The 113,097-nt window shown below is 52.3% G+C and carries 108 protein-coding genes and 2 riboswitches (2 of these 110 running past the window's edge); of the genes, 62 read left to right on the top strand and 46 right to left on the bottom strand.

The genetic code is table 11. The features are described from left to right. A protein-coding gene (locus VV869_RS13655; RefSeq protein ID WP_337735459.1) for a phosphotransferase crosses the window boundary here: on the top strand, window positions 1-347 show its 3' portion. It extends 547 nt beyond the left edge of the window; 347 of the gene's 894 nt are visible here — the last part of the coding sequence; the start codon falls outside the window, past its left edge; its stop codon occupies window positions 345-347. A 63-nt stretch (window positions 348-410) separates the two neighbouring features. Further along, entirely contained in the window at window positions 411-1,073 is a 663-nt protein-coding gene (locus VV869_RS13650) for a putative ATP-dependent zinc protease (RefSeq protein ID WP_337735458.1), read from the top strand. A 96-nt stretch (window positions 1,074-1,169) separates the two neighbouring features. Here VV869_RS13650 and VV869_RS13645 read toward each other — a convergent pair whose 3' ends face one another. Beyond that, window positions 1,170-1,985, bottom strand: coding sequence for a DUF2797 domain-containing protein (locus VV869_RS13645; protein WP_337735457.1), 816 nt, complete (start codon window positions 1,983-1,985; stop codon window positions 1,170-1,172). A gap of 314 nt (window positions 1,986-2,299) precedes the next feature. Between VV869_RS13645 and VV869_RS13640 the strand changes: the two genes are divergently transcribed. Continuing rightward, window positions 2,300-2,749 (top strand): c-type cytochrome, encoded by a 450-nt coding sequence (locus tag VV869_RS13640; protein WP_337735456.1) that lies wholly within the window; start codon window positions 2,300-2,302, stop codon window positions 2,747-2,749. A 154-nt stretch (window positions 2,750-2,903) separates the two neighbouring features. Here the strand turns inward: VV869_RS13640 and VV869_RS13635 are convergent, their stop codons facing one another. From VV869_RS13635 to VV869_RS13625, 3 genes are all read right to left on the bottom strand, one after another. Then, window positions 2,904-3,575, bottom strand: coding sequence for a cytochrome b/b6 domain-containing protein (locus VV869_RS13635; protein WP_337735455.1), 672 nt, complete (start codon window positions 3,573-3,575; stop codon window positions 2,904-2,906). Between the two features lie 277 nt (window positions 3,576-3,852). Continuing rightward, complete coding sequence (locus VV869_RS13630) at window positions 3,853-6,237, bottom strand: fatty acid cis/trans isomerase (protein ID WP_337735454.1); 2,385 nt, start codon at window positions 6,235-6,237, stop codon at window positions 3,853-3,855. A gap of 233 nt (window positions 6,238-6,470) precedes the next feature. Further along, a complete protein-coding gene (locus VV869_RS13625) occupies window positions 6,471-6,923 on the bottom strand; it encodes a DUF3069 domain-containing protein (RefSeq protein WP_337735453.1) in 453 nt (150 codons plus the stop codon). A 303-nt stretch (window positions 6,924-7,226) separates the two neighbouring features. Here VV869_RS13625 and VV869_RS13620 point away from each other — a divergent pair, with 303 nt between their 5' ends. From VV869_RS13620 to VV869_RS13600, 5 genes are all read left to right on the top strand, one after another. Then, window positions 7,227-8,174, top strand: a complete 948-nt coding sequence (locus VV869_RS13620) for a diguanylate cyclase domain-containing protein (RefSeq protein WP_337735452.1) — start codon at window positions 7,227-7,229, stop codon at window positions 8,172-8,174. A gap of 175 nt (window positions 8,175-8,349) precedes the next feature. Further along, the gene (locus VV869_RS13615) at window positions 8,350-9,015 is read left to right on the top strand and encodes a YceH family protein (protein WP_337735451.1); all 666 of its coding nucleotides are present in this window, start codon (window positions 8,350-8,352) and stop codon (window positions 9,013-9,015) included. A gap of 152 nt (window positions 9,016-9,167) precedes the next feature. Continuing rightward, a complete protein-coding gene (locus VV869_RS13610; protein ID WP_337735450.1) occupies window positions 9,168-9,440 on the top strand; it encodes a GIY-YIG nuclease family protein in 273 nt (90 codons plus the stop codon). Between the two features lie 163 nt (window positions 9,441-9,603). Continuing rightward, window positions 9,604-10,149, top strand: a complete 546-nt coding sequence (locus VV869_RS13605) for a YaeQ family protein (RefSeq protein ID WP_337735449.1) — start codon at window positions 9,604-9,606, stop codon at window positions 10,147-10,149. Window positions 10,150-10,281: 132 nt separating this feature from the next. Next, entirely contained in the window at window positions 10,282-10,935 is a 654-nt protein-coding gene (locus VV869_RS13600) for a YdcF family protein (protein ID WP_337735505.1), read from the top strand. 48 nt (window positions 10,936-10,983) lie between these two features. Here VV869_RS13600 and VV869_RS13595 read toward each other — a convergent pair whose 3' ends face one another. Together VV869_RS13595 and VV869_RS13590 are read right to left on the bottom strand one after the other, a co-directional pair. Then, a complete protein-coding gene (locus VV869_RS13595; RefSeq protein ID WP_337735448.1) occupies window positions 10,984-11,652 on the bottom strand; it encodes a glutathione S-transferase family protein in 669 nt (222 codons plus the stop codon). 9 nt (window positions 11,653-11,661) lie between these two features. Beyond that, window positions 11,662-12,273, bottom strand: a complete 612-nt coding sequence (locus VV869_RS13590) for a glutathione S-transferase family protein (RefSeq protein WP_337735447.1) — start codon at window positions 12,271-12,273, stop codon at window positions 11,662-11,664. Between the two features lie 103 nt (window positions 12,274-12,376). Between VV869_RS13590 and VV869_RS13585 the strand changes: the two genes are divergently transcribed. Continuing rightward, on the top strand, window positions 12,377-12,970 hold the full coding sequence (locus VV869_RS13585; RefSeq protein ID WP_337735446.1) for a TetR/AcrR family transcriptional regulator: 594 nt from the start codon (window positions 12,377-12,379) through the stop codon (window positions 12,968-12,970). A gap of 32 nt (window positions 12,971-13,002) precedes the next feature. Here VV869_RS13585 and tenA read toward each other — a convergent pair whose 3' ends face one another. The 5 genes from tenA to thiD are packed head-to-tail and all read right to left on the bottom strand — an operon-like array spanning window position 13,003 to window position 17,131. Next, window positions 13,003-13,668: a thiaminase II gene (gene tenA / locus VV869_RS13580; protein ID WP_337735445.1), complete on the bottom strand. Its 666-nt coding sequence runs from the start codon at window positions 13,666-13,668 to the stop codon at window positions 13,003-13,005. 25 nt (window positions 13,669-13,693) lie between these two features. Then, window positions 13,694-14,635, bottom strand: coding sequence for an ABC transporter substrate-binding protein (locus VV869_RS13575; protein ID WP_337735444.1), 942 nt, complete (start codon window positions 14,633-14,635; stop codon window positions 13,694-13,696). 36 nt (window positions 14,636-14,671) lie between these two features. After that, window positions 14,672-15,520 carry an ABC transporter permease gene (locus VV869_RS13570; RefSeq protein ID WP_337735443.1) on the bottom strand — a complete coding sequence of 283 codons (849 nt, stop codon included), beginning with the start codon at window positions 15,518-15,520 and terminating at the stop codon, window positions 14,672-14,674. Continuing rightward, window positions 15,513-16,286, bottom strand: coding sequence for an ABC transporter ATP-binding protein (locus tag VV869_RS13565; protein ID WP_337735504.1), 774 nt, complete (start codon window positions 16,284-16,286; stop codon window positions 15,513-15,515). Before VV869_RS13565 ends, VV869_RS13570 begins: the two co-directional genes overlap by 8 nt. Further along, the gene (gene thiD / locus VV869_RS13560; RefSeq protein WP_337735442.1) at window positions 16,286-17,131 is read right to left on the bottom strand and encodes a bifunctional hydroxymethylpyrimidine kinase/phosphomethylpyrimidine kinase; all 846 of its coding nucleotides are present in this window, start codon (window positions 17,129-17,131) and stop codon (window positions 16,286-16,288) included. The genes VV869_RS13565 and thiD overlap by 1 nt, the downstream gene beginning before the upstream one ends. A 69-nt stretch (window positions 17,132-17,200) precedes the next feature. Beyond that, a riboswitch (TPP riboswitch) is annotated at window positions 17,201-17,298 on the bottom strand. 239 nt (window positions 17,299-17,537) lie between these two features. Between thiD and VV869_RS13555 the strand changes: the two genes are divergently transcribed. After that, the gene (locus VV869_RS13555) at window positions 17,538-17,897 is read left to right on the top strand and encodes a VOC family protein (protein WP_337735441.1); all 360 of its coding nucleotides are present in this window, start codon (window positions 17,538-17,540) and stop codon (window positions 17,895-17,897) included. 52 nt (window positions 17,898-17,949) lie between these two features. Here the strand turns inward: VV869_RS13555 and VV869_RS13550 are convergent, their stop codons facing one another. Further along, complete coding sequence (locus tag VV869_RS13550; protein ID WP_337735440.1) at window positions 17,950-19,578, bottom strand: FAD-binding oxidoreductase; 1,629 nt, start codon at window positions 19,576-19,578, stop codon at window positions 17,950-17,952. Between the two features lie 209 nt (window positions 19,579-19,787). Between VV869_RS13550 and VV869_RS13545 the strand changes: the two genes are divergently transcribed. After that, a complete protein-coding gene (locus tag VV869_RS13545; protein WP_337735439.1) occupies window positions 19,788-20,495 on the top strand; it encodes an N-acyl amino acid synthase FeeM domain-containing protein in 708 nt (235 codons plus the stop codon). Window positions 20,496-20,657: 162 nt separating this feature from the next. Here VV869_RS13545 and VV869_RS13540 read toward each other — a convergent pair whose 3' ends face one another. Then, complete coding sequence (locus VV869_RS13540) at window positions 20,658-21,230, bottom strand: PhnA domain-containing protein (protein ID WP_337735438.1); 573 nt, start codon at window positions 21,228-21,230, stop codon at window positions 20,658-20,660. Between the two features lie 236 nt (window positions 21,231-21,466). Here VV869_RS13540 and VV869_RS13535 point away from each other — a divergent pair, with 236 nt between their 5' ends. Together VV869_RS13535 and VV869_RS13530 are read left to right on the top strand one after the other, a co-directional pair. Beyond that, a complete protein-coding gene (locus VV869_RS13535) occupies window positions 21,467-21,985 on the top strand; it encodes a hypothetical protein (RefSeq protein WP_337735437.1) in 519 nt (172 codons plus the stop codon). A 335-nt stretch (window positions 21,986-22,320) separates the two neighbouring features. Then, the gene (locus VV869_RS13530; RefSeq protein WP_337735503.1) at window positions 22,321-23,586 is read left to right on the top strand and encodes a S1 family peptidase; all 1,266 of its coding nucleotides are present in this window, start codon (window positions 22,321-22,323) and stop codon (window positions 23,584-23,586) included. Between the two features lie 281 nt (window positions 23,587-23,867). On the opposite strand, the gene VV869_RS13525 is transcribed toward VV869_RS13530, so the two are convergent. The 4 genes from VV869_RS13525 to VV869_RS13510 form a co-directional block, all read right to left on the bottom strand. After that, window positions 23,868-24,131, bottom strand: coding sequence for an Lpp/OprI family alanine-zipper lipoprotein (locus tag VV869_RS13525; RefSeq protein WP_036821101.1), 264 nt, complete (start codon window positions 24,129-24,131; stop codon window positions 23,868-23,870). 226 nt (window positions 24,132-24,357) lie between these two features. Continuing rightward, window positions 24,358-24,954, bottom strand: a complete 597-nt coding sequence (locus tag VV869_RS13520) for an SCO family protein (protein ID WP_337735436.1) — start codon at window positions 24,952-24,954, stop codon at window positions 24,358-24,360. Next, a complete protein-coding gene (locus VV869_RS13515) occupies window positions 24,951-25,463 on the bottom strand; it encodes a hypothetical protein (RefSeq protein WP_337735435.1) in 513 nt (170 codons plus the stop codon). The genes VV869_RS13520 and VV869_RS13515 overlap by 4 nt, the downstream gene beginning before the upstream one ends. A 114-nt stretch (window positions 25,464-25,577) precedes the next feature. Continuing rightward, window positions 25,578-26,489 (bottom strand): DUF368 domain-containing protein, encoded by a 912-nt coding sequence (locus VV869_RS13510; RefSeq protein ID WP_337735434.1) that lies wholly within the window; start codon window positions 26,487-26,489, stop codon window positions 25,578-25,580. 435 nt (window positions 26,490-26,924) lie between these two features. Here VV869_RS13510 and VV869_RS13505 point away from each other — a divergent pair, with 435 nt between their 5' ends. Further along, window positions 26,925-27,323: a VOC family protein gene (locus VV869_RS13505; protein WP_337735433.1), complete on the top strand. Its 399-nt coding sequence runs from the start codon at window positions 26,925-26,927 to the stop codon at window positions 27,321-27,323. A gap of 49 nt (window positions 27,324-27,372) precedes the next feature. Here the strand turns inward: VV869_RS13505 and VV869_RS13500 are convergent, their stop codons facing one another. Together VV869_RS13500 and VV869_RS13495 are read right to left on the bottom strand one after the other, a co-directional pair. Continuing rightward, window positions 27,373-27,540, bottom strand: a complete 168-nt coding sequence (locus VV869_RS13500) for a hypothetical protein (RefSeq protein WP_337735432.1) — start codon at window positions 27,538-27,540, stop codon at window positions 27,373-27,375. A 344-nt stretch (window positions 27,541-27,884) separates the two neighbouring features. Beyond that, window positions 27,885-28,196: a DUF3081 family protein gene (locus tag VV869_RS13495; RefSeq protein WP_337735431.1), complete on the bottom strand. Its 312-nt coding sequence runs from the start codon at window positions 28,194-28,196 to the stop codon at window positions 27,885-27,887. Between the two features lie 250 nt (window positions 28,197-28,446). Between VV869_RS13495 and VV869_RS13490 the strand changes: the two genes are divergently transcribed. Then, on the top strand, window positions 28,447-29,628 hold the full coding sequence (locus VV869_RS13490) for an amino acid aminotransferase (protein ID WP_337735430.1): 1,182 nt from the start codon (window positions 28,447-28,449) through the stop codon (window positions 29,626-29,628). A 146-nt stretch (window positions 29,629-29,774) separates the two neighbouring features. On the opposite strand, the gene VV869_RS13485 is transcribed toward VV869_RS13490, so the two are convergent. Next, entirely contained in the window at window positions 29,775-30,311 is a 537-nt protein-coding gene (locus tag VV869_RS13485; protein ID WP_337735429.1) for a hypothetical protein, read from the bottom strand. A 277-nt stretch (window positions 30,312-30,588) separates the two neighbouring features. Between VV869_RS13485 and VV869_RS13480 the strand changes: the two genes are divergently transcribed. Together VV869_RS13480 and VV869_RS13475 are read left to right on the top strand one after the other, a co-directional pair. Next, window positions 30,589-31,623, top strand: coding sequence for a sensor histidine kinase (locus VV869_RS13480; RefSeq protein ID WP_337735502.1), 1,035 nt, complete (start codon window positions 30,589-30,591; stop codon window positions 31,621-31,623). Next, window positions 31,620-32,408, top strand: coding sequence for a LytR/AlgR family response regulator transcription factor (locus VV869_RS13475; RefSeq protein ID WP_337735428.1), 789 nt, complete (start codon window positions 31,620-31,622; stop codon window positions 32,406-32,408). Before VV869_RS13480 ends, VV869_RS13475 begins: the two co-directional genes overlap by 4 nt. Before the next feature lie 17 nt (window positions 32,409-32,425). On the opposite strand, the gene VV869_RS13470 is transcribed toward VV869_RS13475, so the two are convergent. Next, window positions 32,426-33,274, bottom strand: coding sequence for a lipase family protein (locus VV869_RS13470; RefSeq protein WP_337735427.1), 849 nt, complete (start codon window positions 33,272-33,274; stop codon window positions 32,426-32,428). A 659-nt stretch (window positions 33,275-33,933) separates the two neighbouring features. On the opposite strand from VV869_RS13470, the gene VV869_RS13465 reads away from it, so the two are divergent. The 3 genes from VV869_RS13465 to VV869_RS13455 all read left to right on the top strand — a co-directional run bounded on the left by VV869_RS13465 (window position 33,934) and on the right by VV869_RS13455 (window position 36,213). Beyond that, the gene (locus VV869_RS13465) at window positions 33,934-34,542 is read left to right on the top strand and encodes a hypothetical protein (protein WP_337735426.1); all 609 of its coding nucleotides are present in this window, start codon (window positions 33,934-33,936) and stop codon (window positions 34,540-34,542) included. A 176-nt stretch (window positions 34,543-34,718) separates the two neighbouring features. Then, the gene (locus VV869_RS13460; protein WP_337735425.1) at window positions 34,719-35,213 is read left to right on the top strand and encodes an acyl-CoA thioesterase; all 495 of its coding nucleotides are present in this window, start codon (window positions 34,719-34,721) and stop codon (window positions 35,211-35,213) included. 133 nt (window positions 35,214-35,346) lie between these two features. After that, a complete protein-coding gene (locus VV869_RS13455) occupies window positions 35,347-36,213 on the top strand; it encodes a patatin-like phospholipase family protein (protein WP_337735424.1) in 867 nt (288 codons plus the stop codon). 90 nt (window positions 36,214-36,303) lie between these two features. On the opposite strand, the gene VV869_RS13450 is transcribed toward VV869_RS13455, so the two are convergent. Next, window positions 36,304-37,779 carry a Na+/H+ antiporter NhaC family protein gene (locus VV869_RS13450; RefSeq protein ID WP_337735423.1) on the bottom strand — a complete coding sequence of 492 codons (1,476 nt, stop codon included), beginning with the start codon at window positions 37,777-37,779 and terminating at the stop codon, window positions 36,304-36,306. A 21-nt stretch (window positions 37,780-37,800) separates the two neighbouring features. Beyond that, on the bottom strand, window positions 37,801-39,147 hold the full coding sequence (locus VV869_RS13445; protein ID WP_337735422.1) for a glutamine synthetase family protein: 1,347 nt from the start codon (window positions 39,145-39,147) through the stop codon (window positions 37,801-37,803). A gap of 208 nt (window positions 39,148-39,355) precedes the next feature. On the opposite strand from VV869_RS13445, the gene VV869_RS13440 reads away from it, so the two are divergent. The 9 genes from VV869_RS13440 to VV869_RS13400 all read left to right on the top strand — a co-directional run bounded on the left by VV869_RS13440 (window position 39,356) and on the right by VV869_RS13400 (window position 49,290). Then, a complete protein-coding gene (locus VV869_RS13440) occupies window positions 39,356-40,150 on the top strand; it encodes a gamma-glutamyl-gamma-aminobutyrate hydrolase family protein (protein ID WP_337735421.1) in 795 nt (264 codons plus the stop codon). After that, complete coding sequence (gene puuR, locus VV869_RS13435; protein ID WP_337735420.1) at window positions 40,098-40,652, top strand: HTH-type transcriptional regulator PuuR; 555 nt, start codon at window positions 40,098-40,100, stop codon at window positions 40,650-40,652. Before VV869_RS13440 ends, puuR begins: the two co-directional genes overlap by 53 nt. 25 nt (window positions 40,653-40,677) lie before the next feature. Beyond that, window positions 40,678-42,174 (top strand): aldehyde dehydrogenase, encoded by a 1,497-nt coding sequence (locus tag VV869_RS13430; protein WP_337735419.1) that lies wholly within the window; start codon window positions 40,678-40,680, stop codon window positions 42,172-42,174. A gap of 4 nt (window positions 42,175-42,178) precedes the next feature. Then, window positions 42,179-43,456, top strand: coding sequence for an NAD(P)/FAD-dependent oxidoreductase (locus VV869_RS13425; RefSeq protein WP_337735418.1), 1,278 nt, complete (start codon window positions 42,179-42,181; stop codon window positions 43,454-43,456). Between the two features lie 22 nt (window positions 43,457-43,478). Beyond that, window positions 43,479-44,348: an N-carbamoylputrescine amidase gene (gene aguB / locus VV869_RS13420; protein ID WP_337735417.1), complete on the top strand. Its 870-nt coding sequence runs from the start codon at window positions 43,479-43,481 to the stop codon at window positions 44,346-44,348. Window positions 44,349-44,374: 26 nt separating this feature from the next. Further along, complete coding sequence (gene aguA, locus VV869_RS13415) at window positions 44,375-45,466, top strand: agmatine deiminase (protein ID WP_337735416.1); 1,092 nt, start codon at window positions 44,375-44,377, stop codon at window positions 45,464-45,466. A 32-nt stretch (window positions 45,467-45,498) separates the two neighbouring features. Continuing rightward, a complete protein-coding gene (locus tag VV869_RS13410; protein WP_337735415.1) occupies window positions 45,499-46,929 on the top strand; it encodes an NAD-dependent succinate-semialdehyde dehydrogenase in 1,431 nt (476 codons plus the stop codon). 38 nt (window positions 46,930-46,967) lie between these two features. Next, the gene (gene gabT / locus VV869_RS13405) at window positions 46,968-48,254 is read left to right on the top strand and encodes a 4-aminobutyrate--2-oxoglutarate transaminase (protein ID WP_337735414.1); all 1,287 of its coding nucleotides are present in this window, start codon (window positions 46,968-46,970) and stop codon (window positions 48,252-48,254) included. A 145-nt stretch (window positions 48,255-48,399) separates the two neighbouring features. Then, on the top strand, window positions 48,400-49,290 hold the full coding sequence (locus tag VV869_RS13400) for a peptide-methionine (S)-S-oxide reductase (protein ID WP_337735413.1): 891 nt from the start codon (window positions 48,400-48,402) through the stop codon (window positions 49,288-49,290). Here the strand turns inward: VV869_RS13400 and VV869_RS13395 are convergent. Next, window positions 49,277-51,178: a PhoX family protein gene (locus VV869_RS13395; RefSeq protein WP_337735412.1), complete on the bottom strand. Its 1,902-nt coding sequence runs from the start codon at window positions 51,176-51,178 to the stop codon at window positions 49,277-49,279. The genes VV869_RS13400 and VV869_RS13395 overlap by 14 nt on opposite strands. 288 nt (window positions 51,179-51,466) lie before the next feature. On the opposite strand from VV869_RS13395, the gene VV869_RS13390 reads away from it, so the two are divergent. Together VV869_RS13390 and VV869_RS13385 are read left to right on the top strand one after the other, a co-directional pair. Continuing rightward, the gene (locus VV869_RS13390; protein WP_337735411.1) at window positions 51,467-51,829 is read left to right on the top strand and encodes a cupin domain-containing protein; all 363 of its coding nucleotides are present in this window, start codon (window positions 51,467-51,469) and stop codon (window positions 51,827-51,829) included. A 365-nt stretch (window positions 51,830-52,194) separates the two neighbouring features. After that, window positions 52,195-53,769, top strand: coding sequence for a BCCT family transporter (locus VV869_RS13385; RefSeq protein ID WP_337735410.1), 1,575 nt, complete (start codon window positions 52,195-52,197; stop codon window positions 53,767-53,769). A 107-nt stretch (window positions 53,770-53,876) separates the two neighbouring features. Here VV869_RS13385 and VV869_RS13380 read toward each other — a convergent pair whose 3' ends face one another. Both VV869_RS13380 and VV869_RS13375 read right to left on the bottom strand, forming a co-directional pair. Continuing rightward, window positions 53,877-54,614, bottom strand: a complete 738-nt coding sequence (locus tag VV869_RS13380; RefSeq protein WP_337735409.1) for a 3'-5' exonuclease — start codon at window positions 54,612-54,614, stop codon at window positions 53,877-53,879. Continuing rightward, window positions 54,614-56,494 carry a DUF294 nucleotidyltransferase-like domain-containing protein gene (locus tag VV869_RS13375; RefSeq protein WP_337735408.1) on the bottom strand — a complete coding sequence of 627 codons (1,881 nt, stop codon included), beginning with the start codon at window positions 56,492-56,494 and terminating at the stop codon, window positions 54,614-54,616. Before VV869_RS13375 ends, VV869_RS13380 begins: the two co-directional genes overlap by 1 nt. Window positions 56,495-56,711: 217 nt before the next feature. Between VV869_RS13375 and VV869_RS13370 the strand changes: the two genes are divergently transcribed. From VV869_RS13370 to VV869_RS13325, 10 genes are all read left to right on the top strand, one after another. Continuing rightward, entirely contained in the window at window positions 56,712-56,948 is a 237-nt protein-coding gene (locus VV869_RS13370) for a hypothetical protein (protein ID WP_337735407.1), read from the top strand. 36 nt (window positions 56,949-56,984) lie between these two features. Continuing rightward, window positions 56,985-57,506, top strand: a complete 522-nt coding sequence (locus tag VV869_RS13365) for a GNAT family N-acetyltransferase (protein ID WP_337735406.1) — start codon at window positions 56,985-56,987, stop codon at window positions 57,504-57,506. Window positions 57,507-57,749: 243 nt separating this feature from the next. Then, window positions 57,750-58,802 carry a hypothetical protein gene (locus tag VV869_RS13360; protein WP_337735405.1) on the top strand — a complete coding sequence of 351 codons (1,053 nt, stop codon included), beginning with the start codon at window positions 57,750-57,752 and terminating at the stop codon, window positions 58,800-58,802. Window positions 58,803-59,053: 251 nt separating this feature from the next. Next, window positions 59,054-60,157 carry a hypothetical protein gene (locus tag VV869_RS13355; RefSeq protein WP_337735404.1) on the top strand — a complete coding sequence of 368 codons (1,104 nt, stop codon included), beginning with the start codon at window positions 59,054-59,056 and terminating at the stop codon, window positions 60,155-60,157. A 249-nt stretch (window positions 60,158-60,406) separates the two neighbouring features. Further along, window positions 60,407-60,811 (top strand): hypothetical protein, encoded by a 405-nt coding sequence (locus VV869_RS13350; RefSeq protein ID WP_337735403.1) that lies wholly within the window; start codon window positions 60,407-60,409, stop codon window positions 60,809-60,811. Window positions 60,812-60,837: 26 nt separating this feature from the next. Beyond that, window positions 60,838-61,299 (top strand): methyltransferase family protein, encoded by a 462-nt coding sequence (locus tag VV869_RS13345; RefSeq protein WP_337735402.1) that lies wholly within the window; start codon window positions 60,838-60,840, stop codon window positions 61,297-61,299. A gap of 228 nt (window positions 61,300-61,527) precedes the next feature. Next, on the top strand, window positions 61,528-62,265 hold the full coding sequence (locus VV869_RS13340) for a metal-dependent hydrolase (RefSeq protein ID WP_337735401.1): 738 nt from the start codon (window positions 61,528-61,530) through the stop codon (window positions 62,263-62,265). 220 nt (window positions 62,266-62,485) lie between these two features. Continuing rightward, the gene (locus VV869_RS13335) at window positions 62,486-62,998 is read left to right on the top strand and encodes a hypothetical protein (protein WP_337735400.1); all 513 of its coding nucleotides are present in this window, start codon (window positions 62,486-62,488) and stop codon (window positions 62,996-62,998) included. Then, a complete protein-coding gene (locus VV869_RS13330; RefSeq protein ID WP_337735399.1) occupies window positions 62,931-64,133 on the top strand; it encodes a methyl-accepting chemotaxis protein in 1,203 nt (400 codons plus the stop codon). The genes VV869_RS13335 and VV869_RS13330 overlap by 68 nt, the downstream gene beginning before the upstream one ends. A 173-nt stretch (window positions 64,134-64,306) precedes the next feature. Further along, window positions 64,307-64,406, top strand: a riboswitch (purine riboswitch). Between the two features lie 75 nt (window positions 64,407-64,481). Further along, on the top strand, window positions 64,482-65,483 hold the full coding sequence (locus VV869_RS13325; protein WP_337735398.1) for an adenosine deaminase: 1,002 nt from the start codon (window positions 64,482-64,484) through the stop codon (window positions 65,481-65,483). Window positions 65,484-65,585: 102 nt separating this feature from the next. Here VV869_RS13325 and VV869_RS13320 read toward each other — a convergent pair whose 3' ends face one another. Further along, on the bottom strand, window positions 65,586-65,948 hold the full coding sequence (locus tag VV869_RS13320; RefSeq protein WP_337735397.1) for a hypothetical protein: 363 nt from the start codon (window positions 65,946-65,948) through the stop codon (window positions 65,586-65,588). Window positions 65,949-66,304: 356 nt separating this feature from the next. Between VV869_RS13320 and VV869_RS13315 the strand changes: the two genes are divergently transcribed. Next, the gene (locus tag VV869_RS13315) at window positions 66,305-67,513 is read left to right on the top strand and encodes an autotransporter outer membrane beta-barrel domain-containing protein (RefSeq protein WP_337735396.1); all 1,209 of its coding nucleotides are present in this window, start codon (window positions 66,305-66,307) and stop codon (window positions 67,511-67,513) included. A 35-nt stretch (window positions 67,514-67,548) separates the two neighbouring features. Here VV869_RS13315 and VV869_RS13310 read toward each other — a convergent pair whose 3' ends face one another. Next, window positions 67,549-68,598 carry a hypothetical protein gene (locus VV869_RS13310; RefSeq protein WP_337735395.1) on the bottom strand — a complete coding sequence of 350 codons (1,050 nt, stop codon included), beginning with the start codon at window positions 68,596-68,598 and terminating at the stop codon, window positions 67,549-67,551. A gap of 448 nt (window positions 68,599-69,046) precedes the next feature. Here VV869_RS13310 and VV869_RS13305 point away from each other — a divergent pair, with 448 nt between their 5' ends. Next, window positions 69,047-69,322, top strand: a complete 276-nt coding sequence (locus tag VV869_RS13305) for a hypothetical protein (RefSeq protein WP_337735394.1) — start codon at window positions 69,047-69,049, stop codon at window positions 69,320-69,322. Between the two features lie 87 nt (window positions 69,323-69,409). On the opposite strand, the gene VV869_RS13300 is transcribed toward VV869_RS13305, so the two are convergent. Genes VV869_RS13300 through VV869_RS13275 form a run of 6 tightly spaced genes read right to left on the bottom strand, consistent with a single transcriptional unit; the run spans window position 69,410 to window position 76,709 of the window. Beyond that, on the bottom strand, window positions 69,410-70,330 hold the full coding sequence (locus tag VV869_RS13300) for a hydroxymethylglutaryl-CoA lyase (protein WP_337735393.1): 921 nt from the start codon (window positions 70,328-70,330) through the stop codon (window positions 69,410-69,412). A gap of 12 nt (window positions 70,331-70,342) precedes the next feature. Next, complete coding sequence (locus VV869_RS13295) at window positions 70,343-72,592, bottom strand: acetyl/propionyl/methylcrotonyl-CoA carboxylase subunit alpha (protein WP_337735392.1); 2,250 nt, start codon at window positions 72,590-72,592, stop codon at window positions 70,343-70,345. Next, window positions 72,585-73,436 (bottom strand): enoyl-CoA hydratase-related protein, encoded by an 852-nt coding sequence (locus VV869_RS13290; RefSeq protein WP_337735391.1) that lies wholly within the window; start codon window positions 73,434-73,436, stop codon window positions 72,585-72,587. Before VV869_RS13290 ends, VV869_RS13295 begins: the two co-directional genes overlap by 8 nt. Window positions 73,437-73,464: 28 nt before the next feature. Then, window positions 73,465-75,069, bottom strand: coding sequence for a carboxyl transferase domain-containing protein (locus tag VV869_RS13285; RefSeq protein ID WP_337735390.1), 1,605 nt, complete (start codon window positions 75,067-75,069; stop codon window positions 73,465-73,467). A 35-nt stretch (window positions 75,070-75,104) separates the two neighbouring features. After that, on the bottom strand, window positions 75,105-76,274 hold the full coding sequence (locus VV869_RS13280) for an isovaleryl-CoA dehydrogenase (RefSeq protein ID WP_337735389.1): 1,170 nt from the start codon (window positions 76,272-76,274) through the stop codon (window positions 75,105-75,107). 57 nt (window positions 76,275-76,331) lie between these two features. Continuing rightward, window positions 76,332-76,709 (bottom strand): MerR family transcriptional regulator, encoded by a 378-nt coding sequence (locus VV869_RS13275; RefSeq protein WP_337735388.1) that lies wholly within the window; start codon window positions 76,707-76,709, stop codon window positions 76,332-76,334. A 275-nt stretch (window positions 76,710-76,984) separates the two neighbouring features. Here VV869_RS13275 and VV869_RS13270 point away from each other — a divergent pair, with 275 nt between their 5' ends. The 7 genes from VV869_RS13270 to VV869_RS13240 all read left to right on the top strand — a co-directional run bounded on the left by VV869_RS13270 (window position 76,985) and on the right by VV869_RS13240 (window position 84,913). Continuing rightward, window positions 76,985-78,211 carry a thiolase family protein gene (locus VV869_RS13270; RefSeq protein ID WP_337735387.1) on the top strand — a complete coding sequence of 409 codons (1,227 nt, stop codon included), beginning with the start codon at window positions 76,985-76,987 and terminating at the stop codon, window positions 78,209-78,211. Between the two features lie 77 nt (window positions 78,212-78,288). Then, window positions 78,289-79,782, top strand: coding sequence for a CoA-acylating methylmalonate-semialdehyde dehydrogenase (locus tag VV869_RS13265; protein ID WP_337735386.1), 1,494 nt, complete (start codon window positions 78,289-78,291; stop codon window positions 79,780-79,782). A gap of 22 nt (window positions 79,783-79,804) precedes the next feature. Continuing rightward, entirely contained in the window at window positions 79,805-80,962 is a 1,158-nt protein-coding gene (locus VV869_RS13260; protein ID WP_337735385.1) for an acyl-CoA dehydrogenase family protein, read from the top strand. 104 nt (window positions 80,963-81,066) lie between these two features. Further along, window positions 81,067-81,864: an enoyl-CoA hydratase gene (locus tag VV869_RS13255; RefSeq protein ID WP_337735384.1), complete on the top strand. Its 798-nt coding sequence runs from the start codon at window positions 81,067-81,069 to the stop codon at window positions 81,862-81,864. A gap of 164 nt (window positions 81,865-82,028) precedes the next feature. Next, window positions 82,029-83,183, top strand: a complete 1,155-nt coding sequence (locus tag VV869_RS13250) for an enoyl-CoA hydratase/isomerase family protein (RefSeq protein WP_337735383.1) — start codon at window positions 82,029-82,031, stop codon at window positions 83,181-83,183. A gap of 39 nt (window positions 83,184-83,222) precedes the next feature. Further along, window positions 83,223-84,131, top strand: a complete 909-nt coding sequence (gene mmsB, locus VV869_RS13245) for a 3-hydroxyisobutyrate dehydrogenase (RefSeq protein WP_337735382.1) — start codon at window positions 83,223-83,225, stop codon at window positions 84,129-84,131. A 23-nt stretch (window positions 84,132-84,154) separates the two neighbouring features. Beyond that, window positions 84,155-84,913 (top strand): SDR family oxidoreductase, encoded by a 759-nt coding sequence (locus VV869_RS13240; protein ID WP_337735381.1) that lies wholly within the window; start codon window positions 84,155-84,157, stop codon window positions 84,911-84,913. A 155-nt stretch (window positions 84,914-85,068) separates the two neighbouring features. Here VV869_RS13240 and VV869_RS13235 read toward each other — a convergent pair whose 3' ends face one another. Then, window positions 85,069-85,176 carry a 3-ketoacyl-ACP reductase gene (locus VV869_RS13235; RefSeq protein WP_337735380.1) on the bottom strand — a complete coding sequence of 36 codons (108 nt, stop codon included), beginning with the start codon at window positions 85,174-85,176 and terminating at the stop codon, window positions 85,069-85,071. 19 nt (window positions 85,177-85,195) lie between these two features. Then, entirely contained in the window at window positions 85,196-85,711 is a 516-nt protein-coding gene (locus tag VV869_RS13230) for an NUDIX hydrolase (RefSeq protein WP_337735379.1), read from the bottom strand. 301 nt (window positions 85,712-86,012) lie between these two features. Between VV869_RS13230 and galE the strand changes: the two genes are divergently transcribed. Beyond that, on the top strand, window positions 86,013-87,029 hold the full coding sequence (gene galE / locus VV869_RS13225) for a UDP-glucose 4-epimerase GalE (protein ID WP_337735378.1): 1,017 nt from the start codon (window positions 86,013-86,015) through the stop codon (window positions 87,027-87,029). Between the two features lie 74 nt (window positions 87,030-87,103). Here the strand turns inward: galE and VV869_RS13220 are convergent, their stop codons facing one another. Then, entirely contained in the window at window positions 87,104-87,733 is a 630-nt protein-coding gene (locus tag VV869_RS13220; protein WP_443147316.1) for a DUF2238 domain-containing protein, read from the bottom strand. Window positions 87,734-88,045: 312 nt separating this feature from the next. Here VV869_RS13220 and VV869_RS13215 point away from each other — a divergent pair, with 312 nt between their 5' ends. Further along, window positions 88,046-89,386, top strand: coding sequence for a DEAD/DEAH box helicase (locus VV869_RS13215; RefSeq protein WP_337735377.1), 1,341 nt, complete (start codon window positions 88,046-88,048; stop codon window positions 89,384-89,386). Window positions 89,387-89,465: 79 nt separating this feature from the next. Here VV869_RS13215 and VV869_RS13210 read toward each other — a convergent pair whose 3' ends face one another. The 3 genes from VV869_RS13210 to pdhA are packed head-to-tail and all read right to left on the bottom strand — an operon-like array spanning window position 89,466 to window position 92,678. Beyond that, window positions 89,466-90,614, bottom strand: coding sequence for a dihydrolipoamide acetyltransferase family protein (locus tag VV869_RS13210; protein ID WP_337735376.1), 1,149 nt, complete (start codon window positions 90,612-90,614; stop codon window positions 89,466-89,468). After that, window positions 90,611-91,594 carry an alpha-ketoacid dehydrogenase subunit beta gene (locus VV869_RS13205; protein ID WP_337735375.1) on the bottom strand — a complete coding sequence of 328 codons (984 nt, stop codon included), beginning with the start codon at window positions 91,592-91,594 and terminating at the stop codon, window positions 90,611-90,613. Before VV869_RS13205 ends, VV869_RS13210 begins: the two co-directional genes overlap by 4 nt. Next, window positions 91,587-92,678: a pyruvate dehydrogenase (acetyl-transferring) E1 component subunit alpha gene (gene pdhA, locus VV869_RS13200; protein ID WP_337735374.1), complete on the bottom strand. Its 1,092-nt coding sequence runs from the start codon at window positions 92,676-92,678 to the stop codon at window positions 91,587-91,589. The genes VV869_RS13205 and pdhA overlap by 8 nt, the downstream gene beginning before the upstream one ends. A 484-nt stretch (window positions 92,679-93,162) precedes the next feature. Here pdhA and VV869_RS13195 point away from each other — a divergent pair, with 484 nt between their 5' ends. From VV869_RS13195 to VV869_RS13180, 4 genes are all read left to right on the top strand, one after another. Continuing rightward, window positions 93,163-93,558, top strand: coding sequence for a hypothetical protein (locus VV869_RS13195; RefSeq protein ID WP_337735373.1), 396 nt, complete (start codon window positions 93,163-93,165; stop codon window positions 93,556-93,558). Window positions 93,559-93,689: 131 nt separating this feature from the next. After that, entirely contained in the window at window positions 93,690-94,124 is a 435-nt protein-coding gene (trxC, locus tag VV869_RS13190; protein ID WP_337735372.1) for a thioredoxin TrxC, read from the top strand. 226 nt (window positions 94,125-94,350) lie between these two features. Next, complete coding sequence (locus tag VV869_RS13185) at window positions 94,351-95,265, top strand: cation diffusion facilitator family transporter (RefSeq protein WP_337735371.1); 915 nt, start codon at window positions 94,351-94,353, stop codon at window positions 95,263-95,265. A 948-nt stretch (window positions 95,266-96,213) separates the two neighbouring features. Continuing rightward, window positions 96,214-97,815 carry an EAL domain-containing protein gene (locus VV869_RS13180; RefSeq protein ID WP_337735370.1) on the top strand — a complete coding sequence of 534 codons (1,602 nt, stop codon included), beginning with the start codon at window positions 96,214-96,216 and terminating at the stop codon, window positions 97,813-97,815. A 210-nt stretch (window positions 97,816-98,025) separates the two neighbouring features. Here VV869_RS13180 and nagZ read toward each other — a convergent pair whose 3' ends face one another. Beyond that, window positions 98,026-99,030, bottom strand: a complete 1,005-nt coding sequence (nagZ, locus tag VV869_RS13175) for a beta-N-acetylhexosaminidase (RefSeq protein WP_337735369.1) — start codon at window positions 99,028-99,030, stop codon at window positions 98,026-98,028. A gap of 360 nt (window positions 99,031-99,390) precedes the next feature. Between nagZ and VV869_RS13170 the strand changes: the two genes are divergently transcribed. After that, on the top strand, window positions 99,391-99,873 hold the full coding sequence (locus VV869_RS13170; protein ID WP_337735368.1) for a DUF1097 domain-containing protein: 483 nt from the start codon (window positions 99,391-99,393) through the stop codon (window positions 99,871-99,873). A 146-nt stretch (window positions 99,874-100,019) separates the two neighbouring features. Here the strand turns inward: VV869_RS13170 and VV869_RS13165 are convergent, their stop codons facing one another. Further along, the gene (locus VV869_RS13165) at window positions 100,020-100,958 is read right to left on the bottom strand and encodes a precorrin-2 dehydrogenase/sirohydrochlorin ferrochelatase family protein (RefSeq protein ID WP_337735367.1); all 939 of its coding nucleotides are present in this window, start codon (window positions 100,956-100,958) and stop codon (window positions 100,020-100,022) included. Between the two features lie 263 nt (window positions 100,959-101,221). Here VV869_RS13165 and VV869_RS13160 point away from each other — a divergent pair, with 263 nt between their 5' ends. Further along, window positions 101,222-102,337 (top strand): efflux RND transporter periplasmic adaptor subunit, encoded by a 1,116-nt coding sequence (locus tag VV869_RS13160; RefSeq protein ID WP_337735366.1) that lies wholly within the window; start codon window positions 101,222-101,224, stop codon window positions 102,335-102,337. 9 nt (window positions 102,338-102,346) lie between these two features. After that, window positions 102,347-105,499, top strand: a complete 3,153-nt coding sequence (locus VV869_RS13155; protein WP_337735365.1) for an efflux RND transporter permease subunit — start codon at window positions 102,347-102,349, stop codon at window positions 105,497-105,499. 102 nt (window positions 105,500-105,601) lie between these two features. Here the strand turns inward: VV869_RS13155 and VV869_RS13150 are convergent, their stop codons facing one another. Together VV869_RS13150 and VV869_RS13145 are read right to left on the bottom strand one after the other, a co-directional pair. Beyond that, window positions 105,602-106,726 carry a S1 family peptidase gene (locus VV869_RS13150; RefSeq protein WP_337735364.1) on the bottom strand — a complete coding sequence of 375 codons (1,125 nt, stop codon included), beginning with the start codon at window positions 106,724-106,726 and terminating at the stop codon, window positions 105,602-105,604. A gap of 96 nt (window positions 106,727-106,822) precedes the next feature. Continuing rightward, window positions 106,823-107,872, bottom strand: a complete 1,050-nt coding sequence (locus tag VV869_RS13145) for a lipid A deacylase LpxR family protein (RefSeq protein WP_337735363.1) — start codon at window positions 107,870-107,872, stop codon at window positions 106,823-106,825. Window positions 107,873-107,984: 112 nt separating this feature from the next. Here VV869_RS13145 and VV869_RS13140 point away from each other — a divergent pair, with 112 nt between their 5' ends. Further along, window positions 107,985-108,836 (top strand): sulfurtransferase, encoded by an 852-nt coding sequence (locus VV869_RS13140; protein ID WP_337735362.1) that lies wholly within the window; start codon window positions 107,985-107,987, stop codon window positions 108,834-108,836. 58 nt (window positions 108,837-108,894) lie between these two features. Here the strand turns inward: VV869_RS13140 and VV869_RS13135 are convergent, their stop codons facing one another. Both VV869_RS13135 and VV869_RS13130 read right to left on the bottom strand, forming a co-directional pair. Then, a complete protein-coding gene (locus VV869_RS13135) occupies window positions 108,895-109,719 on the bottom strand; it encodes a phosphate ABC transporter substrate-binding protein (protein ID WP_337735361.1) in 825 nt (274 codons plus the stop codon). Window positions 109,720-109,824: 105 nt separating this feature from the next. Further along, on the bottom strand, window positions 109,825-110,700 hold the full coding sequence (locus tag VV869_RS13130) for a GGDEF domain-containing protein (protein ID WP_337735360.1): 876 nt from the start codon (window positions 110,698-110,700) through the stop codon (window positions 109,825-109,827). A 553-nt stretch (window positions 110,701-111,253) separates the two neighbouring features. On the opposite strand from VV869_RS13130, the gene VV869_RS13125 reads away from it, so the two are divergent. Together VV869_RS13125 and viaA are read left to right on the top strand one after the other, a co-directional pair. Next, a complete protein-coding gene (locus VV869_RS13125; RefSeq protein WP_337735359.1) occupies window positions 111,254-112,909 on the top strand; it encodes an ATPase RavA domain-containing protein in 1,656 nt (551 codons plus the stop codon). 16 nt (window positions 112,910-112,925) lie between these two features. After that, window positions 112,926-113,097 carry the start of an ATPase RavA stimulator ViaA gene (gene viaA / locus VV869_RS13120; RefSeq protein ID WP_337735358.1) on the top strand. It continues 1,277 nt past the right edge of the window, so only the first 172 of its 1,449 coding nucleotides appear in the window; it begins with the start codon at window positions 112,926-112,928; the stop codon falls past the right edge of the window.

Raw genomic sequence — 113,097 nt, 5'->3', positions numbered from 1 at the left:
TCCTGGATCCCATCAATACGCATTCTTCGCTCACGCATAATGATTGCCATGTCGGAAATGTGTTATTTCAACCCCAGACCGGCCGTGTGGCTGTCCTGCTCGATCCGTTGGATACCGGCTTTAAACACCGTGAGTTTGATGTGTTCCAGCTCGATGATGTCCGCCCGGATCTCAAGCTGATTGAACGGTATCATCAGAAGATGCCGCCAGCAGAGGGCTTCACATGCCGACGTTGGTTTCTCAGTTTATGGCAAGATGCCAAGCATAGTCGGAATATCGGTTGGTATGACGAGCGCTGGTTGCTGACCAAAGTGGCGCAGTTCGAGCGCGCTTACGCCGGCGCTTAAACTTGCGAGTCAAGGATCTCTCTGCATATTATTGTGTTAAGAGGATGCTTTGGGGTGGCGAATATGAGGATATTAACGGCCTGTGTTTTGACCGTGATGATAGTTGGCTGTGCCCGGCAGGCTGCTGAAAAACCGGTTTCTGTGCCTGAAGTGGCGAAACAGCCGCCATCAGAAACGGTGCCAGTGGCACCGGTTGTGATCCCGCCCACGCAACCGACGTCTGTGCCCCCGACAACACCGGCGATGAAACCTGCCCCTGAGCCTGTGACTCCGACACCGAAACCTGCGGCGAAGCCGGCCCCCAAACCAGCTGCTGTACCGGTTGTGACCAAAACACCGGACGGTAAATTGATTTTAGGAGCGGAAGAGTGGCTCTGGCTCGATTCCAGCGAGCAATATGAGCGTGTGAAAGTGGACTCCGGTGTGAAATTATCCACACTGGGAGTTGCCGATCTACAATCCTTTGAACGGGATGGGAACGATTGGGTCAAGTTTAATCACGGCGGCAAATCGGTTGAGCTTCCGGTTGAGCGCTGGATCAAGCGAAAAAACGGAGAGCAAAAACGGCAGGCGGTGGTGAAAGTTCGGGCGCGGTTGGGGGAGTTGAACGAATTGACTGAATTTGGCCTGACCGCAGGCCAGGGCATTGTGCTTGGAGTGAATTTTATTCGGGATGTCGCGACGGTGGATGCCTCGAGAAAGTATGTGCAACCGAAATCCAAGTGATAAGTCGTATCATGAAAATGGTCATGATATAGGCAGTGTGAGCAACTAGATCAAATGGCCGGGAACGCCACCCGGCCACATCAATGTACGGGGTCGTTAAGGCGTTTCGACCTCTACCTCATAGCTGGTGAACTTACGGATATTAATCACGCCGGTATCAAAAATCAGGTACTGGCCCTTGATCCCCAGCAGTTTGCCTCCAACGACCGGGTTCTTGTCAAAGTTATGCGAGCTGATTTTGGTCGGATATGCTAAAACCGGGTAGCGAATATCAACCAGGGATTCATCGAGCCGTTCAACAGCATCTTCACCATACAGAGCCAGCAGTTCATTGATCCGCGCTTCGATATGCGGCATCAGGCGAGTCGCTTCAGCCTGCAAATCGATATCGCTGTTGTCGCCTTTGAGCATGGCGCGCCAGTTGGTTTTATCGGCCACCAGTTCGGCCAGCGCAACTTCGATAAGTCCGGATAAGTGACGGGTTTTGACTTTCAGGATCGGCAGCGCCTGGGTCGCCCCTTGATCAATCCAGCGGGTTGGGAGTTGGGTATGGCGGGTGATCCCGACTTTCAGTCCCGAGGTGTTCGACAGGTAGACATAGTGCGGAACCATACAATGGGTGTCGCCCCACTCTGGCTCACGGCAGGTGCCCTGGGCATAGTGGCAGGTTTCCGGTTTCATGATACACATATCGCAACGTGCCAGCTTCTTCATGCACGGGAAACAGTGGCCCTGGGAATAACTTTTTTTGGTTTTCCGTCCACAGGCATCACAGTAGATATTCCCGGTGTAGCTTAACTTGAGCACCTTCCCGATCAGAGGGTTCAGTGGTAGTCGCTCGTCGCCGACGGGAAGGGTGTATGTCACCTCATCGTCCAGCGTGGATTGCATTTTGCTCAACGTACCTAACATTGCATCCTCTTGAAATGATTTTAATCTGGGACCTGTTGTACAGTCCTCATTGTTACCGGTCTTTATGGAATGCCATTTCAGTATTTGGTAGGGAAATAGCATGCCTTTTTAGGGTAACCAATATTTGCCGACCTGGATACCGGCAGCCTGTTTGATTGCTCAATAAGAGTCACATCCGGCTTGAAAACAGCGGATCTGATATGCACTCGAGTGAATTATTGTAAATGTTTGTAAGTTTAGAGACGTGAATGTTTACTGAAGGTTACGGCTTGGTATGATTCTCTTGTCCATAAAAACAAAGAGATGGAAGAATAATGATGAAGAAAGTAATACTAGGTGGTGTGTTACTCGCAGCAACCAGTGCTTCAGCTATGCCGTTTGAGAAGCCGGAAGATGCCATTCACTACCGTCAATCGGCCTTCAGCATGATTGCAACGAATTTCGGTGATATGGCTGACATGGTCAAAGGTCGTAAAGACTGGGACCAGGCAAAGTTCAGCCAGCGTGCGCTGTTTGTGTCGCAGCTGACGATGATGCCGGGCGAAGCCTTTGAAATGAAAGGATCAGATAAAGGCGAAACCAAAGCACGTCCGGAAATCTGGTCGGATTGGGACGGGTTCTCTGCCAAGCTGAACCAGTTCCAGACGGATATGGCAAATCTGGCGAAAGTCTCTGCCGAAGGCGACCAGCGCGCGACCATGAAAGCGTTTGGTGTTGCTGCGAAAAACTGCAAGTCTTGCCACAGCGACTATAAACACCGTTAAGCTGGCCATGCCGGTCATTGCTGAGAACAGGCCGTTTGTTGATAACAGGTACTTTTTGATAACAGATCGCTGTTGATACAGATAGCTTGTTGATAAAAGCTCGATGATGGAACAGGGTAAAGCCCAAGGCTTTACCCTTTTTTATGCGTGTCGATCAGAACAGGTAAGGCACGATATCCTGCGCAAAGTTGACATAGAGCACGGCACCAATTCCGGCGAAAATCGCCCAACCCAGCAGGCCGTTTCGGAGTTTGGGCGCGGATGCTGCCGGCAGCGGTTTGGTTCCGACAATCATCGGCTTGATCAGGTTTTCCTTTCTGAGTAAATACAGCGCGATTGCCCCCAGATGTAATCCGATGGCAGCCAGAATCAGATTGAAGTTCAGGGCATGGAGCAGGGTGAATAAACTGCTGGTATCGGCCGATACATATCGGGCCAGCGGTCCTTCAGAGACAATATCGTCATTGGCGAACAATCCGCTGGTGAGCTGGAATCCCAACAACAGGAAGAATGTGAGCACCATGTAGCCGCCGGCGGGATTGTGGCCGACAACGGTTTTTGCCTCGCCGGTGTTGCGGCGGATGGACCGTAAATAATCAATCACTTTACCAGGTGAATGGACAAAATGGTGAAAGCGTGCGGTGTCGCTGCCAATCAGCCCCCACAGTAACCGGGTCAGCAGGAGGGCCAGAAGCAGGTAGGCAATGGCAAAATGCCAGTCCATCAAACCCTCGGTACCGGTATACCATAAGCCAATCACAGATAGTGCCTGTAGCCAATGGTAACCGCGAACAAAACCGTCCCAAATCGGCGTTGGTGTTTTCATGGTTTGTATCTCTCAGGTTAGAGTATCGAATGTCGGTATTTTTACAAAAATCATACTTTTACACCATGATATTAAGCGCATGTTTTCATATCTTTACAATTTGTTATCCCTATCGGACGGCCTGACCCTTCCTCACTGAGCCCGTGAGGGAAGCGGATTGAAGACAACCGTACGTGTCGGGTAGGGGCGGCGGCATAGCGATAAATAAAGAGAGCGCCGATAAAAAGCCTGCGGGCAGCAGGCTTTGGGTATTGCTATGGCCGAGCGGATGCATCTGTCAGCGGTTTTGAATCCGGTTGTAATCCAGCAGGCCGGAATCAATGGGCTGGCTTTTGCGATACAAGGTGTTCAGGGTATCACTGAATGTCCAGAAGTTCGGATCGGTTCGACGTACGGCAAAGCGATCGAGCAACGCCCGGTATTCCTGCTCGGTTTGAACTGCATTAGCCAGAGCCGCCAGGGCCGGCAATTCAGCTTCCGTTACATGCCAGAAGGCACCCGGATAGCTGCCCAGCAAGCCGGAGACCAGCGTCACATCGTCTTGTTCAAACAGGCGGTTGGCTTCCTCATCGAACAAGCTGGAAATGTTCTTGTGAGCGCTGTTGCGCACCAGCGTAAACAGCTGAGGATCGGCGTCCGGAGACGACGGTTCAACCATGATAAATGTCAGTTCCGGGAACAGGGTTGCCTGAGGCCCCTGAAGTTGATTCAGCAGGTTAAGGGCACGCATCGCCTCCGGGCTGAGTGTCGCATTGTTGAGGGCATAACGCTGACTGTTCACCAACTGCACCCGTGCCTGAAGGCGCTGGTAAAGCTCGGACTTCGGATCATCGGTGGTAAATTTGATCCCCGATGGCTGGCTGAATTCATTGATATCACCTTGCAGGAACTCCTCCAGCGGCCGACTGGCATTCTGGTACCAGTTTGCCAGCTCTTGATGGCGAACTGGCGCTGGCAGGAGTGACAGGAAGTTCGATTCGCCTTCCATGCGCAGGAAATCCATATACATCCGGGTGATCAGCTGGTGGCCGAAATTCCCGTAGACGTCAAAGCCTGCCACCAACAGATAATGGATCCGTTCCAGCAGTGAATAATCCATGACCCAGGCTGTTTTCGGCGGTGTACCGACTAGGCCTTTGGTGACCGTGGCACTGTCAAAGTGACGGAATACCGTCAGCACCGCGTGATCGTTATGGCCATCGCCATCCCAGATCAGCTCGGTGGTTAAGTGTTCGCCATGTTGAAACGCTTTATTGAGCAGCGCATTTTTGGCCCGCAAGAAGCGACCCTGCTGCTTGGAATAGGCGATCCAGTCTGCCAGAGGTAAGGTATTACTTTCATTTTCGGCCGGCATACTGAGGTTCTTGGCCTGAGCGTCATAAAACTGGTTGACGCTCGGAACATCTGCCATGTCCGGATCCACAAAGAAGACCCAGAACCGATCATTGATCACATTCAGCGCCAATTGACCCCGGCAGACTGGGCCTTTGATAAAGCCGCGGATGGTGTTCTGGGCGTTATCAAGCATAAAGCGATACCGGGCATTGGCCGGTAGTTGGCTGAACGAGCGCATTGGATTGGCGGCTACTTCAGGCTGGTAGCCCGGCAATGCGCTGACGGTGTATTCGGGCTCGAAGAACAACTGCTCAAAGCGTGCCATCTTGGCAGCGCTCAGGGCATACGGCATATGGGTCTTATCAACAATGGTTTCGCGAACCTGGACAAAACGGTAGTAGACGCGATCCGTTTGCGGATCATCAAAAGGCCTGCGGGTTGCAATTACGTCGACAGGTTGTCCCGGCGCCGTTCGGGAGCGGACCAGTTTGAAGAAGACCGGCTGACCTGGGTGAGCCTCGAAGTAAAGATGAGAGACAAACAGGTGCTCATAGATATAACGGCTGACCAGTTGTTCTTTGAGCGAGTTGCCGTTCAGGAAGCGTTCCCATTGGTGAATGTCAGCTTGGATCTCCGCCGACGGCGGTTCGACACCGGCCATCGGTGCACCGGCAGCCAGCCAATCCATCAAAAGCTGATGCTCTTGCGGCGCGATGTGCGGCAGGCCGTAGGGCATGCCCCATTGCGGGTAATTCTGTTCATACTGGACCATTTCCTCAATGGTCGGGCATTGCTGATCCCGATCCAGGGAAAAATCCCACTGGGTGCTATCGAGCACGGCTTCACCCGGTAAAGGGTGGGCTTGCTTCAACTGGAGCATACGGGCCATGACCCCGGCTTGGGTGTTGGCCTCCGGGGACTGGTCTCGCTCATTGAGGACCGGCGTAAATCCTTTGTTGCGCCATTGCGCGGTAGTTTGCGCATCAATGAACATGCGGGTGGTATTGGCTGCCAGCAGGCGGGTGCCTTCGTAAACTTTCTCTTTGTTGGCGCCGCGATCAATGCCTTCCGCTGAAGACATCTTCAGCTGGCAGGGCGCATCGTAGCAGGCATGGCAGACCACACAGCGGTTCTCAAGCACCGGTTTGACTTCGTTGAGATAGCGCTGCGCCATCGGGGTCGCGGGCGGGACAAAACGCTGCTGCGGCGCTGGCGTGCCATACAACTGGTCATAGTTGAAACCGGCATAGACGGCACAGCCGGAAAATACCAAGGTGCCGCAGGCAAGGGCAAAGCGTTTACTGTTTTTGAGAAAAGATAAAGACATGAAAATGCGCTGGCAAATGGACATCAGGCGATTGTAAAGCTTGTCAACTCAGCAGCTCAAGAATTTATTTTAACATTGTTCAATTAGACGCAGTTCCTTGCTGTGGCGGTGGTTACGGGGATTTCTTGCGCCGGAGCGAGTGATGCGACGGGGAATGTGCCGGCCGGGCAATCGGGGTTGGGGAGGGGCTCAAAAGAAAAAAGGGAAGCCAAGCTTCCCTTTCTCGGTGGCTATTATTTTTCGAAAATAGCCAGGAACTCGCGCTTCATCGGCGGGTGACGACGTGCTTTTTTCAGCTGCTTGCACATGTCTTTCACACAGTTGTGCAGCACTTTATCCAGCATCACAGCTTTGTAGTCTGTGAATTCTTCGTCAGTCATATCGTCTGGTTTGCCGGTTTCTTCCATTTCACCCAGGAAATCAATGCCGGAGTAGCTCTGGCTCAGGGCGATCAGGGCGTGGAATTGCTCGAAGTTGTCCAGAACGTTTTGGGCGCTGGCCGGCATTTGGTCCCAGGCTTCGCGTGAAATCGACTCAGAAGCTTTGTACACGTTTACTAGCATGTCCAGTAGCTCTTCAGGCACTTTCTCAAACGCAACAACCTGGCTTAGCTCCGGCGAGCAATCGTCCAGGGTCAGTTTGGTTTCTTCAATGTTCAGTTCTTCTTTGTTTTCAATGTCAGACATAGCTATTTCCTGCATTGTGAATCGATTTTTAGAGGGGGCATCCTATAGACCTGTTTTTAAAAGTCAACACTCCACACGTCGAAACGCGGGCTCGGGCGATCTCCGTACAAAGCGGATAACAATGGCCTCAGGCAAAATATAGCAATGGCTTGTCCATAACGTGTCCACTCAGGCGTGAAAGTTGCAATCTGTGTCACGTTCAATTAAGCGCACTACCGGAAGGTGGTAGATCCGCTGGGTAATTTTCCGGTCTGTGCTATAAATATAAGCAGTATAATCTTTCTATATCAATGGGATGCTTACATGGATGCAATGCGTATTTTGCTCGTCGAAGATGTGCACCTGGAAAGAATGCAGTTGGCTATGCGGTTGCAACGTCTAGGTCATGTTGTCGAAGCCACGGGCTCTGGTCTGGAAGCGATTGAGAAGTACGCCCAGTTTGATCCGGATTTGGTTCTGCTGGATGTCAGTATGCCGGATATGTCCGGCACGGAAGTCGCTCAAAAAATTCGAGAGCTGTATCCAGACTGGGTGCCGATTATTTTTCTGAGCGGGCATGATGAACCGGAAATGATCGCGACGGCCATCGATATGGGCGGTGATGATTATCTGGTCAAGCCCGTCAATAAAATTGTTCTGGTTGCAAAGCTGAAGGCGATGCAGCGCATCGTCCAAATGCGGCGGGAACTGAAAACAACGCATGAACAGTTGGCTTCGGCGAATGATCGCTTGTCCCAATTGGTCAATGAAGATGGCCTGACAGAGGTTGCAAACCGCCGGTTTTTGGATCAGAAATTATCAGAGATGATTTCCTGGCATGGTCGGAATAATTTGCCGATGGCGATGGTCATGATCGATGTGGATCATTTTAAAGCGTTCAATGATTACTACGGGCACCTGGAAGGGGATCGCTGCCTGCAAAGTATTGCGATGGAGCTGAAAACAACGTTTAGCCGTGCCGGAGAGCTGGTGGCACGGTATGGCGGAGAAGAGTTTGTCGTTTTGATCAGCCACTGCGACAAAACGCGGGCGGTGAAAGAGTGCGAACGTTTGAAGCAAAGTATTCAGATGCTGGACATTCCGCATTCCCGTTCAACGACCGCCGAGCTGGTGACGGTCAGCCAGGGAATGGTGTCCTGGGTGCCGACCGGACTGGAAACACCGGAAAACATGTATGAAATCGTCGATAAGGTGCTCTATAAAGCGAAAGAGCAGGGACGAAACCGTTTTGTCGCGGCGGAATTTACCTGAGAAAGATACAGGGATAACCGCGCTCGGGTGGATTGTTTGTTTTGTAATCGGTTGATTCATGAAGTGCTTGTCGTTCACGGGAGGCATGTTACTCTGCTTTCTATCAGTGCTGATCCCACTCTGGGTTGTCAAGCCGAGAGCGGAATCAGTATTGGTATAAGAAGGAAGAAGAATCATGGATATTTGCTTTTCACCTACTGAAGCCCGTGTGATTGGCTGTTTGCTGGAAAAGGAAGTCACAACACCGGACCAATATCCGCTGACCCTCAATGGACTGACGACGGCGTGTAACCAGAAGAGCAACCGGGAGCCGGTGATGTCGCTGGGTGAAGCGACCGTGATGGATACGCTTGAAAGTTTAAAGGCCAAGCGTTTCATTCAGGAAGTGACCGGATTCGGCAGCCGCGTCGCGAAGTATCAGCACAGATTTTGCAACACCGAATTCAGCACCCTGCAGTTTAAGCCGCAGGAAAAAGCGGTGATTTGCGTGCTGTTGCTACGAGGGCCGCAGACGGCAGGGGAATTACGAACCCGAACCAATCGCTTGTGCGAATTCACCGATGTCAAAGAAGTCGAAACTGTGCTGGCCAAGTTGGCTGATCCGGAGCGTGGCGGGTATCTCGTGAAGCTACCGCGTGAAGCCGGAAAGCGGGATTCACGCTATATGCACCTGTTTAGTGGCGAGGTTGATCTTGAGGCGTTGCCACAGGGCGCCCAGGGCAACGCGGTGAGCCCTTCGGCATCGGATGAACGTGTTGCACAGCTGGAAGAAGACGTCGCGGCGTTGAAACAGGAGCTTGCTGAGCTGAAAGCACAGATGGCGCTCCTGATAGGCGATTAATCTATTGAACCTGACCCGTTCTGTGACTGGAATGGGTTGACTCAGGCCCGGCTTCGTCCGGGCTTTCGTGCGATCAACTTTAATTGTTACCGAATCCTGTGACTGAAGACCGACAATCTCAAGAAAACATAAAAGCTGAACGAAATGATGCAGTGCGCTGGTCTGTCTACTTGATTCGAACGGCAACCAATCAACTCTATTGCGGTGTGACGACGGATGTGGCACGGCGGTTCAGTGAGCATCAGGGCAGCCCGAAAGGGGCCAAGTTTCTGCGGGGGAAAGGCCCGCTCCACCTTGCCTGGGCGGCGCCGGTTGGCGAAAAGCGAACGGCGATGCAACTGGAATATAGGATTAAGCGACTCACCAAAGCCCAAAAAGAGTCCATTGTGAACCACACCCTGACTTGGCAGACACTGATGGAATAGTGTGTTTGCCGAGCATGTGTTTGAAGCGTAACGCGCCGGAGTGAGGGATACGACAACGCTTTCCGGCGTTTCTGCATCTATTGCGGGATCGATGATGCGGGGTCATTTGCTGTAAGTGTCGCAAATGTTTTCGCATCTTTACTTAATTTTCAGGTACTTAGTTATGGCACTGAAAGCCACCATTTATAAAGCACAGCTCAATGTTGCGGATCTGGACCGTCATGTTTATCTCGACCAGTCCCACACGCTGGCTTGTCACCCATCAGAAACCATCCAGCGGCTGATGCTGCGTTTGCTGGCCTGGGGACTGAACGCCGATGAATCGTTGCAGTTTACCAAAGGGCTGTCCGATACCGATGAGCCGGATCTCTGGCGCCGTAATTTGATGGATGAAGTCGAGTTATGGATTGAACTCGGGCTGCCGGATGAAAAGCGGATCCGTCGTGCATCACACAAGTCGCAGCAAGTGATCATTTATGCCTATGGTGATCAGGCGGCTTCTGTGTGGTGGCAGCAAATCAAAAATAAGGTTGCGCAGTTTGACAATGTTTCGGTGGTGTATATCGCAGATGCTGCCCTGGCGGAACTCGAAGCGATGGCGGAGCGGACCATGCAACTTCAATTGACGATTGAAGGTGAGCAGGCTTGGCTGAATGCCGCTGCCGGGAGTGCGCACATTATCCCTGAGTGGTGGCGTCGCAGCGAGTAACTGCATCGGTGAATGGCACATGGATCAGGGCCCGAATGGTGCGTAGTTGGAGTGTGTAGAGGCTGTCATGCTTGTTTCATCGAAGTGGGGCATGGTGGAGAAAGGATATCGAGATCTAAGTAAGGATGGATGATGACAGCGCAAGTGCATACCCAAGCCCAGATTGTATGGGATTACCATTTACTCAACCACCCACTGGAAAAAGGCGACTGCCTGCTGGTGCTGTGCAGTAATGATATTCGCGTGGCCGAGCATGCCGCCCAGCTGTTTCTGGAGGGGCTCGCACCCTACATCGTGTTCTCTGGCGGTGTCGGCCGATTAACTGCAGGCTTGTTCGAACGCTCGGAAGCCGAAGCGTTTGCTCAGATTGCGGTAGATATGGGCGTGCCTGAACAGTGTATTTTGATTGAGCCACAATCAACCAATACCGGCGAAAACATTCAGTTTTCCCGAGCATTGCTGGAAGCGAAAGGGCTGGATCCGCAGCGGATTATTGTGGTCCAGAAGCCATTCATGGAGCGACGCAGCTATGCCACCTTCGTGCACCAGTGGCCGGATAAATCGGTGGCGGTGACTTCGCCGCCGCTTAGTTTTGATGATTATCCGAATGAGCAGCTGTCTTATTGTGATGTAATCAACGTCATGGTCGGGGATTTGCAGCGCCTGCAGCGATATCCGGCGCTAGGGTTCGTGGTCGCTCAAGAAATCCCAGCACATGTTTGGCACGCGTTTCAGTCGCTGGTTGCGTTGGGCTTTGATGAGCACCTCCTGGACGCAGACATTTAATCTCGCCTGCCTGTACCCGCTCCGGTGCAGGCAGACGAGTCTCAAGGTCTAGCGCGTCACCATCTTCTGGATTTCTTTGGCGCGCGCTTCGTCGCTTTGCTCTTTTCGCGGCGGTATTGTTATCCCCTTTTGGCATGCCGGACGTGTCGCCAGCTCACTGAGCCAGCGTTGCAGGTGTGCCAGTCCTTCAATGCTGATCCCGCTCCATTCATGAATGCGGACCCATGGCCAGGTGGCAATATCGGCAATGGTATATTCCTCACCGGCAAGGTAGCAATGCTGCGCTAACTGACGATCCATCACTTCAAACAAGCGCCGGCCTTCGTGCTGGTAACGCTCGATCGCTGCGGGGATTTTTTCCGGAAAATAACGATAAAAGACATTGGCCTGTCCCATCATGGGGCCGACACCACCCATCTGAAACATCAGCCACTGGATGACCTGAGAACGCTGCTTGGGATCAACCGGAAGAAACTTTCCCGTTTTTTCCGCCAGGTAGAGCAAGATGGCGCCAGACTCAAACACGGCAAAATTGTCATTCTCGGTATCGATGATAGCCGGGATCCGTCCGTTGGGGTTGATGGCCGTAAATGCGGGAGATTTCTGCTCCGCTGCCATTAAATCCAGCGGATGAACCCGGTAATCTAAGCCCATTTCTTCCAGCGCGATAGATATTTTGTGGCCGTTCGGCGTCGCTGCCGTATAGAATTCAATCATGACTCAGCCTTAGCTGTTAAAGGTCGGACGGCTGCTGACGCGCTGGTACCAGGCAAGCAGATGCGGCTGGCTGTCATCGAGTTCGATGTTCAGGTTTTTCATGAAGTTGCACAGAATCACGGCGGTAATATCGACGATCGTGAATTTGTCTCCGGCCAGATATGGACTTTGACTCAGGCGATGCTCCAGCGTCGGCAGGAAGTCAATCAAGCGTTGGCGCGACTCTTCTCCCCAGGCTGCGACGCAGTTTTCACGATCCTGGTAAATTCCGGTGATGTTGCGAAACGCCTGCATCGCGACCAACAAACCTTTCAACTCGACCACACGATGCCACATTTCAACCTGAGCTTTTTCCAGTGGCGTATCACCAAACAGGGAGGTCTCTGCCGGGAAGGTTTCATCGAAATAGCGGCAAATAGCGACGGACTCGCAGATGGTGGTGCCGTCATCCAGTTCCAGAACAGGGATCAGGCCGTTGAGGCTCTTTTCCCGGAATGAATCGCTCAGGTTCTCCCCTCCGCGAATATCGACATGTTGCCGTTCGACCTCAATTCCTTTTTCAGCCAGAAACACGCTGACCCGACGTGCGCTTGGAGACGGTGCAAGTTCGTAGATTTTCATTATTCTTCCTTTATCAGAACGATCGTTTAGATTAAAATCTAATCTATATCAGAATGATCGGTCAAGAAAAAGATCGCTTGTTTAGCCGTCAAGAGAGGACAACATGGCCCGTACCAAGAATTTTGACCGCGAGGAAAAACTCCTCGAGGCAATGGCGCTGTTCTGGCAGCAGGGCTACGCCGATACATCGGTCGCTGATTTGGTGAACCATTTGGGGATCAACCGCTTCAGCTTGTATAACACCTATACCGACAAAGAAACGCTTTACCGGGAAGCACTGGATTACTACCTGTACAAAATCTCATTTCCCAGAATCTCGCGGGCATTTCCAGAATCGGCCGGATTGGCTCAGTTGATTGATTACTTGAAAGATTTTGCCCAACTACAGCAGGAACAACCCTACGGCTGTTTTGTACAGAATGCCATTTTGGAGCGGGCGTTCCGGGATGATGACGTGCTGAAAACTGGCGGGTTGCTTTATCAGACCTTGTCGGATCGATTTCGCCAGGCTCTGGAAACCGCGCAGCAGCACCAGGAAATCAGTCCGGCTCTGGATCCATTAGTATTCAGCCACTTTCTGGTGTTGCAGATGCAGGGGATCCGTGTTCTGGGCAAGGCGAGGCAGTACGAGATGATTGAACATGCGATGCAGGTGCTGATGCAGGTGATTCAGGCGCAGCGGGTTCAGGCTCCCTGAGACAAGGAGCCTGACAAGTGGTGCTGGTGTTGCTAGCGGGCGGCATTCATGCCTTGCTGCCAGAACGCAACTTCCATCCGGGTGGCGGTGCGAAAAATGTCACACAGTCGCTGTCCGCGCGTACTGCTTAGTGGGATCTCTGCCAGCATGCGGTCCAGCCGTGCGATGGTTTCCTGGGTTCCTGCCTGGAAATCGTCGCCACTGTAGAGCTCAATCCAACTGCGATACGGGTTCCCCTCCAGACGTGTGGTTTCACGGTGGATGAGCTGATGTCCGATCACGGCGTAACCAATGGCGCAAGGGGCTAGGGCGGCGAACAAATCGACCCGATCGCCGGCCATCCCGGTATCCAAGACATAACGGGTATAACTCACGGTGCCGAAATCTTCCGGTTCCGCTTCCATATCAGACTCGGTCAGGCCCCATTGGCCGCAGTATTCCACATGGTGGTTCATTTCCGTATCCAGCAAGGCGGTCAGGCTTGGCAGCGGCTCCCGCATTTCTTCCAGCGTCCGGGATTTGAAAATGGCCAGGGCAAACGCTCGCGCGTAGTGTTTGAGAAACAGGAAATCTTGTTTCAGGTAGTGTAGGTAGGCGTGTTTATTCAGCTCGCCAGTGGCCAGCTGCTGAACAAACGGGTGCTCGATATAATCTTGCCAGTCGTCCCGGCAGGCGTTGATCAGGTCTTTGTGATTCATCGGTGTGTTCCTTAATGCAATGTCGTTAGTAGGTCAGGACGTAATCTTTGGCTTGCGGGAGCGTGTGAATGATCTTGTGCTGCATCATGAAGGCGGCATAGTCGTCATAACGCTTGAGCTCAACAGCACCCGGACGCAGGGCAAAACGGGTCAGCGTATCTTCCCAAGCCCGACGGTTCAGATCGTTATTGAGGGTATCTGGTGCGTAGGCGACAAATTCCTGCCAGGCTTTCTCTGGGTGATTGATCAAGTACACGGTTGCTTTTTCAATCGCTTTGTTGAACTTGTTGATGGTTTCCGGATTGTATTTGTGTTTATTGGCGACAAAGATCAGCTCATCATATGGCGGGACGCCATGTTCTTCCGGATAAAAGGCGGTGGCTTCATAGCCTTCCAGCTCAAGCTGGTTCAGCTCGAAGTTGCGCAGGCCGCCCCAAATCGCATCCACTTTGCCGGATGCCAGCGAGGAGGAGAGTGCCCAGCCGACGTTGATGATTTTGACGGAATCCATCGACACCTGATCTGAAGCAAGCATGGTGCCGATGGTGGCGTCTTCACTGCCGCCGATTGCGACGCCGATCTTTTTACCTTTCAAATCCGCGAGGCTGCGAATGCCTGATTTATTCAGCACAATCAGTGAGTTCAGCGGGCCGGAAATGAGGGTGGCTGAACGGACCAATGGCAGTTCAGCCGCGGTGCTGGAGATCAGCGTGCTTTGATAGGACACGGCCAAATCAATTTTCCCGGCAGCGACCAGTTTATCCGGAATGCTGGGATCAGCCGGCTCCTGAATCGCCACTTCCAGTCCTTGCTCGGCAAACCAGCCTTTTTCCTGGGCCAGAATAATCGGGCCGTGGTTTGGATTGACGAACCAGTCGAGCATTAAGGTGACCTTTTCAGCGGCCGCCTGGAACGATGCCAGCGATAAGGAGATCGCGGCAACGCTTTGAAGTAACTGCTTTTTCATATGAATTTCCTGTTGATGTTATCTATGTAACGGATGTTATTGGTTTTGCCACGGAATTGCTTTTTTCAGCAGGCCATCGGCAATGAAGTAAAAACTGATGGAGAAAAATGCCAGGATGAACAGGGCGGCAAACATCTCATCGACAAACATGCGGGCGTTGGCTTGCAGCATCAGATAGCCCAGCCCTTCGCTCGAACCCACCCATTCGCCAATGACTGCGCCGATTGGGGCCACCACCACAGCAACCCGAATACCCGAAGCCAGTGCCGGCAGGGCAGCAGGCAGGCGGATCTGCCACAGCAACTGCCAGCGCGTGGCACCCATGGTGCGGGCCAGATCCAGATAACCGGTCGGCGTTTGTCGTAACCCGTCGTAACAGCAAGTGGTGACGGGGAAAAAGATGATCAGGGCGGCCATAACGACTTTCGAGGCAATGCCGTAACCGAGCCATAGCATCAGGATCGGCGCAATCGCAAAGACCGGAATGGCTTGGCTGGTGATCAGGATCGGCAGCAGCCAGCGGCGCAACGGGGCAAACAGCAACATTTGCAGGGCGAAAAACAGCCCCATCGCCAACCCCAGTAACAGGCCGAATAATACCTCGGTGCTGGTGACCAGGGTGTGGTGCCAGAGCACATCAAACCGGGCGACTAGTTTGTTCAGCACTGCAACCGGTCCCGGCAGGATAAAAGGTGGCAGTGAAAACAACACCACGGCGGCCTGCCACAGACCGAGAATCACCCCGAAGCTGATGAGTACCCGCGCCACTTTTCGGGAAAATCCGCCCCGGTTGATGGCTGGGGCCGACTTCGGGCTCTGTTGAAGCGGTTGTAATGGCCGTTCGGACACGGAGTCGATGGTTTCCTGAGGGAGGCTGTCAGCCATAGTCACGCTCCAGTTGGTCAATAATCATCTGCTGGTGGGCAGCCATTTGCGCGTCAAATGATCGCGGCGGCATGGATTGCGGGACATCCAATCGGGCCAGCTGTGCCGGGCTGCCGAACATCAGGTAGATGTGATGTGCCAGACGCAGAGCTTCCTGTGGGTCATGGGTGATTAACAGCACGGTACGATCCTGCAATAACTCGGCGGCCAGGCTCTGTAGCTTGTGGCGGGTGACAGCATCGAGTGCGGAAAAGGGCTCGTCCATCAGGACCAGCGGCTTGTCCTGCATCAGGGTCCTAGCCAGGGCGACCCGCTGCCGCATCCCCCCGGAAAGTTGATCTGGTCTGGCGGCATGGAAATCTGCCAGACCGACCGCCTCCAGTAATGACATCGCCCGGGCTACATCCGGTGTTGCGGCGTCTGAACCCAGACGCTGACTGAGACACACGTTGTCCAGCACAGACAGCCAGGGTAGTAACAAATCTTGCTGCGCCATATAGGCCACGCGGTCTTGCAATGGTTGCGCATCAGATGTGAGCAACTGTCCCTGCCAGATCACCGCATCACCACTCAGCCCGGCCAGGTGACGCAGCAGCGTGGTTTTACCGCAGCCGCTTTTACCCAGAAGACAAGTCCATTGTCCGGCCGGTAAGGTCAGGTTGAGATCATCGAAAACGGCGGTCGCCGTATCCCGGTAACGAAGCGAGGCATGATTCAGGCTGACGCAAACCGGGGACGGATGCTCCCCGACAGCTGGCGATAACATCATGCTCGCTCCGGCTGGTAGTGCCCGTGAAAGAAGTGGTTGACTGGGCCGTGTCCGGTGCCGATTTGCAGTTCATCGGCATGGCGGATGGCTTCGGTGAGATAGGTTTTGGCATGTTGAACGGCGTCGTTCAGCGCAAAGCCTTGCGCCAGGAAAGAGGCGATGGCAGCGGACAAGGTGCAGCCGGTTCCGTGAGTGTTGTGGGTGTCAATCCGTGGATGGCTGAAACGGATGACCTGATCGGTGCTGATCAGTAAATCGGTGCTCTCTTGTGTTTGGGACAGGTGACCTCCTTTGAGCAGTACGGCACCAGCGCCCAATTCACGCAGTGCCTCGACCAACTCTGCCATATCGGCTTCGGTCTGTGGAATCTCCGTATTCAGCAGCGCGGCGGCTTCCGGCAGATTCGGGGTGATCACATCTGCCAGCGGCAACAGGGCTGATTTCAGGGTTTCAATCGCATCTCGTTGGAGCAGCAGATCGCCGCTGGTTGCGACCATCACCGGGTCAACGACCAGAAATTGAGGCTGATACTGGCGTAGTTTATCCGCCACGGTTTGGATGATAACGGCATCACTGAGCATGCCGATCTTCACCGCCTTGACATCCAGATCACTGAATACCGCATCCAACTGCTCGGCAACAAATTCCGGAGAGATGTTGAAGATACCGGTCACGCCTTGGGTATTTTGTGCGGTCAGGGCGGCAATGACAGAGCAAGCATAACCGCCGGTGGCCGAGATAGCTTTGATGTCGGCTTGAATACCGGCGCCACCGCCACTGTCAGAACCGGCAATGGTTAACGTGATTGGTGTTTTTGATTGAGCTGCTGATTGAACGGCCATATCTACCCCTGGCGATATCGCGCAGGGTAGCAGGTGTCCGGGATTGCCCGATAGAGAGCGGGCAGGGGCGAGACACGGTTGCTAGTTCCCTACGCCATTATTAAATGGATCAGGTTCAACGGGTCCCACCGAAGTGGTCTCAGCCTATGGCTCCCCGACTAACTTACCTAAATTGTTGATTATTTGTGCTGAACACACTTTTGCGTGCCAGAAACGGATGTATTCTACCTTTGTTTTTCACAGCGGAGCAAACCGAAAAAGGGATTATTCTGACCAAGCGCTGAACTTTACATCGCAGTGGTCTGTGGTTGAGAAAAAATAGGTTGAGAAGAAATTGGGTTGAACATGAATCGGATTGAATGGTCGTGTAAAGTAACAGACGACATCACACAGGCAGGGACATACCATGAGTCAGACGAATCAGGACAAAATAAATTATATTGAGTTTCCGGCGGCCGATCTGGAAGCAACCAAGGTGTTTTTCCAGCAGGCTTTCGGCTGGGCGTTCACCGACTATGGTGAGGATTATACGGCATTTACCAATCAAGGACTGGATGGCGGGTTCTACCGTGCTCCGCTCAAATCATCGACTCAGCAAGGCGCTGCATTGATCGTGCTGTATAGCGCCCATCTTGAACAAACCCAGGCTAAGGTTGAAGCGGCCGGCGGCCAGATCGTGAAGCCGATTTTTTCGTTTCCGGGCGGACGGCGTTTTCAGTTCCTTGAGCCGAGCGGCAATGAGTTGGCAGTGTGGTCAGATCAATAATGATTTCCCGCCGCAACGGCGGGAAATCCTGGCGTTGTTCGTGATCCGGTGATCAACACGGCTCAGATGAAGGTTCAAGCGCTTTCGTTGTTGCAAGTGCTTGAGTTGTTTCAGGGGCTTTAACTGCTCCAGCGACAACTGCTCCAGCGACTTCAACGGCTTCAGGCACTTTCGTGGCATCAGGGTGCGCTAGCCAGTACTTATCCGGGGACAGGATATTGTTGGGATCCAGGCTCTGCTTGAGTGTGGCCAGAAGCGCCAGGTTCTCATCTCTCACGAATGGTTTGATCGTATCAAACAGTCCGGAACCACTGCGGTATGGACAAAATCCGGCGGACAGCAGGGCTGCATCTATGGCCTGATGGAAGCGGGTCGCTTTTTCAATTTCTGATTCGTTTTTGCCGAAACGGATATTGGCAATCAGAACCACGGCACGCTCGCTGACATTGGTCATGCTGTAGCGCTCTTCATAGCCATATTCACGGAATAGCTGGCGGCAGATACTGAGCATTTCGGAGATATTCTGCCGTGAATGGCTGCTCACCGCACAGATCCAGCGAAAATTCGCCGGAAACTCTGAAGTTTTCATTGCGGAACTGGCCGCCGGATGATCGAGCAAGGTCTGGATGGCCGCATCGGATGGAACGCCCAGTTTGAGGTCCAGCACCAGTTTCAGGCTATCGATCATCGGGGATTTCAAGTATTGATTGATTTTGCACAGCATTCGCCAGCGAAAATCATCAAGGAACAGAATTTTTGCGCCCGGGATCTGCTGTTTTAAGGTTTGCTTGACGTGTTTATAGCGGGCTTTCACCACACCTTTCGGCCCGGCCAGGGAGGTGGTGAGGATCCAGGCACCTGGTGCCTGACGGGCTTGCTCACCCATGGCTCGGGTCATGCTGACCGTATGGACGCCACTGGTGATCACACCTTCCAGTTTCAGCTTGCCGATGGCGGCGACCATTTCGGGCGCATCACCTTCTCTCGGACATAAAGCGAAGACGGTGGCCTGATAAGCTGGTTTCGGCTGAAGTGCCAGCGTCATTTCGAGCACAATTCCTAAGTTTGACTGGCTGAATAATCCCTGCAGAACCGGCCCGGTGCCGTAGGGATAGAGATGCCGGGCGACACTGTGTTCAAACATTCCCATGCCTGTCGTGATGATCTTGCCGGTTGGCAGGAGCACCCGCATGGATTGTACATGGCCGAAACGGTCCGAGTAATCGGTGTGGCCGAACCCACGCTCCAGAATGTTGCCGACCAGACTGGTGTGCAGTCCGGCTGCGGTGATGTCCATTTGTAAGGAACTCTTCGCGTCTTTCAGGGCTGTGAAAAGCTGCGATTGCGTGATCCCCGGTTGTACCCGCACATAGGCTTGCGCATCATTGATTTCGAGGACTTGGGATAAGCGGCTGAGATTGACGATCACTTGCTGGGGGTGCGTTCCCTGTGCGGTGCCGTAGCCCCAGTTCTTTCCTTGTGCGAGCGGGTGAATGGTGAATCGATGTTGATTGGCAGCCTCAACAACGGCGATGAGCTCAGGTTCCTTCTCTGGCCACACAACGGCTGACGGCGTACAGAGGCTCCCATTGAGAGCCAGGCTATACTCGTGCAGTGTTTCGGGATCCTGCGAAATTTGCGAAGCCGCGAAAATATTGCTTAATACTGTGTGTAGTTCCATATCCCTTTTCCCCACGGGGTCTTACCGATACTTAGCTCATCAATAAGGTTGTTAAAACAGAGTGTTAGATTTACATTGTGCAAAAAAAAAGCGTCAGCGACAGTGGTAAGGGTAATGATATGTGAACTTGATTGAATAAATGCACAAAAAAACATTCGAACGACCATAAACCACTTAATCGGCGTCTGGGTTCGGCGTAGGGTAGAAGCGTGTTTACAGCAAGAAGGACCGGCAAATCGCCTGAAATCGTGAATGTCGCCGGAAAATTTATGGAACTGGATAAGCTAACCACGCAGCTCTGTGTGACGGAAGAAGCAAAAATCACAGCCTATAACATCCGCTATCAGGCTTATACCACTGTTGGGTATAACCCGCTGTGTACATCAGGCTTGTTTACGGATCCGTTTGATGCGGAGCCGAATAACTTTACATTTCTACTGAAAGAAGGCACCAAGCCGGTTGCTACCGTTCGTGCGAGTGTTCTACACCGGCCCATGGGTTGGACACAGGTTCCGTGTAAAGGCGGTTTCGAGCCTGAATTTGCTTTGTTAGAGCAAGAATATGACACGATCGTTGAGATGGGCCGTTTGGCAGTACGTCCGGATGTTCGGGGTTTAGCTTCCTTGGCACCCTTGGCGCTGTTTTGTTGCATCTATACGCTCGATAAGCGTTTTGGTCGAACGGCGTTGGTTTGTGGATCAAGTAAAAAGCATCGTCGCTTTTACCAGCGGTTGGGCATGAAAAGTTTGTGTGATTTTGCGCCACGCCCGAATACGGCGATTGATCTGACGCTCATGGCCAAGACATTAGATTTAGAAGAGTTTATAGAAAGCGCCGGGGCGCATTTGGATGAGGCGACTATTCGACGTTTAATTCCTCCTTTCCCACATGTCAGCGAACGCCGTGAAACTTCTTAAACAAGGTTGAGGATTCAATGCTTCGAGAACAGGAGCCCGTAGACCTTAAGAAAACAGGCGCAAAATAGCGCCTGTTTTTCAGTGACTCATTATGATCAGTGACTAGCTATGGTCAGTGACACACTATGAATTGAGCCACTGTGAAGTGAGTTTTCGAGTGGCTTACATCTTTTTACAGTAAGCAGCGATAATCACCATGTTGGTCCCGGCAGCTTTACCCGAGATATGCAGCGGGTTATCGGTCAGACGAATGCCACGTACCGCTGTCCCTTGCTTAATCACCAGGCTTGAGCCTTTCACCGGCAGATCTTTGATGATTGTGACGTTGTCGCCGGCTTGCAATGGTGTGCCGTTAACATCCAGGGTTTGTATGGAGTCCAGCGCTTCGAGTGCGATGCCTTTTTCTGCCCACTCGATCATATCTTCTTCCATATACAGCATGTCCAGCAGGTCCTGCGCCCAGGTTTCACCAGACAGTCGTTTTAGCATCCGGTAAGCCATGACTTGAACGGCCGGTACTTCACTCCACATGCTTTCATTCAGGCAGCGCCAATGGTTCTGATCCATAGTGTCTGCGTCTTCAATTTGTCCACGGCAAGTTCCACACACCAGGACACAGCTGGCCGCTGTTGAATCTGGTGATGCCGGTACTTCATACATGCTCAGATTCTCTTCTGATGAGCACAGTTCACATTTGTGACCAGCACGTTCTTTCACAATAGTTTCAATTGTCATAAGGAATTGTCCGTAGATTTAATGTGGCGATATTATGCCAGCATTTTTTCAGAAGAAAAGAAAACCGGCGCCTGCAAGCGGGAAAGCCGGGTTTATTGGCAATATTCAGTACAAGAATTCTCCTATTATGAGATTGCGTTGGCAAAAAAATGCTAGATTTATGGAGGAGACTAGCATCGACGAGAGAAAGCTCTACAATCAATCCCGCCTTATCACAATGACAATATGACCAAGGAATGATGATGAAAAAGGCTGTTTATCTTTTATCTGTTTTGGCTTTAGCCGGGTGTAATGAAGAGGATCTCAAAGATCTCGCTGAGGGAAATACAAAGGTTTTCACAATCACCGGAGCACGCGTTGCTTCCCAAATGGGAACGGTTAGCCCTGGATATTACCGAGTCGATGCGATTGCCTCGGCAATGACCAATACCTCGCAGGAAAAAATTCCGGCGGTTGTTAATCCGGAAGCGGCGTTGGCTAATCTCGGTATTAATATTGAAGGGGAAACCTGTGGTCGCATTAATATAACCGGAGAGTTGTGCTTCGAAAGTGGGGATAGCGGAACAGCTGACAGTTGCTTGCCTGAGCAGATCGATATGTTGGGCCTGTCGGTCTATACCATCGATCTTGATAAGGTGAAAACGGCCAGTGATGCCGGGTTTTATCCGACTCTGGCTGCTGATGTCGGCGGGCTGTACGTTGACATAGATTACGACCAGATCACTTGTAACCAACTTCCAACCCCGCAAAGCTAATCAGACGTCGACTGTAATCAATATTGCAGCCAGCGCAGTACAAATGAGCCGGCCAGGAATACTGGCCGGTTTTTACCACCCACTTCACCTTAAACATCTATTGCATTTCAGCCGTTATTGGCCAAACTTCGAATTCCCTCGCATTCCATTTTTATCCCTGTACCCGGCGGGAATGAATACTGCTAACGTTCTGACTTTATGAGCAATTTCTGATTCCCAGGGTTATTACCTCCCGGGAAAGTTCAGTTGCGCCCGTTGAGTCAGGAGTTTATATCGTGCTGAGAAAGAATATATGTGCTGCCGTCCTTGCCGCGAGCACGCTGTTACCCGCAGGGATGGTGACAGCGGAGCCGGCTACCGGGTATGTCATCGGGGGGGACCCGGTTTTACCCTCTGAAGATTATGGGTGGATGGCTTCCCTTCGTTTGGCACCGAATCAGTTAAGTCATATGTGTGGTGCGACCGTGATCGATCGCCATTGGGTGCTGACCGCAGCCCATTGCGTTGTGTTCGAATCCGAAAACGGGGTGTTTCAGGTTATCCCGCCCAGTAAGTTAAATGTGATGGTCGGTTCGAGCTACGCGCCGGTGGAAGATCCCGCAACCTTGTATACGATCTCACATGTCGTGGTGCATCCGGATTATACGCCCAACCCCGTACTGAAAATTGTCCCGAATGCTGATGGTACCCAGACTGTGGATGTGCTCAGCACGGCACTGAACAACGATATCGCGTTACTCCGGGTCGGTCGGGAATTTGCCGCGACTATCCCGGTTGTGCGTCTGGCTGGCATTAGTAAGGCTGATGAACTTGATTTGGCGTTGGGTCAGCAATGGTCTGATGTTGAGCGACCGAAAAATACCAGGGTCTCGGGTTGGGGTTCAACACAGACGGATGGCACTGGTATGTCCGAGCGGTTATTGAAAACGGATTTGTCTTTTGTCCCGATGGATGAGTGCTTCAAACGATTGGAGCTGGGCAATGAATTGAACTTCATTTTGGAAAGCCCGTTGAACCGAACTAAGCTGTGTACTTTGCCCCCGGAAGTCATTCGTGATGCAGATGGGAACTCGCTGGAATATGGTCCGGATTCTTGTAAGGGGGATAGTGGCGGCCCCCTTCGGGCACGGGATCAGCAGGGCGAATGGTATCAGTTGGGCATTGTTAGTGGTAGTCCGGTCGGTGCATTGACTTGTGGTTCATTGGCCCGACCAAGTTTTTATACCCGGATTGGAACTTACTATGGCTGGATTACCGAGCAGGTCGGTCGTTTACCGGAGCACCCGATTACGGCACCGGATATCATTACGGACTCCTCGAATTCAGGTACAGGAGATACCGGTGATAGTGGTGGCAGCGATGGGGGAGCAACGCCAGATAATGTGCCCAAAGAGCAGGAAACAATAGATTTGTCGAAATGCAATGCCGCTGTCGATGAAGATGCAATTGCTCACACCAACTGCAGCTTAAGTGGCGCGGATGCCGGAAGTTCGAGCTGGCAAATCTTGATGGGTTTGTTGGCTCTGATGCTGTATCGAATTCGGGGGGTACGTGTGCTTCGACCTGGGGATAAAGCGCTTATCCACAAAAGCTGTGAATAACTCTGTGGGAAATGGCGGCAGGCTAACAACCGTGCTGGCTTCGCCAAAGTCAAGTCTGCAAGTGGTGAAAAAGTATGTAATTTCAGGAAGATTGACTACACACCAAGTTGTGTAAATTACCGTCATTTCTGCTGAATTTGATGCAATATCTCCGGAAGTTTCGGAGCGGGACTTGGTCGGAGGAGGCGTGATTTTCAGGAATGGTTCATGAGATTGCAGGTTTGGTACGGATAGAGGTACGGCCTCAAAAAAGGAGTGGCGCCCGAAGCGCCACTTTCTGATTATTTGCTGTAAGAACTCGCGATATTATCAATACGCTGGTTCGCACGCATTGCTTCTTGATACGCTGCGTCAGAAGCGGCACGAGCATCATTGACAGCACCTGCCATTTGGTCTTGCTGACTTTGCAACGCACCAACTTGATCAGAGAGCATATCGACTTTATTGGTGAGTTGTTGCATTTGATCAACTTCATCTGAGCTTGAACAACCAATGAGTGTCGCACTCAGAATAATACCGGTAAGGATAGATAATGAACGGTTCATTTTTCTTTCTTCTCCTTTGTTTGCCACTACAGACCGAGTGTTAAAGTATTCAGTCGGCAGAATTAGTATGGCATATGTTGCTCAAATTTCTTCTTCTTCACCTATTTAACGGAAAAAAAGCTCTCTCAGAATCGAGAAAACCCGCCGTAGCGGGCATTCTTCCGGGACCTATGAATTTGAAATCGGATCAGTTTCTTACCATGCGGCATTACAACTGTAGGCATGTTCAGGAGCCGGATACAGTCAAATTTTTGTTGATGGCGTCAACCAAAATTACCGGATTGAGGGTGTGTTGAACTTTATCGACCAAGGTGCCGTCCGGCTGTAACAGGTAGAAGTAAGAGCTATGGTCGACGGCATACTCTAGGGCGGAGTCTTTGAGTTCGGTACGCATATAGAGCACGCCGTATTTTTGCGCCAGTGCTTTGGTTTGCTCAGCCGTTCCGGTCATCCCGATAATGTCCTGATGGAAGTATTGGGCATACTGGGCACTCTTTTCCGGCGTATCACGCTCAGGATCCAGCGTGATGAAAATCGGCCAAAGCTGTTTGCGTGTATCGTTATCGAGCTTCTTGAGGGCTGCTGACAATACGGCCAATGAGGTCGGACAGACATCCGGGCAATGGGTATAGCCAAAGTAAACCACACGCAGTCGCGGATCGGCTGGATTAAACAGATCGAGGGCATCTTTACCGCTTTCCAGGACCCCGGAAGCAGCAAGGGATGCCCCAGTGGCGGCTGTTTCTTGTTGTGCGTCAACAACGAAGCGGGTCACCAAACCGGCAACCAGTGCCAGGGCTAATATAATCCACTGAAATTTCATTTGATCATCCTTAAAGAAACATGAAGCGGCGTCATCTGAGCGGAAGCTGACTGCGGTGTGATTTCACCACGCCAGGTCATTTCATCTTCTGTACAAAATGGCAGCATCAATTGGCCGCTATACTCCCCCGCGGCATTCCGGGATAAGTGCAGCTGATAGATGCCCATCATCATTTCGTGCCCTTTGAGAGAGAGTACTAAAGTTTCAGTATCTGCAGGGAGAGTTGGCCAATTCACCCGGATTTCAGTTTCTTGCATCGGCCTGATGACATCGGTAGCGAGCAGGACACTGGCCGTTTGCTGCTGACAGACTTGGGTGCTGAGCGGGCAGAAATCGTGTAAGTCGGATTGGGTGTACAGACTCTGGCCGGAACCCGAAAACTGAAATGCTCCCCAACCGATCACCGCAGCGAGAGTCACCGTCACGCCCGGGGTCCACTTTTTGAACTGCGACATGGTTACAAATCGTTGGTAAAGAAAGTAATTTCCGGAGTTTACCACTTTTGGCATCAAGCGGACGCCTGAGGCCGACGTTTTGTGATGGTGCGAGCATGGTGGATGTTTTGGCAGCGGTTGCCACAACGGTACTTGTCCGTTGTGGCAAATATAATTGCCGGGGCTAGATTAGTCTTCGGCGACTTTTTCCAGTGCCCAGACCAGACCGATACCCAGGAGCATAGCTGCGACGGCATAGCCGATGAGGGCCGGCTCACCGGTGATCTGCTCAAAATTTAATGGTGACAGGTTTTGCTCCAACAGCGGTACTTGTTCTCCGCTTGAGTTGGTGCGCCAGGTGAGGGTTTCTTTCCAGGGCCAGATTTTGCTCAGGGTGCCAATCATCAGACCGGTCAGGAAAGTCAGCGTCAAATCACGGTAATGACGCAGTACCCAGGACAACAGGTGTGAAAAGCTGAGTAAGCCAATCACACAACCCATCGCAAAGGTGCCGAGTGTGACAATGTCAACGGATTTGGCCGCGGCCAGGATCGGCCCGTACATGCCCATGAGCAGCAGGATAAAACTGCCGGAAATACCCGGGAGAATCATGGCACAAATCGCGATGGCGCCGGCAAGCAGAATATTGAAATGTGTCGGTTCCAGGCTCAGTGGGTGCAGCACGGTAATACTGTAAGCAAATAACGCTCCCATCAGCAGCGCCATATAACGATTTGCTTTCCACTGAGCAACTTGCTTAAACATATGATTGACGGAGACCAGGATCAGTCCAAAGAAGAATGACCAGAGCGGAATCGGGTGGGTATGAAGCATCCAGGTAATCATACGTGCCAGAGTGAAAATACTGGTCAGGATGCCGGACAAAAGCACAATCAGGAACAATCCATTGATATGCTCGAATGCGGCTTTGAAGCCTTGTTGGCGCCAGATGCCAATCAAGCTCGGGTTAATCCGGCGAATACTCTCCAGTAATGTGTCATAGATACCGGTAATGAATGCAATGGTACCGCCAGAGACGCCAGGCACGACATCAGCAGCGCCCATGGCCATCCCTTTGAAAAAGGTTAAAACTTTGCTCATGGTTTTCCGTTATATGCGTTGAATCCAGAATGGTCCGCCATTATAACGTGTTGCCGTGCAAAACAGAGTGAAAATTAACGGTAAGAGTTGTTGAAAAATATGAACTCAGACCCAGTTGGTCCATCAAACCTCGCGCTGGGGTTCATACGGCATCAAAGCATTCTTTAAACAGTGATACATTAAGGCGTTGGTGCCGATGATGTTGGTATTCTGGGGGATAATGAGCTGGAAGCGGTAAGCGAAATCATGTTTTTTCGATAAATTTATCTAATGACTTGACGGTGTCGGGATTAGCTGTGAAAGTATGTCGTCATATTCAACTGGTAACTGTGCTGGTTGTTTAGTTGTAACCCGGTTGCTTTTCGTATTTATCGGTAAAGCGAGTCCATTGGCCGGGAACAAATGTGTGAAGGAAATTCAAAGGATAATACGGCTATGATACCGAGAGATGCGACACTCCGTGTTGTCAGACCTACCGATAACCTATCTCAACTGACGGAAATGTATAGCAAAGCGCTTGGCTTTGAAATGTTGAAACAGTTTAAAGACCAGGATGGTTTTGATGGGGTGGTGTTAGGGCATTCCAGACATGCCTACCATATCGAGTTTGTTCAGCAGCATGGTGTAACGACTGGTCGTGCCCCAACGCAGGATAACTTACTGGTGTTTTATCTCGACTGTAGTCGTGTCTGGGAACGTGCCTGTCGTGGGATGATCGATGCGGGCTTTACCGTTGTGGAATCGAATAACCCGTATTGGGAACGTGTCGGCAAGACGTTTGAAGATGTCGAAGGTTATCGCGTGGTCCTGCAAAACCGGGATTGGGATAACTGATTAGAAAAAGATAAAGCTCAGGTTATGCCTGAGCTTTCATGTTTGATTGTTAATGCTGTTTGGTTATGTCTTCATAAGCCGATTTAAACATCAGCGCAAAGCCTTCCTGTGAAAGCTCTTTGGCGGTGATCTCCGCCGCGTCTAGTCTTCGATAACACTCACCCAGTGCCGCGATGGCAAAATCAAGCTCTGTTGCGCTGAGTTGTTCAGTATGCATGGCCTCTTCCTCAATTATGCGATATCGGTCGGTGGCTCAGGGCCATCGTGTGATAACTGACCATAAACCAGTGTGTATGAATATTGACTGAATGTTCTTTGATTTAGTTTTTGAATAAATGGTCAGTCGTATTCATGCCATCCAGCTTATTGGTTTGTTGCTAGCTTCTTGTCAGAAATCTGTAAAATGGCGGTGTGGTTGGTAAGAGGAATGTCAATTTTTCATCATTTGCATAATATTTATACACATAACGGGCGTAACTATGCGGCCGGCCTGATTCGGTCAGCCGCGGTGAAGGTAATGGTCAGGTGAGTACCGGTTGAAGTTTGCCGATGAAGGATGAGTTAGTAGCGCTGATCCAAATCCATCAACTTTTGCAGGAATGCTTCAATCTGCGCTTCATTGTTGTTATGAAATTCCGTGGTCGTTTGATTAATCACGGATTCGGGGTCTTCATTCATGGTGTGAAAATGGTAGGTATTGTGAAAATTGATATCTAGGCTTACATGACTGTCCGACAAATTGATGTAGTAACCATCCTGGCTCTCGGTGCAAGTAATGCCTTCGAGCTGTGCGCCATGCTCCGTCGGGGTGCCTTGTGTTTTAATTTTTTCGTAAACGCTTAGCAGAATTCGTACGTCGACTTTGTTTTTCATCGTTGCTTCCACCTGATTGGACTGTTCAGAAAACAAAACTGCGGTTTCATTAATAAATTTAGGCTGTTGACCAGCGACTGCAAGTTAAGGTGTCGGAAGGTTAACGGAGATCAAGAAAGAGCCGGCTGGCAAATTTAGTGAGCGTGTAAAGCTAAAAAAAGCTTTGATAAATATCATGATTTCATCGTGATCTTTTGTGAGTGAAGTGATAATTTGAACTGACGCAGAGCCACTAAATGGAACTTAAGTCATGTTTAAGCAGCTTACTGAAGCACAATTGGATCCCATTTTGTCCCTTTCTATCGCTTATCGTGAGGATACGCGAGCCGAGAAAATGGATTTAGGGATCGGGGTTTATCGCAACAGCCAGGGTGAAACGCCAATCATGCATGCGGTTCAACAGGCACAGCAGAAGGTGATAGAGACCCAGACGACCAAGGCTTATGTCGGCCTGGCAGGGAATGAGACGTTTAACCAGGCGATGATGGATCTGCTGCTGACCAATACATCAGCGCACCAACGTGCGGCTGGTGTACAAACGCCCGGGGCCAGCGGGGCTTTACGTATGCTGGCCGATTTAATGCGTCTGGCACAACCGGATACGACGGTGTGGATCTCTGATCCCAGCTATGTCAACCACAAGCCGGTCATGGAAGCTGCGGGTTTGAAGGTGAAGTATTATCCGTATTTTGATCGCGTGTCTAAACAGGTGAACCGCGAGGCCATGTTAGCCGCGCTGGCAAAGGCCGGGCCGAAAGATGTGGTGCTGCTGCACGGATGTTGTCACAACCCAACCGGGGCTGATATTGCATTTGAAGACTGGCAGGCGATCACAGCCCTGGCCAACAAAAATGGTTTTATGCCGTTTGTGGATATCGCCTACCAGGGATTTGGCGATGGTCTGGAGCAGGATGTAGCGGGCTTGAAATATATGGCCGACCATACGGAAGAGATGGTGATTGCGACCTCTTGTTCGAAGAACTTCGGCCTTTACCGTGAGCGGACCGGGGCTGCTATTGTGATTAGCGATAGTTTAAAAGAGGCCCAGAAAGCGAAAGGGCGTATTTTAAATCTTGCTCGTTCAACTTATACCATGCCGCCGGATCACGGTGCAGCCTTAGTCGCAACGATTCTTACCGATGATGCGCTGACGGCGACCTGGCGTGAAGAGCTTTCTCAGATGCAGGCGCGTATGGTGAGTTTGCGTGCGGGTTTGACCCAGGCGGTTCGTGCGCAAGGCACAGACGCGTTTAATTTTATTGAGCAACACAAAGGGATGTTCTCAGTAACCGGGCTGAGCCCGGAGCAAATCGCACGACTCCGTGATGAGTTTGCAATTTACGCTGTCGGTGACGGCCGGATTAATATTGCCGGCTTGCGTGAGCAGCAGATTGACTACCTGGCGCATGCGTTAGTGACCGTGTCACAATAATTGAGCACCAGTCGTCGCAAAAAGGGAGCCAAAATGGCTCCCTTTTGATTTATTCTCGTTCAAGTGATTGCGGTAAGGCGATTGGTACCGACAACCTGATCCGGGTTTTCTAACCGTTCACTTGTGATAAAGACGAACGGATTGCTTCAGTCTGGCGACTGTGGTGTGTGCAGGATGGGTTGGCGTTGCCGCGCATGAATTTTCTGCGCTAAAAATCGGGTCATTTCGGCAACGAGCGCCGAATGGTTCTCGCCCGGTCGGGCACAGACGTCACTGATGAGTGCCAGCTCGGATAATGCCTCATGACCGTTGAAGATCATACCCGTGGCCGCAGGTTTCCCTTGATGAAACCCGACGAACAGCTGCGCCTGGCTATCCGCTTCCAGCATGATTTGTGTCAGATACTCAATGACGGCTTCTTGCCCATGCGCACCAGACCACTGACTGGCTCTGATCATCGAGAAGCGAATCGTTAACGGGTGGCAGTCGACAGGATAAATGGAAAGTAAGGATAAAGGCGTGTCGTCACGATCAGTAATCAGCTGGCAGGATCCAGTCGCTTGCTGCGCCTGGTAGATTGTCAGTCCTTCCTGGCTCTGCGGGGTCGGAAATTCGGCCTCTGTGATATGGCTGGCCATCCATTGATTTTTCGAGTTAATCAGCTGTTCAATCTGTGACTGCATATTTTCTGTTCATTATCCGCGTTTCATTCCACCATACCCTATCTTGGCCCCGGAAGGTATTAAACCCGGGTTGATTGACTATTTTTTAGCTGATTTTTTAACATTCAGGCAATCTTCAATGATTCAGGTGACAGAACTTAATCGTTTGATGAGTCTCTACTTTCTGTTGTAGCACCGCTGAAATGGCGATGCGGGGGCTGCGATGTTTTACTCCCGGTGGCGACCACTATATAATCAACCGATTTCATAATGTATTGCAGGAGTCTGTGTGGCAGTCATGCAGAGCAAGGAGAGATACAGATTTACTTCCTGGGATATGGCCATCAGTTTGGTGTTGTGTGTCGGGATAGCCTGTATCACCTATATCTTGAAAGGGGGAGATTTTAATTACCACCTGATCATCGCGTTGGGTTATGGCACGGTCTGTAACTTAATTAGCTTTTTTGTCCGTACTTACTTTCCGATGTGGCGGACTTTGACTCACTCTGTCGTCGTCATTTCTGTGACAATCGTGTTGGGCACCTTACACGCCCTGTTATGGCTTGTTTGGCTCCAGCGCCAGGGGGAAGTTGCGGAAGTCCTGTTTTTGGTCTCCTTTGCACTGTTTTTTTCCAGCTGTATTTATTATTTCTTCTATTGCCGTGAGAAGGCCTTGTTGTATAAGCATCAGCTGCGTCAGGTACAACTGGTACAGGCTGAACATGAAAAGGCGCTGGTGGTCAGTCAACTGAAAGTGCTGCAAAGTCAGATCGAACCTCATTTTCTGTTTAATACCCTGGCAAACCTCCAGGTGTTGATCGATGCTGACCCCAAGAAAGCGCAGTCCTTGTTACTACGCTTAACCGAACTGCTCCGCATCAGTCTCAAAAAAAGTCGCCGTGATCAGATCAAACTGGAAGATGAGATCGAATTACTGGAAGCCTATCTGGAGATCCAATCCATTCGTTTGGGCGAGCGGCTTCGGTATCGGTTCGTCGTTGCGCCCGACGTCGATCCCTGCTGGCATATCCCGCCACATTTGTTGCAACCTTTGGTTGAAAACGCAGTTTGTCATGGTATCGAGCCTTGTCCGGCTGGCGGGGAAGTCGTGGTGTCCTTGTCAGGTGTTCAAGGGCGGTTACAGATTTGCGTTGAAGATGATGGTGCCGGGCTGGGCGGGAAATCCCTTCATAAAGGGAATGGGCTGAGTTTGGATAATATTCGCCAGCGTCTGAAAGCGCTGTATGGCAGCCAGGCTTCGTTATCGATCGCTTCATCGGAGCGTGGTGGTGTGATTAGCAAAATTGAACTGATTCCCGGAGATGGACTATGACACGAGCGTTAACCGCACTTATTGCCGATGATGAGCCATTACTGCGCCATCATCTGAAATCTGTACTGGGCGACGTCTGGCCGGAATTGGATGTGGTCGCCAACGAGTCGGACGGGACGGCGGCATTGGCGAAAATCCATGCTTTGCAGCCGGATGTGGTGTTTCTTGATATTCGGATGCCCGGCATTGACGGGATTGCCGTTGCCAGAGCCCTGAAGGAAATGGAGACGGTGCCGGTAATCGTGTTCATCACCGCATATGATGAATACGCGGTACAGGCGTTTGAGGCACACGCATTCGATTACTTACTGAAACCGTTACATGAGAAGCGTCTGGTACAAACGTGTGAACGGCTGAAAAACCATGTTCGTTTATACCATGCCGGACAAGGACAGGGCACGGCCGGTGCCATTGCATCCATTGAACGTCTGATGTCGAAAATGCAGTCTCCGATAAACCCATGGTTACGCTGGATCAGGGCCAGTAAGGGCGATGAAATCAGTTTGGTTTCCGTTGACGATGTGACTTACCTCAGGGCTGAAGACAAGTATGTCAGTGTATATACACGCGATGGGGAATACATCATTCGCACCCCACTGAAAGAGCTGATCAAACAACTGGATCCGGATATGTTCTGGCAGATCCACCGTGCAACGATTGTCCGGGTGGAAGCAATCGAACGGGTGAAACGTGATTTTACCGGGAAAATGTTTGTTTACCTGGCCGGCGGCCATGAGAAACTGGCCGTCAGCCGTAATGCCCAAGGGTTATTCAAGCAGATGTAACCCCCGGTTGAATCAGGTTAGTGCTTATCAAAGAAGTCTTTGTTCCGGATGTACTTTCGCATGTAATGATAAGTGACGGGACGAAGAAGCCAGCTGATCAGGGACTTATACAGCCGGTAAGGGGTGGAAGAGTTCTCGTAGATCCGGCCTTCATGCAGCCAGAGGAGCTTCCCCACATGCCAGTACATAAAGGGGATGGGTGGTAAAAACGTCACGATATCTAAGTCGCAGCAGATCCGGTATGTGCAATGGTTGAGCTGATAATGACGTTTAAAGCTTCTTAACCCGGCGGCAGGTTGCCCGAAAGTGACCACACGCTTGATCGCATCCGGGTAACTGGCGGACAGGCGATCCGCGACCAGGATTGCCATGGCACCACCGGAAGAGTGTCCAGTGAAGGTGACTTTTTTACCTGCAGCAATCAGCGGCGTGACTACTTTTTCGATATGTTGATAAACCGACAGATCCCCGAACTGCAGTTGATCACTGGCCTGACTCAGTTCGATACACTGTGATTCAAACAGATCGGGCGGTGCCTGATATGGACGGTGACGCTTGCTTTTTTGTGACAGTAAGAAATGGTATCCCCAGTGAATATAGTAGCGGCGTTGGTGTTTTGTCTGTTGTTTGGGCAGGCAAGCCATATTGAGTAGCCAGTCCCAGAGGTTTTGCGAACCTTTGAACACCACGACCACTTCTTTCTTATCTCCCCAAAGTACCCGAATGATGGTTCTGCCCCAGCGATCAGTGATCTCATATCGTCCGTTGGCGCTGAAACCATAAATGGTGTGATCGAATGTCGGCGGATAGGCAAGTTTGCAGAGAATGGCATATCGTTCATATTGATAGCGTTTAAGAGGCTTCATTCCATTGGGGGCGTCGTGAATATTGAATTCAGCTTAGCGGCCATAAATAGCAAATTGATGACAGCTGAGACTCGAGTCTGACGTTCCTATTTTGTCACTTATCACCATATATTCCATTTATCTGGATAATTCACCATTTATCGCATGACGCTTTACAGTCATCGATATATGGATAATCTAAGCGACTGAAAATAAAACAATATCAGTTGGCTAACTGTCTTTGCCTATGCCCTGACCCGCAGGGCATAGGATATCGCCCGAAATGCGTCTGATGTCATTGCAAAGTTTAGCTTTCGATGGCGTACCGGGGAGACAGTTGATAGGACATGAAAGATCTGAAGGGAGCTTCTGAGTAGAAGGTTTATTGCACTGTCACCATTCTGACATGAGTTCGTCATTCGGTGAGAGGCTGCGCTTGCTACATTGTTATTGCTCAACATGAAATCTTGCCGGTTGAGAATGTGCCGTGAAAATTTACGCTTTGTACATATTCTTAGTCTATTTTTCATGTAGCGTTTTAAACACTTATCAGGAGATCTTGAATGAGCAGTAACCCGAACAGCAGTCCGTACTTGAACTGGATGCCACTGAAACCCGAAGATTATTTTCATTTTCAAACCCAATGGGTGTTTCAGTCAGCCAAGCAGCTCGAAGGTGTCATGGTGGCTCAAGCCAGAGAGTCGATCAAAGGGACTTACCAGCAAACCCTGAACGTGCTCGAAGCATTGGATCAGGGGGTAAAACAGCAACAGAAAACGTCTGAACCTCAGTTATGTTTTCCGTTCGATCTGTTGGATAACCTGACCCGCTCTGCGACGAGTCAGTGGCGAGCGGCAGTGGGGCTGGGATCTCCAAAGGAATATGCGCTTCAGGATGAGCTGAGCAAACAGGAACAACTGCTGTCGCGGATGCAAAAACAATTTAATCTGGAAAAATCGGCCCTTGCAGAGGCGTTGTCAGAGAAAGAAGCACAACATGAGCAAGTGAAGGCTGAAGCGGATAAAGCAACCAAAGCAAAGAACACGGCACAACGAGCCCAGCGGAAGTTGAAAGCTGAACTGGAAACGAGTCTGGCGGAACATGCCGCATTAAAAGAAGAATTGAATACGATCCAAGAGAGATACGATCTACAGGTTTCACAAAGCGAACAGCAGTTGGCTGGCCTGAAGGCTGAAAAAGAAAAATTGCTCGCTGAGACAGAGAGCTTAAAACAACAACTAGAAGCGCTTGAGCACCAGTTGGCGCAATCATCGCAGTACGCACCATAAATCTCACGCTTTCATTTCTCTTATAGCGCCTCGCTCACAGGGCGCTTTTTTTTATCCGGTCATGAAATAGCGCTTGCCTTTTCTTTTCGCCAGTCGTTATGTTTATTGATGTCTCTCGTGATTGAAATTCAGAGGCAATAATCAAAGACAAAGAAGCAGCCAGGGAGTGTGTAGGCATGAGCAAAAAACAACGAGAAGTAACACTGAGATTTCTGGCTGAACCGGGTGACGTCAACTTTGGCGGTAAGGTGCATGGTGGCGCCGTAATGAAGTGGATCGACTTAGCGGCGTACGCGTGTTCTGCGGGCTGGAGTGGGAAATATTGCATTACGGCCTACGCCGGGGGGATCCGTTTTGTCGCGCCAATCCATGTAGGCAATCTGGTTGAGGTCAGTGCCAAAGTTATTTATACCGGCCGGACATCAATGCATATCGCGATTGATGTCCAGGCCAGTGATCCGAAAAACCTAGAGCGTCGTCTAACCACGCACTGTATTGTGATTATGGTGGCGGTTGATGAAGTCGGAAATCCAAGTCCGGTGCCGGAGTGGGTGCCGACAACGGACGAAGACAAGCTACTGCGGGATTCTGCGATTAAATTGATGAATATGCGCAAAGAAATCGGTGAAGAGATGGAAGCGCACGTGAAATACCTCAAGTCGAAAAACTAAGTGGTAACTTTCGGCAACGGTGACGGCCCTGGTTGATGATCGGGGCCGTTTTGATCCGAGCGCAGCACACTCGTTTAGCCGGGAGTCAGGTTTGTATCCTATGATGTTGTATCTTAAAGGAGAATTCACAGTGATGTTGGCACAAGAATTACAACAGCATACACCCGATTCGGCGCTGGTGGTGGAAGGGGGTGCCATGCGCGGCATTTTCGCTGCCGGCGTTCTGGATGCTTTTCTGGATTATCAGTATCGGCCTTTTGATATCTGTCTCGGGGTGTCAGCCGGCTCGACGAATTTGGCCGCCTGGTTGGCGGGCCAACGGGGGCGTAACCGTACGGTGATCACTGACTATTCCTGCCGACCTGAGTTCATTAGCTTCCGACGTTTTTTGCGTGGCGGGCATTGGTTTGATCTGGATTGGTTGTGGGACATCACGCTGCGTGAAATTCGCCTCGATACGCCAACACTGATCGCTCAGCCGATTCCGCTGTATGTGGTCACCACAGCCGTGGAAACCGGGGACGCCGCTTATGTACAGGCGACGGCAGAAAACCTCAATGAATTACTCAAAGCCTCCTGTTCCATCCCACTGGCGTATCGCAATTTTCCGGTCATTGACGGGATGCCGATGACCGATGGCGGTGTGGCCGATTCCATTCCGGTGATCAAAGCCTATGAGATGGGCGCAAGAAAAATTACTGTGGTGCTGTCCAGACCGCTGGGTTATCAGAAGTCGCCGGTGCGGCATCCGTGGTTGATCAACGCGCTGTTTCGCGACACACCTAAACTCGCGGAGGCTATGCTGCGTCGGGCCGAGCGGTACAATCAGGCGATTGCCTTTATCAATCAGCCGCCTGCAGATTGCGAACTGACGGTCATTGCTCCGCCGCCGGAATTTTCGGTCGGGCGTACAACCACAGATCCGGACAAACTTCAGGCCGGCTATCGGCTGGGCATGGCTGCGGCCACCCCGTTGATGTCGGGCGCTCCCGGACTTTAAACCAAAATGAAAAACGGGCTCGAAAGCCCGATTTCGTGGCTTGGTTGTTTGACCGTTTTGATATTAAAGCGGTTTGATTTACCCCGCGCTTTAGCCGACGACCAGGAAAAACACCGTGGTCAGAATAATCCCAATCAATGCGTAAGGTGCCTGCGTGATGGCATGTTGCATCGCTGTACAACCACTGCCTTGGGCCGACAGGACAGTCGAGTCACTGAAAAAGCAGGAATGACTTCCGGCCGCGGCTGAGGAGATGATCGCGCCGATCACCAGTGGCATTGAGACATCTAACTGCTGCGCCAGTGGGAAGACAATCGGCATTGCGACGGCAAACAGCCCCCAGGAAGATGCCGTGGCAAACACCAGCATGGTTAGAATCACGAACACGATTGCAGGTAACAGCTGCGGCGACAGAATCGGCGCCACGGACTCAATCACGTACTGGGTCAGGCCGATTTGGTCGTTGACGGATTTAAGCATGAAGCCACCGATCACGGTCGCCAGTGGCAGCAGCATGATTTTGATCCCTTCGTAGATCGCATCAAACATCGCGTCCATCGGCAGCAGATTCTGCACACCATATAAGAAAATGGTGAATAGGATGGCGACGAACACGCCGGCCAGCAGGTCGATATCGTAGAACCAACTAGCTGCAACCAAGACCACCATGGGTAGGATGAAGTTCATGATCCCCATCAGGCTGTTGGGATGCTTTTTGATATCCGCCCCGAAATCAATATCTTCTGCACCGTCCGGTTTAGTCTGGCCTTGGGCAGCGCGTTGCTCAGCCTTTTTCATTGCGCCGAGATCCGGCAACTTTTGCATGGCAACCAGAAACACAATAATCAGGGTGACCCAGCCATAGGCCATGTAGGGTATCGCAGAAATATAGCTCGTCAGGCCGTTGCCGGATTCGGTGATGTGGTTGGCTTCGAGCAGGGAAGCAAAGAAAATTGCCCAGGTAGAAATCGGTACCAGGATACAAATCGGCGCGGCCGTGGAATCCACCAGGTAGGCCAATTTTTCCCGGGAAATTTTGTAGCTGTCGGTGATCCGCTTCATCGAGGAAGAAATGGCGATGGCATTGAGATAATCATCAATGAAAATCAGAATACCCAGCAGAAAAGTAAGGACCATCGATTGGCGGCGACTCTTCACCCGGGTCACCAGGGCTTCACTGAATGACAGAATACTGCCGCCTTTTTCCAGCATGGTGATCAGGCCGCCCATCAGGCCGCAGACCAGAATAATCCAGCCGATGGTTTCATCCATCATGACAGCGAGAGAAATATCGACCACGTTGCCGACAATCTCCGTCGGCTCTACCATCAGCAAGCCGACAATGGCCCCGGCAAACAGCGCCTCGACGGTTCGGTGCGTTAACAGTGCAAAGGCGAGCACCACGGTAGTTGGTAACAGGCTGTACCAACCGTAGGGGGTGTCGGGCTCATGCAGGTTACCGATGATGATAAAGCCGGCCAGGATGGCAAGCACCAGGGTCATTACGCTTAAGCGCTGAAAGGTTATTCCGCCTGAGGGGGATAATGAAGTTGTTTCTGTTGTCATCGAATTAGTCCTTTAATTGGGTTACGCAGAGTGAAGCATCCATTCAACTTCAAGCGGGGTGATGAATTGCTCAAATTCAACCAACTCACTTTGTTTGCATGCTAAATACAAATCAAGAAATTCCTTTCCGAAATATGAGGTCAAAACCTCACTGTGCGCCATCCTGTCCAGCGCGTCAGACATCCGTGTTGGCAGTTCCTGGGCATCCGGGCTGGCCGGTGCCGGGCAGGCTTCCGGAGTGAGGTGCTCGGCATGCAGCACGCCCGACAAGACAACCGCGGCCAGAATATAGGGATTGACGTCAGCCCCGGCGATCCGGTGTTCAAGCCGACGGTTGTTGGCATCACTTTTCGGTACCCGCAAAGCAACACCACGGTGATTGTGTCCCCAGTTGACCAGGGTCGGGGTGAACATCCCTTTGGCGAACCGACGGTAGGAATTCACGTTCGGACACAGTAGCGCGATGGTCTCCGGCATCATGTTGAGCATGGCGGCGATGGTCTGATAGAAGAAAGCGCTGGGTTCACCGGCAGGTGAAGAGAATCGGTTTCGACCGTGTTCATCCAGGACGCTCAGATGAATGTGCTGACCGCTGCCGGCCTGATCTGCAAAAGGCTTGGCCATAAACGTCACGTCAAACCCGTGCTTTTGGGCCGCCTGACGGATGATCCGCTTGGCACTCAGCAGTTGGTCGCAGGCGGCGACCACATCCTGCTGGTGGAAAAAGTTCAGCTCAAACTGTCCCGGTGCCGATTCTGCCAGCGCCCCGTCGGTGTTGAGGTTTTGTTGCTTCGCGGCTTCATTGACATCGGTAAGGAAGGCGTCGTAGTCATCCAGGTTATCAACGTTGTAGACGTCGCAGTTGGCTTCACGTTGCTCTGTCGCCGGGTTGATGGGCGGCTGAATCTGACCATTGGGATCTCGTTTTTTATCAATTAGATAAAACTCTAGTTCCAGCGCAACCACCGGGAATTGCTGGCGGGCATGAAGCCGGGAGACAATGTTCAACAGAACATTTCGTGCTTCATAGGGGCAGGGGGTGGCATCGTCCTGGGCCATCATCTGCAGTTGCGCCTGTCCGACTTCCGGATTGAGTCCGGGACGCAGCGAGCCCGGTATCAAATGACAGAGATGATCCGGTTCGCCCAGGGCTTCCCCCAGCCCGGCGCTTTCGACCACGCTGCCGGTCACGCTCAGCGAGTTGTTCGAAACCGGTAAGTAAATGCCGCGTGCCAGTTTCTTCGCCGCCTCTATCGGGATGCGTTTTCCGCGGGGAGATGCATTGAGGTCATAAAATAATAGGTCGATATATCGAACATCTGGCCATGTTTGTATGAAATTTTGAACGTCCTGTATCGAGTCTTCCATGTTGATTCGCTCCGGTTGTGGCGGATTTATTTAACATGGTATTAACCTATAGCTCGATATTTTTAACGTTTCAATGCGCAAAAGGTATCTTTTGTGCGTTAAGTCACCGAAATGGGCTCTTATTGTTCGATTTGTGTTTTTTATTGTTGCCAGTCTGTTTTTGCTTGGCTAAGGTTTTGTCAATTAAATCGAACAAAGGGTGAAAGGAATGAGCACGAAACAACTGATTGCCGTTGTCTGTTGTCAAAAGCAAGTTGGGGGCTACGATGTTCAGTCCGTTAATGAGTTTTATCTCAATGCAATCAGAGACTTTGGCGGCCTTCCTGTGTTAATCCCTGCCGGCAGTGATGAGGCGGACTTAGATCAAATACTGGCAACGGTTGATGGCGTTCTCCTGCCGGGCAGCCACAGTAATGTGGCACCACAACATTACGGGGCCGACCATGATGAGCCGAAACAGGATCCGGGTCGCGATCAGCTGGCGCTGTCCATCATCCGCCAATGTGCTGCACTGGCCATTCCTGTGCTGGGGATATGCCGCGGCTTTCAGGAAATGAATGTTGCGCTCGGCGGAACCCTGCACCCGCAAGTGCATTGCAAATCAAATGCACTGGACCATCGGGAGCCGAATGATCCCGATTTCAGTGTGAAATACGCGGTCAGTCATTCGCTTGAGATTTGTCCGGGTGGGCATTTTGCAAGCTGGCTGGGTGAGACGCGTTCGGTATCGGTGAATTCATTACACGGGCAGGGGGTTGAAACACTGGCGCCAGCCCTGAAGATTGAGGCGGTTGCCCCTGACGGACTCATCGAAGCGTTCAGTTTGCCAAACCACCCTTACTTTATCGGCGTGCAATGGCACCCCGAATGGTTCGCAACAGAATTATTTATGTCAGAATTGCTGTTTAGCCACTTTATTCAAGCGGCCCAAGCCCTTAAGGAAAAAAGAAATGGAAAAACAGCAAATCGGCGCCAAGGTTGCGAGGCTTCGCAAGTTACATAATTTGTCACAGCGGGAGCTGGCAGAGCGGGCTGATATCACGCACAGCGCGATCTCATCAATTGAGAACGACAAAGTCAGCCCGTCAGTGAGTTCGCTGCAAAAAATCGTCAATGTATTTTCAATGTCACTGTCGGAGTTTTTCACCAGTGATGAGCCGAGCATCAAGCCGTCGGTGGTGATTCAACCGACCCAGTTTATCGAAATCGGCAATGAGTCGGTTTCCATGAAACTGGTGTGTGACGGCCGGGAGAATCGGCGGATGGGCTTTCTCATTGAGGAGTATCAACCGCACAGCAGTACCGGATTAAAATCCATTAAACATGAAGGGGAAGAAGCTGGCACTGTGCTTGAGGGAGAAATTGAACTCACCCTGGGCAAGGAGACTTATGTGATCAGGCAAGGTGAAGGTTACCTGTTTGATACCAGCATTCCTCACAAATTTACCAATCGCACGGATCAGGTATGTCGCTTGATCAGTGCACACACACCGGCAAGCTTCTAGCGCTTGCAGCGTTGAGGAAAAAGGGATGATCACGAAACAGCAATGGATAGAGCGAAAAAATGAGCTGGTCATAGAGTCACGAGCATATATCAACGGCAGCTACCAGTCGGCAGCAGATCACAGCAGCTTTGCGACGATCAACCCGGCCACCGGCGAAACGCTGGCCCAGGTTGCCCGCTGTAAAGCCGCGGATGCGGATGCGGCAGTTGAGCTGGCCAAAAGCGCATTTCATCGTGGTGACTGGCGTCATTTAGCACCAGCGCAGAAAAAAACAGTATTACTCCAGTTTTCCTCACTGATTGAACAGCATCGGGACACCTTGGCGCTGCTGGAAACGTTAGATACCGGCAAGCCGATCAGCCATAGTTTAAGTGCCGATATTCCCGGCGCCGCCAATGCGATCCGCTTTTATGCTGAAGCGATCGATAAAGTGTACGGCGAAGTTGCCTGTACCGGCCCGGATGTGCATGCCCATATCCAGCATGAGCCGATTGGTGTGGTTGCCGCCGTGGTGCCCTGGAACTTCCCGTTGCTACTGGCTTGCTGGAAACTTGGCCCGGCACTGGCGGCAGGCAACAGTGTCATCCTAAAACCCTCAGAAAAATCGCCGCTCACTGCGATTTACCTGGGTCAACTGGCCAATCAGGCTGGTCTGCCCGCCGGTGTTTTTCAGGTGTTGCCTGGCTTTGGTCTCGAAGTTGGTGATGCGTTAGCCCGCCATGCCGATGTGGATTGCATCACCTTTACCGGCTCAACCCGAATTGCCCGCCAGCTGATGATCAGCGCTGGTGAGTCGAATATGAAGCGGGTGTGGGCGGAAGCCGGCGGCAAAAACGCCAATATCGTTTTCCCGGATTATAAAAACCTGAAAAAAGCAGCCGAACAGACCGCAGCCGGCTGTTTCTATAACCAGGGCGAGGTGTGTGTTGCCGCCACCCGCCTGCTGGTTCATGAAAGTATTCAAGATCAGTTCGTTCGCATGGTGCAGGAAGCCGCGAAAGCGTTTACCCCGGGTGATCCGCTGGATCCGGCCACCCGGATGGGCGCGCTCATTGATGAGGGTCATAAACAGACCGTGCTGGATTATGTGGCGACCGGGGAAGCTGACGGTGCCGTGAAACGCTGTGGTGGTGACGTTGAAGGAACCGGCGCTTTTGTTGCCCCGGTGATCCTGGAGCAGGTCAGCAATGACATGACCGTTGCCCGCGAAGAGATTTTTGGCCCGGTTCTGTGTGTGATCCCGTTTCGTACTGAGGAAGAAGCGATCGCGATTGCCAACGATTCCCCATACGGCCTCGGCGCTGCGCTGTGGAGCTCCGATCTGGATCGGGTGCACCGGGTGGCCAAACAACTGCGAGCGGGATCGGTTTGGGTCAATAACTACAACGAAGGCGATATGACCGTCCCGTTCGGCGGCTATAAGCAAAGCGGGAATGGCCGCGATAAATCCCTTCACGCGCTGGAAAAATTTACGGAACTGAAGACAACCTGGATCTGTCTGGAATCATCATCAAAGGAGTGAGCAAATGAGCAAGCATGTCGATTCTTACTACGCGGCAACGGCGAACAACAAGGAAGACTATCCGGTCCTGCGTCAGGACCTGGAGTGTGACGTTTGCATCGTCGGCGCAGGGTTCAGCGGCTTGTCTGCGGGCCTGCATTTGGTCGAGCAGGGATTCAAGGTGGTGATCCTGGAAAGTGTCAAAGTTGGCTACGGCGCCACGGGGCGCAATGGCGGCCAGATCGTCAACAGCTACAGCCGCGACGTGGACGTGATTGAAAAGCGTTATGACAAAAAGACCGCGCAGGCCCTGTGCAACATGATTTTTGAAGGCGGTGACATCATTCGTCAGCGCATTGAACAATACAATATCGATTGTGATCACCGTGCCGGGGGCTTGTTTACCGCACTGAACCACAAGCAGTTCGAAGCGCTGAAACATCATAAGCAGAACTGGGAGCGTTATGGGCACACCGAATTGACGCTGCTGGATGGCGAAGAACTGAAAAGCTGTGTCGGCACGGATGTATATCAAGGCGGCTTGTTAGATATGACCGGCGGTCATATTCATCCGCTGAACCTGGCCTTGGGTGAAGCCGCTGCAATCGTCAGCCTGGGCGGCCAGATTTTCGAACATTCAGCGGTCACTCGAATAGAGAAAGGGGCCAAGCCTGTCGCCCATACTGAACATGGTTCCGTGAAGGCTCAGTATCTGGTGTTGGCCGGGAACGCTTATCTGGGCGATCTGGCACCCAATGTCACCAACAAAGCCATTCCGTGCGGCACCCAGGTGATTGCCACGGAACCGTTGTCTCAGGATCTTGCCGACGAGTTGCTGCCGCAGCGCTACTGTGTCGAGGATTGCAACTACCTGCTGGATTATTTCCGTCTCACGGCGGACAACCGCATGCTGTTTGGGGGCGGGGTGGTGTACGGTGCCCGTGAACCGGCCTCCATCGAGCGTGAAATTCGGCCGAAGATGGAAAAGGTCTTCCCGCAGCTGAAAGGGATCAAACTCGATTACGCCTGGAGCGGTAATTTTCTGCTGACCTATTCCCGGATGCCGCAATTTGGCCACTTCAGCAACAACATTTACTACCTGCAAGGTTACAGCGGCCATGGCGTCACTTGTACGCACCTGGCCGGAAAACTGCTGGCGGAAGCCTTCCAGGGCAATACCGAGCGCTTTGATGCCTTTGCCTCGCTGACCCACCTGGCATTCCCGGGCGGGCGTCATCTGCAAATTCCGCTCACGGCGATTGGCGCCGCTTACTACAACTTGCGCGATAAACTGGCGATTTAACCGGGCACCACAAGGAGAAATCATGTCAAGGACTGTGAAATTTGCTGCCGTACAGTTGGCGATTAGCTGGGATCTGGACGACAACCTGAAAAAAATCACCCGGGCGGTGAAAGATGCCGCAGAAAAAGGGGCGCAGGTCATCGTTTTGCAGGAACTGTTCGCTGCCCCGTATTTTTGTAAGAAACAGGAAGCGAAATACTTCGTCCTGGCGGAAGAAACGGCGACCAGTCAACTGATCCGTCACATGAGTGAGCTGGCTCGCGAGTGCAATGTGGTGCTGCCGGTCAGCTATTTTGAAAAAGCCGGCAACAGCTTCTTCAACTCTCTGGTGATGATTGATGCCGACGGCACTGTACTGGAGAATTATCGCAAATCCCATATCCCGGATGGCCCGGGTTACAGCGAGAAGTTCTACTTCAGTCCGGGAGACACCGGGTTTAAGGTCTGGAAAACCAAATACGGCACCTTTGGCGCCGGGATCTGCTGGGATCAATGGTTCCCCGAGTTGGCACGGAGTCTGGCTCTGGCTGGTGCCGAAGCGATTTTTTATCCGACTGCGATCGGCAGTGAACCGCAGGATCCAACCCTGGATTCTCGGGATCACTGGCAACGCACCATGCAGGGCCATTCGGCAGCAAACCTGGTGCCGGTGATTGCCGCAAACCGCACGGGTGTAGAAACCGACGACGGGATTGAAACGGTGTTTTATGGCTCATCTTTTATTACCGACCATAAAGGCGGGAAAATTGCCGAGGCCGAGCGCGACGTCGAAACCACAATCTTTGCCGAAATCGATCTCGCGCAGACCGCGCAGGAGCGTTACAGCTGGGGGCTGTTCCGCGATCGCCGCCCGGATCTGTATGGCGCACTCAATTCGCTGACCGGTAAGTAAGCGCACGGAAGACACGGAGTTGAAACATGGAACAAGCAGGGACGCCGAAACAAGACGGCTTTTACTTTCCGGCTGAATTTCAACCCCAGCAGGCGGTCTGGCTGGCCTGGCCGGAGCGGCCGGATAACTGGCGTGACGGGGCAAAACCGGCGCAACGGGTCTTTGCTGAAATTGCGGAAGTGTTGAGTCAGGTTGTCGCCGTCACGGTGGTGGTCACAGCGGCACAATATGCGCAAGCGCGTGCCGTACTGGGGGAGGCGATCACCGTGGTTGAAATGGCCTACAACGATGCCTGGATGCGGGACATCGGACCGACAGCATTGCTCAACGACCACGGTGAACTCCGGACGGTCAGCTGGCGGTTCAATGCCTGGGGCGGCCATCACAGCGGTCTATACTCTCCCTGGGAGCAGGATGATCGGGTGGCGGTGAAGGTCAGCAAACTGCTGGGTGTGGATCACTACCAGGCGCCTTTTGTCCTCGAAGGTGGGGCCATCCATAGTGATGGAGAGGGCACGCTTTATGTCACGGAAGAGTGCTTGCTGCATGAGAACCGCAATCCGCACCTGACCCGTGAAGCGCTGGCGCAGCAGCTGGCGGAATACCTGAATATTGAAAAGATCATCTGGATCCCGCGTGGGCTTTATAACGATGAAACCAATGGGCATGTCGATAACCTGCTTCATGTGATTGCACCGGGCGAAGTCGTACTGACCTGGACGGACGATCCTACGGATCCGCAGTATGAGATTTCGCGCCAGGCTTATGCGGCATTAATCGCCGAACCGGACGCCCGTGGCCAAACTGTAAAAGTTCACAAACTGCCGATGCCGGGGCCGCTGTATTTGAGTGAATCAGAAGCGGCCGGGATTGAAGCCAGTCAGGGGATGAAGCGTCAGGCCGGGGAAAGGCTGGCAGCCTCCTACTGTAATTTCCTGATGATTAACCGAACGGTGATTTTCCCGCTGCTGGATCCGCGTACCGATGAAGCCGCGAAAGCCGTGTTGCAGGCGGCTTTGCCTGACTGGCGAATCATTGGGATCCCGACCCGGGAAGTGTTACTGGGCGGCGGCAATATTCACTGTATTACACAACAGATTCCGGTCAGCCGGGCCTGAACGACCGGCTGACAGAGCAATGAGGAAACACCATGGAACAGATTAACAATCGCTCGCTGCTTGCTTTTATGTGCGAGCCTTCAGAAACCAGCCTGGCGGTGACCAATCCGGCGAACGGTGAGGTCGTCGGGCATGTGCCAACGCAGTCTCGCGAGGAAATTGAGGCGGCGGTCGAACGTTCGCATGCCGCCCAGAAGCTGTGGCAGAAACAGACGGCCAAAGCGCGCTCAGCAGTGCTGCGCCGCTGGTATCAATTGATGATGGATAACCAGCAGGATCTGGCCCGGTTGATGACCCTGGAGCAAGGGAAACCGCTGAAAGAGTCGATGGGTGAAGTGGCCTACGGCGCCTCATTTATTGAGTGGTTCGCTGAAGAAGCGAAGCGCACTTACGGCGAGACCATTCCGGCACCGATGGGCGATCGCCGGATTGCGACCATTAAGCAGCCAGTTGGGGTGGCCGCCGCGATCACGCCGTGGAATTTCCCGATTGCGATGATCACCCGTAAAGCTGCGCCTGCACTGGCCGCCGGGTGTAGCTTTATTGCCAAACCTGCCAACCAGACACCGCTGTCAGCGCTGGCTTCGGCTGAGCTGGCGTATCAGGCCGGTATTCCGCGGGATCTGTTGATCCTGGTGGTGAACCCGTCAAGCCGGATGATTGGGGAAGTGTTCTGCACGCATTCGAAAATTCGTAAGCTGTCTTTTACCGGCTCGACCCAGGTCGGACGCCTGCTGCTGGAACAATGCGCTCACGATGTGAAGCGCACGTCGATGGAACTGGGCGGGAATGCACCGTTTATCGTCTTTGACGATGCGGATCTCGATAAGGCCGTGGAAGGGGCGATTGCCTCGAAATTCCGCAACGCTGGGCAAACCTGCGTTTGCGCCAACCGTTTCTATGTTCACGACCATGTTTATGATGCCTTCGTTGATAAGTTCGTCGCCGCAGTGAAGGACCTGAAGATCGGGAATGGTTTGGAAGCTGGGGTTGCGATTGGGCCGGTGATTGAAGAAAAAGCCAAAGAAAATATCTTGCAGCTGATTGAACAGGCCAAGCAGCAGGGCGCGTCGGTTGCCTGTGGGGATCAGCCGCAGCCGGGCCTGTTTGTTGCGCCGACAGTGCTGACGAACGTGACTCAGAATATGGCGATTGTCTCGGAAGAGATTTTTGGTCCGGTCGCCCCGGTGATCCGATTCCGCAGCGACGAAGAGCTGGTGCAGATGGCCAATGACACCATTTATGGCCTGGCGAGCTATTTCTACAGCCGCGATATTGGCCGGATCTGGCACGTCGCCGAAGCGCTGGAATACGGCATGGTTGGGATCAATGAAGGGATTATCTCAACGGAAGTCGCACCGTTTGGTGGGGTGAAGCAGTCCGGGATTGGCCGTGAAGGGGCCAAACAGGGGATCGACGAATATCTGGATATTAAATATCTCTGCTTTGGCGGTTTGGAATAAGCAATAGTTGTTCAGTTTTTTATAAGGAAGCAAATCACATGACAACGAATCAATCATGGCAACAGCGTAAACAGCAGGTGATTGCCCGTGGGATGGGCAATCTGAGTCCGATTTACGTCGAAAAAGCAGAAAATGCCTACGTCTGGGACATCGAAGGCCGTCGCTATATCGACTTCGCCTCGGGGATTGCGGTCAATAACACCGGTCATTCTCATCCGCGGATTGTCAACGCGGTTAAAGCGCAACTGGACCAGTTCTCGCATACCTGTGCCATGGTCACCCCGTATCCGTCGTTTGTTGAGCTGGCGGAGCAACTGACTGAGCGCGTCCCGGGAGAGACCGCCAAAAAGGCGATGTTCGTCACCACAGGTGCCGAAGCGGTCGAAAATGCGATTAAAGTAGCCAGAGCCCACACCGGGCGCAGTGGCGTGATTGCCTTTAAGGGCGGCTTTCATGGCCGGACCAATATGACCATGGGGCTGACCGGTAAAGTGGCTCCTTACAAAGCAGGGTTTGGTCCGTTCCCGAATGAAATTTACCGTGTGCCGTATCCGAACGCATACCACGGGATCAGTGTGGAAGAGAGCCTGAAGGGGATTACGGATCTGTTTGCCGCGGACATTGAGCCGACGCGCGTGGCTGCGATTATCTTCGAGCCGGTTCAGGGTGAGGGCGGTTTCTATCAGGCTCCGCCGGCATTTGCCCAGGCGCTGCGTCAGCTGTGTGATCAACATGGCACCGTGCTAATTGCCGATGAAATCCAGACCGGCTTTGCCCGGACCGGGAAGTTGTTCGCCAGCGAATATCTGGGGATTGAGCCGGACTTGATCACCATGGCGAAGGGGATTGCCGGGGGCTTCCCGCTGTCCGCCCTGGTCGGGAAGGCAGAGATCATGGACGCCGCGGCGCCGGGTGGTCTTGGCGGCACCTATGCCGGTTCGCCACTGGCCTGCGTGGCGGCACTTGAAGTGCTCAAGATCATTGATGAAGAGCAGCTGTGCGACAAGGCACTAGCGATCGGCGAGGTGATGTCAAAGCGTCTGCAAGACATGCAACAGCGCTATGCCGAAATTGGGGATGTCCGTGCCTTGGGAGCCATGGTGGCCATGGAGCTGGTGGTTCCGGGTGAGGGGAATACACCAGCGCCAGAGCTGACCAAAGCGCTGGTTGAAACGGCGAATCTGGCCGGGGTGATCCTGCTCTCTTGCGGGGTGCGTGGTAACGTGATCCGTTTCCTGCCGGCGCTGACCACCGATTTGTCGACGATCAACGAAGGGTTAGATGTGGTTGAGCGCTGTCTGGCTGAGCTGGTGGCGAACGCATAATCCCTCAACGCATAATCCATGTCCACATTATTGCTCAGGGCTTCAGGGCTTTTGGATCAAAGTGAATCATCATTAGGCGAGCTTCGGCTCGCCTTCTTCGTTTGGGGCGCCATACTGTGGGTATGACCCTCATTGGAGACTCAAGATGGCACAGATCGGATTTGGGGGTGGCTGTTACTGGTGTATGGAAGCGGTCTTTCGCAGCATTCGCGGTGTCCGTCAGGTGACATCCGGCTGGTTTACGGCGACCACGGCCCCGACAGCCGCGGAGGGGGTTCTGGTGACCTTTGATGAATGCATGATTGAGCTGCAAACCTTGATTCATATTCATTTGCGAACTCACAGCAGCACGGCTAAACACGCATTACGGGAGAAGTATCGTTCAGCCGTGTATGTGTATGACTCGACACTGGGCGTGGAAGTCCGCGAGCGTTTGCAACGATTGCAAGTCTTGTTTCGTCAGCCGCTTCTCACTCAGGTGCTCGAAATTGAATCTTTCCTCACAGCTGATGCGTCGATTCAGGACTATTATTATTCCGATCCCGGTAAACCATTTTGTTGCCAGCGAATTACCCCGAAACTGGCTTTATTACTGCGTGAATTTAACACGTCTGTTGATCCGGCCAGGCAGGCCGTGATAGAGAAGGCTGCGACAGCCAACACAATGATTGAGAGGACATCAGCTATGACCAACAAGGTGTATCCATTAGAGCACGATGTGGTGCATAAAGAGTTTCGGATGGAAGTCGCGCCCGATACGTTTGCGCGGGTAACGTACAGCCAGGACGATCAGGTACTTCACCTCAATTATTCGGAAGTGCCGCAAAGTATGCGTGGCCATGGTCTGGGAAGTATGCTGATGGAGAAGGTTCTGGCAACAATTCAGGCAGAAGGGTATCAAATCTTGCCGGTGTGCGGCTTTATCCGAAACTACGTTGCCGAGCATCCGGAATGGCATCACTTGCTGGCTGACGGGCATGAACAAGGCGAGCCGAAGCTCGCCCTGGAAAGTCAGCGTTCAGTTAAGCCCCAATAATACCGCCGTCTTTGCGGGTAATACGGATCACGGAAGAGCGCGGAATGCTGTTCCCGCCATCCGGGAAATGCGAGGGTGCCAGCTCTTCGCCCGGATGCTGGACCCCGACGAACATGGTTTTCTGATCCGGGCTGAATGTCAGGCCGGTGATCTCACAGGCAATCGGTCCGGTCAGGAAGCGGCGTACCTCGCCGGTGTCCGGATCGCCGCACAACATCTGGTTGTTCCCCATCCCGGCGAAATCCCCTTTGTTGGAGTACTTTCCGTCTGTTTGGATCCACAGGCGGCCGGCATTATCAAAGCCGATACCGTCCGGGCTGTTGAACATGTTATCTTCGTTGATATTGTCACTGCCTGCCATCAAGCTGTCTTGATGAACCGCCGGGTTCCCGGCAATCAGGTATAAATCCCAGTCAAAGCGGCTGGCAGTGTGATCTTTACCGGACGGCATCCAGCGGACAATGTGGCCGTACGGGTTTTTCTCGCGCGGGTTTACGGCATCAACCGGTTGGTTTGCTTTCACGCCGCGGTTCTTGTTGTTCGTCAGGGTACAGAAAGCCTGCTGGGTTTTCGGGTTGACGGCAACCCATTCCGGACGGTCCATGGTTGTCGCACCGACCTGTGTCGCGGCTTTTCGAGCGAAGATCAGCACTTCGCCCTGATCGGCAAAACCGTTTTCCGGTGTCAGGCCGTTTTTGCCCCACGTCAGTTCAATCCACTCGCCCTGACCATTCAATTCACCATCTTTGGCCGAGAATTTGGCGACATACAGGGTGCCTTCTTCCAGTAGATCACGGTTAGCGGTTGGGTTCCCCGGGTTGTACTTGTGCTTTGAAACAAAGCGATACAGGTGCTCCCCACGTTCGTCATCGCCCAGATAAACCACGACATGGCCGTCGTTATTGATCGTCACTGCGGCATTTTCATGTTTAAAGCGTCCCAGCGCGGTGCGCTTCTTCGGTGTTGAATTCGGGTTCATCGGGTCGATTTCAACCACCCAGCCGAAGCGGTGGGGCTCGTTCGGGTTCTTGGCCAGATCAAAACGCGAGTCGAACTTGTGCCACTGGTAACCTGCGTCCTGGTTTGAAATGCCGTAGCGCTTGTAATTGCTGTCCAGTGCCGGGCTGGCATCGGAGCCGAAATAGCCGTTGAAGTTCTCTTCGCACGTGAGGTAGGTACCCCAAGGTGTTTCGCCGTTGGCACAGTTATTAAACGTCCCCAGTGGCAGCTTCCCGGCCGGATCGGCAGCCGTTTTCAGTAAAGCGTGACCTGCAGCCGGGCCGGTCAGTGCCATTTCGGTATTGGCGGTGATCCGGCGGTTCAGGCGACCGTTCTTGTTCAGGACCCACTGACCGTTCATTTTTGAGAGCTCGATGATCGACACGCCGTGGGCAGCCTGGGCTTTTTTCACATCGTCTGCGGTCATCTTTTTACCCTGATGGGCAAACAGATATTCATAGTTGGTGTATTCGTTGTTCACCGACAGCACCGCGCGATCGTCACTGATCTGGAAGAAGGTCATCCCGTCATTGTTATCCCCAAACTGGCGGGTCTGCGCCTGGCTGTTGGCGGATTGATTGAATGACGGCGCACCGTTAAAAATCGGATCTCCCCAGGAAACCAGGACATCTGCCTGATAGCCTTCAGGCACCACAAGGGTGTCGGACGTTGAAACCGGCACCGGGCTGAATCCGAGCAGTTTGCCTTTTCCGGTTTGGGCGGCAATGGCTTGAGAAACCGGAGACGCTGCGAAGAAAGCAACGGTGCTCGTTGCGGTTGCAGTTTTGAGGAATCCGCGACGGCTCAGGCCTTTGCTGATGATGTCGTTGAAGGCGGGTTCTTCGTGGCGGGGATGAAGTTTCTGATCCTGCTGATCAAAACGGCTCATGAGCTTGCTTCCTTTTTTATTATTTGCGCTGACTGATTCACTGGGTGGGAATGCTATCGATTGATTATGAATGAATGGTTACCAGATGGTGAAGGATTTTTGACAGTAATAACAGCTAGTTAAGTGTGGTTTTTCCGGCGCTGCCACGCGTATGCCATTTGTTTTGCCACTTGCTATCTCCAAGCCTTCATTGCCGGGAAAAGGGGCGTAACACCGGCCGGATGCTGTTTTTGCTCTACAATTTTAAGTACTGATTTTCATGGATGGGCGATCAAGGAGTGAGCAGCGATGAGCAAAGGAAGCACCAAGTACTGGAATGTACTGGCTGAGAAACACCGGAACCGCTGGCAGGCGCTCGAAGGAACGGATGGCATGATTGAGCAGGTGACCCTGGGCAAAGACAGCGTCAGTGGCGATGTGACCCGATTAACCCGGTTCAGGGCCGGCGCGGATACCACGCCTTTTGGTTGTAGTTGCCATGATTTCCCGGAAGAAGTTTTTGTCGTTTCCGGTCGGCTTTACGATCAGGCGAATGAGCGATGGCTGGAGCAGGGGGATTATGCCAGCCGAATGCCCGGGGAAATTCACGGTCCATTTTTGTGTGAGCAGGAATGTATTGTGCTTGAGATTTCATCACCCGGGCCTTTGTGAAAGAGTTATGTGTAAAAGATCTAAGTGAAAAAGCGCTATGTGAATCAGGTGATTTTGGGGTCGAACCACGGGATTAGGGGCGTGGGCGGCCGCTATCTTGAGGGCGATAAATGCTCGCCGTTCAGGTGACGTCGGAAGCGCGTCGGCCCAAGACGTGTTTAGACTATATGGTCATTTATTAGTGTGCGAAATGTTGTGATCTAATGATTTAGTGCGTTGTTTTTCAGTTATCTCGGATTTGTACCGTCTGTAGTGCTGTTTTATTTATACTTGACAGTTCAGTCACATAAATGATTTGATCTGTGAGGCATAGATTTCATTATAGGACTAAGTATTCTTGGCGTTATGCTGCCAAGTAGGATTCAATGATGAGTAAAATTGATAAGTACAGTATAGATAATACGGATTACACGGTCGGACAGGACAATGTTCAGAAGTGGGGATTTGATGTCCATAATCCGGTTTTCGGTGCCAGTGCGGGGATGGTTTTGTTGTTCTTGCTTGCCGTATTGGTCAGTGACCCGGCGTCAGCAAAAGCCGCACTGAACGGTGTCAAAAATAGCATCATTAATAATTTTGATGTGTTGTTCATCTGGTCGGGCAACATTTTTGTGATCTTCTGCCTGGCGCTGGTGGTGTCACCGTACGGTAAAATTCGAATTGGTGGTCAGGAGGCAGAGCCTGAATACTCCCGCCCGTCATGGTTTGCGATGTTGTTCGCCGCCGGGATGGGGATCGGATTGATGTTCTGGAGTGTGGCAGAGCCGGTGGCTTACTACACGGGTTGGTATGAAACGCCACTGAATGTGACGCCGAATACACCGGAAGCGGCGAAGCTGGCCATGGGGGCGACCATGTATCATTGGGGTTTCCACCCATGGGCGATTTATGCGGTGGTTGCGTTGTCACTGGCATTCTTTTCCTATAACAAGGGCTTACCGCTGTCGATCCGTTCGATCTTCTATCCGCTGCTGGGCGATCGTGTCTGGGGTTGGCCGGGTCACGTGGTCGATATCCTTGCCGTGGTTGCAACTCTGTTTGGTCTGGCCACATCGCTTGGTCTGGGCGCACAGCAAGCGGCGAGCGGGATCGAGCATGTGCTTGGCATCAAGGCGGATATCGGTCTGCAGATTGGGGTGATCGTTGTCGTGACCTTCATGGCTGTTCTGTCTGTGGCCCGGGGGATTGACGGCGGTGTGAAGCTGCTCAGTAACATCAATATGCTGGTCGCGATTGCCTTGCTGGTGTTTGTTGCCCTGGTGGGTTTCGCGGTTTCCATGGGGACGATTCCGATGACCCTGACGGGTTACCTGGAGAACTTAATTCCGCTGAGTAATCCGCATGGCCGTGAAGATGAAACCTGGATGCATGGTTGGACGGTGTTCTACTGGGCCTGGTGGATTTCCTGGTCACCATTTGTCGGGATGTTCATTGCCCGGGTGTCGAAAGGTCGTACGGTTCGTGAATTTATCACTGCCGTCCTGATTGTGCCGACGCTGGTCACTGTGGTGTGGATGTCTGTGTTTGGCGGTCAGGCGATTGATCAGGTGATCAATGGCGTGGGTGTGCTTGGTGAAAGAGGCCTGACATCTGTGCCGCTGGCAATGTTCGAGATGTTTGAAGCGCTGCCGTTCAGCTCTATTTTGTCAGTCATTGCGATTGTGCTGGTGCTGGTGTTCTTTATCACCTCGTCTGACTCAGGCTCGCTGGTGATCGATAACATTACCGCGGGTGGGAAGCTGGATGCACCGATGCCGCAGCGTGTTTTCTGGGCCCTGATTGAAGGTGCGATTGCAGCCGTGCTGCTCTATGTGGGCGGAACCGAAGCCATTGAAGCGTTACAAGCGGGCGCGGTGTCAACCGGCCTGCCGTTTACCATTGTGCTATTGCTGATGTGTGTCAGCCTGATCATGGGTTTCCGAACGGAGCGATTCCGCTAAGTTTGCCGGGAACCATCATCCTGAAAAAACGCCGCTGAAGTTCAGCGGCGTTTTTGTTGGTGAGAGGCGATGAATCACAGCCTGTAACGTGTCTCGGCTATAAAGGATCATAGCCATAAGTCAGATATCGGGGTCTCGGGGTCAAAATGGTAGGCAATCTGCGCCTGAAGTAACTCAGCCGTCGCCAGAGCATCCGTCAAAGCTTGGTGGGGCGGGTAGACCGGCAATCCGTACCGCTGGCGAGCGCGGCCCAAACGCACCGAGCCCGGTTTTTTGCCTTTTAATTTATTCCACAGGCCGCCAAATTCACGGTGTTGCACCGCTGATTCAATTGCCAGCGTGTCTACAACCGGAAACTGGATCCCTTCATTCAGCCGGGCTTTGAGCGCACTGTTCATGAATTCGCGTTCAATCTGGCGAAAATGAACCACCACGATTTTTCCGGCAAGGGCGGACAGCACTTCTTCCAGTACCCGCAGCAGCTCTGGGGCGCTGCTGACATCGGAGTCGGTGATGCCGTGGATCACGACGGATTCTTCTTCCAGCGGACGATTCGGGTTCACCACCCATTGTGCGGAGCCCCGGCAGCGGATTCTGTGCATATCGAACGGCACCAGTCCGATACTGATGATTTCATCTTTTTTCGGGTCCAGCCCCGTGGTTTCAAAGTCCAGGGCGACAAACGGCACCTCTTTCAGCGGTGTATCGCCACGGACCATGCCGGCCGAGTAGTAGTTCTGCAGGCGCCTGTCTTTGGCTTGATCGGCGAGCATGGCAAAGAAAGTCGGCCAGTCCGGGGTGTTATGGGTGGCCAGTAACCGAGTGGCCCTTTTTTTATTCAGCATTAGCGGCGGTTACCCTGATAGCGAAACTTAATAAAATTTTGGGCATTGCTGAGGATCTGGAATGCCGCCTTGAGGTTGCGCCGCTCGAAGTCCGACATATTCTCCGGCTCAATACTGTTGTCGGCCTCGATCCCGGCTTCCACGTCCAGAGCCTGATGGCGAATCCGCACCATATAAATGAACTCCATCGCATCCCGTAAATCCTGACCGCGGCCTTTGGGTAAGATCCCGGCTTCGATGATGTCATCCAGGCGCTCGAAGGAGTTCTGCGAGCGGGAGCCGACAGCCAGGGCGTGCACCCGGATAAGATCGGCCAGCGGTGCTGTTCCGCGTCGTTTCAGGTTAATTGAGTTGTTGTGGCGGCCATCTTTTTCCATCACAAAGTCTTTGAAAAAACCCAGGGGAGGGGTTCGGCTGATGGCATTGCGGGCCAGGCAGGCTAGGAACCGGTTATTCTTCCGGGCCCGGCGAATAATAAAGCTATTGAGCTGCTCGGCCCATTTCTCGCGGCCATACACCCCGTCGAGATCGAAGAAGATCGAGCTGTTGAGTAATGCCTGCGGTTTCGGGTTATCGATCCAGTCGGCAAAACAGGTCTCCCATTCCAGACGGGTTTTGCGCCACTCCGGATTCGTTGCCATGATGTTGCCGGTGCAGTAGCTATAACCGCAGGCGGCCAAGCCGTCACAGACAAATTTTGCCAGCTCGGCGAAATAAGCACCGTGTTTTTCTGCGTTATAGCTATTGTCCAGAATGAGAGCATTGTCCTGATCGGTGACGATCAACTGCTCATCCCGGGCCATGGAGCCCAGAGCCAGAAAGCAGTAGGGGATAGGCGGCGGACCGAATTTTTCCTCTGCCAGCTCCAGCAGTCGCTGCTTGAAACTGCGACCAATGACCGCCATGGCGCTGCCGACCATATGGGAGTTGGCATCTTCGTTGACCAACCGGACAAAGCAGTCTTTCACTTGTTCAGATAGTTGTTGAAGATCCTCCACACTTTGCTGCTTGAAAATGGCACTCACCAGCAGCAGGCTGTTTTGAGATTCGTAACGCACAATATCTGTCAACCCGATGATCCCTATCGGTTGTTTATTGCGCAGCACCGGCAAGTGGTGAACGTTGTAGCGCAGCATGGTCAGCATGGCTTCGAAGACGTAGGCATTATGATCGAGTGATATCACCTCTGAGGTCATCACTTCGGACACCGGTGTCGAGACATCGATCCCGCTGGCCAAGACTCGGGTACAGAGATCCCGGTCGGTAATAATGCCAACCAACGGTTCATGATCTTCCTCATCTTCTCCGGCGACCGGATCGGTGATTAGCAGGGAGGAGGTATTCTCTTCTGCCATGGTTTTGGCGGCGGTCTGGATCGACTCGTCTTTACTGATCATCAGTGGTTCGCGGGTGAGCAGGGTTTTGACCTTGGACGTCGTCAGGTCATTGGCTTCAGTCTGCGTCGACACCACGCTGCGAAGACGTGCGCTGTCCTCAACTTCGACAAAATCGGCGAAGGTATCAAATTCATCGTACAGGTTGTTGAACACGGACTCGGGGATACAGTAGATCAGCGTGTCTTCAATCGCCTTGGCCGGCATCCGGACCCGGTTGTTCATCAACAGACCCATTTGGCCGAACAGAGCACCCTGGTCAATCCGGTTGTACAGCTCACCCTTGCGGCGGTAAATTTCAACGGCGCCACTACGGATCAGATACAGGTCGTGAATTTCATCCCCGAAATGAAGGATCATCGTATCGGCACGATAGTAAGAAACCTCAATCTCGAGTGCGACCTGTCGCAGCGTTTCTTCCGGGAGATTATCAAAAGGGGGGAACTGGCTGATAAAGCTCAGTATTTCGAGCTGTTCTGCTTCCATGATGTGATCCGCTTTGTGCTCAGTTGAACAATCGTTACCATTATACAGAGTTCCGGTAGGAATGCTTTTGCATTCAGCCTGTTAGATACAAGTCGTCCTCTGTACTGTTCAGTATAACCAAAGCTTATGTTGCTGCCGGTATCGGTGTCCGAGAATGTGACAACCCCGGGGAATGAACGTAAGATGTCCCGGTAATTCAATGTGAAAGGAAAGGAAGATGACAGGGAAACAGTCACCGATTCTGAAGTGGTTCAAAATTTTCCACGGGATCGGGTTGATCATGATCGCTGTTGGTGTCGGGTTCTATGCTCTGACGCCCATGGCTTTGTCCTTAAACGGGATATTAGTGATCAGCTGTCTAATTGGGATCGGCGGGGTGCTGGTGTCACCATTTCCGGTGGCCCTGTTTTTTCAGTGGGCCAATGCCTCCGCGGCGGATAAACCCCGCTCGTAACGATTCAGCAGTACAACACAGGAAGTTAATACCGCAATGAAGTTTGTTCCTTGTTCCTATGAGGCGCACGGCGAAGCCATTCTGGCCATTCTGAATGACGTGATTCGCCACTCCACCGCACTGTACGATTATCATCCCCGATCCATGGCGAACATGAAATCCTGGTTTGATACCAAAGCGCAGGGCAACTATCCGGTGATAGGGATTGAAAATGACGAGGGAACCCTGATGGGGTTTGCCACCTACGGTCGGTTTCGAGAACAGCCCGCGTTTAAGTACACCGTTGAACATTCGTTGTACCTGCATGTTGATTTCCGAGGTCGGGGATTGGCGAAACCGCTGATGGTGGAACTGATTGCAGCGGCCCGAGCACAAGGGATGCATGTGTTGATGGGGGCCATTGACGCTGAGAACACCGGCAGTATTGCTCTGCACCAAAAACTGGGTTTTACCCACAACGGAACGATTCGCCAGGCCGGGTTTAAATTCGGCCGCTGGCTGGATTTAAGCTTGTATCAATTGATTCTGCCGACCCCGGCTGCCCCTTGCGATGGCTAACCTGTGCTCTTTCGGAGCTGCCACCCGCCGCTGGGGGTAGCTCCGGAAATGGTTGAAAACGAATCTAGGGCGTGGTTTCTGGTGACGAATTATTCGCTTTTGTTTCGTTAGAGCCAAAATGCTCACTCGAAGCGTTGATAATGTGATCTTCTTTTAAAATATTGATATTTATGACTTTCGTTATTGTTCATGTAATTTAGAGCTTCTACTCTTATTATTTCCATCAATAACGGAACAATAAGAATGAAAAAACTTCATCAAGCGATGGCAGTGGCATTTGCTGCTTGTTCGTTTTCAGCGTCTGCAGCAATCGGGGATCACCCGGTGATCCTGATTCATGGTTTTCAAGCCGGCCAACTCACCACTAAGCCAAACAGCGACGTCGTGGCCCAGGATGGTGCAAACTACTGGCAGGACTTCTGGCTGGCGAAGGCGGATGCCCGGATTGACTGGCCGTCTCATGAGCGGGTTGCCGGAAAGATTTCAACGGATTATATCTGGCCGAAGCTCCAGGAGTTGTCACGCCAGCAAACCTGTGCCAAAGGCTGTATTGTCGTGACGCACTCAACGGGGGACTTGGTTGCCCGCTATATGCTGGATAATCAGGCGAACTGGCTGGAAAATGCCGGACTGCAACCGCTGAATATTCTGGCCACGTTCGATTTCGCCGGTGCCGGCGGTGGTTCAGAGATGGGCGATCTGGTGGTCAATGCCGCCGAGGGCAGCAGCTGGACGGATGGTGCGCTGAAGCTGGCGATTGAGATGTGGCTGGGCGAAGTGCCGACTCGGGAAAACACCGGGGTTCTCAATGATCTGAAAGTAACCAATGCGCGTCAGCTGGCGCCGTTGCCGGACAGCCGGGTGCCGCGTTTGCGCTTCACTGGAGACAGTTCGGACTACTACCAACTGACCGCCGGGTTCCTGCCGGGGCACGATGACGGTGTGGTCGCCAGTCACTCCACCTGTGGTGCCAGCCAGGCCGGGGACTATAACAGCTGCTCCATCAGTGTGGCCTATGACGGCAAGCTGGCCCCGCAGTCTCGCGGTGTGGCTGATTTTATGCCGTATCACTACCCGTTGCTGATGGGAGAGGGTTATAGCCATGGCGGCCTGATCGGTAATGTTCACAGTGGCGAAGTGACGGCGGCCAACCAGCAGGCGACCCTGTTGAATGGTAAGACGGTGTCGGTTGCGACGACAGATGAAAAGTACTGGCTGACTGGCAATTACTATCGTTATGTGGATGGTTCCGAAAGCAAAACCATGTCGGAGCTGGTGGTTGACCTGATCCAATAATTATTCTGCCATCGCAACTGCAACTGCAACTGCAACTGCAACTGCAACTGCAACTGCAACTGCAGTCGTAACAAGCTAAAGCGTGGATTGAGCCTGACGTAATGGCGCCGGGCTCAATTCATAACGCAATCATAAAAACAACTGTGTCATGCCGACGGCAGGAGACTTCTCAGGTTTTCAGCCGGATGGCATGACGCCGATGAAGAGATGTCTGCGGCAGGGGCCGGAACAGACATTTGAGCAAATTGTTGATGATGAAAATACGTAAACCGATTTGGGTGGCGCTGGGGTTCAGTGGCCTGGCGGTACTCACCTGGGGGCTGATCCCCACGGCACAATCACCAGCCATACCAGAAGCACCGGTTCATCCGGCTCAACTCGTGAATCATGCTCCCGAGACGTTGGCAAATCAGACCGTTGCCGCTGCGGGGGCTGATCCGATCCCGAATATAACCCCGCAACTATCTGGGGACGGCAGTGAGGCTCACCAGGCCACTGAACGACAGCCGGTACAACTGGCCCGGCAGCTGACGGCGATTTCAGATGTGTATGCCGCGGAGGTGCAATACCCGCCTTACTCAAAACCGATCACTTCAAAGCATGCCAGCTATTTAGAGCCAAACCGCTTCACTGCGGTTGAAATGCCTGTACTGGGTGGTAGCAGTACGGCTGCATTGTCACTGCCCAAGTATCGATTTTTTGCACCGGAAGAGGTGACGCTGTCACTCAAGTCCGAACTGGCGGTCAATACGATCCGTTACGAGTTTTATGATGTAAACAGCCATCAGCGGTTTTTGGTGAAGCATACCGATCAAAAGAGCCTGAACGTGCCGGGCAGTGAGTGGTGGCCGCAGGAAATCCGGGTAAAAGCAACGGTCGATTTTGAACAGGGAACCGATGTGTTGACGGCCGATTTTCAATATCAGGTCCCGGTGGCGGTGGTGCTTTCGGCCGAAGCACCAGCAGCTCAGGGCGCGGATATGCTGATCCCGCTCAATCTCGACGTTTCGGAAGCGGGCATTTACCGGATCCGGGCCAACTTGTACCGGGAAGACGGACAGGTGATTGCGGCACTCAGTCAGAAATCACGATTAGGTGAGGGTCGGCAATCATTCACGCTCAAAGCGCACCAGAGTGTGCTGGGTGGAACGGACGGTCGGTATTTGTTGAAAAACTGGGTGGTTGAGCGGATGTCCGGGATGCCGGGCGAGAAGGCATCATTCGGGATCAGTCAACAACCGGTCATGGCACTCGTGCCGTTCGATGCTTCGGGGTTGCGTCGTGAGGCTTATACGCCCAGCCCGCAGGAGCAGCAGCGTCTTCACTTCTTACGTCAGGCCGGTGTGTCGGAGTAATCGGGAAACTTGTCATGCGGGACTCTCATTTCGGCTCCCGAGTTCCGGCGTCCAAATTCAGGCTTTTCACTTCCGGCTCCCATAACTGACGCCATAGGGATCGCAAAATCTGGTCTATGTTTAAGGCACAGGTGTGTATCGCTGGGTGTGAGGGCGTAGGCCATTGAAACGTTAGCTTATCTGAACGACAGATACCGTGAGGTCACGGGCCGGTTGCAATTTGTCGAACATCATTGCTCAAGGTTGTTGGTGTTGTTGACGACGGCGCTGACCGGTGTGGCTGTAGTGGTGGTGGTGAAAAGTGACTTTTTTTTTGAACCGGCTTTGCCCATCGAGTGGATACAGCTAATCGCGTTGTTGATCGGCATTTTTGCCTTGGTGTGTGCCTGGGGACACACCTTGCTGGCGCTGAAATGCGCAGCGGTGCCGCCACCGGAAGAGTTCCGCCAGTTGGTGGAACAGCTGGATACAAAGGAGCAGGCTGTTCGCCATCAACACCTGGCGGAAGCTTATCGCAAAGCGACAGCGCACTTGCTTCACATTGTCGAAGAAAAACAACGGAATCTATCTCTGGCCTACGAAGAAATGACCATGAGTGCCTGGTTTTTTGGTACCGTAGCCGTCATTGCGATTGGGATTGAAATCCTGAATTGACCATCACTGCCAGGGACTGTTGATTGATGAACCGATTAGAACTGAAAATACCGCCCGTTGCACTCTTGTTCCTGGTTGCGGCCCTGATGTGGCCCGTTGCCCGCGGATTGCCGACGATGGAAAGCCTGGCCATGGTTGGCCGATATCTGGCGTTGGGGTGTCTGATCCTTGGCGTATGGGTGCCTCTTCTCGGTGTCCGGGCATTTCGTCGGGCGCAAACCACGGTGAACCCTTTGGCTCCGGAGCAGGCTAGCGTCTTGGTTCAAACCGGGATCTATGGCAGAACCCGGAATCCGATGTACCTCGGTTTTTTGCTGCTTCTTTTGGGTTGGGGGTTCATGCTGCAAAGCGGCTATGCGCTTCTGTTATGTGTGGGTTTCGTGATGTACATGAATCGGTTTCAGATCCAGCCGGAAGAGCGAATCCTCTGCCAACTGTTCCCGGAATCCTATCCGGACTATGCCCGGCAAGTCCGACGCTGGTGTTAATACAGGCAGCCAGCGTCAGTAGAATGTTAAGACTGTTGAAAATGTCGCCGCTTGATCCTGTAACACGCTGATCAATATGTTTTTCGTTGATGTCACAGAAATATAATTCATAATACTGTTTATACATCCAGTTTTTAAAGGGTCGCGATATCGGTGAGATGAGCGGTGCGTTCATCGGCTGTGATGTCGAGGCCGACAATGAGTATTAGGATTGTGGCTAATTTCAACATGCATATTGGAACAGCCGCGCTTACCAGCAGCCTGGCGGCGACCGCCTTTCTTTCGGCAGGTCATGTAGCGCCCATCACGGCATTGTGGTTGATGTTTTTAGGCACTATGGGCGGGCTGCTGCCGGATATTGATTCGGACAACTCCACCTCGATGAGCACGTTATTCCGGTTCTTCGGGGGGCTGATCACCTTTAGTTTGGTCGGCCACATCTATCAGATGGTGTCGATGCTGGAGCTGATTGTCTATGCGCTGTTCTGCTACCTGACCATACGGTATAACTTTAAAGCTTTGCTCGAGAAAGTGACGGTGCACCGGGGCTGCTGCCACTCACTGGCTTTTGTGTTTCTCTCCGGCCTGAGTTGTGTGTCGCTGATCTACCTGCTCGGCTATTCGGAAACCACCAGTTGGCTATCGGGGCTCTTTCTGACCGGTGGGGGCATTGTTCACCTGTTGCTGGATGAGATTTACAGTGTCGATCTGGCCAACCGGCGGATCAAAATGTCATTCGGCTCAGCATTAAAACTCTGTTCAAATCGAAATCCGTTCATTAGCAGCTGCCAGTTTGTGCTCATCGGCTGTCTGTTGTATCAGAGTCCGCCCTGGGAAGAAGCTTGGGAAACGCTGTCAAACTGGCATCACTTTCAACTCCGGCCGGAATGGCTCAACCAGGAGGAGCTCGGTGAGTTCTTCCATGACGTGGTTGAATCGACCACCAGTGCGATGAATCCTGAATAACATCCGCTACTTTCATGAAGATTGGAAATTTTCATGAAACACCATGATCTTATTAGATATTTCGATGAAACAGAGGGTAAAGGGTCAGTGGCTTTAATCGATTGGTCGGTTCAGTTGGGAATCGCCTTCTAACTATTTGATTTATTGATTAATATCAATTTGGTTAATAACCGTTGATGCTACTTTCAAGCTCATTTTGTGCTAGGTAGTATCAGCGGTTATGAAATTCAGCCTCAATCATCTCTCCATCCGAAATCAAATTCTCCTCCCGGTCGTTGTCCTTGGTCTGATCACTTTGATGCTCTTTGCCGTGATGTTGAAAGAATCCGGTCAGCAACGTTCAAACAGCCAAGAGGTCACGTTCGGGGCTTTATCTGAAAAACGCGCCGTTCTGGCCTTGTTGAAAAACACTTATCAGGTGCGGGTGAGTGCGATTTATGCCTTGTATGATCAGGCGGCGCTGGATGGATTGGACAATGCTGTCCGCACGGGTTTTGATAAAAACCGTCAGTTGCTGACAGAGATCGACAGCAATCCGTATTTTGCCAGCTATAGCCAGGCGGTCCGTGACAATATCGCGAGTTATGAAGGCTTTATCGCCAATGAACTCAAACCTTTCCTGGCTCAAACCTTTCCTGGCTCAAAAAAGCCGCGGGGAGATCACCTTGGCACAAGAAGAAAAACTGGCGGCGCATTTCAGAGATGTGGGCTCGGCACTGATCCAATCGGTTGAGCACCTGTCTGCGGCCATTGACCAGCGGGTGAAAAAGGAGTTGGCGGAGGTGGCAACCAGTTATCAGCAGATGACGCGGAATGTGATCATCATGATAGTGTCGAGCTTACTGCTGGGTCTGGGAATTGCGTGGTTACTGTCGGGCAAAATTACGAAACCGGTATTGAGTGTGTGTCAGATCCTGAAACAACTGGCGTCAGGTAACCTGACGGTCAGAGCTCCGGTTGAAGGGAACAATGAGCTGACCCAACTCAATCAGGACCTGAACCAGACGCTGGATATTTTGCAAACTACCATTGGTGAATTGAATCGCATTAGTGAAGAAGTGGCTTCTGCTTCCTCGGAGCTGGCTGAAGTCATGGCCACTTCCCAGCAAAACGCGCAAAGCGAGCTGGGTGAGATTGAACAGGTTGCGTCAGCAGTGAATGAGTTATCCAGTACTGCAGATAATGTCAGCGGCAACGCATCGCAAGCCGATGTCTGCACCAAGCAAAGCCTGAAGATGGTGAAAGAGGGGATGGATGTCTTTGCCCAAAGTGAGCAGGTGAGTCAGGAAACGGCGCAGAGAATGGCTGAGGCTGCACAAGTGGTGATGCACTTGCGGGATCAATCCGATGAAGTCAGTAAGGTGATCGAAGTGATCCAGGCGGTGTCGGAGCAAACCAATTTGCTGGCACTGAATGCTGCGATTGAGGCGGCCCGGGCCGGGGAGTCCGGCCGCGGATTTGCCGTGGTGGCGGATGAAGTACGAATGCTGGCTGCCCGGACTCAGGATTCTACTCGAGAGATCCAGAAAATTATCGACGATTTGCAACGTCAGTCTTCTGAGGCCAATGCCGGGATGCAGGCGTCCCTCAGCCGTTTGCAGGAATCAGAGCAGCTCACCGGACTGGTGAATGAAGTGCTGTGCGGGATCACCGATGCCATGGATGAAATCGGCGATATGAATACGGAAGTGGCGGCGGCCGCAGAGCAGCAGGCTCAGGTCACGCAAAGCATCAACAAGAATGTGGTCACCATGTCGGAGCTGGTCAACCAGAATGTGGTGGGGATCACCCAAAGTGCCAGCGCCAGTGAGGAGCTGTCCAGACTGGCAGAACAGCAGTACCGGCAGTTAGCCTTCTTCCGCTGCTAAGGACTTTTGCCAAACGGCTCTCAGCAGGGATCACAAGAGTGATCCCTGTTGTGTTGATGGGGATGTGGATGGCGCGGCGGCTGACACGGGTTATTCAGTGAGTGTTTTGTCAGTTGTAAACCCGGAAAGGGTGTGGAACAATTCAAGCTGTTGTTTTTGATGAACTTAGCGTCTACGTTTATTAAATACAACTTCGTATAACCCCATTAATAGGGTATGGGGGTCTCTACCAGAATCCGTAAAATTCTGATTACGAAGAGTTAAGTGGTGAGCAACTTTTCTCTTTGTAAGTCCGACTTCATTGCAGAAAAGCTGTTACTTCAACTTCAGGCAGATGAAGAGCATCCTATGAAAGAATTTATTTACGGTTTACCGAAAGTCGAACTCCACCTTCATATTGAGGGCTCGCTAGAGCCTGAGCTGATGTTTGAGCTGGCACAACGGAATCAGGTGCAGATCCCATACCCCTCGCCACAAGCCGTGCGCGACGCCTACCAATTCCATAACTTGCAATCCTTCCTCGATATCTACTACCAGGGGGCGAATGTTCTGATCCACGAGCAGGATTTCTTTGATCTCACCTGGGCTTACCTGTTGCGTTGCCGGGAAGACAATGTGGTGCATACCGAAATCTTTTTTGACCCACAAACCCATACCAGCCGCGGGATTGCCTTCGAAACGGTGGTGAACGGGATTCACCGTGCGTTGGCGCAGGGCCGTGAAACGCTGGGAATATCCAGCCAGCTCATCATGTGTTTTCTGCGCCATCTGGATGAAGCCTCAGCGTTTGAAACGCTCACCCAGGCCTTGCCGCATAAAGATAAAATTGTCGGTGTGGGATTGGATTCATCCGAGCAGGGGCACCCGCCGGAAAAATTTCATCGCGTTTTTCAGCACGCATTGAACGAAGGCTTCCTGACGGTTGCCCATGCCGGGGAAGAAGGCCCGTCGCAAAACATTGATGATGCGCTGGCGCTGCTGGGAACCACGCGGATTGATCATGGGGTCCGGTGTGTTGAGGATGAAGCCTTAGTGGCCCGACTGATTGCATCGCAGGTGCCATTGACGGTCTGCCCATTGTCCAATACCAAGCTGAAGGTTTTTGAAACCATGGCACACCACAATGTGGTCGATTTGCTGCGCAAAGGGATGTGCGTGACGCTGAACTCGGACGATCCGGCTTATTTCGGTGGTTATATGAATGCGAACTTTATGGCTGTGGCCGAGGCGCACCCCATGAGCCGGGAGGAAATCGCCCAGTTTACGTTCAATGCAATTGAAGCCAGTTTTATTTCAGACGGGGAAAAGGCGCGGTTGCGTGCCATGACGGCATCCTACCTGGCCCAATAGTGTCGGTGAAACCGTTGCCTTTGTGATCATAGCGACCATATTGGTGTCATTGCTGGTTCGACATCGCCACCCTGATGGTGGCGATGATAGGTGGGCATCAGACTAATGACGCATGATTTTAGCGTTGGTTTTTTCCGGATGTTTCATCAAATGGGTATGTCGGTTGGTGGCGGTTTGCGCCATATCATCCAGGATCCGGCTCAGATCAGAGGTTTCCAGACACTCCTGAATCAGCGGTTCACACAGCATACTGGTGCCGAGTTCATAATGGCAGTCTCGTTCAGGATAGAAATCAATATCGGTTTCCCTGAATTTATGACTGTCTGTCAACTCATTGAACATTGAAGCCACCGTATGGCAGAACGCATTATAGACCTCGTTGGTGTTGCGGGCCGTGCTGATTTTATTTCGAAAATCAGGCGTATAGGATTTTTCCAATTTGGAAAACGAAACTTGTGTTGTCATGCTGTTTTCCTCCTGTGTTACGTGCTGTCCCTATTAACTATATACCCAAACAATTCACATTGAGCATCGCATCTTGCCAGAACTGTTGAGGTGTCCTGTATCGCCGGGCGAAAGTCTCATCGTGTCCAGATTTATTGTCAATCAACGGGTTGTCGGCACGCATGTGGGCAACTGAAATTGAGCATTAATAAAATAACGGATATGTGCATTTTTGCGACAAAAGGCTTCCAGCCGAGTTCCTATACTGATGCTTGACGTCCATTACGACCATTATTTTTAGAACTCAGCGTAATGGGGCTGCAGAAGTTTCAGGGGGCGATATGATGTGCTCAACCAGACAGGGCAGATGGATTCTGTTGGCGTGGATATTTGCTCAGGCACCGGTTTTTGCTGCGGAGCAGCCAGATAATGATAGCCTGGCCGGTCGTTTGTCGGATGAAATGTTTCAGGCCATCTCCGATCTGATGCTGATGGCGAACGATTTTCGGGGTGATAAGGTCTCACCAAAAAACTTCAGACAAAATCCTCATAATCAGGCGTATGTTTTTTCGGCACCCGGGCGTCAGGAAACTGCGCTTCGAACATCCAGCTTGCGTGCCGCAGCAAAGGACAGTGCCCGTGAAAGCCACATCTCCGGGGCGGCCCAGCCGCCGTATTCAGAATTGACCGTCTATCAGGATGGTGCTCACGGTGAGCAAAACTACACCCGTCTCGGGGCCTATTTTCGGGTGGATAACAATCCTCAGGTTCGGGACCGGACGGCGTTCAGTGCTGAACGCTCGCGTGAGCAGGAAGGGTACGCTTTAACCCTGGGGGGGGACTATCTCCTTAATGATCATTATTTATTTGGCTTGGCCCTTGGGCTGCCGTTTTACGATGTGAACGACAGTAACCGTGACAGTGGGAGTGCCGGCCTGGTTGCTTCGGGTTACTTCAGCTATTTTCGTGACAACTGGTATCTGGACTTCACGGCTAGTTATGCCCTGATGGATACGGACATTGAACGGCGAATCTCATTTTACAGCGATTCGGTCGTGAACAGCGCCAATGAAGCGGACTCTGATTTGTGGGTCTTTGCCCTTGGCAGCGGGTATGTGTTTAATTATAACTATCTGAACGTTGCGTTTGAAAGCAGCATTGAATACACACTGTCAGACTCGGAGCGTTATTCAGAGCGCCTCTCCAAAGGGAATGCTAATTATCTACTGTCTAAAATTGATAATATCAATGAGCTGGAGTCGATGCGGTTTATTACGGGGGTAAGTATTTCCCATCCGTTTCGTTCCAGCCTCGGGATCTTTCAGCCCTATGCCCGCGGGTATCTCCATTATGATGTGAATGATGGTTCCGAGCGTATTATTAGTCAGCTCAAAGCCGATCAATCCGGGAGCGTGTTACCCATTATTGTCGAAACGGATGATTCAGTCTATGGCCGGGTTCACCTGGGTTTATCCGGTGCTTTCAACAAGGATTGGCATGCTTATGCGGAAGCTAGCACGTTGATTGGACTCGATGATATGTCCGCTTACGCATTTTCTGTCGGTGTGAGTATGTCTTTGGATTAAAAGAATGTTTCAACCGTCGGCACAAGGTATTTTATTTATGGGGCTGGAATAGTTTGCTTTATTTTGTCAATTTTTCTTGAGGCACTGAAGTATAATTCCAGCTCTACCATGAGCCCCGGGTTTATTTTGTAATCAAACTCATCCTGAAAGTTCAGCTCTGGTGTCAGCGTTAAATAAACCCAATCCTTATATAAGCGATGCTTCCAGCTTGCCGTGACCCATGCGTTAGTAATTGCATAGGTTGGGCGCGAGTCTGCACTAATCCCAAGCGAGTAGGTCATCAGGCTATTGTCGCTGATACGATCTAATATTTGTGCTTGTTGGACATATTCCCAATTATCATCAAGATCCAGAAATTGCAGGTTGGTACTTAATTTAAACAGCGTTGAGACGTAGCGATCTTCTGCGAAATAAAAGTCAATTGAAGTTAAAAGGCCGGGGCCTTTTGAGTGATAGTAGAATATCTCCTGTTTAATCTGACTGGTCCAGTTGTAGTTGATTCGGTCGGTACGGTGGATATCGGCGCGGGTAAACGGGTCGAGCGGTAACCTTAATTTCAGGCCGATATCAAAGTTGGGTTTCCACTCTCCCAGTTGCATGCCTTGCAGCCTGAAGCCGCCAATTGCCCGATTGATTCCGTCATCCGAACGATTACTGATCCCCCGCTCTTTATCTTCGAGCCGATCGAAATCATCCGGGTCCGTATCCAGGATCAGCTTCCAGTTTTTTTCGGTGTGGGGCAGATCTAACCGTAAGTAGACGTTGGAGTCTGTGTCGAAATAGTTGCGATGTTCGTAGCGGAGACGTTGCCGTAGGCGAAGATAACTTTGGTTATTGAGTGGGGATTCATCGTCTTCCATGCCGATGAATTGATCAATGTTCGTGCTGTAATCGTGAATGGTGTCTGCCAGGGACAATTGTGTGTCATCGACCCAGAGCAGCCAGTCCGATTCATCGTTGGCCGGTGAGCCCAAATGCCGGTCGACCGGCGCCGGACTTCCTTCCACCGTCAGTGGTGCTGCGACTAATGGGGCAACGAACGTCCAGGATACCAACAATACCGGGATACAACTCGGGATCGGCATATTCGTGTTTAACCGTTGTTGGATTTTCCGCTCCGGAATCGAAGTCAATAAACTGAACCAATAAAGTGAAGATTGAAACCGCACATGTTCACCTGTTATTAGTTTTGATGATAAAGCGTTTAGCACAAATTAAAATCAAGACGAAACAGCAACAAGGATGTCACTTGCTTATCTTTTATTGTAGCGTATTGTGCTCAATTGCCTGTGAAAGATGCGAGGTGAGAAAACAAAAATGTTCAAATGAGTTCTTTTTTGGGTTGCCTGGTTTCATAGTATCTGTCTGATAAATTTCAAATTTTATATTTCCCAACCTCGCAGCTGACATTTACTGTTACAGACAATCGTTAGTAAAAATTTATTACATAAGAAAATATCATCTACACTTTAGTTGATTCGGAAATCTGTACAGTTGAGTACATGATTAATGGCGGATGACTGATGGAGTAGGATGATGGAAAGTTCAGACTTTGATGGAATCAAACGGGATATATCACTAACCGTCACGGGTATATTTGAAGACTTTGAGCAGGAGCACAATTGCTTACCCACGCTTGAGGAGTTCAGAAAACTGTTTGATGGCTATGCTGAACAGTATATTGGCCCGTTGGACAAATTAAGGGTTGAAGGGATTACCAGTCAACTGGAAAAACGACAGGCCAGAGAGCAAAAGATTTGGCGCGCTGCCAGTGAGCTGGAAGCCGAGCAGCGCGCTTTACGCTCTTAACTCCACCAATCGAACAGCGCAGTAATTTCTCTCCTTTAAAACCTTGACGATGGTTACCTTGATCGAAGTAACCGTCGTCTTTTTTCTTCAGCGGTCATTTCGACTGTCAGCTTTTGCCAGCAGCGCCAGGGATGCTTTTGAGGTCGGCTGTTTGCCCAGTTCGCGGCAAATCGCCCAGCCAGCTTCGGCAACGCTTTGTAAATCCACACCGGTTTCAATGCCCAGTCCCTGGCACAGGTAGAGGACATCTTCGGTTGCGACATTGCCGCTGGCGCCCCTGGCATAAGGGCAGCCCCCCAGGCCGGCGGCACTGCTGTCAATGGTGGAAACGCCCATGCAAAGCGCCTGGTAGATATTTGCCAGTGCCTGCCCCCAGGTATCGTGAAAATGCACGGCCAGGCGGTCTAAGGGAACCGCACTGCCGACCTGATCCAGCATGGCCGAAATGCGCCCGGGCGTCCCGGTGCCGATGGTATCGCCGAGGGAGATCTCATAACAGCCGAGTTCGCTGAGCTCACGAGCGACCCGGGCAACCTGCGACGGTGCGGTCGGGCCATCATAAGGACAATCGGCGACGCAGGAGAGGTATCCCCGCACCGGGATACCATGGGCCTCAGCCAGCGCCATCACGGGCTCAAACCGCTTGAGGCTGTCGGCAATCGAGCAGTTAATATTGCGCTGGCTGAATCCCTCAGAAGCCGATGTAAAGATAGCGACCTGATCGGCTCCGGCCAGCAAGGCCTGCTCAAATCCTTGCTGATTTGGGATCAGGGCCGAATAGATCACCCCCGGTCGGCGATCAATTCGGGTCATGACGTCGTGGGAGTCAGCCATCTGCGGCACCCATTTCGGGGAAACAAAAGCCCCGGATTCAATATGGGTCAACCCGGTTTGTGAGAGCTGGTTAATGAAACGAATCTTGGCTTCCGTACTGACGTTCACTTCATTCTGCAAGCCATCCCGGGCGCCGACTTCAACGATCCGGGCGGTTTTGGGGAGCGTGTTCATGCGTGCGGACTCCTATTCCGTAAACTCAACCAGCAAGTCGCCATGCGCCACCTGATCGCCGATCGCATACAACACCGCTGAGAGAGTGCCCGGATGCGGTGCTCGGACGGTATATTCCATTTTCATCGCTTCGATCACCAGCAGCGGTTGATCTTTTTCGACGGTATCACCGGTCTGGCAAAGGAGGGCGGTAACAATGCCGTTGAGCGGGGCAACGGCTTGCTGCACCTGATCTTCGTGCGATTGCTCCCGCTCGATATCGTGACCGGTCAGGTATGGGGTGTGCCAGCGCTGATAGAAAATATGCGTTTTCGTCTCATGATGGACGAGGGTGAAGCGGTAGCGCTGCGCTTGGAGTTCAATCTCAAACAACTGGCTGTTAGCCTGTGGGTTCATGGCCATCAGACGAATGCGATTGTGGTTGTGATTGAAATCCAGATCGTGAAGCTGATCGTCGATTGTAATTTGGGTCAGGGATAGCGAGCACTGGCTGGAGTCAGTGCTAATCGACGGATCGGCCGTAGCGATCTCGAAGCGAAACAGATAGGTCTTTCCTTGCAGGGTTCGAACCGGAACAACGTGATAAGGGCGCTGATTCAGCCGCCAGTGACTCATCGGCGATGTTGGCTTGATGGCGGACACAGCGGCAAAAAGTGTTGTAAGTGGCACTTGAATCGGTGCGTCACCTTGCTGACGAGGCTGAAACGCAATGGCCGGTGCATCGTCACCGTTCAGATCATCCTGATGATCCTGAATGAAGTGGGTGGTCATCGTGGCCTGGACGAAAACGGGATGGTTGAGGATCTGCTGCAGGTAGCTGATGTTGGTCTCCAAACCGATGATCCGGTACTCCGCCAGTGCTGATGAGAGTTGGCGGATGGTTTCGTGCCGCTCCGGCGACCAGACGATGAGTTTGGCCAACATCGGATCATAATGAGAAGTGACGATGTCACCTTGACAGATGCCTGAGTCAACCCGGACCTGAACGCCGTCAGATAAAGGGGGGGCGCAATGCTCGGGCTCGGCCAGGTAGGCCAGGGAACCGGACGAGGGCAGAAAATCCTGAGCCGGATCTTCAGCATAAATCCGGACTTCCATCGCGTGTCCCCAGTGTGAAATTTCATGTTGCTGCAAAGGAAGGGGGCTGCCTTCTGCAACGCGGATCTGCCAGTGAACGAGATCCTGACCGGTCACAAGTTCAGTCACCGGATGCTCAACCTGCAGCCGGGTGTTCATTTCCATGAAGTAGAACTGACCTTGCCCATCCAGCAGAAATTCGACGGTTCCGGCACCCACGTAGCCGATGGCCTTGGCGGCATTGACGGCCGCTTCACCCATCGCCGTGCGTAAATGCTCCGGCAGATTCGGTGCCGGGGCTTCTTCGACAATTTTCTGATGCCGACGCTGGATTGAGCAGTCCCGATCGGACAGATAGACGGTATTGCCGTTCATATCGGCAAAGACCTGAACTTCGATATGGCGCGGATTGGTCAGATATTTTTCAATCAGGACCAGATCGTAGCCAAACGCTGAACGAGCTTCGCGTTTGGCACTCAGTATCGCTTCCGGCAGGGCATCGGCATGTTCAACAATCCGCATTCCTTTGCCGCCGCCACCCAACGCTGCTTTGACCAGCACCGGGTAACCGATTTCAGCGGCGGCTTTGACCAGCACATTCAGATCGTTGTCCTCGCCGTGATAGCCGGGCAGAAGTGGGACGTGAGCGCGCGCCATAATGCTTTTGGCTTCAGATTTTGAACTCATGGCCAGCATGGCTTTGACCGGAGGACCGATAAAAATCAGGTCGTTTTGCTGACAGGCTCGCGCCAGCTCGGCATTTTCGGACAGAAAGCCGTAACCGGGGTGTATGGCATCGGCATTTAGCGCGGTGGCTGCCTCGATGATCCGGGAGACGTTCAGATAGGAAGCCTGTGCCGATGCCGGCCCGATCAGCACCGCGTGGTCGGCCATGCGGACATGCTTGGCGTGACGGTCAGCTTCTGAGTAAACCGCAATGGTTTCAATGCCCATCGCCTGGGCAGTTTTCATGATCCGGCAGGCGATCTCACCCCGGTTGGCCACCAGTAGCCGGGTGATTTTGCGGCTGGCAGTGGCAGTGGCGGTGACGGTAGCGGATGACGCAGGCCCACCATGGGTTTGGTTATGGTGGGCCGGGCCTGTCGCGACCATTTGAGGATTGGCGGACTCAAAGGACGCGTCCTTACTCAGTGAAATGACAGTTTTATCCGTAAACTTATTCATAGCGGGGGCTCCATGCCGGTGGTCGCCGGGCAAAAAAGGCGGCCAGTCCTTCCTGGCCTTCGGGGGATACGCGAATATCTGCAATCAGCTGGCTGGTTTTTTTCATCAGTGCCGGATCGATTTCATGTTGATCACAGAGCTGGCAGAGCAATTTGGTTTGCGCCAGCGATTGCGGGCTGTTCTCAAGCAACAGGGCGACCAGTTCTTCAACCCGGGTTTCCGGCTGTTCTGAAATCTCGTGCAGCAATCCCAGTTGCTGCGCGGTCGTTGCGTCCATGGACTCGGCAGTTAACATATAGCGGCGCGCCTGACGTTGGCCGATAGCCCGGCAGACGTATGGGCCGATGGTTGCCGGCAATAACCCGATACGGACTTCGCTCAGGCAGAACCGGGCGTCGGGGCTGGCAACCGCGATGTCACAACAACATATCAGTCCCAATGCACCGCCGAAGGCACTGCCCTGAATCTGGGCAATGGTCGGTGTCGGGAAGGTGTCTAACTCATACAGCAAAGCCGCCAGCTCCAATGCATCGGCTCGGTTTTTCTTCACACTGTGCTCTGCCATTGACATCATCCATTCCAGATCGGCACCGGCGGAGAAGTGCTTGCCGTTTGCCTTCAGGATCAGCACCCGCAGGCCGGGATGATGCTTGAGCTTGCGCAGATAGCCGAGCAGGCTCTGGATGATCTCCGCATGAAACGCATTGTGTTTGCTGACCCGGTTGAAGGTCAGGGTGGCAATGCCTGATTCGGACACGGTACAGAGCACTTCGGCATCCGCCGTACAGTGCCAATGTCCGGGGTCGCAATCGCGTACCGGGTTCCCATTGTGTTGCTGCGTCATGGTTTTCTCCTGTCAATTGCGCCGCGGGCTACATCCGGAAGATACCGAACTGGCTCTCGGTCACCGGTGCGCGCAAGGCCGCGGTCAGGGCGAGCCCAACCACCTCGCGGGTCTGGCAAGGGTCGATAATGCCGTCATCCCAGAGTCGGGCACTGGCGTAATAGGGTGAGCCCTGTGCTTCATATAACTCCCGGATCGGCTGTTTGAACTGGGCTTCCTCTTCGTCAGACCAGGATTCCCCTTTGCGGGTTTTGATGTCCCGGGTAACCTGGGCCATCACCCCAGCGGCCTGTTCACCGCCCATCACGGAAATGCGGGCATTGGGCCACATCCAAATCATGGTCGGATCATAGGCCCGTCCGCACATGCCGTAGTTTCCTGCACCGTATGAGCCGCCGACAATCACGGTAAATTTCGGCACGTCGGCACAGGCGACGGCCATCACCATTTTGGCACCATGCTTGGCAATCCCTTCGGATTCATACTTTTTCCCGACCATAAAGCCGGTGATATTTTGCAAAAACAGCAGTGGGATGTTGCGTTTGGCACAGAGCTCGATGAAATGCGCGCCTTTTTGTGCCGATTCCGAAAACAGAATGCCGTTATTGGCCACGATCCCAATGGGATGGCCGTATAGCTTGGCAAAGCCGCACACCAGGGTTTCCCCATACAACGCCTTGAACTCATCGAAATCTGAGTCATCGATCAGTCGGGCAATGATTTCTTTAATATCAATCGGCTTGCGCAAATCGGTGCCGGTGATCCCATAAAGCTCTTCCTGCGGATAGCGGGGTGGGCGGATGGGCGCTGCCGGTGCGGGCTGTGGGAGCAAATGGCTGCTGGCGACGGCCTGACGCGCCAGTTGCAGGGCATGGTGTTCGTCCAGGGCAAAATAGTCAGCAACGCCTGATGTTTTGCAATGGACTTCCGCGCCGCCGAGCTCCTCCGCCGTCACTTCTTCACCGGTGGCGGCTTTGACCAGCGGCGGCCCGGCAAGAAAAATCGTGCCTTGCTGTTTGACGATAATCGACACATCGGCCATCGCCGGGACATAAGCGCCCCCGGCAGTACACAGGCCGAGGACCACGGCAATCTGCGGGATCCCTTTGGCTGACATTCGGGCCTGGTTGAAGAAAATACGTCCGAAGTGCTCCTTATCCGGGAATACCTCCGCCTGATGGGGCAGGTTGGCACCACCGGAGTCGACCAGATACAGGCAGGGCAGATGACAGCGCTCGGCGATTTCCTGAGCGCGAAGGTGTTTTTTCACCGTCAGTGGATAGTAGGTGCCGCCTTTCACAGATGGGTCATTGGCGATGATCATGCATTCGATGCCTTCGACCGTCCCGATCCCAGCCACGACACCGGCACAGGGAATCGTGTCGTCATAGACTTCCCAGGCCGCAAACTGCCCGATTTCCAGAAAAGCGCTGTTGCTGTCGAGCACGGCATCAATCCGCTCCCGGACCGGCAATTTACCCTTAGCCCGCTGATGCGCCTGGGCTTTCTCGCCACCGCCCTGAACCACCTGATGAACCCGCGTATGCAGTTCATCGACCAGTGCAGCCATGCTTTGTTGGTTTTCAAGAAACTGGGATTCATTGGGATGAACCCGGCTTTGTAGTATTGCCATCCTTGTTTCCTTCATTCGTGGTTGAACAGCTGCTGCTAGCAGGATTCCTGGAAGAGTTCGCGGCCGATCAGCATCCGGCGGATTTCCGAAGTCCCGGCGCCAATTTCATAAAGCTTGGCATCCCTTAACAGGCGACCCGCCGGGAACTCATTGATATAGCCGTTACCGCCGAGGAGCTGAATGGTGTCGAGGGCAAGCTGCGTCGCCAGCTCGGCGCTGTAGAGAATCACCCCGGCGGCATCTTTGCGGGTGGTTTCGCCTCGGTCACAGGCCGCAGCGACGGCATAGACATACGCCCGCGCGGCATTGGTGCGGGTATACATGTCGGCCACTTTCGCCTGAACTAGCTGAAACTCCCCAATCGACTGGCCAAATTGTTTGCGGTCATGAATGTAGGGCAGCACGAGATCCAGACAGGCGCGCATGATCCCAAGCGGTCCCGCAGCCAGGACGACGCGCTCGTAATCCAGCCCGCTCATCAGCACTTCCACCCCGCGGTTGAGTTCACCGAGCAGGTTTTCTGCCGGGACCCGGCAGTTCTCAAACACCAGTTCACAAGTGTTGGAGCCGCGCATTCCCAGCTTGTCGAGCTTCTGCGCATGGCTGAAGCCCGGGAAGTCCCGCTCGATAATGAAGGCTGAGATCCCGCGCGATCCCCCTTTCGGCTCTGTTTTAGCGTACACCACGAACACATGGGCATCCGGACCATTGGTGATCCACATCTTATTGCCGTTGAGGATAAAGTGATCGCCCTGACGTTCGGCTTTGAGTTGCATGCTGACCACGTCTGAACCGGCATTGGGCTCGCTCATGGCCAGTGCCCCGATATGGGTCCCGGCAATGAGTCCCGGCAGGTATTTGGCCCGCTGCGCCGGATTCCCGTTGCGGAAAATCTGGTTCACGCAGAGGTTGGAATGAGCGCCGTAGCTCAATCCAACCGAGGCAGAAGCGCGGCTGATTTCTTCCATGGCAATGACATGAGCAAGATAACCCATACCGGCACCACCGTAAGCTTCATCGACCGTGACGCCGAGTAAGCCCATGTCACCAAGCACAGGCCACAGGTGGTTGGGAAACTGGTTGTCCAGGTCGATTTGGGCGGCCAGGGGGGCAATGGTTTCTGCTGCAAAGTGATTGACCTGCTCGCGAAGCATATCCAGGGTTTCGCCAAGGCCAAAGTTGAGTGGGGTAAACAGATCTTTCATAACATCTCCGGGTTAACCAAGTTGCGATGAATTTCTGTGACGCCTGTCGTGGCGTCGCTATTGTGTTTCCGTGTTGTTCAGGGCTTGTTCGCAGCGTGCTTTGGCCAGCTCCAGCTCTTGCATGACCGCATCGATATCACGAATCTGGCGTTGGAGCACGGCCTGCTTATCGTCAATGATTCGGAGCATTTCATGCAGCTGAGCATGGCTCTGGTTGGTGTCATACAGCTCGAACAGTTCTCGAATTTCAGCCAGGGAAAAGCCCAGCCGTTTGCCTCTCAGGATCAGTTTGAGCCTGATCTTGTCCCGTCGTTTATAGATCCGGGTGTTGCCGTTTCTGTCAGGGTGCAACAGACCGACATCCTCGTAAAACCGGATGCTACGGGTCGTGATATCAAATTCCCTGGCAAGTTCGCTGATCTTGAAAGTCTCCACCTTGATGTCTCCTTCAGGCTCGGGGCTGGACGAACAACAAGCGGGAACACAGAAATTTCCTGTCACTTTATCCATTGCCTGTTATGACGCTCGGCAAGAATACTTTACGTATCAGTGCCATGAAAAATTACAGTTGTGATTTATTTGTTTCTTAACGTTTACGTAAATGTTAGTGCTATGCTTACGAAAACGTCAAGGAAATGAGATGGCAATCATCGGCATTTGTGGTTGCTCAGTTGCTGTCAATCAATGTGGCTTTCACAAAGGGTGAAGTTATGGAGAAAAATGTGTGGATTGTTGCGGCTCGCCGTACCCCGCTGGGTAGCTTTCAGGGCCAATTTTCCTCGTTGTCTTCCACTGAACTGGGGCGGTTTGCCATTCAGGGAGTGTTGGAAAAATCCGGGCTGGAACCTTCTCAGGTGGATGAAGTGTTGATGGGATGTGTGCTGCCGGCCGGATGTGGCCAGGCGCCTGCGCGGCAGGCGGCACTGGCCGCCGGGATCCCGGACTCGGTCGGTTGTACCACGATCAACAAAGTGTGCGGCTCCGGAATGAAGTCAGTGATGCTGGCGCATGATTTGATCCGTGCCGGGAGTGCTCGGGTTGTCGTTGCCGGTGGCATGGAAAGCATGACTAACGCACCCTACTTGCAAAAAGATGCCCGGCGTGGCGCGCGCTTGGGTCATACCACCTTGCACGATCACATGTTCTTGGATGGACTGCAGGACGCTTATGAAGGTCATCTGATGGGCGTTTATGCCCAGCAGATCGCGGATCAATGTGATTTCAGCCGTGAGCAGATGGATGATTGGGCCAAGATGTCGGTTCAGCGGGCACTGGCGGCACAACAGCAGCAGGCGTTCGCGGAAGAAATCATGCCGGTTCGGGTCGAAAATCGCCGCGGCGTCGCCGTGTACGATCATGACGAGCATCCGGGTGAGATCGACCTGAACAAAATCAGCACCCTGAAACCGGTGTTTGCCGAAGATGGCTCGGTCACTGCTGCCAGCTCCAGCGCTATTTCTGATGGTGCCGCAGCATTGCTGGTGATGAGCGAAGAGGCCGCCCGTCATTATGGATTCACTCCGCTAGCGATCATTCGTGGTCATGCAACCCATGCCCGCAAACCGGCAGAGTTTACCGTCGCCCCGGTTGACGCGATCCGCCAGCTCTTGATGAATCTGTCTTGGTCTGTCGATGACGTCGACTTGTGGGAAATTAACGAAGCCTTTGCTGTGGTAACGCAAATTGCGGTTCGCGAGCTGGGGCTGGATGCCGAAAAGGTCAATGTCCACGGTGGCGCCTGTGCATTGGGGCATCCCATTGGTGCCAGTGGTGCCCGAATTCTGGTGACGCTGATCCATGCACTGAAGCAACAGGCCTTCCAAAGGCAATCTACGTCATCTGATCCGTCAACAGAAGCCCGTTCGCTCAAAGGTGTGGCCGCCTTATGTATTGGTGGTGGTGAAGCAACGGCAATTGCGGTCGAAGTGCCGCTTTAACTCGTCCGGGCAATTTGCCGTACTGCCCGAAATGGTGAAAGACAAATTAAGGGGTGTTCGCACCCGAAGGAGCCACCATGATCCAACATGTACCACTTCTGATTGACGGTGAGTTTCGTCAATCGCAGTCTCTTCAATGGATTGATGTCACGAATCCGGCAGACAACCGCGTGATCGCCAAATTGCCTTGTGCGACGGAAGATGAGATCGAAGAAGCGATCGAAAGTGCGGCGGCCGCTTTCCAAACTTGGAAAGAAGTGCCGGTACCGGAGCGGGCGAGGCTGATGCTCAGTTATCAGCATTTGCTGAAAGCCCACCATGATGAGTTAGCCGAGCTGTTGTCCAGCGAAACCGGGAAAATCTTCGCCGATGCCAAAGGCGATGTCTGGCGCGGGATCGAAGTGGTTGAGCAAGCGGCGAATATTTCCAGCTTAATGATGGGTGAGACGGTCGAGAACGTCGCCACCAATATCGACACTTACTCGATGATCCAGCCGCTCGGGGTTTGCTCCGGGATCACACCGTTCAATTTTCCGGCCATGATCCCGCTGTGGATGTTCCCGATGGCGATTGCTGCGGGCAATACTTTCGTCCTCAAACCGTCGGACCAAGTGCCGTTGACAGCCATGCGTTTGGCTGAGTTGTTTATTGAAGCCGGTGCGCCTAAAGATGTGCTGCAAATTGTCCACGGTCAGAAAGATCAGGTCGATTACCTGCTGAAGCACCCGACAATCCGCACCGTGTCTTTTGTCGGCTCTGTCCCGGTTGCCCGTCATATCTACCAAACCGGGACCCATCACCTGAAACGGGTGCAGGCCTTTGCCGGAGCCAAGAACCACATGGTGGTAATGCCGGATGCCAATAAAGCGCAGGTGATTAATAACCTGGTGGGTTCATCGGTGGGTGCCGCCGGACAGCGTTGTATGGCGATCTCGGTTGCGGTGCTGGTGGATGGCGCTAAAGAGTGGATCCCCGACTTGAAAGAAGCGATGGCGAAAGTGCATCCGGGAGCCTGGGATGATGCTGAAGCGGGTTATGGACCACTGATTAGCCCGCAGGCCAAGAACCGGGTACTGAGCTTGATCGAGCAAGGGAAAGCTCAGGGTGCGGTGTGCGAGCTCGATGGGAGCCACTGCGAAGTCGCGGGATATCCCGATGGCAACTGGGTTGGACCGACGCTGTTTAGCAGCGTGAATCCTGAGATGTCGATCTACCAGGAAGAGATCTTCGGTCCGGTGCTGATCTGTGTGGAAGTGGATTCATTGGAAGAAGCGATCGAACTGGTGAACAACAACCCATACGGTAACGGCACATCGATCTTTACCGCCTGTGGCGCGGCGGCCCGGAAATATCAGCATGAGATCCAGGTGGGACAAGTCGGGATCAATGTTCCCATCCCGGTACCACTGCCGTTCTTCTCATTTACCGGTTGGCGGGGCAGCTTCTACGGCGATCTGCATGCGTATGGCAAGCAGGCGATCCGCTTCTATACCGAAACCAAAACCGTGACCGCGCGCTGGTTCGACGATGATATTCCGACCGGCCCGAACCTGACGATTCACCTGCGTTGAAACGAGGCTGAAGGAGAAGCTGATGGATTTTGAGTTAAACGAAGAACAACGGGCGTTTGCTGAAACCGCCGGCCAGTTTGCAGCAGAGCAACTGGCACCGATGGCCGCTGAATGGGATGAGCAGCAGTTTTTTCCCAAAGACGTGCTGCGTCAGGCCGGGGAGCTGGGCTTTCTGAGCCTGTATGTACCGGAACAGGAAGGTGGACTCGGACTGAGCCGTTTGGACGCGTCGATCATCTTTGAGCAACTGGCGATGGGCTGTACGTCGACCACGGCGTACATGACCATTCACAATATGGTGAGCTGGATGATTGCCAGCTTTGCCACTGATGAAGCCAAAGCGATGTACTGTCCGAAGCTGCTGACCGGGGAATGGCTGGGATCCTACTGCCTGACGGAAGCGAATGCCGGCTCGGATGCGGCGTCCTTGTCGACCCGAGCGGTTTTGCAAGGGGATCATTATCAGATCAGTGGTGCCAAGGCCTTTATTTCCGGCGCGGGGGATACCGATGTGCTGGTTGTGATGGCCCGGACCAGTGACGAACCCGGCGCGCGCGGAATTTCTGCCTTTATTGTCCCGGCCAATGCCGAAGGCATCAGTTACGGGCGTAAAGAGCCGAAGATGGGCTGGAACAGCCAGCCGACCCGGGCCGTGACGTTTGAGAATGTTGAAGTGCCGGTCTCCCATCGCTTGGGAGCAGAAGGCGAAGGTTTCAAATTTGCCATGAAAGGCCTGGATGGCGGTCGGATCAATATTGCGACCTGCTCGGTAGGCACGGCCGAACAGGCGCTGCAGGAAGCCCGGCAGTATATCGCTGAGCGTCAGCAGTTTGGTCAATCTCTGGCGAAGTTCCAATCGGTCCAGTTCAAGCTGGCGGATATGGCGACTGAGCTGGTGGCGGCAAGGCAGTTGGTCCGTTATGCGGCCAGTAAGCTGGATCGACAGGATCCGGATGCCACCGCGTACTGCGCCATGGCGAAGCGTTTTGCTACCGATGTCGGATTTCGGATTTGTGATCAGGCGCTGCAGTTGTTCGGTGGTTACGGCTATATCAAGGAGTATCCGGTTGAACGGCATTTCCGTGATGTCCGGGTCCATCAAATTCTGGAAGGCGCCAATGAGATCATGCGGTTGATTATCTCACGGCGCCTGATCCAGAACGAAGCGGCGCTGTTGTAAATCCGTCGCTGAAGGAATCCTGAGCTCGTGATTATTCGAGCTTGGGTACACCAATCGCTTCAGTCAACAGAACCTCCATGGATGAGCAAGAAACAGGAGCTGATATGAGTCATCAAGAGCAGGTCTCGCAGGATTTACTGTTGGTCGAGATCCATGAACATACCGCCGTGCTGACGATGAATAACCCACCGGCTAACACCTGGACGGCGCAGAGTCTCAAAGCGCTGAAAAACACGGTTGAACGCCTGAATGACAACAAAGCGGTGTACGCACTGGTTCTGACCGGGCAAGGTGAGAAATTTTTCTCCGCCGGAGCCGATCTGAATCTGTTTGCCAGTGGGGACAAAGCTGTCGCGGTCGACATGGCCCATCGGTTCGGTGAAGCCTTTGAAGCGCTGTCAGCGTTTCGGGGCGTCTCCATTGCCGCGATCAATGGGTATGCGATGGGCGGTGGGCTGGAAGTGGCCCTGGCGTGCGATATCCGCATCGCTGAACAACAGGCCGAACTCGCGCTACCAGAGGCGAAAGTCGGTTTATTACCATGCGCCGGTGGCACCCAGAATCTGACTTGGCTGGTAGGTGAAGGCTGGGCCAAACGCATGATCCTGTGTGGCGAGCGCGTGAGTGCGCAGCAGGGATTAGAGATCGGGCTGGTTGAGCAGGTGGTTCCGGCAGGGCAAAGCCTCGAAGCCGCGATGGCGATGGCAGCCTCGGTCGCCAATCAGTCACCTTCTTCGGTGGCCGCTTGTAAGCAGTTGATCCAAAACTGCCGTGTCGCGACTCATCAGCACGGGTTGATGAAAGAGCGTGAATTGTTTGTGCAGCTCTTTGATACCGACGATCAGGCCGAGGGCGTGCGGGCGTTTCTCGACAAACGTCCGCCGCAGTGGAAAAACCAGTAACGCGGCGTTGTGACTGGTTGAACCGAGAAGACGACGCGGGGATGCCTTGCCCGGTGCAAGGTAAAGTGCTTAGCGAAGGTGCAAGGGCATCCCCGATGTTAGCGGATTTAGCAAAAGATGCGGATTAGGTAAAAACGCGGACTAGGTAAAAGATAGGGGAGCCTATGGCAGGCAAAGTGAATTTTCAGGAGCTGGTGTGTCACAGTGGCGGGTACAAGATCGGCGTCGCAGAGCTGGATAATCCGGGATCGCTGAATGCCCTGACGCTGGAGATGTTAAAGCAACTCAAAAGCCAGCTGGAGGTCTGGGAGCAGGATGAGAACATTGCCTGCGTCTTTTTGCATGGTGCGGGCGAAAAAGCGTTCTGTGCCGGTGGTGACGTACGAACCATGTATCACTGCATGAAATCGTGGTCAGACGCCGGAAAATCTGATGATTCTGCCCAGCAGTTTCTGACGGAATATTTTGCGGTGGAGTACAGTTGCGATTATCTGATCCATCGTTATCGCAAGCCGATCATCGTCTGGGGTGAAGGCATTGTGATGGGAGGTGGGATTGGTTTATACATCGGGGCCAGTCACCGGGTGACGACGCCAAGGACGCGGCTTGCGATGCCCGAAATCAGTATTGGTTTATATCCGGATGTCGGGGGGACCTGGTTCCTCAATCGCCTGCCATCCGGCATCGGTCTGTTTCTCGGGCTGACGGGGGCACCACTCAATGCAAGCGATGCACTGGATCTGGCACTCACAGATTATGTGTTGTTGTCAGAAGACAAATCGCAGTTGCTGGTTCAGTTACAGGGTGTCGTTTGGCAGGAGGCGGCGCAGCATCATCAGCAGGTCAGCACTCTGCTCGCTGAATTCGGTACGCGTGCCGATGGTGATCATCCGGCCAGCCAGTTGATCCCGTATTTCGCGCAAATACAGGCGGCATGCCTGAACACAAATCTGTCGGTGATATACCAGCAAATACTCGCCATTGATGGGTTAGGTCGTTGGATTGAGCAGGCGAAAAAAACGCTTCAGGAAGGCAGCCCGATCACGGCGCATCTGTGCTTCCGGCAGATCACACAATATCAACAACTATCACTGGCGGACTGTTTCCGGCTGGAACTGTCGCTCTCAGTGCGATGCGGCATGTTGGGTGAGTTTCAGGAAGGCGTGCGGGCCCGGCTGATTGATAAAACCGGCCAGCCGAACTGGCGATATGCCAGCATCGATGCCGTAGAACCCTCGGTGATTGATACGCTGTTTACATCCTTATGGTCCGAGCAGGATCACCCTTTGGCTTTGTTAGGCTGTGAGCCTCGTGGTTAAGTCGAAATCAACTGAGTTTGCCATCACAGGAGATTTTTCATGAATACCATTGCGTTTATCGGGTTGGGCAACATGGGTAGCCCGATGGCTGAAAACTTATTGAAAGCAGGTTGTCACGTTCGTGTTTACGATTTGAACATCGAGGCGGCTAAAGCACTGGGAGAGGTCGGCGCTGTCGTGGCTTCTTCACTTGAACAGGCTGTTGAAGGGGTGGATACGGTGATCACCATGCTGCCTGCCGGAGAGCACGTCCGAGCGGTTTACCTGGGGGATCACCAGGGCGGTGTTGGGTTACTGAATCTTGTCAGCAAGGGAACTTTCTTGATTGATTCATCGACCATCGACCCGGCATCGGCGAGGCTGGTGGCAGGGGAGGCTGCGAAAAAAGGGCTGGAGTTTGTTGATGCCCCGGTCTCTGGTGGGGTCGCTGGGGCGGTCGCCGGGACGCTGACCTTTATTGTTGGCGGGACCGATCAGGGATTTGAACACGCGAAGCAGGTTCTGCAGCATGTCGGGAAAAATATCTTTCATGCCGGACAGGCCGGTGACGGTCAGATGGCGAAAATCTGCAATAACCTGATGTTGGGCATCCTGATGTCAGGCACCTGCGAAGCGCTGAGTCTGGGGATCGATAATGGTTTAGATCCGCAGGTGTTGTCAGAAATCATGCTGCAAAGCTCCGGGCGAAACTGGGCGTTGGAGCTGTATAACCCGTGCCCGGGTGTGATGGCGCAGGCTCCGGCCAGTAACAGCTATAAACCCGGCTTTATGACCAAGCTGATGTTGAAAGATTTGGGACTCGGCCTCGAAGCGGCGCAGCAGAGTCAGTCGGCGATCCCGCTCGGCACCCTGGCGCGAAATCTCTATGCCTTTCACAACGCCAAAGGTAACGCTGAGCTGGACTTTTCCAGTATGTTTGAGTTCTACCGTGATAAGCACCAATCGTAATCAATGGACATGAGGAATAATCGATGAAGTTAAATCAATCTGTGATCGCGATAACCGGTGCCGGGCAAGGCATTGGCCAGATGATTGCGGTGACTCTGGCCCAGGCTGGCGCAGATCTGGCCTTGTTAGACCTGAATGAAGCAGGATTAAAGCAGACTCAGGCGCAGTGCCAGATGCTGAGTGCCAAAGCGATGATTTATCCGGTGGATGTGACTTGCGAAACCGATGTCGAGCAGGTGTTCAGCCGTGTGATGGAAGATTTCGGCCAACTGAACGGTTTGGTCAATAATGCCGGGGTGCTGCGTGATGGCCTGTTGGTGAAATACAAAAACGGTGAACTGAGTAAGATGTCGCTGGAGCAGTTTACCAGCGTGATGGATGTCAATGTGACGGGCACGTTCTTATGTGGCCGGGAGGCAGCGCAGCAAATGATCGTGGCAGGTCAGCCAGGCGTGATTGTCAATATTTCCAGTGTTGCCCGGGCCGGTAATATGGGGCAAACGAACTATGCAGCTTCAAAAGCAGCGGTGGCGACCATGGCGGTGTGCTGGGCAAAAGAGCTCGGACGATACGGGATTCGCGCAGCAGCGGTTGCGCCGGGGATTGTTCAAACAGCGATGGCCGATCAACTCAAACCTGAAGCGATTGAACGCCTGAAACAGATGGTTCCGGTGGGGCGGATGGCAGAAGCCTCTGAAATAGCCCATGCGGTCAAATTCATATTTGAAAATGATTATATCAACGGCCGGGTGCTGGAAGTGGACGGCGGTATCAGAATGTAACGGATGCCTTGGACGAGCGGTGATGGTGCCGAAGGCACGGGGTGTGTATCGGCATCATGCCCGATGATATCGGGCACGTGAACAGATTGGGTTCAGTTGACTATGCTTTAGTTGGCGTTGGCGTTGGCGTTGGCGTTGGCTTAGTGGCCTGTGGTTTAGTTGCCGTAGACCATCGCGTATAGTGCCAGGCCGCCGCCAATCACAAACATCAACATCGCCAGATAAGCGACCAGTTTGTTCAAGAAATTGAATAGTTTATCCATACGGTATCAGTGTTCTGCTTTAGATGAGGTTCATCATACGTGCTTTGAAATAGGCTGCCAGTGTTTTGGCATCCTGGATGGTATTGTTGGCAACTTTTTGCTCGAATTCCGCGCGTGACAACCTCACCACTTCAATGACTTCGTCTTCATCAGGGGCGCCCGGACACGGTGTCAGTGCTTTGGCCAGATAGAGATGCTGAACTTCATCACAAAACCCCGGCACCGGCAGGAGTTCTCCCATATCGTGCCACTGCGTAGCTTCAAGCTGTACTTCTTCAGCCAATTCACGCTTTGCACAAGCGTGCAGGTCTTCATTTGGTTCGAGTGTTCCGGCCGGAAATTCCAGGATCCAGCGACCGATCGCCGGACGATATTGGTGGACCATTACCAGCTCGTCGTCTTCTGTGAGGGGTAAAATCACCACGGCACCCGGGTGTTTGACGGTGGTGAATTCGACCTCACGGCCGTCGGGAAGGGTTTGGGTGGTTTGCTCGACAGAGAAGCATTTCCATTGGCAAAGGATGTCTGTTTTCATTCGGAATGTCACTTGATCACGTTCTTTCTTCGCATCTTAACATAGCCTGGTGAGGGTGTCGGGTTGTAATGGTAAGCGTATGTTTATCTTGTTTATTGTTGATATCTTTATTTTGCATACTCGATAACCAATGCTTCGATGTGGAATCGGTATGGCATTTTATCGTGCATTAAATTCAGGCATAATACGCGGCAATGAAGAGAACCTAGTTGCATGGCGCTTTGAAACACTAGTATTCAACAGTATTCAACTGGTTTGCTATTTTTAATTGAAGTTTATGATGACAAACAGGGAGAAACCCATGCGCGTATTGGTCACCGGAGGAATGGGTTACATTGGTAGCCATACCTGTGTACAGATGATCGAAGCCGGTATGACACCAGTCATTATCGATAACTTGTACAACAGCAAGAAGTCTGTGTTGGCTCGTATCGAGAAACTGACCGGGGTTCAGCCTGATTTTTATCAAGGTGATATTCGCGATCGAGCTTTTCTGGATGATGTGCTGGCAAAGGCAGATGTTGAGTCCGTTATTCACTTCGCGGGCTTGAAAGCGGTCGGGGAGTCGGTTGAAAAGCCGCTGACTTACTACGATAACAATGTTCATGGCACGCTGGTGCTGGTGGAAGCCATGCGGGCAGCTGGTGTGAACAGTCTGATTTTCAGCTCCTCGGCCACGGTATACGGCGATCCGGCAACCGTGCCGATTCTGGAGACGTTTCCGACCAGTGCGACGAACCCGTATGGCCGCAGTAAGCTGATGGTTGAAGAATGCCTGACCGATATTCAGAAGGCACACCCTGAAATGAGCATCACGTTGCTGCGCTATTTCAATCCGGTTGGCTCGCACCAGTCGGGCGAGATGGGAGAAGATCCGCAAGGGATCCCGAATAACCTGATGCCGTTTATTGCTCAGGTTGCGGTTGGTCGCCGTGAGTATCTTTCCGTATTTGGTGATGACTACCCGACGGTTGACGGCACCGGCGTCCGTGATTATATCCATGTTCTGGATTTGGCAGATGGTCACCTGGCAGCACTGAAACACAAAGGCCATGAGGCAGGTTTACATATCTATAACCTGGGGACCGGGAATGGCTATAGTGTGCTGCAGATGGTAGACGCCTTCTCTAAAGCGGCAGGGGTAGAAGTGGCGTATCAAATTGCACCACGTCGCCCGGGAGATATTGCCGAGTGCTGGGCTGATCCGAGTAAAGCCAAAGCGGAACTGCACTGGGAAGCAACACGTACGGTTGACGAGATGACGGCGGATACCTGGCGTTGGCAATCTCAAAACCCGAATGGCTACCCTGATCTGTAATTTGCGCCGAACAAACATCAAAAAGCCCGTGCTGTCATGCACGGGCTTTTTGTTTGCGATGTTTTGCTGAGCCTTTAAGGCTTGATTGGGGTTGGATTTCGGTAAGGTTTGAGGATAGCGAAAGCGGCCAGGCTGGTGAGAGCACCGAGCGTATCGGCCAGCATATCTTTTTGCGCATCCCAGATATCACCCTGGCTCCCCAGAAACTCAATTCCTGCATCACCGCCGGCCAGAACGGCATACCACCACTCAATGATTTCGTAGCCCGCAGCGACAGCCATGATCGTGGTGAGGCCAAATAAAGCGGCCAGCCAAGGGGGGCAATACCCTTTACGGCTGAGAAATTCAGCAATTGGAAAAGCATAAAACCCAATGGCAAAGTGGGCGAAGCGGTCGAAATGATTCCGTTCTGCATCGATGAGCTGGTTAAACCAGTCAAAGGGAACATTGGCGAAGGTATAGTGGGCCCCAATGGTATGCAGGATCAGCCAGACGGACATCAAACTGTACGCCGTATGAGAAAACGGAAAACGACGATACGTGACCAGCAAGGGTAATAAGAGCAGCAATACCGGGATGATTTCTGCCAGCCAAACCTGAGGAAAGGCTGGGTTAATGCCTGACCAGACAATGACGGCGATTACGAGTAGAGCCAACATCAGCGGGAAGCCAGTACTTAGTGATGAAATGGGTTTTGTTGTCATTAGTGACATCCTGTTCAGGATTAATGGAAACAATAATACAGTGTTTTATTTTGTCTGCCAATGTCCGAGAAGAGCGATGGCGGGCTGGTGATAGTGTTTGGCGAGCGTGCTTTGTCGATGGGATGAAACGAAACCATGCAGCGCGATGTTATCTTCATGAAATCCCATTAGATACGGACGTTTTTCGTGTCTCACATCAGAATTATGGTATAATCCACCGCTTACAAAATTTAACTTGGCGTGATGCTTATCACACCCTGAAGAACTGTATTATCCTTGTTCACCGAAGAACATTTTGACCGGAGCACCATTTTGCATTTTAAAGATCTTGGATTAGACCAGCGCCTGCTGAAGAAATTACATCATCTGGCGTTCGATAAACCAACTGAAATTCAACGAACTGCTATCCCTGTAGCAATTCTTGGCAAAGATGTCTTAGCCTCGTCTAAGACGGGCTCCGGTAAGACCCTGGCATTCCTGCTTCCGGCTATGCAGCGCATGTACCGCAGTAAGCCGTTTTCCAAACGCGATCCACGCGTGGTGGTGCTGACACCGACGCGTGAGCTGGCCAAGCAAGTGTTTGCCCAACTGCGGACGCTGAATGCGGGAACGCCGTACGACGGCGCACTGATTGTTGGTGGGGAAAACTTCAACGATCAGGTGAAAGAGTTGCGCAAAGACCCGATGTTTGTGATTGCGACACCGGGGCGATTGGCAGACCATTTAGAGCACCGTAGTACTTACCTGGATGGTCTTGAAATGCTGATCCTGGATGAAGCGGATCGCATGCTGGATCTGGGTTTTGAAGCGCAGTTACGCCGTATCCATGAAGCGGCCAGCCATCGTCGTCGCCAGACCATGATGTTCTCGGCCACGCTGGATCATGCGGATGTGCAGGATATTGCGGCTGATATGCTGAATGCGCCGAAGCGTATTTCTATCGGGCATGGGGCAGAAGAGCACACGGATATTACGCAGCGTTTTCTGCTGTGTGATCACTTAGATCACAAGCAGGCGCTGCTCGATAAGCTGCTGGACACTGAAGACTACAATCAGGTGATTATCTTTACCGCAACCCGGGAAGATACCGATCGTCTGACGACCATGCTCAATGAGCGCAAACTGAAGGCCGTGGCCCTGAGTGGCAACATGACGCAAACCCAGCGAAACAGCATCATGAGCCAGTTCGAGCGGGATTGTCATAAAATTCTGGTGACGACGGACGTCGCGTCTCGGGGATTGGATATCGATCGCGTCTCTCACGTGATCAACTTCGATATGCCGAAACATGCAGAGGAATATGTGCATCGTATCGGTCGTACCGGACGTGCAGGAAATAAAGGGGATGCGATTTCCCTGATTGGGCCGAAAGACTGGAAGAGCTTTAAGAATGTTGAGGCTTTCTTGCAGCAGTCGATTACCTTTAGCACGATCGAAGGGCTGGAAGGCAAGTTCAAAGGCTTGAAGCCGGCGCCGAAACACAAGAAAAAGCCACAGCAGAAGAAATCGGCGGCAAAACCTGCAGCGAAGAAGCAAACCGAATCGAAAGCAGCGAAGCCTCGTGACAAACGTTTCTACAACAATGTTGCTGTTGGTGAGAATGTGTTCGTGCCGAAGAAGAAAAAACCGGTGGAGCCGTCTGCAGAAGATTAAGGCTGCGGCAACCCCTGCTTAATAGAAAGATGCCAGTCGTAAGACTGGCATTTTTGTTATTGTCGGATGCATCGGGTGATCAGGCGTGACTTGATTCCAGCGCTTTCACCAGCACTTTCATAAACCGGGCGGCTTCTCCGCCGGTACAAGCACGATGGTCGAAGGTCATGCACAAAGGTATGGTTTTCACGGAAACTGGTTGATTGTTGCGGAGCACCAGTTTTTCCACGATCCGACCGGCACCGACAATGGCCACTTGCGGCGGCGTGACCACCGGCGTGGCAAAGATGCCTGCGATTGCCCCGAAGTTGGTGAGGGTGATGGTGGCATGTTGCAATTGCTCGCGGCCGATTTTTCGCTCTCGGATCCCGGCCACGGTCTCATTGACCCACTTGCGAATGCCGCCGGCGCGATATTCATCTGCTTCGCGCAGGACTGGAACATACAGACCGTGCGGGCTGTCGACAGCCAGACCGAGATTCACGGTGTTGTGGACGCAACGGGTCATGGTTTCAGCATCAAACCAGGCATTGAGAGCTGGCTCTTGCTGGCAAGCTTGGACGATCGCCATCACCAGACGGCTGGTGATATCTTCACCTTCCTCCCAGTGTTCCAGATTTGCTTCTTCCGTAATGGTCACGGCTGCAACCTGCTGGTGCGACGCGGTCATGGTGCTGACCATGGTTCGGCGCGCGCCTTTGAGGACCTCGGTTCCCGGCAGTTGTTGATCACAAGCGTTATACACATCGGCATCCAGAATGACGCCGGATGGCCCGCTGCCTTTTAACTTGTGCAAATCAACCCCGAGTTTTTGTGCCAGTATACGCGCTGAAGGCATCGCGGTCAGGGTCTCGGATCGCGTCATGGTGTGTTGGGAGGCGCTGCCAACCCAGTATTCATCCACGTTGACGTTATGGCTTTGGTGAGACACGCTGCCGACGACTGTCGCGGCATCCGATTTTGCCGCACTTTTTTGGCTTTGCAATGCTGATTCCTGATCTTCGATTTCCAGCAGCAGGCTGCCGATGCTGATCACATCCCCTTCATTGCCGTATCGGCTAACAATTGTGCCGCTGTATGGGGCGGGGACATCTACCGTGGCCTTGGCGGTTTCAACGGTCAGCATCACCTGGTCAACTTCGACGGTGTCGCCCACTTCAACATGCCAGGCAATGATTTCTGATTCTGCAAGGCCTTCTCCGAGATCAGGCAAAGTAAATGACTTCATTTCCATCCCTCCACAAGCGCAGTTGCTGCCTCAATGATGTCTTCTTCCTGGATCATAAAATAGTCTTCGTTTCGGTAATACGGCATCACGGTATCCATTCCGGTGACCCGCTTCGGCGGCGCTTTGAGCAAGCACATGGCATGCTCGGCTGCCCGGGCCAGAATTTCCGCGCCAACCCCATTGGTCTGGCAGGCTTCGTGGACGACCAGAAGTCGACCGGTGCGTTCAAGCGATTTGTAAATGGTTGCCATATCCAGTGGTTTAATACTGGCAACGTCAATGACTTCGGCCTCAATCCCCCGGCGAGACAGGCTTGCTGCCGCCTGAAGTGATTCAACGACACAAGCGCCCCAGGTGACCAAGGTCAGATCCCGTCCCTTGCGCAAGGTGAAACAGGTATCGAGCGGCAGAGCCGCGCCGTCATCTTCCACATTGGACTTGACGGTGCGGTAGATGCGCTTGGGCTCAAAGAACATAATGGGATCGTTGCTGCGAATTGCGCCCAGCAACAGGCCGTACGCCCGCTGCGGGGATGAAGGAATGACAATCCGCAATCCGGGAATGTGAGCAAACAAAGCTTCAATACTTTCTGAGTGATGTTCGGGTGCATGGATCCCGCCCCCGAACGGCGCTCGGAAGACGGCCGGGCAGGTCAGGCGTCCGCGCGTCCGGTTCCTCATCCGGGCGGCGTGGCACATCAGGTGCTCCATCGCCGGGAAGACGAATCCCTGAAACTGAAACTCCGCGACCGGCCGTAGCCCCTGAGTCGCCATCCCGACAGCGACGCCACCGATGAGCGCCTCTGCGAGCGGGGAGTCGATGACCCGTTTGCACCCGAATTTTTCTTTGAGTCCGACCGTTGCCCGGAAGACGCCGCCGTTGTCACCCACGTCTTCACCCAGGACGACGACATTCGGGTCGTGGGTCATTTCATAATGCAGGGCCAGGTTTACTGATTCTAATAGGGTCAATTCAGCCATGGCGACCTCCATGCATTCGCATTGCTTTATTGATCAGGTGATCCCGTTGTTGATGGAGATCGTTATCCAAAGACTCATACAGATAATCAAACGCTGCTTCCGGCGCCTGAGGCGGCAGGGATTCATAGCGTTTGACGGCTTGTTCGACCACCTCACGGCAGTGCGCCGTCCAGCTTTCCTCGTCGGTTTCAGACCACCAACCCTGGCTGACCAGATATTTTTTCAACCGAGAAATTGGCTCATATGCCCAGGCCTGTTGCAGCTCATCTTCACTGCGATAACGACTGGCATCATCGGCCGTGGTGTGATCGCTGAGCCGGTAACTGATGGCCTCGATTAAAGTTGCGCCTTTGCCTTTTCGGGCTTTATCCAGGCTCTTAAGCACAGCATCATACATGGCGACGACATCGTTGCCGTCAACGGTGAGTCCCTGAATGCCTGCGCCCTGAGCCTTATCAGATAAAAACTCAGCGCCGCACTGAATGGACCGCGGAACGGAAATCGCCCATTGGTTGTTGTTGATAACAAAGACCAGTGGGATGTTCCAGACGCCGGCACAGTTGAGAGATTCGAGAAAGTCACCTTTTGATGTCGCGCCGTCACCGCAAGTGACCAGTGCGGCCTGATGTTTCCCCTGGATTTTCAGGGCAGCGGCAACCCCGACAGCATGGGTACACTGGGTAGCTATCGGCACACAAAACGGGAGATCCCGGCTTGGTTGGCCGTCAGCGGTTAAGAAATCACTACCACGCTCATCACCGCCCCAATATTGCAGATTTTTTTCCATGCCGATGCCCCGGACCCACATGGAAGGCATATCCCGGTAGTAGGGGATAAACACATCTTCAGGTTTGAGGGCGCGCCCGACGGCAATGCCGACTGCCTCCGCACCCAAGTGAGAGGGGTAGGTCCCCAGTTTCCCGGTCCGTTGTAGCGCAATTGCTTTGTTATCGTAGATTCGGGTCATCACCATATCCCGGTAAAACCCTGTCAATGTTGACTGATCAGCCCATGCAGGAAGTTGATCGACAAGACAACCCTGATGATCAATGTAGCGTTGCATCGGTAAGGCCTGAACATTCATCCCAAGCTCCTTCTGTTGCTGCCTCGGAAGAGGCGGACAGCAAATCAATAGAATTGGCTATACCTGTCACACAGAGCCCGATATCGAAGCTCAATCAAGTTTGGTCCACGTAAGTCTTGGTATAACCAAGTAATAATAATTGTAATCAAGATGTTAAAATTCTGCTTATGGCAGTCAACAATAAAGCAGTAAAGCTATCATTACAGTGAAATATGCTGATAAATTGGCCGTATTCTGTTTTTTGTCCGGATGTTGTCGCGACGGAACTTGTGTTGGTGGCATTTCACGTTGCCTTGAGCAAAAAAGTGCCGGTTGAGTGGTGTCTTATTGTTAAGACGGCTGAGCGATTTGACGGTCCAATTCGAGCGGGTCGATCATACTTAGAAGGCATTTCGGGATTCAGACGCTTTTGTGGTGCGCGATGAAATTATTAAGCAGTTTATTGTTGATGTTTTTTGTTGCGGCTTGCACTTCGCAGGAGGCCGTGACCGATGTAGTCGGGCAGAAGAGAAGCTTCGTCGAGAAGCAGTGTTATGCTGCCTCCGTCGATAACTTGTCCAGCACGTTTCAAACCTTTATGAGCGAGCGGCAGCAAGAATTGAAAACCTTGCGACCAGAGCTGACGGCAGATAACTATGAGCAGTTAAATTATGCCCTGGAGCATTTTTCGACCTATTGGTCCCAACTCAGAAACGAGCGCGATCACGCTTGTGAGCTGCATGCACAATGTGAGTATATCTGGTTGAAAAACAAAGGTATGAAACAGTTTGACCAGGATTATTGTGCCGGGACCGGATTCGAATACAGTGTCAGTCGGGCGAAGATGATCAACTTTTTCAGTGACATTGAGCGCTTGCAGCTTCAACGTGAAGCGCAGTAGGCAACATCGGAAGAGGAAGCGTGGCTGGCTAATTACCAGATGCTGAAAGTCGGCGTTACTGAATCTGAGTGATACAATGCTGGATACTTGGTATGCTTACCGGGTCCTTTGTTGTATTTACCGGATCCCTCATGAAAATCTTTTCTGTCTCTTGCCCGCACTGCCAACAAGGTGCAACTTTTTCTGTGCAGGCTTTGTCTAACACCATAAAGTGCGATCACTGTCATCGCCCGGTGTTGGATGGTCAGCCTGTCGAAGCGGACGGCAAGAACTTTGAATCACTGATTCAGAGCCCGAAACCTGTCGTGGTTACTTTTTGGGGCCAAAACTGCGCACCGTGTCGGACCTTTAAGCCCATTGTTGAGCAAGTGGCGGCTGAACGACAGAAGTCACTTCGTTTCGTTCGGCTGAATGTCCAGCAAAATCAGGCGCTGGCGTCCCGCTATAAAGTGCGTGGTGTACCGACGGTGATGGTGTTTAAAAAAGGTAAGTTGCAGGCGACATTACCCATGGCCCTCAAAAAGAAAGAGTTCGGGCAGTGGCTGAACGAGGTTTTTGACCGATAAGGTTGTTCGTTATTTTCCTGAAGGCACCAAGCGGTGCATGGCAGGGAAGTATGCAATTGATCCTAATTTCAAGGGTTTAATAAAATTTCCATAATCTGGTGCTATCTTAATGGGGAACCGATGAGAAATAGCGCCAGTCAAAAATTGCCGATATTCAATAGACTGTGATTCATGATATGGTGTAGATCACGTTTTGTATACTTTGCTGAAAGATGAGGAGGAACTTATGGCTATCAGCCGTAAAGTTAGTAAGGAGCGTTTAGCGCTAAAAATGTCCCTGGTTGGTACCGTACTGCTTGCCAGCTTGGGGATTGGCTATGGATTATATGTCGGATCCAGTGCCATTTTACTCGACGGCATGTTTTCACTTTTGAGTATGGGGATGACAGGTTTAAGCCTGTATACCGCCTACTTGGTCTCAAGACCTGACGACCGACAATTCCAGTTTGGCTATGCGCACATTGAACCGCTGATCAATGTCGTCAATGGCTTGCTTATCCTGGTGACTTGCATCTTTGCATTGATCAGTGGTGTGCAAACCATTGTCAACGGAGGCCATGACATTGTTTTAGAGCATGCCCTTGTCTACGCTGTGTTGTCGACTGTCTGTTGTTTTTCCATTTATGCAGCTGAAACACGGATTGCTAACAAGGAAGCATCGGAGTTGGTCCGGGTGGACTCGCAGGAGTGGTTGGTTGATGGCATTCTCAGCGCGGCGATTCTGGTCGGTTTCTTGTTGGTGATGCTGTTTGATTATTTTGGCTACTCCCGCTGGAATGCGTATGTCGACCCGATTTTGGTTTCGACGCTGGCGATTGCAGCTTCAGTCCTTCCGGTGAAAGTGCTTAAGCGTAATCTCAGGGAAGTACTGCTGCTTGCTCCGCAGGATACAACGCAACAGCATGTAGATCGGGTCATTCAGCGGCTGTCACGTCAATATCATTTTGATGGTTACACGCACCATTTTGCCAAGTCGGGTCGTCAGTACGATCTGGAAGTTAACATCCTGGTAAAAAATGATGCTTACTGGACCACAAAACGCCAAGACTTCATTCGTCAGCTACTCTGGGAAGAGTTATCGAGCGATCTGGGTGACACCTGGTTGTCCGTTACCTTCACCGGCCAGGAACGCTGGTTGTAATATTCTGAAAGCCGACTTCTCCTGAAGTCGGCTTGTTCTGTTCCTCGCATTAAGTACATCAATAACCAATCCGAGCTCATAAGATTTTCTAATAAATTAAACAAAGAAATATCATTCAACTTTTACTGGCCATCTGATGGTTATTTACACAGAATGTGCGTGCTAGATGTCACATCAACCCGATAAAATTAAGACTAATTTTGGATTTCATGTAACTGAAATTTGGCTAAATTTAACTTGTTTCAGGGATTGTGACATCAAATGTAAGTGGTACGTCTCGGTTACAGCCTTTTTTATCACATTCAGGTAACCAATTCGTGCATAAAACACTCAGGTGGGGTATCTTATCGACAGTCTAAAAATTGCTTTTAGTTCAGAAACAATCTTTAGACCTGATTACACCCTTTTCGGCAACATCACTTGGTAGCGACGGTGATGTTGGTTCACCCAGTTTTAGATGGTTAAGGTTCGTTATGGAAACTTTGTTAGTCATTGCCTTCATTTTTGGTGCAGCTTTTATTATTGTCAAAGAGAAGAAATGCACAAAAGGTATCGACTACTCCCGAGACTCTCTTTAACAACACTGGCGCGAATAGGCGCCTTTGTTTTTGAATGGTAAACGGGCGTGTCCTTGCGCCAAGGCGGGTCATTCCTTTCACTCAGCCTATCTCTTTCAATATTCAGCCGTTTTTCAACATAGGCTTATATAACCTGCCTGCGCTTTGTCTGATTTAATCTTGAATTCAATCCCCACCAAACACGTCTGAGCTTCCTTACATTTTTATAAATTTTACCAAGTCGTGATCTGACTCGTAAGTGATCTTCCGCCTGCTGCTTGTTAACCTCCTTATTAATGAATATGGTTGTATATAAGCGCGGACGACGTACTCTGGTTTAAGGCTGGTTATGCACCCGCTTTGGGCTATGGTAAAAAGGTATGATTTAAGAATGGTATTTGGTAAACGCAACAATGCCTTAGGTGATAAAACGTCGAATCAAAACATGTCTGTTCGGCAGAATATTTTATCTTTCGGCTTTATTCTCGGGATAGCAATCCTGTTCTCGCTGCTCAGTAACCCCACCGCTCAATATTATCTCTCTTATCGGATCAACGCTGACTCGAATGAGCTGCTCGGTACGTATTCCATGCGGCTCGAACAATTGCCCGGATTACTGACCACGTTATCGCAAGAGTTTGAATTTGATTGTAGCCCGGCCGATCAGGCGCAACTCAATACCATTGTTTATCGCAATTTTGTGATCAAGCGGATGTCACTGAGCCCTCATCATGGCGGGGAGTGCAGTAGCTATCAAAGCGCCCAGGCGGACTCGCATTTGATGCCACTCCTAAGCCACCTCTCCCCGGAGGTGTCATTGTGGGTGGCCAATGATGCAGAGCAGGGAACTTTATTGGCCGCGAAGTGGCAGGGAGCGCAGGGGCAGTTGACCGTTCATCTTGAGCCACTGGTCTCGGAGTCGTTAAAGAATAAGTATTGCCAGGACTGTGTATTGAGTGTTTTAACCTCAGTGAGTAACCCGACGGTTGCATACTGGCGCGGGGATATCGGGCTATTGGACGAAGAGCCGCTGTTTCGCACGACGATTCTGGATGGTTTACAGGTGAATACCTTTATCCGCCCACAACTGCTTGCGGCATATCAAGCCGACCTTTGGCTGCCGTTATTCATGCTGGGGGCGATTATGGCCGCACTCTCGCTCTCTCTTTACCGGGTCTACAAACGACGCAGTATCTCTTTGCATGCGCTGGTTGAGCGGGGATTAGCCCGGCAGGAGTTCATTCCGTATTACCAGCCGATCGTTGACGTTTCGACCAATTCTTTATATGGCTGTGAAATGCTGGCCCGATGGCTGCGTCCCGGGCAGGGCGTCGTCCCCCCGATGGAGTTTATCCCTTATGTGGAAAAGAGCGGTCAGATCCTCCCCATTACCGAGCAATTGATCGAGAAAGCTGTTGGAGAGATGAGTAAATTGAACTGGCAGATGACCAAACAGGTGATCAGTATCAATGTGGTTCCGGATCAGTTGGAAAGTTTGGAAATCATGGAAAAGTCGCTGGCGTTGCTGGCTCATTCCGACATTATGCCGGAACAAATTGCCTTCGAAGTGACCGAGCGCAAGCAATTTACCAACCTCACCATGGCGTCCGATGTGATTGAGCAGCTACGCAGTCGTGGTATTGATGTCAAACTTGATGATGCCGGGACCGGCTATGGCGGGTTCAGTTATATCCAACAACTGAACATTCGAAGCCTGAAAATTGATAAGATGTTTGTCGATAATATCGGCACCAAAGATCTGAAACTATCACTGCTGGACTCGATTATTGCCTTTGGTCGGGAAGCGGGGATGGAGATGATTGCCGAGGGTGTTGAAACTGAAGAGCAGTCCCGTTACCTGGCTGCTCAGGGCGTTTATTTGCAGCAGGGGTATTACTTTGGTAAGCCCATGACCTTTAAAGATTTTGCGTTTTTCTGCAAAGGCATTACGTCCTCACCCCGTGAAGAAAAACTGGCAACCTGCCTGGCGTAACAGAGGGGCTGTTTTGTTGTGCCTTAGCTTGTTGGCTTGGCACTCGTAAGGGAAGGGGGAGTTAATTCTCAGCGTCCAGAAAACCAAGTAATCAAGCGTTCAAGACATTAAGCAGCACGGCCGCTGATACAGCAACCGAGTTTATCGATAAGAGTGACCCCGCAGAGATGGTATCACCATCTCAATGGGGTCTGCGAATCTGTAAAATCGTCAGGCGTTTTGCTCTTGCCACTCGGTAGCCAGTCGCTGAATTTGCGACTGAGTTTCTTGCCACATTCGCGTGTTGATCAAATCTGAGTACTCTCCGGTAGGCTGTTTACACAGGGTCTGGACCTGTGGCACTTGCGTCTGCGGCAGGCCGTCTAGTGCCTGGATGGCACCTTCACGATTGTTACACAGCATCACCATGTCGCATCCTGCTTCCTGTGCGGCGATTGCCCGTTCGCTGTAACTGCCCAGAACATCGGCACCTTTCATATTCAGATCATCGGAGAAAATGATCCCGCCGAAGTTGAGGTCTTGACGCAGCACCTGTTTGAGCCAGAATTGAGAGCCGCTGGCCGGCTGATCATCATACGCGTCAAATACAACATGCGCCGGCATCATGGCATCGAGTAGTCCATCCCGGATTAATTGCTGAAAAACGACCATGTCATGTTGCATGATGTGATCGCGTGAATCGATCGGTGTTTCCAGATGCGAGTCGGCAATCACGCCGCCATGGCCGGGAAAGTGTTTCCCGGTGGCCGCCATACCGGCTTGTTTCATTCCGCGGATAAACGGGCTGGCAAACCGAATCACTTGCTGCGGATCATCAGAAAACGCGCGATCCCCGATGGCTTTACAGTCAAACCCTAAATCCAACACCGGTGCCAGGCTCAGATCGATATCCATCGCCAACAACTCGGCTGCCATCAGCCAACCGCCCAGATGCGCAAGGTTTTCGCCATTGGGCTGTGCAGCAAAGGCTTTGGCTGGTGGCAGGCGGGTGAATCCGTCGCGAAAGCGTTGCACTCGGCCGCCTTCCTGATCGACTGCAATCAGGAGCGGGCGTTTTGCGGTATTGCGTATTTCCCGAACCAACGCCCTGAGTTGCTGACGATCGTGGTAATTCCGGGCAAAAAAGATAATTCCACCAACTGTTGGATGTTGGATAATCTCACGCTCTTCGGCATCCAGCTCATAGCCGGCGACATCAAGCATTAGTGGTCCCATGAACGCTCCGTGATAATTGGTTGAACAGGCGATCTATTCTGGCTGTTCAGTTGTGAAGAAACCGGGCTAACTTACCATAGAGGTTTGTCACCAGCCTATTGGATTCACATATTTTTCGGTTCACTCGCAAACTCAGTATGACCTGATTGTCTACTCTAGGAAACGCATCGTTGACAGTGGTCTTCTCTATAGCGCGTGAAGTGAACTCCTGCATTTGGGTATAACACCAGTTTAGTGATAAAGATCACTATGCTGTTGCTGTGTTTTTCTTTGTTTCATTTGTAATGTGATCAATATCTGATTATTAATTCAGAATGTTCATTAGACTGTTTCCTTACCGTGTTAATGAGAGTTTCTGACATGTCAGTATTGGTCGCAATTGCAATCACAACCGGACTTCTTTCGGGAATATGGGGCTGGGTTGCCGTATCTTTGGGCTTACTCAGCTGGGCCGGTTTCCTGGGATGCACCACTTATTTTGCTTCCCCGAAGGATGGTCTGAAAGGCTTGGGTCTGAGTATTGTGACCAATATGAGCGGCGTCTTTTGGGCGATGGTTATTATCCACCTGTCCACCTTGGCTGGTCTGGAAGTGATTGGTTATGTGATTACGGCGGTGGTTGCGTTTTTGATGTGTGTACAAGCCAAACAATCCTGGCTGAGCTTCATTCCAGGGACGTTCATTGGCTCTTGTGCAACATTTGCTTCGGACGGTGACTGGCAATTGGTTGTGCCGTCATTGATCCTGGGGGCCGTCTTTGGCTACTGTATGAAGGCTTCGGGCCTCTGGGTACACAAAGTCATGACCCAGCCAAAGACAGATACTGTGCCTGAAATGGACTAAACAATGGTTTAGTCAGCGAGAATGATGAAAAGCCGCACTCAGTGCGGCTTTTGCGTTTCTGTTAGCCCAGCTGAATTCGTTGCCACCTGAAATCACCTTCTATCCGAAGTTGCGTTATCGCGGCAGCTGTACGGCAAGCATTCGGATTAACCCACACAGGGTACGAATATTCCCTGGAATTGTTCTGCGAGTGAGGCGGCCATTTGGTCGCTTATCGGTTTTGGTAGCAGGACACACACACGATAGTCTTCTTGCATCCATTGGCTGATCTGATTCACCAGCGTGTCGGGTTCGTAGTTATCCCGCTCGGCATCCCGGCGGCACAACTCAATAAAGGATTGTGCGCTGGCTTGTGGGTAAAGGACATACTCTGCCTGCTGCATCAGACGGAGTGCCTTTAGGCTGAGCAGTTCAGGGTCGACACCGGTTTCGATCAAATAGACACAGCCGCCGACTGGGTTGGGTTGTTCGAGCAGGTCCGAAAACGCGGCCTCTAACTGCGCCGGGGTTGTCGCCGTTTCAACCGCGGGCAATCTGAAAAATCTTTCCCAGAATTTGCGCCGTTCATCGACGGTGCTGAAAAATTGTTTAATCCGCTGTCGCTGCTGACCGGAATACTCGGCCAGCAGGCTGAGGTTTTGCGGCAACTGGGTTTCCAGTTTCTCGCGGATCATGCGCACGAGTACCGGTGATGCTCCGCCACTGGAAATGGCGACCTGAATCGGAGAGCGATCGACCATGGCCGGGGTGATGAAATGGCAGTGCTGTGGATCATCAACAACATTGGTCCAAAGCCCGAGTGAATTGGCATCCTTGAAAATCTGATGGTTCAGTGCTGGATCATCCGTGGTCGCCCACACCTGATGAAATCCGCTGAGTACATCTTTCTGATACGACTGTTGCAGCCATGCAATATTGTTTTCCTCGACCAGCCCAGACAGGTAGGGATGAATCGCGGGTGAAACCAGCGTGATGCAGGCCCCCGCCTGATAAAGCAAATCGATTTTTCTGCATGCGACCTCTCCGCCGCCGATCACGATGACCTTCCGATCGTTCAATTTTAAGAATACGGGGAAAAAGTCCATAACCTGAGTTTCCTTGATGTTGGGTGAACGCTTTGCGATTGCTGATTAAATGTCTGAAATGGCTATGCTAGCAACACTTATCCGGTGGGTGAAATAATTTGAAACATCTTTACCCCGGAAACCCGCCATCAACCCATGGGCTATTCAGCTTTCGTTAAATGCAGAATGCTAGTTTTATCAGCCTCTTAGTTCAATTCCACAGACTGCACTCACAGCGACGTCAGTTTTCATTGGGAATTCATGACATACAGATGGTCAATTAGATGAAAAGAAAAATCACAATTGCGGCACTGATCAGCACCAGCTTGCTGGTTGGTTGTGGCGAGACAACATCAGGTGCTGCTGCACCGGCAGGTCCCGTTGTGGCGACCCAAGACGTGTCGCTGATCGATTATCACCGCGGCCGACAATTTGTGGGACGCACAGAAGCCATGGAAGACGTGGCCATTACGGCTCAGGTTTCCGGTTATCTGAAGGCGCGATACTTCACGGAAGGCGAAATGGTTGAGCAAGGCCAGTTGTTGTACCAGATTGACCCTTCTGCTTATGAAGCAAAAGTTGCCAGCGCAACGGCGGCGATCACTCAGGCGGAAGCCAACCTCAAACGTGCCGAGCTGGACTGGCAACGTGCCAGGGGGCTGCTGCCGAAGGGCAGTATCAGCCAGTCAGAATATGACAAAGCGACCGCAGACAAACTCAATGCAGATGCGCAGTTAAAAGCGGCAAAAGCCCAGCTGAAGTCAGCAGAAATTGATTTGTCATTCACCCGTGTGGTGGCACCGTTTAGCGGACGGATCAGTGACAGCAAGGCGAGCATCGGCGATCTGGTTTCTCCGGCTTCCGGTGTCCTGACGACGCTGGTAAGTCTGGACCCAATGCAAACGACCTTTAACGTGAGCGAACGTCACCGCCTTAACCTGGGACTTGATGGTCTGAGTGGCAGCGGTGAAGGGCGTGACAATGTTGAAGTGGTTCTGACGTTGAACAACGGCGAAGAATATGCACATCCGGGTGTAGTTGATTTTATCGGTAACCGAATTGATCTCGATACCGGGACTATCGCGCTCCGGGCAAAATTTGCTAACCCGAATCAGCAACTTCTGCCGGGCCAGCACGTTCAAGTGCTGCTGCGTGAAAAAACGCCGGTGAAAGTGCCTGTGATTCCACGTCGTGCGGTGCAAAGTGATCTTGAAGGTGACTTCGTGATGGTGCTGACGGACGGCAATGTTGCAGAACGTCGCAATGTGGTGCTGGGTGCCCAGACTGAACAAGGTGTGATTGTGCAAGAAGGCGTGAAACCAGGAGACGTGGTGCTGACCAAAGGGCTGCAGCGCGTTCGTAACGGCATGACGGTTCGCCTTGAGCAAACGCAAGCGTAAGGGGAAGGCATGCTAAGTCGATTTTTTATCCAGCGGCCGAAATTCGCGCTGGTACTGTCCATTATGCTGACCCTCGCGGGTGCGATTGCTCTGGTGAATCTGCCGATCGCAGAATATCCCAAGATTAGTCCGCCTTCGGTGAGTGTGACAGCGTATTACTCGGGCGCTAGTGCCGAGGTTGTTGAAGAAGCGGTTGCAGACCCGATCGAAGCGTCGGTCAACGGTGTGGAAGGGATGATTTACATGTCTTCCAAGAGTGCCAATGACGGCTCCTACAACTTGAATGTGACGTTCGATGTTGATGTGGATCCGGACATGGCGCAGGTCAACGTGCAGAACCGGGTTTCTCAGATTGAATCCAAGCTGCCGGAAGAAGTCCGCATGGTTGGCGTGACGGTGAAAAAAAATTCACCGGACCTGCTGATGGTGCTGAACTTTTACTCTCCGGATGGGAAGTACGACGACCAGTTCCTGATCAACTACATTAACCTGAATGTGAAAGATCAGCTGGCGCGTGTCACCGGGATCAGTGAAGTCAACGTGATCGGCGGCGGTGAATACGCGATGCGTGTCTGGCTGGATCCGGAGCGGATGGCGAGTCTGGGTCTGACCACGTCTGATATTAACCGATCGCTGGCAGAGCAAAACGTTCAGGTTGCGGCCGGTAAAGTTGGTGGACCACCGTTTAACAATGTACAGGAAGTTCAATTCAGCCTGGTAACCAAAGGTCGTCTGGAGTCCGTTCAGGAATTTGAGAACATTGTGGTTCGTGCGAACTCAGACGGAAGTGTGGTTTACCTCCGAGATGTTGCCCGCGTTGAGCTGGGTAAGAAGTTCTATGATGGTAACGGGAAATTCCGTGGTCAGCCGGCTTCGATCGTCGCGCTGTCATTACAATCAGATGCCAACGCACTGGAAAGCGGTGAAGCCGTGATGGCGCTGCTGGAGAAGCTGAAGGTCAACATGCCGGACGGGATGGACTATGAGACCAGCTACGATACGACCTTGTTCGTGGCGGAATCGATCAAAGGGGTGGTGAAGACCCTGATTGAAGCCATCTTGCTGGTGATCGCGGTGACTTACCTGTTCCTGGGAAGCGTGCGCTCGACCCTGATCCCGGTAGTGGCAATTCCGGTATCTCTGATCGGGACCTTTGCCTTCATGCTGGCGACCGGTTTCACCATTAACACGGTGACCTTGTTCGGTCTGATCCTGGCGATTGGTATCGTGGTGGATGATGCGATTCTGGTGATTGAGAACGTTGATACCAACATGCAGCGTGATCCAAGCCTGACGCCGCGCCAAGCGACCTTGATTGCGATGAAAGAAGTGACCGGGCCGATTATTACCTCGACGCTGGTTCTGCTGGCAGTGTTCCTGCCAGTCGCAATGCTGCCGGGGATCACTGGGATCATGTATCGTCAGTTTGCCCTGACCATTTGTATCTCTGTTCTGATTTCATCCATTAACGCTCTGACCCTGTCGCCAGCGCTGTGTTCTCTGGTGCTTAAGCAAGGCGGAGAGAATACGTCCCGTTGGTTCCAAACCTTCAACAAGGCATTTGATAAAGTGACCTTGAAGTACGGTGCGTTAGCAGGCTTCCTGGTCCGAAAAGCCAGTGTGTTGTTGCTGGTCTTTGCTGCGGCTTTGGGTGCAGTGGGTTACTTGTCGAATAATACGTCTACCGCGTTTGTGCCGCAGGAAGACAAAGGCATCATGCTGGTGAATGTTCAGTTGCCGGATGCCGCTTCGTTGTCGCGAACTGAGCAAACGACGCTGAAACTGGAGCAGATGATCGCCGATGAGCCGGCGGTAGAAGGGGTGACGGTTGCTAACGGTTACGCATTCCTGACCGGCGCAGCAGCCTCGAACGGCGCTTCGATGTTCGTGAAGCTGAAAGACTGGGAAGAGCGCCAGGCGCTGGAAGGGGATCATTCTTCTTTTGCCATTACGCAACGGATTAACGCGCGTGCTGCAGTCGAAGTACCAGAAGCGGCGGTCTTTGCGATGGGACCACCGGCGGTGCCGGGCATGGGCGCTGCATCCGGATTTGAATTCGTGCTGGAAGACAGCCTGGGTCGTGATCGAACCGAGCTGGCGAAGGTGATGAATGAGCTGATCCAAAAGGCGAATGCACAACCTGAAATCCAATATACCTTCAGTATGTTCCGTGCCAACGTGCCGCATTTCTATGTGGACGTGGACCGGGTGAAAGCCAAGCAGTTGGGGATTCCGCTGACCGACATCTTCCAGACGCTACAGGGTAACCTGGGCTCAATGTACATCAATGACTTTACGATGTTCGGGAAGAATTTCCGGGTGACCGTGCAGGCCGACAGCCAGTACCGGAGTGATCTGGATTCGCTGGAGCGCTTCCACGTTCGCTCTTCCAGCGGCAAGATGATCCCGCTCAGCACTCTGGTCTCGGTTGAACAGGTGTTTGAGCCGGATGTCGCCTGGCGCTACAACATGTATCGTGCAGCCATCATTCAGGGCAGTCCGGCCCCGGGTTACTCCAGTGGTGATGCGATTGCAGCCATGGAGCGTGTTGCGGCAGAAGTCTTGCCTCTGGGCTACCAGTATGAGTGGACCGGCATGGCTTATCAGGAGATTGCTGCCGGGAACCAGGCCATTTATGCCTTTGCTCTGGCTCTGATCTTCATCTACCTGTTTATGGTCGCACAGTATGAAAGCTGGGGGATCCCGTTGGCGATTATCCTGGTGGTCCCGGTCGCGACGCTGGGATCCTTCCTGGCACTGGCTGCCACCGGAACACCGTTGAACCTGTATGCTCAGATCGGCTTGGTGTTGCTGATTGCGCTGGCGGCGAAGAATGCCATCCTGATTGTGGAGTTCGCCAAGAATGAGCGCGAGGAGCAAGAGCTGCCGATTGACAAGGCATCGGTCCGAGGAGGCATCCTGCGATTCCGTGCGGTGAACATGACCTCTTGGTCGTTCATCCTGGGGATTCTGCCACTGATCTTTGCGTCTGGTGCGGGTCACATCAGTCAGAACTCATTGGGTGTGTCACTGACCGGCGGTCTGTTGTGTGTGCTGTTGGCGGGAACCTTGTTAATCCCTGGGTTCTATGCTGTTGTTCAGCGTCGCCGCGAGAAGTTTCACGGCGGTTCAACCAAGCTTGAAGTCTTGGATGATCTATAACTGAAGATGCTGATTGAGAAGGGCTCCCCGCGGGGAGCCCTTTTTTTGGCAACCACTTCATGGTGCGGTCGATGGACGTCTGACTTTTGTTTTTGCCTCTGCCTATCGGCGTCTGCGCCAGCCGACCAGCAACATTGCAAATAGTGAAAACAGCGGTACGACGCCACCACTTGAGCCCGATGAATTTGATTTCGTCACAATTTTATCTTCTTTGACCAGCGTAAACGGGTCGTGTTGGAAGCTTGGGGTCCCGAGGGCGCTGAGCGTCAACCCGGTTTCCTGCTCAATCCAGTCCCGGTACTGGCTCAGCTCGGTATACAATCCGTTGCTCTGACCTGTCTCCAGTCCCTGAGATTTTTCACGGCAGACCGGACCATTACTGGTGACACCGACAACTCGTAACCCGAAATCCGGATCACTAAGGTGATCCGGGTTTTGCCAAATCAGCGGCCCGCCGGAATCACCAGCGCAGACATCTTTCTTGATGTCCGGATTATTTGAATCGGCACAGACAAAGTGGGAGTCGGTTGTGGTCACATAGCCGGAATCACACAGGTTGTCTGGGATGCCACCGAGTTTCACTACTTGTAACGCACTGGGCTGAACAAAATCCGGTGCGGTCTTGCCCCAACCGGACGCGATAAGATCACCCGGTGAATAGGCCGTGGCATTCCAGGTATTGCTGAAACCGGAATCCGCTTGTGTTTGCTCGGCAAGGGTTGCGATTTGAATTGGCGTTGCCACGCTGCTCAGGGGGCGGTTCACTTCAATCAGCGCCACATCATGGTCCAAGTCACCTGGCGTGTAAGTGGTGGCATTGAAAGGGATACCAATATAATTCGGGTGTGGGATCTTCCTGAGGATCGTAAATTTATAAGCGTCATCCACCGTATCTGCTTGTCCGGCCGGGATGTAATCAACACCTGCTACCAGGGTACTGCCCAGATTCGCCTGGAGCTCAGTGCAGTGTGCTGCGGTAACGGCCCAATAGTCGTTGATCACAACCGCGCCGCATCCGGCGTAGGATTCACCGTTTAGTTTCAGACTTAAGATCGCTGCTTGCCAGGGCAACAGGCGGTCGGCGAGGGCAGAAGCGGTTTCGCCATTCAAAACCTTCGGTTGTACCGTTGCATCCGTTTGCGGGGCAGTGACCTCGTTGGCATGAAGTGACGGGGCAAGCGCCAGCGCGAGTAACAGCGGAAAGGTAAACGTCTTTTTGTTATCCATGACGGGATCTCTTCAACACGCAATATGCGCTTAAATGTATACTTGATCTATAGTAGGTATTTTTAATGAGATAAACATTCGCTATGGCGATATCTCTTACGGGTGCCAGAATACCATGAGTGATCCCCAAGCGTACGAACTTTGCAGGTCTTCTTTGAAGTCGGGAGTATTCATAGTGATGCTAACAACGGCTCCCCAGTCTGGTTGCAGATAGGCACCACCAAAGAGCAGGCTGGCTTGCCAGGGTTCAAGGGTTGTGGGGGGAATGGGAATATCCTGATTCAGGCGTTTTCCTTCGATGGTCTGATCGGTGAGTTGGTAGCGTCCTTCCAGCCCCATGAACAGGAAGCGATCGGGGCCAGAGGTCGTTGCCATGCCGGGATTAAACACGTGGCCGGGGACAAAACCGAGGCTACCGCTTGGGGGATGGAGGGCAGTCCCCAGGCGGGCGATTGAACCGACGGCGAATTCGGTTAGATAGTTACCGGCAGTCAGGCGACCGATATAGCTCAGGTCGTACCGGAAATTTGTCGGGGGTGAACTGGGGCGGTGAGCGTCTGATGCCGAGGCGGTGGATTGGCTCAGATCCCCCGAGAGGATCCGGTGATTGGTCTGATACGTCAGATTTAAAACCAGTTGGTTGTCTACCTGATAGTCCCAGCCCATTGGCTTGTCTGAACCAATCAGTTCGTGGATCAGGGTTTGTCCTTGCTCTGCCCGGGCATGTGGGCCTAAGGTGCCTAGCATGACCTGTAAGGACTCCGTGTGTGTGACAGAAAATTGATAGAGAGCCGTTTCGACAAACAGTAACCCGGCATAGGGGCGCTCACCGGCCAGCGGAATCGTGCTGTCAAGTGTTGCCGGTGTCCAGACTTGGGAGCCAAACCGGTAACTCAAACCTTTCAGGCTTTGCTCAAAGGACAGTAGAGAATCAGCGGTATCACCGAGCCCGGCAGGGAGCAGGGCGTGAAAAGTCTCTGCAGCGGGAGCGTGGTATGTGGCAAAGAACCCGTGAGTATAGTTTTTATCCGTGCCGAGCGGGCCGTCATTGTCCAGAATCAGTGACCATTGGCCCGAGTTGTCAGCGCCCGCGACAGGTGATAAAAAAAGAATGTGAGTGATGAAGCCAAGCAATAATCGTTTCATTGACAACCTGTTGGCTATCCCGGTACAACTTTTTTGTTTAACCGGATGTCAGTAAATCATATACACAAAGATGATACGAAGCATTTAGTCATCCCAGTGAAAGGAACGCACTATGTCGGTCACAACTTTACCTTCTCCCTTGGTCACACCCACCTGGTTGGCCGAGCATCTGGCGCAATCCGATCTCGTTGTGCTGGACGCCAGCTGGTTTCTCCCCGGCACGGACCGGAATCCGCAGCAAGAGTGGCAAGCCAAGCGAATCCCGGGCGCACGTTTTTTTGATTTTGACGGCAAGGTTTCCGATCCGGATTCCGAACTGCCGCATATGTTGCCGAGTGAAGCCTTGTTTTCTCAGGCCGTTTCTGAGCTGGGGATCGCACCGCATTCAACCATTGTAGTGTATGACACGCACGGCGTGTTCTCTGCACCCAGAGTATGGTGGATGTTCCGCGCCATGGGACACAACAGTGTGGCCGTGCTTGATGGTGGATTGCCGGCTTGGGAAGCTGCCGGGTACCCGCTTGAATCCGGTGATGCATTAGCACCGCAACCATCGACGTTTCAGGCGACATACCAGCCTGATTGGGTGATCGATGCAGAGACCCTGCATCAACAATTAGAAAATCAGGGATGCCAGGTGCTTGATGCACGTCCGGCGGCCCGCTTCTATGGCACACAGCCGGAGCCGAGAGCCGGGATGCGCAGTGGTCATATGCCGCAGGCGAAAAGCCTGCCGTTTACCCAGCTCGTGAAAAATGGCTGCTTTTTGGACGTTGAACAGCTGCGGCAGCGGTTTGATGCGCTCAGCGATCAGGATCAGCGCTTGATTTTCACGTGCGGCTCCGGGGTGACGGCCTGCATTCTGGCGCTGGCAGCGGAGCTTGCCGGTCGGGATCGCCTCACCGTCTATGATGGATCGTGGGCCGAGTGGGGGAGCGGAATGAAGTATCCGGTGGTTCAGTAGCAAGACTTCAAACAATTCAGGCCAGCTTATGCTGGCCTGAGTTTATTTGAGGCCGGAGTTATTGGTTATGGACCGCGATGTAGCCGCGCTGGTCAATTATCGCCTGGCCGTCTTCCGAAGTGACATATTGAATGAAGTCTTTGGCCGATGGTTTAAGCTTTTTCTCTTTAAACAGCATCATAAACGGCCGCGAGATTTTATACTTGCCGGATTCCAGGTTTTCCAGGGTCGGCGGCACGCCATCAAATGCAAGGGCTTTGACTGAATCATCGACCGAGCCCAGTGACATGTAGCCAATCGCATGAACATTTCGCGACACCAAACTCTTGACCATGCCGTTGGTGTTCACCACCAGCACCTGCGGGTTGATGTCTGAAACGGTCTGACCGGCAATTTGCTGGGTCAGCCCCATGAAGTCTTCAAAAGAGAAACGAGATCCGGATGCATTTTCCCGGCTGACCACAGCCATTTTCAGATCCGGACCACCCACCTGATTCCAATTGTTAATTTCACCATGGTAGATCTTGGACACTTGTTCCCGGGTGAGGTTGCTGACCGGGTTGTCTTTGTTCACCACCAGGGCAATGCCGTCATGGGCAATGGTGACTGTGGTGACGTCCGGGTTAATTTCATCGGCATTGAGATAGCGGGAGCTCATCCCGATATCGGCAGCCTCTTTCTTGATGGCTGCAATTCCGGCCGATGAGCCGACACCTTGGACTGCGATGAAGGTCTCTTGGTGAGCATTGGAATAGTTTTCGGCCAGTACTTCAACCACATGGCTCACAGATGTCGAGCCGGTGACCGTCACGGTCTGCTTGGCTTGAACATTGAATGCAAGGCTGGCGAAAATGGCACAGAGGGTAGTTGCCCTGGTCAGCATTATTTTTCTCCAAAATATACCAGTAAAAAACCTCCATAGCTTATGACGAAAACATGACAGTATTGTGAAAATACCGTGTGGCCTTGCAAAACGCAGGCAATATTTCTACAGGGATGGGGTCGGGCAGGGTTTTCCGGCTTTGGCGCGATACATACTTTTATCGGCCGTCGCCAGCAAACTGTCGGGATCACTCAAGTTGCCGGAATAGTAAATGGCTAGTCCGATACTTAAATCAATCTGATATCGCTGACTCAGGGGATGAGCAGCCTGATACAGACAATCAATCCATTGGTTACATTGCTGCTGATCTTCGCTGGGTAATAAAACGACGAATTCATCGCCACCGATGCGATAGGCCTGGCTGCCGGTCGGTGCGGTTTTCACCAGCAAGGTCGAGATCTCACCCAAGAGCTCATCACCCTGTTTATGCCCGAATCGGTCATTCACCTGCTTAAAGTTGTCGAGATCGATGTAGGCCAGGATGCCACGTTGATTATTAATCGCCATACGGTCGAAGCGCCGGAACAGAGCCCGGCGATTTTGCAGGCCGGTCAATTCATCTTCCAGTGCCATGCGGCTCAGTTGAGTTTCCAGGCTTCTTGCGCGCTGGATCTGCGCATTGAGGTTCGTGATTAACGTTCGGTGGCGTTGCAGCAATTTGTTAAAGCAAAAACAGATCAGAAAAACGCCAATGTGCATAAAGCTGTTTTCGGCATTTTCGAGTAACCAGTGACCACTCAGTTCGGGGATTTCATCAAGCAAGTCGGCGAGAAGACCGATGCCGTAGGTTCCCAGTGAGAGTGACAACCACCACCGCATGCCGGTCCCGGCAGCTTCCCGAACCAGTAATACCAGCAGAACCAGCGTCAAAATAGAGACCGGAATATCCAGTCCCCGGCTGGAGGGCACGAAAGCAGAGAACAGAATGCCTGCGCAAGCCAGAACCGTCAGGTGGATCGGAAATTGGGAGATGTCTTTCATAGGCCAGTGTACAGCGAAAACAGAGAACCGGAGTCGGGGGAGATGATGTCAGAGAGGGCGTGGTCAGACAAGTGATTTCCTCCGTTGTATCAAGGATTCCCGGGTGTTTCCGATTTCATGTCAGCGTGCTAGAAGAAATGTGGCGAAATTGACCCGCCAGCGTGCTGAACCGAAATTTCACGAAAATAGAATGTGGTCGAGATTTAACCATTAATTAACCAAACCAGCTCAAAAATGTGAAATTCATCATTTTTTATTTTTTGTATTTTCATTGCGTGATCATTCTCTCATTCAGTATAAAGTTCTAATAAATATCGACTTTTAACGATAACACTAGCTTAACCTTGGTGGTTGTGTGGGATTTTGCGACATATCATTATTGAAAACAAAGTTTCACTTCTAGTGATGCAATAAACTCTTTGATATACAAGGGATGTAACAAAACATTTCGGTTAACAATATTGTAACACGTATTGTTTTATGTCTATTCTATACATGACGAGCAATTGTTGTGCTATCGGCACATGGACGTAACATTCAGAGAGGTCATCCTATGCTGACAATGGCAAGCCAGGCGCAACCCAACAAAGCTTTAGTCTCCGAGCGGATACAAAAGTTGGTGAAGGCGCTGTCCAACGGTGTTTATGAACGAGAAGAAACGATAAAACTTTGCCTGCTTGCCGCGCTCGCCGGTGAAAGTGTTTTTTTGCTCGGTCCTCCCGGGATTGCAAAAAGCCTGATTGCAAAACGGTTGATCCAGGCTTTTGATCACAGCCGTTTCTTTGATTACCTGATGACCCGGTTCTCAACACCGGAGGAAGTCTTCGGTCCGTTGTCGATCCAGGAACTGAAAGATAACGGGAAATATGTTCGCCTGATTGACGGCTACCTGCCGACCGCGCAGGTGGTGTTTCTGGATGAAATCTGGAAAGCCGGGCCAGCGATTCTGAACACCCTCCTGACGGTTGTGAACGAACGAACCTTTAAAAATGGCCAGGATACCCTGCCGGTACCAATGCGTCTGCTGATCACGGCTTCAAACGAGCTGCCGGAAGAAGACAGTGGCCTGGAGGCCTTGTTTGACCGGATGCTGGTGCGGGTGTTTGTCAACCGGATTCAGGAGAAGCAAAACTTCAAAGCCATGCTGATGGGGGAAGGGCCAAGCATTCAGGAAATGGCCCCGGGGTTAGCCATTACGGATGAAGAGTACGACAGCTGGCAAAAGCATATTGATGACATTCGCCTGGGTGAAGAAATCTTCGAGAAAATCTACACCCTGAAGTCGATGATCGAACAGCGGGCGGAAAGCGGAGAAGATTTCGAAGCCGAAGACAGCGAGTTGTACATTTCGGACCGGCGGTGGAAGAAATCCGTGCGATTGCTCAAGGCCAGTGCCTTCTTTAATGGTCGAGATGCCATTAACCCGCTCGATCTCCTGTTGCTTCAGGACTGTTTGTGGCACAGCCCGGAATCACGTCATGTGGTGCGTGAGTTGATCCGTCAGTTTGCGACGCAGAAAGCGTTTGGCCAGGAGGCCGCACAGGCGAGTGCTACGGAAGCACAGACCATCATCGATGATGTGCATCAGGATATTACGACGGGACTGTGTATGCATTTCTCCCGCGAAACCATGATGCGCAAAGAATGGTTTAAGTATGATTTCAGCGGCGCCCGCCGTTATACCGTGAATAACAACCCACGGATGATCAAGCTGGTGATGCTGCAGCAAAATCCGTCCGTGTCCGAGCAGGAAAGCGGGGACAGCCGCTGGGTGTATGTGGACGGCGACGAATTTGAGAAGAAGATTAAAACCGGGCAGTGCGATATCTATGGCTTCGTGAACAAGAATACCCATTTGTGTCGCCTGCAGTTTGAGATTGATGCGCAGCAACATTTGGTGATCAAAGATATCGCGAACCGTTCGGTTCTGGTCGGGTTGGCCGGCAGCCACGGGATCACCGGTGCCCAGCAGCAACTGTGGCAATCGGAAGCCGAAAAAGCACTGGGTAAAGTGTCGGATGCCGAACATTCAATCAAGCTGTCCCGCAGCAGTTTTCACGGCGCCTTGCCGCACACCTTTATCGAAGCGGATTTGCCAGACTTGATCGAGCAGAGTATTTCGACGGCCTCTGATGCCGTGACTGAGTTGAAGATACTGATTGATAAAAGTGTTTTCCGGATCTCTCACTTGTCTGAATACTTTGCCTGAGCCGGGAGCCTGAACCATGCCAGTGAATGAAAGTATAAATTTAGCCCTGATGCTCACCGAGTCCGGCATTATTGATCATGCCGTACAGGAGCTCATGATGAGACCGCAGTTGATTGTCGCGGCTGAGCAGAATCCCGGGATCAAATCGGCGATGAAAAGCCAGATTATGAAATGGCGGGGACAGGTCC

Origin of the sequence: Photobacterium sp. MCCC 1A19761, assembly GCF_037389125.1 — a bacterium.
GTDB lineage: Bacteria > Pseudomonadota > Gammaproteobacteria > Enterobacterales > Vibrionaceae > Photobacterium.
The sequence above is the reverse complement of the archived record's forward strand: the minus strand, read 5'-3'. Positions and strand labels throughout refer to the sequence as shown.

What these genes read in the sequence shown, in the direction of transcription:
- VV869_RS13455 (WP_337735424.1), top strand. Translation starts at nt 35,347, where the DNA reads ATGTTGGCACAAGAATTACAACAGCATACACCCGATTCGGCGCTGGTG.
- VV869_RS13645 (WP_337735457.1), bottom strand. Translation starts at nt 1,985, where the DNA reads ATGTTAGGTACGTTGAGCAAAATGCAATCCACGCTGGACGATGAGGTG.
- VV869_RS13460 (WP_337735425.1), top strand. Translation starts at nt 34,719, where the DNA reads ATGAGCAAAAAACAACGAGAAGTAACACTGAGATTTCTGGCTGAACCG.
- VV869_RS13395 (WP_337735412.1), bottom strand. Translation starts at nt 51,178, where the DNA reads ATGAGCCGTTTTGATCAGCAGGATCAGAAACTTCATCCCCGCCACGAA.
- VV869_RS13255 (WP_337735384.1), top strand. Translation starts at nt 81,067, where the DNA reads ATGAGTCATCAAGAGCAGGTCTCGCAGGATTTACTGTTGGTCGAGATC.
- VV869_RS13170 (WP_337735368.1), top strand. Translation starts at nt 99,391, where the DNA reads ATGTCAGTATTGGTCGCAATTGCAATCACAACCGGACTTCTTTCGGGA.
- VV869_RS13575 (WP_337735444.1), bottom strand. Translation starts at nt 14,635, where the DNA reads ATGAAAAAGCAGTTACTTCAAAGCGTTGCCGCGATCTCCTTATCGCTG.
- trxC (WP_337735372.1), top strand. Translation starts at nt 93,690, where the DNA reads ATGAAAATCTTTTCTGTCTCTTGCCCGCACTGCCAACAAGGTGCAACT.
- VV869_RS13595 (WP_337735448.1), bottom strand. Translation starts at nt 11,652, where the DNA reads ATGATTGAATTCTATACGGCAGCGACGCCGAACGGCCACAAAATATCT.
- VV869_RS13370 (WP_337735407.1), top strand. Translation starts at nt 56,712, where the DNA reads ATGACAGGGAAACAGTCACCGATTCTGAAGTGGTTCAAAATTTTCCAC.
- VV869_RS13555 (WP_337735441.1), top strand. Translation starts at nt 17,538, where the DNA reads ATGAGTCAGACGAATCAGGACAAAATAAATTATATTGAGTTTCCGGCG.
- aguB (WP_337735417.1), top strand. Translation starts at nt 43,479, where the DNA reads ATGTCAAGGACTGTGAAATTTGCTGCCGTACAGTTGGCGATTAGCTGG.
- VV869_RS13250 (WP_337735383.1), top strand. Translation starts at nt 82,029, where the DNA reads ATGGCAGGCAAAGTGAATTTTCAGGAGCTGGTGTGTCACAGTGGCGGG.
- VV869_RS13325 (WP_337735398.1), top strand. Translation starts at nt 64,482, where the DNA reads ATGAAAGAATTTATTTACGGTTTACCGAAAGTCGAACTCCACCTTCAT.
- VV869_RS13600 (WP_337735505.1), top strand. Translation starts at nt 10,282, where the DNA reads ATGACAGCGCAAGTGCATACCCAAGCCCAGATTGTATGGGATTACCAT.
- VV869_RS13630 (WP_337735454.1), bottom strand. Translation starts at nt 6,237, where the DNA reads ATGTCTTTATCTTTTCTCAAAAACAGTAAACGCTTTGCCCTTGCCTGC.
- galE (WP_337735378.1), top strand. Translation starts at nt 86,013, where the DNA reads ATGCGCGTATTGGTCACCGGAGGAATGGGTTACATTGGTAGCCATACC.
- aguA (WP_337735416.1), top strand. Translation starts at nt 44,375, where the DNA reads ATGGAACAAGCAGGGACGCCGAAACAAGACGGCTTTTACTTTCCGGCT.
- VV869_RS13280 (WP_337735389.1), bottom strand. Translation starts at nt 76,274, where the DNA reads ATGAAAGATCTGTTTACCCCACTCAACTTTGGCCTTGGCGAAACCCTG.
- VV869_RS13235 (WP_337735380.1), bottom strand. Translation starts at nt 85,176, where the DNA reads ATGGATAAACTATTCAATTTCTTGAACAAACTGGTCGCTTATCTGGCG.
- VV869_RS13525 (WP_036821101.1), bottom strand. Translation starts at nt 24,131, where the DNA reads ATGAACCGTTCATTATCTATCCTTACCGGTATTATTCTGAGTGCGACA.
- VV869_RS13510 (WP_337735434.1), bottom strand. Translation starts at nt 26,489, where the DNA reads ATGAGCAAAGTTTTAACCTTTTTCAAAGGGATGGCCATGGGCGCTGCT.
- VV869_RS13145 (WP_337735363.1), bottom strand. Translation starts at nt 107,872, where the DNA reads ATGAAACGATTATTGCTTGGCTTCATCACTCACATTCTTTTTTTATCA.
- VV869_RS13360 (WP_337735405.1), top strand. Translation starts at nt 57,750, where the DNA reads ATGAAAAAACTTCATCAAGCGATGGCAGTGGCATTTGCTGCTTGTTCG.
- VV869_RS13285 (WP_337735390.1), bottom strand. Translation starts at nt 75,069, where the DNA reads ATGGCAATACTACAAAGCCGGGTTCATCCCAATGAATCCCAGTTTCTT.
- VV869_RS13570 (WP_337735443.1), bottom strand. Translation starts at nt 15,520, where the DNA reads ATGGCTGACAGCCTCCCTCAGGAAACCATCGACTCCGTGTCCGAACGG.
- VV869_RS13550 (WP_337735440.1), bottom strand. Translation starts at nt 19,578, where the DNA reads ATGGAACTACACACAGTATTAAGCAATATTTTCGCGGCTTCGCAAATT.
- VV869_RS13345 (WP_337735402.1), top strand. Translation starts at nt 60,838, where the DNA reads ATGAACCGATTAGAACTGAAAATACCGCCCGTTGCACTCTTGTTCCTG.
- VV869_RS13295 (WP_337735392.1), bottom strand. Translation starts at nt 72,592, where the DNA reads ATGAATAAGTTTACGGATAAAACTGTCATTTCACTGAGTAAGGACGCG.
- VV869_RS13185 (WP_337735371.1), top strand. Translation starts at nt 94,351, where the DNA reads ATGGCTATCAGCCGTAAAGTTAGTAAGGAGCGTTTAGCGCTAAAAATG.
- VV869_RS13480 (WP_337735502.1), top strand. Translation starts at nt 30,589, where the DNA reads ATGCAGAGCAAGGAGAGATACAGATTTACTTCCTGGGATATGGCCATC.
- VV869_RS13430 (WP_337735419.1), top strand. Translation starts at nt 40,678, where the DNA reads ATGATCACGAAACAGCAATGGATAGAGCGAAAAAATGAGCTGGTCATA.
- VV869_RS13155 (WP_337735365.1), top strand. Translation starts at nt 102,347, where the DNA reads ATGCTAAGTCGATTTTTTATCCAGCGGCCGAAATTCGCGCTGGTACTG.
- VV869_RS13150 (WP_337735364.1), bottom strand. Translation starts at nt 106,726, where the DNA reads ATGGATAACAAAAAGACGTTTACCTTTCCGCTGTTACTCGCGCTGGCG.
- VV869_RS13335 (WP_337735400.1), top strand. Translation starts at nt 62,486, where the DNA reads ATGAAATTCAGCCTCAATCATCTCTCCATCCGAAATCAAATTCTCCTC.
- VV869_RS13270 (WP_337735387.1), top strand. Translation starts at nt 76,985, where the DNA reads ATGGAGAAAAATGTGTGGATTGTTGCGGCTCGCCGTACCCCGCTGGGT.
- nagZ (WP_337735369.1), bottom strand. Translation starts at nt 99,030, where the DNA reads ATGGGACCACTAATGCTTGATGTCGCCGGCTATGAGCTGGATGCCGAA.
- puuR (WP_337735420.1), top strand. Translation starts at nt 40,098, where the DNA reads ATGGAAAAACAGCAAATCGGCGCCAAGGTTGCGAGGCTTCGCAAGTTA.
- VV869_RS13540 (WP_337735438.1), bottom strand. Translation starts at nt 21,230, where the DNA reads ATGACAATTGAAACTATTGTGAAAGAACGTGCTGGTCACAAATGTGAA.
- VV869_RS13485 (WP_337735429.1), bottom strand. Translation starts at nt 30,311, where the DNA reads ATGCAGTCACAGATTGAACAGCTGATTAACTCGAAAAATCAATGGATG.
- mmsB (WP_337735382.1), top strand. Translation starts at nt 83,223, where the DNA reads ATGAATACCATTGCGTTTATCGGGTTGGGCAACATGGGTAGCCCGATG.
- VV869_RS13635 (WP_337735455.1), bottom strand. Translation starts at nt 3,575, where the DNA reads ATGAAAACACCAACGCCGATTTGGGACGGTTTTGTTCGCGGTTACCAT.
- VV869_RS13620 (WP_337735452.1), top strand. Translation starts at nt 7,227, where the DNA reads ATGGATGCAATGCGTATTTTGCTCGTCGAAGATGTGCACCTGGAAAGA.
- VV869_RS13380 (WP_337735409.1), bottom strand. Translation starts at nt 54,614, where the DNA reads ATGCTGAATAAAAAAAGGGCCACTCGGTTACTGGCCACCCATAACACC.
- VV869_RS13500 (WP_337735432.1), bottom strand. Translation starts at nt 27,540, where the DNA reads ATGCATACTGAACAACTCAGCGCAACAGAGCTTGATTTTGCCATCGCG.
- VV869_RS13520 (WP_337735436.1), bottom strand. Translation starts at nt 24,954, where the DNA reads ATGAAATTTCAGTGGATTATATTAGCCCTGGCACTGGTTGCCGGTTTG.
- VV869_RS13495 (WP_337735431.1), bottom strand. Translation starts at nt 28,196, where the DNA reads ATGAAAAACAAAGTCGACGTACGAATTCTGCTAAGCGTTTACGAAAAA.
- VV869_RS13470 (WP_337735427.1), bottom strand. Translation starts at nt 33,274, where the DNA reads ATGAAGCCTCTTAAACGCTATCAATATGAACGATATGCCATTCTCTGC.
- VV869_RS13400 (WP_337735413.1), top strand. Translation starts at nt 48,400, where the DNA reads ATGGCACAGATCGGATTTGGGGGTGGCTGTTACTGGTGTATGGAAGCG.
- VV869_RS13410 (WP_337735415.1), top strand. Translation starts at nt 45,499, where the DNA reads ATGGAACAGATTAACAATCGCTCGCTGCTTGCTTTTATGTGCGAGCCT.
- VV869_RS13375 (WP_337735408.1), bottom strand. Translation starts at nt 56,494, where the DNA reads ATGGAAGCAGAACAGCTCGAAATACTGAGCTTTATCAGCCAGTTCCCC.
- VV869_RS13615 (WP_337735451.1), top strand. Translation starts at nt 8,350, where the DNA reads ATGGATATTTGCTTTTCACCTACTGAAGCCCGTGTGATTGGCTGTTTG.
- VV869_RS13160 (WP_337735366.1), top strand. Translation starts at nt 101,222, where the DNA reads ATGAAAAGAAAAATCACAATTGCGGCACTGATCAGCACCAGCTTGCTG.
- VV869_RS13130 (WP_337735360.1), bottom strand. Translation starts at nt 110,700, where the DNA reads ATGAAAGACATCTCCCAATTTCCGATCCACCTGACGGTTCTGGCTTGC.
- VV869_RS13625 (WP_337735453.1), bottom strand. Translation starts at nt 6,923, where the DNA reads ATGTCTGACATTGAAAACAAAGAAGAACTGAACATTGAAGAAACCAAA.
- VV869_RS13590 (WP_337735447.1), bottom strand. Translation starts at nt 12,273, where the DNA reads ATGAAAATCTACGAACTTGCACCGTCTCCAAGCGCACGTCGGGTCAGC.
- VV869_RS13140 (WP_337735362.1), top strand. Translation starts at nt 107,985, where the DNA reads ATGTCGGTCACAACTTTACCTTCTCCCTTGGTCACACCCACCTGGTTG.
- VV869_RS13180 (WP_337735370.1), top strand. Translation starts at nt 96,214, where the DNA reads ATGGTATTTGGTAAACGCAACAATGCCTTAGGTGATAAAACGTCGAAT.
- VV869_RS13300 (WP_337735393.1), bottom strand. Translation starts at nt 70,330, where the DNA reads ATGAACACGCTCCCCAAAACCGCCCGGATCGTTGAAGTCGGCGCCCGG.
- VV869_RS13650 (WP_337735458.1), top strand. Translation starts at nt 411, where the DNA reads ATGAGGATATTAACGGCCTGTGTTTTGACCGTGATGATAGTTGGCTGT.
- VV869_RS13585 (WP_337735446.1), top strand. Translation starts at nt 12,377, where the DNA reads ATGGCCCGTACCAAGAATTTTGACCGCGAGGAAAAACTCCTCGAGGCA.
- VV869_RS13220 (WP_443147316.1), bottom strand. Translation starts at nt 87,733, where the DNA reads ATGACAACAAAACCCATTTCATCACTAAGTACTGGCTTCCCGCTGATG.
- VV869_RS13605 (WP_337735449.1), top strand. Translation starts at nt 9,604, where the DNA reads ATGGCACTGAAAGCCACCATTTATAAAGCACAGCTCAATGTTGCGGAT.
- VV869_RS13490 (WP_337735430.1), top strand. Translation starts at nt 28,447, where the DNA reads ATGTTTAAGCAGCTTACTGAAGCACAATTGGATCCCATTTTGTCCCTT.
- VV869_RS13135 (WP_337735361.1), bottom strand. Translation starts at nt 109,719, where the DNA reads ATGCTGACCAGGGCAACTACCCTCTGTGCCATTTTCGCCAGCCTTGCA.
- VV869_RS13290 (WP_337735391.1), bottom strand. Translation starts at nt 73,436, where the DNA reads ATGACGCAGCAACACAATGGGAACCCGGTACGCGATTGCGACCCCGGA.
- VV869_RS13205 (WP_337735375.1), bottom strand. Translation starts at nt 91,594, where the DNA reads ATGGCTGAATTGACCCTATTAGAATCAGTAAACCTGGCCCTGCATTAT.
- VV869_RS13310 (WP_337735395.1), bottom strand. Translation starts at nt 68,598, where the DNA reads ATGCCGATCCCGAGTTGTATCCCGGTATTGTTGGTATCCTGGACGTTC.
- VV869_RS13505 (WP_337735433.1), top strand. Translation starts at nt 26,925, where the DNA reads ATGATACCGAGAGATGCGACACTCCGTGTTGTCAGACCTACCGATAAC.
- thiD (WP_337735442.1), bottom strand. Translation starts at nt 17,131, where the DNA reads ATGGCCGTTCAATCAGCAGCTCAATCAAAAACACCAATCACGTTAACC.
- VV869_RS13265 (WP_337735386.1), top strand. Translation starts at nt 78,289, where the DNA reads ATGATCCAACATGTACCACTTCTGATTGACGGTGAGTTTCGTCAATCG.
- VV869_RS13385 (WP_337735410.1), top strand. Translation starts at nt 52,195, where the DNA reads ATGATGAGTAAAATTGATAAGTACAGTATAGATAATACGGATTACACG.
- VV869_RS13440 (WP_337735421.1), top strand. Translation starts at nt 39,356, where the DNA reads ATGAGCACGAAACAACTGATTGCCGTTGTCTGTTGTCAAAAGCAAGTT.
- VV869_RS13365 (WP_337735406.1), top strand. Translation starts at nt 56,985, where the DNA reads ATGAAGTTTGTTCCTTGTTCCTATGAGGCGCACGGCGAAGCCATTCTG.
- pdhA (WP_337735374.1), bottom strand. Translation starts at nt 92,678, where the DNA reads ATGAATGTTCAGGCCTTACCGATGCAACGCTACATTGATCATCAGGGT.
- VV869_RS13125 (WP_337735359.1), top strand. Translation starts at nt 111,254, where the DNA reads ATGCTGACAATGGCAAGCCAGGCGCAACCCAACAAAGCTTTAGTCTCC.
- VV869_RS13465 (WP_337735426.1), top strand. Translation starts at nt 33,934, where the DNA reads ATGGTGGCTCAAGCCAGAGAGTCGATCAAAGGGACTTACCAGCAAACC.
- VV869_RS13565 (WP_337735504.1), bottom strand. Translation starts at nt 16,286, where the DNA reads ATGTTATCGCCAGCTGTCGGGGAGCATCCGTCCCCGGTTTGCGTCAGC.
- VV869_RS13230 (WP_337735379.1), bottom strand. Translation starts at nt 85,711, where the DNA reads ATGAAAACAGACATCCTTTGCCAATGGAAATGCTTCTCTGTCGAGCAA.
- VV869_RS13355 (WP_337735404.1), top strand. Translation starts at nt 59,054, where the DNA reads ATGATGAAAATACGTAAACCGATTTGGGTGGCGCTGGGGTTCAGTGGC.
- VV869_RS13390 (WP_337735411.1), top strand. Translation starts at nt 51,467, where the DNA reads ATGAGCAAAGGAAGCACCAAGTACTGGAATGTACTGGCTGAGAAACAC.
- VV869_RS13445 (WP_337735422.1), bottom strand. Translation starts at nt 39,147, where the DNA reads ATGGAAGACTCGATACAGGACGTTCAAAATTTCATACAAACATGGCCA.
- VV869_RS13260 (WP_337735385.1), top strand. Translation starts at nt 79,805, where the DNA reads ATGGATTTTGAGTTAAACGAAGAACAACGGGCGTTTGCTGAAACCGCC.
- VV869_RS13425 (WP_337735418.1), top strand. Translation starts at nt 42,179, where the DNA reads ATGAGCAAGCATGTCGATTCTTACTACGCGGCAACGGCGAACAACAAG.
- VV869_RS13515 (WP_337735435.1), bottom strand. Translation starts at nt 25,463, where the DNA reads ATGCCAAAAGTGGTAAACTCCGGAAATTACTTTCTTTACCAACGATTT.
- gabT (WP_337735414.1), top strand. Translation starts at nt 46,968, where the DNA reads ATGACAACGAATCAATCATGGCAACAGCGTAAACAGCAGGTGATTGCC.
- VV869_RS13210 (WP_337735376.1), bottom strand. Translation starts at nt 90,614, where the DNA reads ATGAAGTCATTTACTTTGCCTGATCTCGGAGAAGGCCTTGCAGAATCA.
- VV869_RS13450 (WP_337735423.1), bottom strand. Translation starts at nt 37,779, where the DNA reads ATGACAACAGAAACAACTTCATTATCCCCCTCAGGCGGAATAACCTTT.
- VV869_RS13165 (WP_337735367.1), bottom strand. Translation starts at nt 100,958, where the DNA reads ATGGACTTTTTCCCCGTATTCTTAAAATTGAACGATCGGAAGGTCATC.
- VV869_RS13475 (WP_337735428.1), top strand. Translation starts at nt 31,620, where the DNA reads ATGACACGAGCGTTAACCGCACTTATTGCCGATGATGAGCCATTACTG.
- VV869_RS13530 (WP_337735503.1), top strand. Translation starts at nt 22,321, where the DNA reads ATGGTGACAGCGGAGCCGGCTACCGGGTATGTCATCGGGGGGGACCCG.
- VV869_RS13305 (WP_337735394.1), top strand. Translation starts at nt 69,047, where the DNA reads ATGATGGAAAGTTCAGACTTTGATGGAATCAAACGGGATATATCACTA.
- VV869_RS13240 (WP_337735381.1), top strand. Translation starts at nt 84,155, where the DNA reads ATGAAGTTAAATCAATCTGTGATCGCGATAACCGGTGCCGGGCAAGGC.
- VV869_RS13320 (WP_337735397.1), bottom strand. Translation starts at nt 65,948, where the DNA reads ATGACAACACAAGTTTCGTTTTCCAAATTGGAAAAATCCTATACGCCT.
- VV869_RS13340 (WP_337735401.1), top strand. Translation starts at nt 61,528, where the DNA reads ATGCATATTGGAACAGCCGCGCTTACCAGCAGCCTGGCGGCGACCGCC.
- VV869_RS13640 (WP_337735456.1), top strand. Translation starts at nt 2,300, where the DNA reads ATGATGAAGAAAGTAATACTAGGTGGTGTGTTACTCGCAGCAACCAGT.
- VV869_RS13535 (WP_337735437.1), top strand. Translation starts at nt 21,467, where the DNA reads ATGATGATGAAAAAGGCTGTTTATCTTTTATCTGTTTTGGCTTTAGCC.
- tenA (WP_337735445.1), bottom strand. Translation starts at nt 13,668, where the DNA reads ATGAATCACAAAGACCTGATCAACGCCTGCCGGGACGACTGGCAAGAT.